The sequence below is a fragment of the Streptomyces sp. NPDC031225 genome, assembly GCF_055570355.1.
Genome location: NZ_JBVIHJ010000005.1, coordinates 1 through 111,804, shown reverse-complemented (window position 1 = coordinate 111,804; position 111,804 = coordinate 1). Strand labels below are relative to the sequence as shown.

The window sequence follows — 111,804 nt, the reverse complement described above, 5'->3', positions numbered from 1 at the left end:
ATCGCGCCGATGCGGGGCGGGGGAGCGGCCGTGGTCGGGGCGAGGACGACGTCGTACGACGTGAAGAACCCGCCGATACGGCGGTGCAGGACCGCCTCCGCACGCCGAGCCGCCCGCAGCGGGACCCCGCCGAGCAGTCCGCCGAGCCGGGCCGCTTCGCGGGTGCGTCGGTCGAGGAGCGCGGGGAAGGGGGCGTCCCGGACCCGTTCGGCGAGGCCGGCGGTGGCGCGCGGGACGAAGGTGAGCCCGATCTGTCCGTAGGGCGGATCGGCCTCCTCGACCGTGTGCCCCAAGTCAGCCAGTTTCTCAGCGAGTTCGACGATCCGCGCGCGCACCTCCGGCTGGAGCCGGGCGGGCAGCGCGGTGAACGGCGGTTTCAGGGCGAGCGCGATGCGCAGCCGGCCGGGGTCGCGGCCGACCGCGGCGCAGGCGTCGACGGCGGGCGGGCGGTGCGGGTCCAGGACGTGGTTGCCGCTCGCCGCGTCGAGGAGCAGGGCCGCGTCGGCGACCGTGCGGGCCAGGGTGCCGTTGACGGTGATGCCCTGGAAGGACTCGCCGCGCGGCCAGGTGGAGATGCGGCCGCGCTGCGGCTTGATGCCGACGAGATGGGTCCAGGAAGCGGGGATGCGTACCGATCCCGCCCCGTCCGAGCCGAGCGCGGCGGGCACGAGACCGGCGGCGACGGCCGCGGCCGACCCGCCGGACGAACCGCCCGGTGTGTGCTCGGGGCTCCACGGATTGCGGGTGGCGCCGAAGGCGGGCCCCTCGGTGAACGGCCACTGCCCCAACTCGCAGGTGTTGGTCTTGCCGACGATCACGGCCCCGGCCGCGCGCAGCCGTCGCACCGCCTCGCCGTCCCTGGCGACCGCCGGGAACTCGCCCCGGCAGCCGAACGCGGTGGGTTCACCGGCCACGTCCATGTCGTCCTTGACGGCGACCGGCACCCCGAGCAGCGGTTTGCGTGTCCCGGCGGCCAGCTCCCGGTCCGCGGCCTCGGCCTCGGCGAGGGCGGCTTCGGTCCGTACGATCCGAAAGGCGTTGAGGCTGTCCTGGGAGGTCTCGATCCGTGCCAGGGTCCGCTCGACGAGCGCCCGCGAGGTGATCGTGCCGTCGGCCAGCGCGCGGGCGGTCTCCGCCAGGCCTGCGGAACGGTCGTGCGTCATGGGGGCACCTCCGGGACGACGTTGCCTACCGAACAGTAACGTCGGTAAGCGCTTCGCCGGAACGGCCTTGGCGGGAGAGGCCGTTCGATGCGGGGCGGCATGGGACCGCGTGCGCCACAGGTCTCCCACAGGGCTCACCCGTTCCTGCGCAAAGCATTGACTCGTGTATGCCTCAGCCCTACCTTCTGATCGACTTTCCGAACCTCGTTCGTGATTTCGGACGCCTCGGACGTCGAAGCCGCGTCTTGTTCTTGTTCGAGGGAGAGCCGCCCGTGACCACACGACCCCCCATGCCGTCCCGGCGTACCCTGCTGCGCGCGATGACGGCCCTGCCCGCCTCGGCCGTCCTGCTGGGGGAACTGCCCGGTCTGGCAGGCACGGCCCAGGCCGCCGCCCCGCCCAGCGGCTCGGCCACCCGCTACACGATCGTGCCGTTCCTCAACAGCAACGACGGCACCGTGAACGTCTACCAGTCCGACGACGCCACGGACTTCCGCCTGCTCAAGTCCTCCGCCTACACCCCGCCCGCGAACAGGATCCGCGACGCGAGCGTCTTCAAGCACACCGACGGCTACTACTACGTCACCTACACCACCCACACCTGGCAGGACGTCAGCACCACCATCGGCTTCGCACGCAGCTCCGACCGGTCCAACTGGACCTTCCTGTACGACTACACCGTCCCGATCGCCAACCTGTCCCGCGCGTGGGCGCCGGAGTGGTTCGTCGACAGCGACGGCAGCGTCAACGTCATCGTGTCCTGCTCACTCACCAGCGACGAGTGGATCTTCACCCCGTACCGGCTGAAGGCGGCCAACTCCGCGCTGACGGCATGGAGTTCACCGGTCGCCCTGTCCGGCATCGGCGCGAACCACATCGACACGTACATCGTGAAGGTCGGCTCGACCTACCACGCCTTCACCAAGAACGAGACGGCGAAGTACATCGAGTACGCGACCGCCTCCGCGCTCACCGGCCCCTACACGATCTCCAGGACCGGCGACTGGGCGGGCTGGGGAAGCTACCGCGAGGGCCCGTCCGTGATCCAGCTCGACAACGGCGGCTGGCGGATCTTCTTCGACGGCTACGGCGACAACACCTACTACTACAGTGACAGTTACGACACCTTCGCGACCTGGTCGGCCCCGGCCGCACTGCCGGTCGTCTCCGGTACGGCACGCCACTTCACGGTCATCAAGGAGACCGTCTCGGGTGGACCGGCACTGGCGAAGAACGTCACGCGCTCCTTCCAGTCGGCCAACTTCCCCACGCGCTACTGGCAGACACAGTCCGCGCTGCTCAACCTCCCGGTGGTCACCGGCTCCAGCACATCGGCCGAGAAGACCGCGTCCACCTTCACGGTCGTCGCGGGCCTCGCCGACTCCAGCGGCTATTCCTTCCGCGACTCCTCCGGCAACTACCTGCGCCACTGGGACTTCCGCGGCCGCTTCGACGCCAATGACGGCACATCGACCTTCGCCAAGGACGCCACGTTCATCGCCCGCACCGGCTCGTCGTCGGGCTCGATCCGCTGGGAGTCGTACAACTATCCCGGGTACTACCTGCGCCACTACAACTACCAGCTCCGGCTGGACCGGACGGTGGGCACGGATCTGTTCCGCCAGGACAGTTCTTTCGTGCCGGTGACGGCCTGGGGCTGACCTGCACGCCTTCCGGGCCCGGGGCGTTCCGCGGGAGGCCAGTGCGGACTTCCCGCGGGTTCCCTCGATCATCGTGACCGTCGGCTCACGGCCACCGAACGTGCGGAGGGCGCCATGCTGCCCTGCGTCTCGCGCGCACCGGAAGGAGAGCGGCGGTGCCACGCGCCGACCGCCCCGCAGCCGATGTCGCCGTCGAGGTACACCGGGTCAGCCCCGACAGCCGCGTCCCGCTCTTCACCGGCTTCCCCGAACACGCCGCCGTCGCACCGGCGTTGGCCGCAGCAGCCTGCGGGCTGCCGGTCAAGGACGCCGGCGGCACGGCGGTGCGCAGCGTCGTCCGCACCGGCACATTCCGTGCCGAGCGGTCCGCCCCCTCCGCGGCTCCGGTCACCGCCCGCGAAAGCTGCGTCAGCTCGTCGTTGACGGGGCTCATCGAACCCGACGGCATGCACACGACGCCGACCGTCGACTACGGCATCGTGCTGCGGTGCGAGATCGTCCTCGAACTCGACGACGGCCAGTGCACCCCGCTCGCCGCCGGGGACGTCGTGATCCAGAACGGCACCCGGCATGCCTGGCACGAGGTGTGCCGACGCTGGGGGCGAGGGCCGCTCCGGTCTTTGGAGAAGAGCCAGGTCGCGGAGGGGCGGGTGGACCCCGTGCCACGCGAGTACGAGCAGCCGGTCACCGTGACCCGCAGGGGTACTCCACGGTGCCGAACGTCCCGCAGTACCGTCGAGCCCCCGGCCGGGGCGCAACGACAGGGAGCCAAGTGGACTTCATCGAACGCGAGTTGACCGACCCCTGGGAAGGGATGCTCGCCACCCCGGTCCGTGGCAGTGCCCTCGGTGTTCTGGTCCTGGCGGGTTCCAGCGGGCGCGTGGAACGGGACAGAGCGCGCCTCCTCGCCCGGCAGGGCATGACGGCCCTGTCGATCCGCTGGTTCGGCGGCCCGGGGCAGCCTCCGGGGATCTGCGAGGTCCCCCTGGAGACCTTCACCGCAGCCGTCGACGTCCTCAAGGCGAACGGAGCGGAGCGCGTCGGCATCCTCGGTGTCTCCAAGGGAGCCGAGGCGGCTCTGCTGACGGCGGTGCACGATCCTCGCGTGGACGCCGTCGTCGCGCTGTCGCCCACGTCCCGGGTCTGGTGCAACGTCGGGCCGGGCCGCGACGGAGCACAGCGACCCTACCGATCGTCCTGGACCTGGCGGGAGCAGGCGCTGCCCTTCGTCCCGCTGGACGATTCCTGGACTCCCGCGGAGCCGGACGGCAACCCCGTCGCCGTCCGCGGATGGTACGAACGCAGCGAGCGGACCTTCGCCCACCTGCTTGCTCCGGCGGAGATCCCCGTGGAGCGGGCCCGGGCCGACCTCCTGCTGGTCGCGGGCGGCGACGACGCGATGTGGCCGTCCCTTCCCTTCGCCGGACAACTGGCCGCGCGCCGGCGTTCGGCCGGGGCAAGTGTGCGGCTGGTCGCCCGCCCCGACGCCGGCCACCGCCCACGCCTGCCCGGCGAGAGCTCCGCACCGGCGTCACCGCGCTTCCGCTACGGAGGCACACCCGAGGCCGATGCCGAATTGGGCGCCGCTGCCTGGCCGCACCTCCTCGACACGCTGCGCGGGAGGGGTTGACGGGGGCGCGTGAGGCGGTCACGTTGAATAACGCCAGGGGTGTGGGAGCGCTCCCGCGACGTGTGAGGAGTGCTCTGTGGCCGCGCACCGGAGAGTCCACCCGCACCGGCTTCCGCACCCGCCGGGACCGTCCCCCACCACCGAAGGATGGCCGTATGGAGACGCCTCAGCCCCGCTCCTTATCCCGCAGAGCCCTCGTGACCGCCGCCGCTGCCGGCCTGGTCGCCGGCGTCGCCGCCCCGTCCTGGGCATCCGCCGCCCCGCCCCGGTTCCACACCGTGGGCCGGGTCGAGGATGCCGCCGACGGGTTCGTGCGGTACAGCTGGCCCGGCGTCTGCTTCGAGGGCCGGTTCCGCGGTACCGGCGTGGGCATGCTCCTCGACGACTCCGACAACGACTACGACGTCCAGATCGACGGAACGACCGAGGCCACCCTCGTCACCCCCGGCAGGACCACCGCCTGGATCAAGGGCCTCGCCGACACCGAACACCGCGTGCGGCTCGTCAAACGCACGGAAAGCCCTTGGGGCGAAGGCAGGTTCGGAGGGTTCGTCGCCGTCCCCGGCGGGGTGATCCTCGCCCGGCCCCCCGCTCGACGCAGGCAGATCGAGTTCATCGGGGACTCCTACACCGTCGGCTACGGCAATCTCTCCGACACCCGCGACTGCTCGAACAACGGGGGAGTCAACCGGAACACCGACGCCGACCTGTCCTTCGGTGCCCTCACCGCCCGCAACCTCGGTGCCGACTACCAGATCAACGCGTATTCCGGCCGTGGCATGGTCCGCAACTACAACGGCGGCAGCCCTGGCACCGACTTCCGCACCTACTACGACCGTGCCCTGCTGAACGTCGAGGACGACGTCTGGCGGAAGCCGGCCAGTTGGCGGCCGCAGGCCGTCATCATCGGGCTCGGCCTCAACGACTTCTCAACACCCCTGAATCCGGGCGAGCTCTGGGCGACCGAGGCCGAGCTGGTCGCCGCCTACGAGTCCGCGTACCACGGCTTCCTCGACAAGCTGCGTGCCCGGTACGGCCCGAGGACCTTCCTCGTAGTCAGCGCCACCAGCCTTGGCACCACCAGGTTCGCCGACACCGTCGAGCGGATCGCCCGGGCCCGGAACGCGCGGGGCGACGACCGGGTCGGCCACTGGTACTACGACGATCCCGCCCTGGACCACCTCGGCTGCGACTGGCACCCCTCCGCGCGGGACCACCGGATCATCGCCGGCCTGCTCGAAGACCACCTCGCCACGCTACCGCTGTGCTGGTAGCCGAAACGGGCCACCGACAGTCCAGGGCCGGGCCTGGGGTCAGCTGATGCAGAGCAGGTTGAGCACGCACAACTGCGACGGTTCGGTCGCCGCCGTCGACGAGGGAGTCGTGGACGTCTGGGACGTCTGCGAGTTGTCGGTGCCCGTACTCGTGCTCGTGCCCGAGTTCGCGCTGGTCGTCGTCGTGGTGTCCGTGGCCGTGGACGAAGGGGTCTGCGTCGTCGTCGTGTCGGCGGCGGTGTCGACGCCGGCGGCGACCGACGCGGAGAGCGTGGACTGCGACCGCGACTGCGAGGCGGTCGTCGCCGTGGGCTTCGGGACGGCGGCGGAGTCGACGTGGACCGACGACCGGGTGGTGGTGGACGCCGTGTCGGCCGCCCCCCGGTGCGAGGCGGTCTTCGCGGCAGGCGTGGCCGTGGAGGCCTGGTACGCGTCGGCCGGCGTGGACCCCGTGCGGGTGTCGTCCGAGGTCGGCAGCTCGGCGCCGCCCATCGACCGGTTGTCCGGCGAAGTGGCCGCCTGGGTTCGGACGTTGGACTGCTGGCTCATCGCGGAGACGGTCAGACCGCCCCCGACCAGGGCGACGGCGGTCGCGACGACGGCCTTGCGCTGGTTCTTCCGCCAGCGGGCCCGCTGGCGGCGCCGTGCGGCCCGGCCCTCCGTCGTCGCCGGAGCGTCCGCCACGTCGTCGGACGGGAACCCGGCGGAGTCGGCCGCCGTCGGCGGCTCCTCGTGGAGACCCGCGTCGTGCCATGTGGGCGCCGTGTCCCACGCCGCTGTCGCCGCCACGTCCTTCATCGTGTGGTGCTGGACGGAGGGAGCGATGTCGGGGGCGTAGGCGCCGCATCCGGGACACGCCAGGGCGCCGTTGAGATGCCGACGGCACGAGGAGCAGTAGTCCATCTGGTCTTCCTGAGTCGACTGCACCATCGGCCCGCTGGCCGTGGCCGGTCTCGTTCGCACGGAGGATCGAGCCGGAGGTAAAAGTAGCGATGCTTTCGAAAGGCAGTGTGCAGCCTGTGTGATGCTCCTGCGCAGATGTCCGAGGGGTGCGGTGGGCGCGAGGGCCGTACGTCGCATTCGCGCCCCCTTGTCCGCCATGCGGCGCGCGGGCGCAGGCCGACGCGGGCCCCCGTCGCGGCGAGTTGGCCGGACGGGGTGCACGTCACCGGGCCCTTCGCCCGGCGGCCCGCGTGATGGGGTCAGCCGAGGTCAGCCGGGCCGCACGGTCCAGAGCGTGGCGTGGTAGACGCCGTCGGGTGTGGAGGGATCGGCCGATGCCGTCGCGCTGTTGCCGACGGCGGAACCGTGCCGGTCGACGTCGGTCGCCGTGGAGTGGACGCCGCCGATGGCGGGCAGGAGCGTGAACGCGCCGGTGTCGACGCGGTAGACGTAGCCGAACGGGCCGGGGTTGGTCTCACCGGCGGCGAACCTCCCGGCCGCGCCGTTGACGTAGGTCCGGCCGGGCCCGGGGCCGAAGACCGACAGCGTCTTGGTGGGCAGGTCGAAGGCGTACGCGCCCGGGCGGGCGGTGGCGAGGACGGTGCGCCCGGTGACGACCGGACCGTAGGACATCTCGGGGCCGAGGTCGGTCCACACCCCGCTGCGGATGTCGTACGCGAAGCCGCGTGCCGCGGGAGTGCCGGAGGAGTCGGGCTTCGGCTGGAAGGTGCCGACGACCGTGTGGCCGCTGATCGAGGTGACCTTGCTGGAGACGCCGTTGTCGTAGCCGCTCAGATCGGTCCAGGACCGGGTGCGCAGGTCGTAGACGAAGGCGTGGCCCCCCTCGAACGGCGTGTCGGGATGGTCCCAGGTCCCCGCGACGTACCGGCCCCGGGAGGTCCCGGCCGCGGTGCTGGTCCCGTCCGGGCCGACGGGGGAGTCGAGTTCGGTCATGACGCGGGTGCGCGGGTCGTACGCGTACGCGTGGGTGTTCTGGTTGCCGGGTGTCCTGGCGCTGCCCACCACCACACCGTCGCTGATGTCGGTGACATGGCTGTCGGTGCCGCCTGCGGTGCCGATGGTCTGCATCCGGCCGGTGCGCAGGTCGTGGACGAAGCCCCGCCTTTCGCCGTTGGCGAGATTGGAATCTCCGGCCACATAGCGGCCCTCGACGTCGAGTGCGGTGCTCGACGTCCCGCCGAGCGTGCCGAGGTCGGTCATGACGCGTGCGGAGCGGTCGTACGCGAAGGCGTGCCACGTGAAGTCGTCGGCGAGCGCCGAGCTGCCGACCACCGTGTCCTGGTCGAGTGCGAACCCCGAGCTGTAGGCGCCGCCGAGAGTGCCCAGGTCGACGGCCGTGTACCGCGGTGGTGACGACGGCTGCGAGGCGTGGGCGAGCGCCGGGGCCGAGCCGAGTCCGAGGAGTGTGAGCGTGACCACCGCGGCCGCTAATCGTCCGTGTCTCATGGAGCCCCCTGTGAGCTGACTGTGTGATCTTGTCGTTGCTACCGTCCAGCCCCTCCGGTCAACCGCAGACCCATGGAACGTACGGAAAAACTCATGCGGGCGACGAACTGTTGTTCGTGTCATCGGCGCAGTCATGTCAGCGGTCAACAGTGGGACCCCGTGGACGCTCAGCGCGCGGGCGCCCGGGCTGTCAGTGCCTCCAGCAGGAGGTCCACCGCCTCCTCGAACGAGCTGTCCGCCAGCCCGGGCAGCTCGCGGCGGACCACGCTGAGCGCCGGGTACGCCTCCGGGTCCAGGTCCTGGTAGACGTCACGCCAGGCCCGGCGGTCGGCCTCACGCTGCTGGCTCGGAAGCGCCTGGAAGGCCGCCTCCGTCGCCGCGTGGCTGAGCACGGTGTCGATGAAGGCCAGATAGAACCGTGCCGCGTCGGCCGGTTCGAAGCCCGCGGACAGCAGCAGGCCGATGCCGGTGTCCACGGCCCGGATCTCGCTCGTGCGCCGGGTCACCCGGTGCGCTGCCATGGCGGCCGCCCGCGGATGGGCGACGTACCCGGCGCGCACCCGCAACGCCATCTCGCGCAGTGAGGCCACCCAGTCGCCACCCGGCACGAACCCCGCCATCGCGTCGCCGATGATCCGGTCGGCGATGGCGAGCACCAGATCGTCGGTGTCGTGAAAGTAGCGGTAGAGGGCGGTCGGATCACAGCCCAGTGCCGCGCCCAGCCGGCGCACGCTCAACGCCTCGGGGCCGTGCTCGCCGATCAGCCGCAGCGCGGTCTCCACGATCAGGTTTTCGGACAGCAGGACACCGGAGCGGGTGGGCCGCCGACGTCGGCGCTCCTGCGGGACACGGGTCGACATGGCCGGGTTCCTCTCGGCGGGGGCCCTCAGTGAACGGCCCCCGGCAGCCTTACGTCAACAGGGTTGACCCAATGTGGACATCGGCTGTTCCATCACCTCACCGCGCGGCTCTTCCCCGTCTCCCCTCCCTGAGGAGCCCTCCATGTCGTCAGCACCGCCCGCGTCCTCCCCGCCCGGATCGTCGCTGCGCCGCTCCCTCGGCGTCGTCGACGGCGTCGCCATCGCCGCCTCCAGCACCGCGGCCACCACCAGCATCGCCATCGGCATGGGCACGATCGCGACCATCGTGGGCCTCCAGGCCCCCGCCCTGCTGCTCCTGGCGTTCCTGCCGGTGCTCGGCATCGCCACCGCCTACGCCCGCCTGAACCGCTCGGAACCGAACTGCGGCAACGGCTACGTCTGGGTCGGCAAGTCCCTCGGCCCCTGGCCCGGCTTCCTGACCGGCTGGGTCACGCTGGTCGGCTCGGTCATCTTCTGCGCCTACACCAGCGCGATCATGGGTTCCGTCGTCCTGATCTTCGCCAACAAGGCAGGCCTGCACAGCTTCGCCGGGATCGCCCTCGACCCGACGTCCACCGGTGTCACCACGGCCCTGGGACTGGTGATCCTCGTCGCCCTCACCGTTCTGGCCGTCACCGGGATACGGTCCGCCACCCGCTTCCAGTTCGCCCTCCTGGTCTTCGAGTACACGGTCCTGCTGGCCTTCTGCGGCTGGGCCATGGTCACCGGCGACCAGACCCTGTCCTTCTCCTGGTTCAACCCCTTCGAGATCTCCAGCGGCACCGCCTTCGCCCAGGGCATGGTCCTCGCGGTGTTCTTCTTCTGGGGCTGGGACGCGGCCTTCAGCGTCAACGAGGAGACCAAGAGCCCGGGGGACGCGGCCCGCGGCGGCCTCATCGCCCTCTTCGCCATGCTCGGCCTGTTCCTCTTCGCCTCCGTCGCCTTCCAGCGGGAGATGAGCCTGACCGAACTCGTCCGCAACGGCCCCCAGGCCCTCCCGTACCTCGGCGAGAAACTGGCCGCCGAACCCTGGGCCACCCTGCCCCTGGTCGCGCTGATGTTCTCCGCCGTGGCCTCCGTGCAGGCCACCCTGATCCCCACGGCCCGCGGCCTGTTCGCCATGAGCCGCGACAGAACCATGGGGCCGCTGTGGACCCGCCTCCACCCGCGCTACGGCACCCCCGCCGCCGGCACGGTCGTCGTCATGGCCATCGCCGCAGTGATCGCCCTGCTCGCCGTCGCGATCCCCAAGCTGAGCGACATGCTGCTGGCCGCCGTCAACGCCATCGGCCTGATCGTCGCCCTCTACTACGGCCTCACCGCGATCGCCTGCGCCGTGCGCTTCCGCGCCGCGCGCCACGACGGACCCCGGGAGGCACTGCTCGCCGTCGGCGTGCCGGCCGTGTCCGGACTCATCCTGCTGGGCCTCGGCGGCTACCTCGGATACTCGTACCTGACCATGAGCGACCACTTCGAACTCAGCCCGGACAACGGCTGGTTCATGTTCTCCCTGCCCGCCGCGATCGTGCTCGCCGGCCTCGGCATGGCAGCCGTCGCCAAGTACGGCAGGCACTCCCCGTACTTCACGACGGGCCGCGGCACCGACGCCGAGTCCCTGACCCTTCCGATGGACCGTACGGCGGCCTGACCCCACTCTGGAGCCCACCCCATGTCACACACCGCGGACCTCGTCCTCACCGGCGGCCCCGTGCACACCGTCGACCCCGCCCGCAGCCGTGCCACGTCGGTGGCCGTGCGCGACGGGCGGATCGCCGCCGTCGGACACGACGAGGTGCGCGAGCTCATCGGCCCGCGCACCGAAGTCGTCGACCTGGCCGGGAAGCTGCTGCTCCCCGGCTTCCAGGACGCCCACGTCCACCCGCAGGGCGCGGGCCTCGAACTGGGCCTGTGCCACCTCGCCGACACCGTCGACCCCGCCGAGTACCTGCGCAGGATCAGGACGTACGCCGACCGGAACCCGGACGTCGAGTGGATCACCGGCGGCGGCTGGTCCCTGGAGGCGTTCCCCGGCGGTGCTCCCACCGCCGCGGCCCTCGACGCCGTCGTCCCGGACCGCCCCGTCTTCCTCCCCAACCGCGACCACCACGGCGCCTGGGTCAACAGCCGCGCCCTGGAACGCGCGGGCATCGACTCCCGCACCCCCGACCCCGCCGACGGCCGCATCGAACGCGACACCGACGGCAACCCCACCGGAATGCTCCAGGAGGGCGCCGTTCATCTGGTGGGACGGCTGGTCCCGGATCCCACGTCGCAGGAGCAGCTCACCGCCCTGCTCCGGGCCCAGGCGGTGCTGCACTCGTACGGCGTCACCGCCTGGCAGGACGCCATCGTCGGCACGTACGCCAACATGACCGACCCGGCGCCCACCTACCGGGCGGCCCTCGACCAGGGTCTGCTCACCGCCCGCGCGGTCGGCGCCCTGTGGTGGGACCGTGCGCGCGGCGCCGAACAGATCCCCGAACTCGTCGCCAAACGAGAGGAGTTGAGCGGAGGACTGTTCCGGGCCGGCACGGTGAAGGTCATGCAGGACGGCATCGCCGAGAACCACACCGCCGCGATGCTCGACCCCTATCTGACCGGCTGCGGCTGCGCCTCGGACAACAGCGGCATCAGCTTCGTCGAGCCGGAAGACCTGAAGAAGTACGTCACCGAACTCGACGCGTCCGGCTTCCAGGTCCACTTCCACGCGCTCGGCGACCGCGCGGTGCGCGAGGCTCTCGACGCCGTGGAGTCCGCACGCACCGCCAACGGGTGGCGCGACACACGCCACCATCTCGCGCATCTCCAGGTCGTGCACCCGCACGACATACCCCGGTTCCGTGCCCTGGGAGCGAGCGCCAACCTGCAGATGCTGTGGGCCGCGCACGAACCGCAGATGGACGAACTGACCCTGCCCTTCCTCGGCGCCGAACGCGGCGCACGGCAGTACCCCTTCGGCGATCTGCTGCGGGCCGGTGCGACGCTGGCTGCCGGAAGCGACTGGCCGGTCAGCAGCCCCGATCCGCTCCAGGCCATCCATGTCGCCGTCAACCGGATCGCCCCGGAAGCCCCCGAGGGCACCCCGGAGTTCCTCCCGGAGCAGCGACTCGACCTGGGCGCCGCCGTCGCCGCGTACACGGCGGGCAGTGCCCATGTGAACCACCTCGACGACATCACCGGCAGCATCACCGTCGGCAGGTCGGCCGATCTCGTCGTCCTCGACCGGGACCCGTTCGCGGGACCGCCCGAGGAGATCGCGGCAGGCCGCGTGCTGCAGACCTTCGTAGCAGGCCGAAGGGTCCACGCGGCCCAGGACGCCTGAGCCGTGCGGCCCCTACGGCGACAGGTGACGTGTCTCCCCGCGGACCGGTGGTCGGACACCGCCCGCGGCGGCCCCGGTCACGCGGGCTGCCACAGCTCCACGCGGTTGCCCTCGGGGTCGGTGACCCAGCCGAAGCGGCCGACGCCCTCCATGTCCTGCGTCTCCTCGGCCACGTCCGCTCCCTGGGCACGCAGTTGCGCGAGCATCGCGTCCAGGTCGCGGACCCGGAAGTTGAGCATGGTCTGCTGGGTGCGGGAACCGAAGTAGTCGGTGTCGGACTCGAACGCCGCGAAGACAGTGGGCCCGGGTTCCTGACGCCACAGGCCGTTCTCGTCGGCGACCAGGCCCAGGCAGTCGCGGTACCACGCGCTCAGGGCCACCGGGTCGGCCGCCCTCATGAAGTGTCCGCCGATTCCAAGCACACGTTCCATGGCGCCATCCTGCCAGCACGGCGACCGGGCGGGCCGTCACCGACCCGGCCCGGCTCACGCCCCTCACCGCGATGGACGGTTCAGGCCGGGCCTCCAGAACCCAGGGGTGCTGCGTCGGCGAGCGTGCGGATCGCGTCACACGCGGCGGGTGGTATTTCACGTGCCCCTGAAATCAAGGGAGTTGGGTCTCGGGATCTACGATCGGCGGATGACGATCATGTACGAATGGCGGGGCGACTTCGACAACGCGGCCGTCAACATCCTTCACGCGGAGGCCTTCGGTCACCCGGTTCCGGACGTCGACTGGCTGACGCGGGTCCGCCGCCACAGCGTCGGCTGGGTCTGCGCACGGCGCTCCGACGAGCTGGTCGGCTTCGTCAACGTGGCCTGGGACGGGGGAGTGCACGCCTTCCTCCTCGACACCATGGTCGGCGTCGGTTTCCGGCATGCGGGGATCGGCACCGGACTCGTCGCCGAAGCGGTCCGTGGTTCCCGCGCGGCAGGGTGCGCGTGGCTGCACGTCGACTTCGAGGACAGGTTGGCGGGCTTCTACTTCGACGCCTGCGGTTTTCGGGCGACGAGCGCGGGACTCATCGCGCTCTGACCGTGTGCGGACCGGGGCTGTGCCGGTGTCCCCCGCCGGGCACTGCTCGTTCCTGTACGCGGATCAGGCCTGATCCCCGGTGCGGGCGGTACGGCGGAGCCTCCCGGCCAGGATCGGTCGGGAGCCCACTGCCTGTCTCGCCCTGTCCGACGTCGGGTTGAGCGTCGGCGAGGTGTGCGCGTGGGCACTGGTGGACGAGGTCACGAAGCCGTCGCTGTCCGAGGTCGCCCTCTGGTACAGCCCCGTCCACCCGGATCGGCGCACCCGCCGCAGAGCTGGATGCTCCGGCACGGGTGCTGTTGCGCAGGGTGCCTACCGCTCGTCCCAGGACTCGTACGCACGGCTGGGGCCGTCGGGGAAGCCGGCCTCCGCGAAGGCGGCCAGCGCCAGGGTGTCGGCGTCGGATTCCGCCGCCCCCGGTGACCGGTAGGTGATCGTGTCCGGCAGCATGGCCAGGGCGGTGATGCCCTGGCCGCCGTCGGACGGGCGCAGCTGGACGCGGATGCCGTGCCGGTCGGCCAGCCGGCCGACCACGTACAGGCCCATGCGCTGGGAGATCGCGACGTCCACGGTCGGCGGGTCGGCCAGGTGGTGGTTGATGTCGGCCATCTCCTCGGGAGGCAGCCCGATGCCGCTGTCATGCATCTCGATCATGATCCGGCCGTCGGGCAGCCGCGCCGCGGTGACCCGGACCATGGAGTGCGGCGACGAGAACGTCGTCGCGTTCTCCAGGAGTTCGGCGAGCAGGTGCACCAGGTCGGTCACGGCACGACCGTGGATCTCGGCCTCCGGGACCCCCGACAGCTCGACGCGCTCGTACTGCTCGACCTCCGAGGCCGCGGCCCGGATCACGTCGACCAGGGGGAGCGGCTGATCCCACTGCTGGGCGGGGGTCTCGCCGCCGAGCACGAGCAGGTTCTCGCCGTTGCGGCGCACACGGGTGGCCAGGTGGTCCAGCCTGAAGAGGTTGGACAGCTGGTCGGGGTCGGCCTCCTTGCCCTCGAGGCTGGTGATCAGGGCGAGTTGCCGCTCGATCAGCGACTGGTTGCGGCGCGCCAGGTTGCTGAAGATCGTGTTGATGTTGGCGCGCAGCAGTGCCTGTTCGGCGGCCAGCCGGACGGCCTCGCGATGGACGTGGTCGAAGGCGCGGGCGACCTCGCCGATCTCGTCCGTCGTGGTGATCGGGATCGGTGCCACCTGGGCGTCGACCCGGCCGGGAATGGCCCGGGTGAGCTGGGTCAGCAGCGCGGGCAGCCGTTGCTCGGCGATCTCGTGGGCGGAGGTGCTGAGCCTGCGCATGCTGGTGCTCATCGTCCGGGCCACCCAGGCGGCGAGCAGGAAGGCGGCGAGCACCGCGGCGAGCACGAGCACGGCGTTGATGATCGCGTCGTTGCGGGCGTCGTCGGCGATCGACTGTGCCTGCGCCAACGCGGTGTCGGTGAGGTAGACCTCGACGCTGCGGTACGCGTCGAAGCTGAGGGTGGAGGCGGCGAAGAAGGTCTCGGACGTGATGCCCTGCGCGGCGAGCTGCGCGGCCGACTTGCCCGAGGCGATCTCGCTGGTCATCTTCGCCAGGCTCGGCGGGGCCACGAAGGTCTTCCCGGCCGCCTCGGCCTGTGTCTGGGCCTCGGTGGCCTGTTCCATGCCGAGCTTCTGCGCGTCGGAGAGCGCCTTGCGCAGCCGGGTCATGTCCGCGTCGGTCCCGGCACCGGCGTACTCCTGGAGCCCGACCTGTTCGAGATAGACGTAGGAGCTGAACGAGCCGAGCTGGACCTGGAGTTCGCCGTCGGCGAGCTTGCTGCGGTCCTCGACCAGGAGGTGGGTGCCGATGGCCCGGATCAGGGACTCGGCGGCCTGGGTGAGGGAGGCGGCGTACAGGGTGCGGCCGAAGCTCGCCCCGTTGCTGCTGCCGAAGCCGAGTTCGTTGGAGATCTCCATCAGCGGGTGCTGGACGGCGTGGTAGCTCTCCTCGGTCTGCACACCGGTCAGCCGGGAGGTGAAGGCGCTCGCGCGTACGGTGGCGAGTTGCTTCTCACCCGTGCGGACGAGGTCGACGCGGCGCAGCAGGCCGGGGGTCTGCGGCATCCGTTTCACCGCCTCGTCGAACGCCTTCGCGTCCGCGTCGGTGATGGCCCGCGCCTTGGTGACCACGCTCGACGTCCGGTCGCCCTTGACCAGCGGGGTGACCGACACGTCGCGCTCGTTGATGGCGTCGCTCGCGTACTTGTTCGCGGCCTGGACCAGCTCCGCCACCCGAACCGCGTCGTCGGCGTCCTGCCAGGTGTCCACCGAATGTTTGACGCGGAAGCCGCCGAGGACGAGGGCGACGATCACCGGGATGAGGAGGATGGCCTGGAGCTTTCTGGCCACGCGCCAGTTGCGGGTCCACAGCCCTCTGGGGGCGGCGGATGAGGTGTTCGACAAGATGGCCTCACGGTTCTGGGTCGCCTCGTGTCCTGCACACTCAAGAACGTGGGGCGCATGGGGAATTGTTCAGACCGGCGCGCCGCGGAATCCGCGCGAACGTGCGCAACGAGAGTGGCTTCGGCCAATTCTTAGCACCACGCGTTCACCTCCGGCCCGTGTTTTGTCAAAGTTGCAATTAGTTTCCGTGCGTCGCTGTCACAGAACCCGCTGCTGTCCTGTCCTGCTGTACAGAGCCTCGAACGGGAAAGGGAGACAGAGCTGAAGATCGTCGTCATCGGAGGCACGGGGCGCATCGGATCGCAGGCGGTGAACCTGCTCCGGAGCAGCGGTCACGAGGCCGTGGCGGCCGCGCCCAGCACAGGCGTCGACACCGTCACCGGAGCAGGCCTCGGGCGGAGCCGGTCGTGGACGTGGCCAACTCGCCGCCTTCGAGAGGGAGGCCGCCGTCGACTTCTCCACACGCGCGACGCGGAACCTCACCGCGACGGAGAAGGAGGCCGGTGTCCGCCGGGCCGCGCTCTCCAGCGCCTCGCCCCGCTCGGCGCCGACCTGCGAATCCACGCTGGTGTCCACGGGCTCCGGCAGCCACGGTCCCGGGTACGCCTCGCGGCGCACCGCGCCGACTGGGCCACGTCGATGGCGAGCCGGGTGGTGATCTTCGTCAGGAACGCCCCCGGGTCGAGCACCTCGCCCCGGTCGGTGTCCTGCCACCGCAGCCACGCGTCCTGCGCCACGTCCTCGGCCTCGGCCTCGGACACACTGCCCAGGATCCGGTGGGCGATTCCGAGCAGCCGTGGCCGCAGTCGCTGCAAAGCGTCCGCCTCCTCGTCGGAAGAACCGTCGGTCAGCGGCGCAGGCGTGTCCATGGAGCCGATGCCACGGCGGGGGGACGACGGGACGCGGGAGCGGACTCAGAGCCGCCGGGAGCGGCGGACGGTCAGGACGGCGACGTCGTCGTGCGGGCCGCCGCGGCCGGCGAAGGAGCGGGCGTCGTCGTGGAGGAACTGCGGCAGCTCGGTGGGGGAGAGGGCGACGTGCTTCGTCAGACGGTCGTCGACCGGGTAGAACGTGCCGTCCGCCGAGCGGGTCTCCGTGAGGCCGTCGGTGCTCAGCAGCAGCGTGGCGCCCTCGGGGAACTCGAACCAGCCGACCGTCGTGGGTTCGTCGGCCAGCTCGGCCAGGCCCAGCGGCACGCCGGGCTCCAGTTCGGGCGTGCTGACCGCGCCGTCGTACAGGACGTGGGGCAGGACGTGTCCGCAGTTGACGGCCTGCACCTCGGTGTCCGCGCCGACGCAGACGATGAGGGCGGTGACGAACCGTTCGTCGTCGCCGGTGTGCGCGGCATACGAGTTGTGCCGCACCACCGCCGCGTCCAGGGCGTCCACGAGCGCGGTGAGGGTGGGCTCGCGGTGCGCCGCCTCCCGGAACGCGCCGATGACGGCGAACGCGGCGCCCACCGCGGTGAGGCCCTTGCCCTGCACGTCCCCGATCAGCACCCGGGTCCCGAAGGGTGAGTCGACGACGTCGTAGATGTCGCCGCCGACGAGCCGGTCCTCCTGGAGCGGCTCGTACACGCCGTTGACCAGCACGTCGTCGGTGAGCAGGGGAAGGGGATGCAGGATGTGCCGCTGCATGGCCGCGGCGGTGGAGCGCAGCCGCAGCATGGCGTGCTCGCGTCTGATCCGCCGGTGGCATCCGTAGACGGAGGTGGCGGCCAGCGCCACGGTGAAGAGAATCAGCAGGAGCCGGTCGGACCAGTGACCCGCTTCACGGTCCCGCAGCAGCACGCTGGTGGTGACGACCAGCGTGGTCCACACCGCGACGAACGTGGTCTGGCGGACCGTGCCCAGCGCCGAGGCGGCTCCCGGCAGGAAGACCAGCAGGCCGAGCAGCCACACCTCGGACCCGGACACCGCGCCGAGGACCTCCACCAGGCCCGTGACGGTCACGACCCCGGCGACGAGTTCGACGTCGCCCGGAGGCTCGATGGTGTCGAAGGCGTCGCCAGATCTCTTACGACGGCTACGGGTCATGCACGCTCCCAGGTGGTGATCTCCTCCTACGTTATGCAGGCCTGCTCCGCCCCGGACACGCGCCCCGCCGATCCGGCTGTCCGGGCAGGGGCGCTGTCTGAGGAGCTTTGGCGATCCGGCCCCGCACGGACGCCGAGGAGCCGGGGTCCCGCTCGTCCGACGCGAAGCCGCAGGCCGTGAGCACGCCGTCGAAGATCAGTGCGCGCGCGGGTGCCGAATGGACGTCCCGTTCGGTCTCGCCCCGGCCGGTGTCCGGCGACGGCTTCCGCCACGGCGGGGTCCTCAGCCCTCGTACTCCCGCAGCTTGCGGTACAGGGTCGCCCGGCCGATGCCCAGCGCCGCCGCCGCGCGGGACTTGTTGCCGCCGTGCCGGTGCAGTGACTCCAGGATCGTGGCGCGTTCGGCGTGTTCCATCGGGCTGAGCGGGCGGACGGCGGGACCTTCCCGCACGTTGTCCGGCAGTTCGGCCCGGCGGACCGGCCCCGAGGCCCGTCGGTGTTCCGCCAACGCCTGTACGACGTGGGCGAGTTCGGTGACGTTCCCGGGCCACGGGTGTTGTTCGAGGGCGCGCAGGGCGTCCAGGGTCCAGGTCAGCGGAGGACTTCCCGGTGCCGGGCGCGGAGCGAGGGCGGACAGCAACTCCCTTATGTCCTCGGTCCGTTCACGCAACGGCGGCAGGGTGACCGTGCGGGCGGCCAGCTTGTCGAGGAGCCGCTGGAGACACGGGCCGGGCGGCGTGCCGGGTGTGTGGGTGACCAGCAGCCGGGTGTCCGGGTGGGCGTCGAGCAGGGAGTTGAGGGTGGCCACGGCCGGCTGCGTGAGCCGCTCCGCGTGCCGCAGCAGCAGCGGACTTCCCGTGGTCCACTCCGCCAGGTCCCCGTCGAGGGCGCCGTCCTCGGCCGCGTCGACGACCTGCGCGGAGACCGCGCCCAGCAACTCCCGGGCCAGCGCGGTCTTCCCCGTTCCGCGTTCGCCGGTCAGCAGCACGGGCTCGGGGGAGCGGGCCAGCTCGGCGGCGCGTTCGACGGCGTACCGCCACGGCAGGGAAGAGCCGGTCAGGAAGGGCGGCCGGCGCAGTCGGGGGCGCGGTGCGTTCTCGCCCCGCGGCTCCAGGACGGCCACGATCCCCAGGACCGCCCCGCCCTGCCGCACCACGTCGATCCGCGCGGTGCACCCGGCCCCCTCGGGCAGCTCGACGGCGGGCGGCGCGTCCGTGTGCCGCGCCGCCACCGCCGTACGCTCAAGAGCCCGAAGCGTCTGCGGAGTCGCCAGCCGCTCCGCCGCCGCGCTGAGCAGTCGGTTGCGGCCGTCCAGTGCGGCCACCGCGCGGTCCTCCCCGCGAGCGGCCCGCAGGTAGGCCTCCAGGAGGACCTGTTCGGGCCGGCCCGCCCGGGCGAGCAGTTCGGCCTCCACCGCGGCGGCGGCGGCCTCGGCGAGCGCGGCCTGCGGATGCGGCGGACATCCGCCGCACAGGTGCGAGGCGACGGTGAGCGTGCCGAGTACCTGTCCGCTCTTCGGCGCGTGCACCGGGACGCTGACCGCCGACAGGTCCTGCCACACGTCGAGGAAGTGCTCGGGCCCGTGCACCTCGGCCCGGCGCCGGCTGCGCAGGGCGAGCGCCGCGCTGTTGTGGCCGACCTCCTGCTCCGAAAGGCCGGGGCACGGGGCGAGTCCGGGCGCGCTCCCGGACGTCCACAGCACGCGCAGCCGTGCGTCGGTGAGGATCAGGACCGAGCGGTCGGTGCCGAGTGCGGGGGCGATGCGTTCGAGCACGGGCCGGGCCGCGCCGAGCAGCGGTGATTCGACCGGCCGCGGCGGATCGGTGACGGGCCCCCTGAGGTCGTGCGGTACGCCGAAGAAACGCGCCCGCCGCCACGCCGCAAGGACTTCTTCCGGCACGCCGTCGGGCAACGGGCGCCCGGACAGGAAGCGCTCACGCGCCACTCGCAGCGGTGGGAGGGCGTGGACTGCGGGGGACTGCTCTGTGGTGGTCACGACGTCTCCACCGTAGCGGGTTCGGTTGAACACGCAACGAGTACCCGTCCTGACGGGCAAGGTGACGGGGCAACGCGTGCCCCGTACGACCGGACAGGCGACGAGCGCCCCCTGTGTCACCCGGTGTCTCGTATTGAGACACCCGCGCGCCGCCGCACGGCACCATGATCACTACTGTCCGTCGTCCGTGCGTCCCCGCCAGGAGCGTCCCCGTGCCCACTGCCGTCGAGACCGACGTCCTGATCGTGGGCAGCGGCCCGGCCGGAGCCTCGGCCGCGCTCGCCCTGAGCACCTACGGCGTCCCCCACATCGTCGTCACCCGCTACGCGAGCCTCGCCGACACCCCCCGCGCGCACATCACCAACCAGCGCACCATGGAGGTGCTGCGCGACCTCGGCGTCGAACAGGACGTCGTCGCGCGGGCGACCCCGCAGCACCTGATGGGCGACACGACCTTCTGCACCGGCCTCGCCGGCGAGGAACTGGGCCGGGTGCGCTCCTGGGGCAACGACCCGCTCGTCCAGGCCGCCCACGAACTCGCCAGCCCCACCCGCATGTGCGACATGCCGCAGCACCTCATGGAGCCGGTCCTCGTCGACGCGGCCGTCGCCCGCGGCACCAGCCTGCGCTTCCAGACCGAGTACCTCTCCCACACCCAGGACGCCGACGGCGTGACGGTCACCGTCCGGGACCGGCTGCGCGGGGACACGTACGAGATCCGCGCCAAGTACCTGATCGGCGCGGACGGCGGCCGCTCGAAGGTCGCCGCGGACGCCGGGCTGCCGATGGGCGGCCAGATGGGCGTGGCCGGCAGCATCAACATCGTCTTCGAGGCGGACCTGACCAAGTACACCGCCCACCGCCCCTCCACCCTCTACTGGGTCCTCGCCCCCGGCGCCACCGTCGGCGGCATCGGCGCGGGCCTGGTGCGCTGCGTGCGGCCGTGGAACGAGTGGATGATCGTGTGGGGGTACGACGTCACGGCGGGCGCCCCCGACCTGACCACCGAGTACGCGGAGTCGATCGTGCGCCGGCTGGTCGGCGACGACGAGATCCCCGTGACGATCAAGTCCTCCTCGGCCTGGACCGTCAACGAGATGTACGCCGAGACCTACTCCGCCGGCCGGGTCTTCTGCGCCGGGGACGCCACCCACCGCCACCCGCCGTCCAACGGCCTCGGCTCCAACACCTCCATCCAGGACTCCTACAACCTGGCCTGGAAACTGAAGCTCGTCCTCGACGGCACCGCAGCCCCGAAGCTCCTGGACACCTACACCGCCGAACGCGCCCCGATCGGCAGGCAGATCGTCACCCGCGCCAACCAGTCCATCGGCGAGACCGCCCCGATCTTCGAAGCCCTCGACGGACTCTCCCCGCAGACCCCCGAGCAGCTGTGGGCCAACATCGCCGTCCGCAAGGACGCCACCGAGGCCGCCGAGAAGCAGCGGGCCAGGCTCCGCGAGGCCATCGCCTTCAAGGTGTACGAGTTCAACGCGCACGGCGTCGACCTCAACCAGCGCTACACCTCGGACGCCATCGTCCCCGACGGCTCCGGCGAGGAGACCTTCGCACGCGACCCCGAACTGCACCACCAGCCCACCACCCGCCCCGGTGCCCGCATCCCGCACGCCTGGATCACCTCCGGCACCCGCAGGCTGTCCACCCTGGACACCGTCGGCAAGGGCCGGTTCACCCTCCTCACGGGCATCGGCGGCGAGAGCTGGGTGCGGGCCGCCGAGGCGCAGGACATCGAGATCGCCACCGTGGTCATCGGACCGGGCCGGCAGTACGAGGACCCGTACGGCGACTGGGCCCGTCTGAGCGAGATCGCCGACGCGGGCGCCCTGCTGGTCCGGCCCGACGGGTTCGTCGCGTTCCGGCACGCGAGCGCCGCCACCGACGCCGAGGCTCTTCTCTCGGACGCGCTGCGGCGGATCCTCGGACGCGCCTGAGGCCACGCCCGAACCCACCGGGCGCGCAATCATGGAAGAAACGCCACGTCGACGAGGAGGACCCGGGATGACCACCGATGCGATCGGGACCGGTGTCACCGAGGAGGCCGTCGCCGGCCTCCACGCGACCGCCGACCCACGCCTGCGCGAACTCCTCGCCGGCCTCATCGGCCATCTGCACGACTTCGTGCGCGAGAGCCGGCTCACCCAGCAGGAGTGGGAGAAGGCGATCGCCTTCCTGACCGCGACCGGGCAGAAGTGCACCGACACCCGGCAGGAGTTCATCCTCCTCTCGGACGTCCTCGGCGTGTCCATGCTGGTGGAGACCCTCAACGGCGACCGCGTGCAGGGCGCCACCGAGTCCACCGTGCTCGGCCCCTTCCACATGACGGAGTCGCCCGTCCGGGAACTGGGCGACGACATCGACCTGGTGGGCGGCAGCGAGCCGTGCGTGGTCAGCGGCCGGGTCCTGTCGGCAGACGGCACCCCGCTGCCCGGCGCCGTCCTCGACGTCTGGCAGGCCGACGACCAGGGCTTCTACGACGTCCAGCAGCCCGACGTGCAGCCCGAGGGCAACGGCCGGGGACTGTTCACCGCCGACACCGAGGGCCGTTTCTGGTTCCGCACCTGCGTCCCGGCGCCCTACCCGATCCCCACCGACGGCCCGGTCGGCGACCTGCTGCGCGCTACCGGCCGGCATCCCTACCGGCCCGCGCACATCCACTTCATCGCCGCCGCCGACGGACACGCCCCCGTCACCACGCACATCTTCGTCGCGGGCAGCGACTACCTGGACTCCGACGCGGTCTTCGCCGTGAAACAGAGTCTGGTGAAGGACTTCGCGACGACCGACGACCCGTCCCTGGCAGCGGAGTTCGGCATCCCGAACCCGTTCCGGCACGCCCGTTTCGACCTCGTCCTGGAGCCGAACGCATGACGTTCACGGGCGACTTCACCTACGAGAGCCGTCCCGGACGGGTCGTCCTGCGGCCCGGCGCCGCCCTGACCGCGACCCCCGGTGAGGCCGAACACCTGGGCCTGTCAAGGCTGTTGGTCGTGTGCGGCAGCCGCGGTGAAGCCGTCGCGCGGGCGGTCGCGGACGCACTCGGCGACTCCTGTGCGGGGCTGCACGCCGAGGCCCGTATGCACGTACCCGTCGAGGACGCCGACCGTGCCGTGGCGGCGGCCCGCGCGGCCGGGGCCGACGGGGTCGTCGCGGTCGGCGGCGGCTCCTCGATCGGCCTCGGCAAGGCGATCGCACTGCGCACCGGACTGCCGCTGATCGCGGTGCCGTCGACGTACTCGGGCTCCGAGATGACCCCCGTGTGGGGCCTGACCGAGAACGGGGCCAAGCGCACCGGGCGCGACCCGAAGGTCCAGCCCCGCAGTGTCGTCTACGACCCCGAGCTGACCCTCTCCCTGCCGGTACCCCTCACCGTGACCAGCGGCGTCAACGCCCTCGCACACGCCGTCGAGGCGCTCTACGCCCCGGACACCTCGCCGCTGATCGCACTCATGGCGGAGGAGGGCGTCCGGGCGATGACCGGAGCCCTGCCCCTGCTGGCCGCCGATCCGGGGGACGTGGAGGCACGCGGGCGGGCGCTCTACGCGGCGTGGCTGTGCGGCTCCTGCCTCGGGGCCACCACGATGGGGCTGCACCACAAACTGTGCCATGTGCTCGGCGGCACCTTCGGGCTCCCGCACGCCGAGACCCACACCGTCGTCCTGCCGTACGCCCTCGCCCACAACGCCCCGGCGATCCCGGATGCGTTGACCGTGCTGAGACGGGCACTTGGCACCGACGACCCGTCACAGGCCCTGTGGGAGCTGGCCGGACGCCTGGGCGCCCCGCGCTCTCTCGCCGAACTCGGCTTCGATGAAGGCGACGTGGCGAAGGCGGCCGTACAGGTGACGGGACAGCCGTACGCCAACCCGCGTCCAGTGACGGCGGACGGTGTGCGGTCGGTCCTCGAGGCCGCGTACGAGGGACGGCCACCGCGCGTCCCTCATCAGTGATCCCCGAAGAAAGGTGAACATCATGGCCCTCGCACTCCTCCGGCGCAGGCGGTCCAAGGCTGCCCTTGCCGAGGCGGCGGGCCTCTCCGTCCCCCTGCCGTCCGGCGCGGGCGCCGTGGCGCGTGAGATCGTCGACCCGATGGGCTCGCCCATGGCGGGCGCCGACGTCACCGTCACTGCCCTGGACACGCACCGGGTCGCGGCCCGCGGGACGGCCGACCCCTACGGATACTTCGTCGCGGTACTGCCGCCCGGCCGCTACAGCCTGCTGGCCGCCGCCGAAGGCCTGCAGCCGCACCGCGAGACGGTCGATGTCGGACCGGGTGCGACGGCGCCCGCCGAGCGGGTCCGGCTGCAACCGGCCCAGGCGCTCCAACTGCCCACGCCCGGCGTCTGGTTGTTCGATCCGCCGCACACCGCGATCCGCTTCATCGCCAAGCACGTCGGCATGGCCCATGTGCACGGCCGCTTCGAGCGCTTCGAGGGCGGTATCCAGGTCGCGCAGGACATGTCCCAGTCCCGCGTCCAGGTCCGCATCGACGCCTCCAGCATCACCACCGGCAACACCACCCGCGACAACCACCTGCGGTCCGCCGACTTCCTCCACGTCGAACGCTTCCCCCACATCGACTTCGTCAGCAGCCGCTTCGCCTACCGGGGCGGCAGCAAGTGGACCCTTCAGGGAAGCCTGACCATGCACGGCGTGAGCCGTTCGGTCGCCCTCGACACGACGTACCTGGGCACGGTCAACGGCGGCTACGGCGAGGAACTGCGCTGCGCGGCCCTCGCGACGGCGGAGCTGCACCGGGAGGACTACACCCTGAACTGGCGCTCGATGCTGGCCCGGGGCATCGCGGTCGTCGGCCCCACGGTCCAGCTGGAACTGGACGTCCAGGCGATGTACCGCACCCACGACACGCCGACCCCGCCGAAGTAGTACCGGACCTGTTCGGGCGGTCGTTGTCAGACCCGGTCGGTACGGTCGGCCCATGAGAGCCGATGGAACCTTCAGCGTAAAAGCGTTCGTCCCGACCGGGCTGAAGCCCGAGCCGGCCGTGGTCACCGGGCTTCCCGTCGGGGTCGCGACCATGGAGAAGCACTTCGAGGGCGAGGTCGCGGGCCGCTCGTCGACCCTGTTCACCGCCGCGTACGACCAGGAGTCGGGCGTCGGCACCTACGTGGCCATGGAGTCCTTCGAGGGCTCGCTGCACGGCCGGTCCGGCGCCTTCAACTTCGTGCACTCCGCGACGACCTCCGGCAGCGACCGCACCGCGGAGTTCTTCACCATCGTTCCCGCCAGCGGCACCGGGGACCTGGCGGGGATCTCCGGCACCGGCGGCCTCGCGGTCGACTCCGACGGCACCCACCGCATCCGGTTCGACTACGAGCTCGGCTGACATCGCCGTCGCGGCGCCGCCGCCTCGCGGACGCACCGGCACAACTGACCGTCAACGGCGGGCACCTCACCCACCGCGGTGTCAGACAGCTTCACAGAAATCACACACGGCACGACTGACACTTTAGGTTTCAAGGGTTACGCTCACCGGCATCCGAGTGCTCGGGGGAGCGGCTCGTCCGCCATGGCACTCCCTCCCCCCACGGTTCAGGAGTCTCGGAGTGCGTGACGGCGACGTAGTGGTGATCGGCGGCGGCTATGCGGGCGTCCGGCTGGCGAAACGGCTGGACGCGACGGCGCGGGTCACGCTGGTGGACCGCAAAGAGGTCTTCTTCCACCGCATCTCCTCCCTGCGCGCGGGCGTGCGCAAGGAGTGGACCGTCACCCCCTTCATCCCCTACGACCGGCTGCTGCGCCACGGCCGGGTCGTCGTGGGCAAGGTGGTCACCATCGACACCGCCCAGCGGCAGGTGGCGCTGGCCGACGGGACGAGGCTGCCGTACGACGTGGTGGTCATCGCGACCGGCGCCGACTACCCGGCACCGGCCCGCTTCGGCGGAACCACCACCGAGGAGGCGATGAAGTCCTTCGCCGAACACCAGCAGAAGATCGCCCTCGCCGAGCACGTCCTCGTCGTCGGCGGCGGCCCCTCCGGAGTGGAACTCAGCGCGGAGATCCGGCTGGCCCGGCCGGACGCCCGGGTCACGCTCGCCCACTCCGGTCCCGCGCTGCTCCACAACACGGGAAGCGAACGCGCCGGACGCAAGGCGCGCGCCTGGCTGGAGTCCCACGACGTCGAGGTACGGCTCGACACCTTCATGTCCCAGGGCAACGACTTCGGCACCTACCGAGACGCCCGGGGCGACGTCATCACCGCCGACCTCTCCTTCTGGGCGACCGGCACCACCCCCAACACCCTCTGGCTGCGCCTGGGCGGACACGGCGAGTGGCTGACCCCGTCCGGGCACGTGAAGGTCGACCGCGCGCTGCGGGCCGAGGGGCACGTGGACGTCTTCGCCGTCGGCGACGTCAACGACGCCAGCGAGCTCAAGATCACCCCGGCCGCGCTCGCCCAGGCCGACCTCGCCGCGTGGAACATCCGTGCCCAGCTGAACAGTTCGGGCCGGCACCGCAGGGAGCCCCGCTTCTACCGGCCCATCCACCGCACCCCGCTGATCGTGCCCTTCGGCCCTGCAGACGGCGTGACCATGCTGCCCGTGCCGGGCGGCGAGACCGCGGTCCTCGGCGGCCGGACCACCACGCTGGCCAAGTCGAAGACCCTCATGACGCCCTACATGAGGCGCCAACTCGGCTATACAGCCGCCTGATCGGCGAAGGCGACGGTGACGGCGACGGTGACGGCGGCCTCGGCGGTCGCGCGCCGGCTTTCTCGGTGCGGGGCGACGTGGAGGTACGCCCGGCAGCGGATCGCGCACGACGAGCTCTGGACAGCCCTAAGCGTCACGGCAGCACGGGGTGTCGCAGTGGATGCGATGGGTGTGGGCCGTCAGGGCGCTGTACCGGAAGCGCAGAACCGGGTCCGGCCGCTCCTCGGCCAGGCTGGACCGTGCGGCCCTGTTCGGGGGTGACGGCGCATAGCTGCTGACGGGCTCGGCGACCCGTGGTGGCCGCCGGCGCGGGGGATCGGCGCGAGGAAGCGGATCGTCGCGCGGGTGTCCGTCGGGGCCGAGTGTGCGCGGGGCGGGCCAGTGCAGGAAGTTGGAACCACCGCCACAGGGGCAGGGCGTTTCCCGGCCGCCCGGGAGGGGGCCCGGCTCGGCGACGGAGGGGTGAGTGGGGGCACCGGCTCGCCTTCCTCCCGGTTCTCGGCCGGCGCATCAGAAGCAGGCGACGACCGGGCACCGCAGGGCGTGCCTGGGCCTATGCGTGCAGGACGTGCTGTGTTGGTCTGACCAGGCCCGATTCGTAGGCGAAGACCACTGCCTGGACCCGGCCGCGGGCGCCGATCTTGGTGAGGATGTTGCTGACGTGGGACTTCACGGTGGTCGGGGCGATGCAGAGCCGGTCGGCGATCTCGACGTTGGAGTCACCGCAGGCGACCGCGGTGAGCACGTCGCGCTCGCGTCCCGTGAGGGTGTCCAGCCGGTCGCCCGACACGCTGCTGTCGACGGCACGCTGATCGCGGACGGCGTCGATGAGCGCACGGGTCAGTCCGGGGGAGACCACGACGTCACCGGCGGCCACGACCCGGACGGCCGCGACCAGTTCGTCGGCGGTGGCGTCCTCGGGGAGATGTCCGGCGGCCCCGGCGCGCAACGCGCCGTAGGGGTAGGTGTCGTCGCCCGAGGTGAGGAGCAGGACGTGCGGGACGGGCCCGTCCGGTGCGTGGGCGATGCGGCGGACGGTCTCGACGGTGTCCGTGCCGGCAGTACGGCCGTCCAACAGGACGACGTCCGGCCGGAGCAGGGCGCTCAGCCGGACCGCCCCCGGCCCGTGTGTCGCCTCGCCGACGACGGTCAGGTCGGGCTGGGACTCCAGGAGCATACGGAGGCCGACACGCTGAAGTGACTGGCCGGTGGCGATGAGGACGCTGGTCATGGCGGCGTACTCCATCCTCGCCCAGCAGGCGATCTGCTGAACGAAACGGTTTCGTTCTCGTGGGAGTCAGGCTAGCCCGAGGGGTATCGAAACGGGAGCGTATCGATTGTGGGGTGGGTCACAGTCTGCTCGGGTTTCGATGCTCAGCGAGGTCGTCCGGATGTCCCCGGCCCTCGCCACGGACGCGGCCCGGGACATGTGCGGCAGGGGGGCAACCCGTTCGCGGGCGGCGGCAACCCAGTGGTGAAATCCCGGCCCCCACGAAGGGAGTTCACTCCATGCGCACCCGTATCGTGCGTCTCGTCACCGTCCTCGTCGCCCTGCTCGCGGTGTTCGCCACCCCCGCCATGACGGCGACCCCGGCGCAGGCGGCGGACAACTGGAACCCGCCCGCAGGCCTCGTCCAGCCCCTGGGCGAGGTGTGGAACCACGTCGAGTCCACCTACCCCGACCTCTACGGCTTCCGCAACTACGGCTGGGACCAGGTCGTGGCCAACAAGGGAAGCGTCAACTACTGCGTCCGCTGGGAGTCCGACGCCCCGGTCAGCGCCGCCCTGCGGGACCAGGTCCACGCCGCTCTGAAGAAGCAGTTCGGCAAGTGGACGGCGGCCATGCTCGACAACGGCACCGGTACCAACGCCTGGCCGTACACCACGGTGCCCGTCAACATCGTCGGCTGGGCGGTCAAGAACCGCTCCACTCTGCAGTGGACCGACAACTCGGTCGACATCTACGCCGGAAACCTGGACTCCGAAGGTGCCCCGCAGTGCGCCCCCGACTGCGGCCGCTTCTTCCACCAGGACGGCAACTACTCGAAGTGCCCCGGCGGCGTGGCCCACCACTACGACCAGTCGCTCTGGCTGACCAAGGGCTTCCAGGGCGGAGCGGGAGGCGACTGGGGCCAGCGCATCGGCCAGGAGTACTTCACCGGGGCCCTCGCCCAGGAGAACATCCATATCTATCTCCACGAAGTCGGCCACACCTTCGGCCTCGACGACTTCTACGACTGGACTCCGACGGGCCAGTGCTGCTTCCTGATGAAGGCCGGCAGCGCGACCCAGATCACGGACTTCGACAAGTGGATGCTGCGCGACTTCTGGCGCCACCTGAAAAGCCGGTACGGCTACTGAGCGCGCGGGCGGCCGGTGTGTCCGGTCGCCCGTTCCGTGCACGGGCTTCCTCAACTGGCACGGCCACGCCTGGGAGTGCGCTCAGCGTCAACAGCTGTTCCATCCTTGCCCAGTTGGACGAGATGGAGGACAAGCTCCGCCAGGGGCGGTGTCGTTCGCTTCACCCACCGCGTCAGCTCCGTGATCCGGACGACGTGTCCTGCCCCTCGCCGACCAGGTTCTGGGTCCCCAGTACCGAGATCAGCCGCAGCTTCTCGGCGGCCTCGGTGCCCGGCTCGGCCGAGTAGACGAGGATGTGCAGGTCGTTCTCCTCCACCCGGAGCAGGTCGCAGTCGAGCGTGAGCGGGCCGGCCTGCGGGTGCTCGACCGTCTTGCGTGAGGCGGCGAGACGGCCCACCACGCCCACGTCCCACAGCTCGGCGAACCGCCCGCTGCGGACACGCAACTCCGCGATCAGGCGCGGCAGTTCGCGGTCGGCCGGATAGCGGGCGGCGGCCGCGCGCAGTTCGGCGACCAAGCCGGCCTCGAAGACGCGCCGTTCCTCAGGGGTGTGCCGCACCCGGCTCGGCGTACCCGTGAAGTTGCGCCACACCGCGTTGCGTTCGAAGCCGTGCAGTGCGGACGGATCGCCCATCAGTGCCGCGTACATCGGGTTGGCCAGCAGCAGCGTCATGGCCGCGTCGGAGACCACGACGGGGGTGTCGACAAGCCGGTCCAGCAGCCGCTGCACACTGGGCGTGATGTGGCCGGGCACGACGTCCGGGCCCGGCGGCACCAGTCCCGCGAGGCCGAAGAGATACGTCCGCTCGTCCCCCGACAGCCGCAGCGCCCGGGCCAGCGCCTCGACGACCTGCACGGACGGGTTGGCCGCGCGCCCCTGTTCGAGGCGCGTGACGTAGTCGACCGAAATGCCGGCCAGCAGGGCCAGCTCCTCGCGCCGCAGTCCCGCCGCACGCCGGTGACCGCCCAAGGGCAGGCCGGCCGCGTCCGGGGGAACCCGGTCGCGCCAGCGCCGCAACGCCCGTCCCAGTTCTGTGGCCGCCATGCTCCTCAGTGAACACCGTCGGCCGCGGATGTGCCTGGTACCGCCAGTCCCAGGAAGAAGGGCCTCCTGGCTGACCCCGCCGCCGCGCGGGAACCTGGGTGGCATGACGACAACACTCATCACCGGAGCGAACAAGGGTCTCGGCTTTGAGGCCGCCCGCCGACTCGTCGCCGCAGGTCACACCGTCTACGTCGGTGCCCGCGACGCCGAGCGAGGCCGGCGCGCCGCCGACGAACTCGGGGCCCGCTTCGTCCAGCTCGACGTCACCGACGACGCCTCCGTCGAGGCCGCCGCCAGGATCGTCGAGGCCGACGGCGGACTCGACGTCCTGATCAACAACGCCGGCATCGAGACCCGGACCGACGACAACAGCGTGCCGGTCGCAAGGACGGTGACCGCCGACCAGATGCGCACCACGTTCGAGACCAACGTCTTCGGTGTCGTCCGCGTCCTCGGCGCCTTCCTGCCGCTGCTGGAACGCTCGGCCGCACCGGTCGTGGTCAACGTCAGCAGCGGCCTGGCCTCGCTGACCCATCTCTCCGACCCGGACCATCCCGCGCACTTCTACCCGGGCATCGCCTACCCGGCGTCCAAGACCGCGGTCAACATGCTCACCGTCCAGTACGCGAAGGCCTTCCCGGCCCTGCGGATCAACTCCGTGGAACCCGGCTTCACCAAGACCGACCTGAACGGCAACACGGGCACGCAGACCGTCGAGGAGGGCGCCGAGATCATCGTCCGGATGGCACAGGTCGCCCCCGACGGCCCCACCGGAGGCTACTTCGACGTCAAGGGTCCGCTGCCCTGGTGACGCACAGGTGAACGAGCCGGGGCTGCCCAGGTCCTGCTGAACCGGGCAGCACCCTGCAACACGCTCAGCCCTTGCGGGTGTTGATCTCTTCGGTGAGGGCGGGGACGACGTCGAAGAGGTCGCCGACGACGCCGTAGTCGACGAGGTCGAAGATGGGGGCTTCGGCGTCCTTGTTGACGGCGACGATGGTCTTGGAGGTCTGCATGCCGGCGCGGTGCTGGATGGCGCCGGAGATGCCGTTGGCGATGTACAGCTGCGGGGACACGCTCTTGCCGGTCTGGCCGACCTGGTTGGTGTGCGGGTACCAGCCCGCGTCGACCGCGGCGCGGGAGGCGCCCACGGCCGCGCCGAGGGAGTCGGCCAGGGCCTCGATGAGGGCGAAGTTCTCGGAGCCGTTGACGCCGCGGCCGCCGGAGACCACGATCGCGGCCTCGGTCAGCTCGGGGCGCCCGGTCGACTCACGCGGGGTACGGCCGGTGACCTTGGTGCCGGTGGCCAGCGGCCCGAAGGACACGCTCAGTTCCGAGACGGTGCCGGCGGCCGGGGCGGTCTCGACCGCGGCCGAGTTGGGCTTGACGGTGATGACGGGGGTGCCCTTGGAGATGCGGGACTTGGTGGTGAAGGAGGCGGCGAACACCGACTGGGTGGCGATGGGGCCCTGATCGCCGGCTTCCAGGTCGGTGGCGTCGGTGATGATGCCGGAACCGATGCGCAGGGCGAGGCGGGCGGCGATCTCCTTGCCCTCGGCGGAGGAGGGCACCAGCACGGCGGCCGGGGACACCTCGGCGACCGCGGCCTGCAGGGCGTCGACCTTGGGCACGACGAGGTAGTCGGCGTACTCGGCGCCATCGTGGGTCAGCACACGGGTCGCCCCGTGCTCGGCCAGGGTGGCGGCGGTGTCGGCGGCGCCGTTGCCCAGCGCGACGGCGACCGGCTCACCGATCCGGCGGGCCAGGGTCAGCAGCTCCAGGGTGGGCTTGCGGACGGCACCGTCCACGTGGTCGACATAGACGAGAACTTCAGCCATGGGAATGCTCTCCTGCGGATTGCGAAGTCTGAGGGGCGGTAAGGGGGTTGAGCCTCAGCAGGCCGACGGCCCTTAGATGAACTTCTGGCTCGCGAGGTACTCGGCGAGCTGCTTGCCGCCCTCGCCCTCGTCCTTGACGATCGTGCCCGCGGTACGGGCCGGGCGCTGGGTGGCTGAGTCGACCGTGGTGTACGCACCGTCCAGACCCACCTGCCCGGCCTCCAGGTCCAGGTCGGACAGGTCCCAGGCCTGCACCGGCTTCTTCTTCGCGGCCATGATGCCCTTGAACGACGGGTAGCGGGCCTCGCCCGACTGGTCGGTCACCGACACCACCGCCGGCAGCGCGGCCTCCAGCTGCTCCGAGGCGGCATCACCGTCCCGGCGGCCCTTCACGGTGCCGTCCTGGACGGACACCTCGGACAGCAGCGTCACCTGCGGCACGCCCAGCCGCTCCGCCAGCAGCGCCGGGACCACACCCATGGTGCCGTCGGTGGAGGCCAGACCCGAGATCACCAGGTCGTAGCCGGCCTTCTCGATCGCCTTCGCCAGCACCAGCGAGGTACCGATCACATCGGTGCCGTGCAGATCGTCGTCCTCGACGTGGATCGCCTTGTCCGCGCCCATCGACAACGCCTTGCGCAGCGCGTCCTTCGCATCCTCCGGGCCGACCGTCAGGACGGTGACCTCGACGTCGTCATCGGAGTTCTCCGAGATCTGCAGCGCCTGCTCGACCGCGTACTCGTCCAGCTCGGAGAGCAGACCGTCCACGTCGTCCCGGTCGACGGTCAGGTCATCGGCGAAGTGCCGGTCGCCGGTGGCGTCGGGCACGTACTTCACAGTGACAACGATCCTCAAGCTCAAGGCTCTCTCCTGATTCTTGCGTTCGGAAAAACACTCGCGTCAGCGTCCGCTGCGCCGCAGCCGCACGCGATACGAGTAGTGCTCGGGCAGGAAGTGACTGACGGCCAGTTCCACGAGCCGGCCGGCGGCCGACTGGTAGACCCGGTCGATGCGCAGCAGCGACCGGCCCGGTTCACAGCCGAGGTGCCCGGCGATCTCCGCGTCGGCCGCCGCGACCGTGATGCTCTGTTCGGCCTCGGCGATCGGTTCGGGCAGCCGCTCGTCGAGCAGCCCGATGACGGTGGTGGCACCGGCGGTGCCGGGTTTCGCCAGTTCCGGGGCCGACTCCAGCAGCCGGCCGACCTCCGGCGGCAGGGAGACGCAGGTGTGGCAGAAGGCGGTGCCCTCGTGCAGCCGCAGAAAGGCGACCTGGTGCACCCGGTCGGTGTGCAGGCCCAGCCGGCCCGCCGCGGCGACGTCGACCCGCGGGTGCAGCGGGGTGACGACGTCCATACGGGTGTCGATGGACAGGCCCATCAGGTCGTCCACCGAGCCGAACTGGCGCAGGTACTGCTCCTCCCGGGGGGTGGCGAAGGTGCCCCGGCCCGGCACCCGGTGCACGAGCCCCTCGGCGACGAGGTCCTGGAAGGCCCGCCGCACGGTCTGCCGGCTGATCCCGAACCGGTCGGCCAGCTCGGCCTCGGTGGGCAGCCGTACCCCTTCCGGGAAGTCCTGGCGCAGGATCGCCGCCCGCAGCTCCCGGGCGAGCCGCAGATAGATGCTGTCGCGCTGTGCCTGCTCAGCCATCCAGCCCACCCCGTGCCACCAACTGCGCCGCGATCACATTGCGTTGGATCTCGTTCGTGCCCTCGCCGACGATCATCAGCGGTGCGTCCCGGACGTACCGCTCGACGTCGAACTCGGTGGAACAGCCGTAACCGCCGTGGATTCGTACGGCGTCGAGCGCGAGCTCCATGGCCGTCTCGGACGCGAACAGCTTGGCCGGGTAGGTGTCGGAGTGCTCCAGCTCCCTGACGACGGGCCGGACGTCCCGGTCGACGAACTCGCGCACGGTCCGTACGACGAGACGCTCGTCGGCGGAGATGATGTCCAGGACGCTCATCGCTCGTGTCTCCTCCGCCCTGGACTCAGACGACCGCGTCGGCGCGCAGGGCCGCGATGTCGTCGTCGGTACGGCCGAGTTCCGTGAGGATCGCCGTCGTGTGCTCGCCCACCGCCGGGACCGGGTCCATGCGTGCGGGCAGTCCCGCGAGGTCGGCCGGCGGAAGCAGCGCTTCCATGGTGGCCCCGCCGGGGAGCGCCACCTCGTGCCAGCGGCCGCGGGCGGCCAGGACCGGGTGGTCGAGGAACGCGGCCACGTCGTTGACCCCGGCACAGGCGATGCCCATGTCCTCCAGGTCCTTCAACACCTCATCGGCGTCGGAGCGCGCGATCCGATCCGCGACGAGGGCGTTGAGCTGCTCGCGGTGGGTGACCCGGTCGGAACCGTTGGCGAAGCGCGGGTCCCCGGCCAGTTCGGGCTGTCGGAGGAAAGTGGTGCAGAGGATCATCCACTCGCGTTCGTTCTGGATGGAGAACAGGACATCCCGGCCGTCGGCGGCCGTGAAGGCGCCGTACGGGGCGATGGTCGCGTGCTGGGTGCCCAGGCGCGGTGGCTGGCTGCCCCCGTAGCGCGTGTAATTGGCCGGCTGGCCCATCCACTCGGCCAGTGCCTCGAAGAGCGACACCTCCACCGGGTGAGCGGTGCCGGTGGTGGCACGGGTGTACAGGGCGGTCAGGATGCCGCTGTAGGCGTACATCCCGGCGGCGATGTCGGCGACGGAGATCCCGACCCGGGCGGTCTCCTCGGCGGTCCCGGTCAGTGACACCAGGCCCGTCTGGCACTGCACCAGCAGGTCGTACGACTTGCGGTCGGCCCACGGCCCGTCGGTGCCGTATCCGGAGATCGTGCAGGGGATCAGCCGTGGCCGGTGCTCGGTGAGCGCGTCCACGCCCAGCCCCAGCCGGCCGGCCGCACCCGGAGCCAGGTTCTGTACGAACACGTCGGCGCCGTCGAGGAGTTCGCCCAGGATCTCCAGACCTCGCGGGTCCTTCAGATTCAGGGTGAGCGACTCCTTGGACCGGTTGAGCCACACGAAGTAGCTGGAGAGGCCGTGCACGGTCGTGTCGTAGCGGCGGGCGAAGTCACCCTCGCCCGGCCGCTCCACCTTGATCACCCGGGCGCCGAGGTCGGCGAGCTGACGGGTGGCGTAGGGCGCGGCCACGGCCTGCTCGAGACTGACCACCGTGACCCCCGCCAGGGGAAGCTGCGGCAGGCTCATGCGGCCATTTGTACGGCCAAATCCAAGAGGGTGTCAACGGCCGCCGCACCCTCGCGACCTGTGCTCTTCGCCACCTCGTGGGCGTCGCACAGATCACTTCAGCGGACGCCCGGCGGCTTTGTACGGCCCTTGGGCCGTCCTTCAGTTCCGGCGGCCCGGGTGGCACAGGACCAGGACCGCGCGGGCAACGAGTTCTCCGGCCCCGCCCAGTTCCTCGCGGTAGCGGCCGGTGATCTCCCGTACGGTCTCCGCGAAACCGGGATCGACGGCGCGGGCCCGGGCCGGGGCGGGGAGCTCCTGCGCCATCTCGCGGCGGCGCGCGAGCAGCGCGATGATCTCCTCGTCGAGACGCTCTATCCGAGTGAGTGACATGTCTTCCCCCGGGGCGGTGGCCTGGTTCGTCGGCACGCTGAATCTCCGTTCTTGTGCGCGAAACGCGGCGCGTTCCTTCACGGCTGGTCCTTCAACACCCTGCCCGTGGCGGTCAGCCGCGACTCCTCCCGGAACTCGACGGTCCGCGCCACCTCGAAGCCGGCCGTCCGCATACGGCTCCGGGCGATGAGTTCCTCCGCGGACACGGGAGCGCACCGCGCCGCCTACGCCCTGCCGGTCAGCCCGAGCCGGATGGCCGGCACCTTGACCACCGCGGCCTGCGCCACGGACGGCTGCTCAAGCGGGAAGCCCTCGATCTGGGCCGGGTGGGCGTCGAAGCCGCCGACCACGAACCGGTCCTTCTCACAGCCGACGATCCGCGGGCACCCCTGAGCGGGCACTCGCGCTCGCCCCTGAGCGGGCACTCGCGCCGATGAACACGGTGACCTGGCCCCGCCGCTCCTGACTCAGACGGACACGCCGTGGGCTTCCAGGGCCCGTACAAGGGGGGTGAGTTCGGGGTTCTCGGCGGCCTGGTCGAGGGCTTCGCGCAGGGCCCGCTCATTGGTGGGGCGGGCTTGTTCGAGGAGGGTGCGGCCGGCGTCGGTGACATCGGTGTAGATGCCGCGGCGGTCGGTGGGGCACAGGTACCGGGCGAGCAGGCCGCGGTCCTCGAGACGGGTGACCAGGCGGGTGGTGGCGCTCTGGCTGAGCACGACCGCGTCGGCGACCTGCTTCATCTGCAGATGCCCGCCCTCCCCGTCGTGCTGACGGCCGAGGACGTCGAGCAGCGAGTACTCCCGCACGCTGAGGTCGTGCCCGGCCTGGAGGGCCTTCTCGATGTGCGCCTCGATCCGGCCGTGCAGCAGCGAGAGCGCGCACCAGCCCTGGGCGAGGGCGGTCAGCGCGGGGTCTGTGGCGGTCATGGGGGCCTGCTTCCTCCGTCTCGGCACGGATACGCCCAGGATATTGCATCGCTGAAAATTTCAGCGTCTGCTTCTATAGGGCGCCCGCAACTATCGACCCCGCGTAGAGAGCGACGCCCATGACCACCCGGCCCTCCACCACAACCCTCTGGCGCCCGACCGGCCCCAAGGAGCTGGACCTGGTCCGGGAGCTCGACTGGCGCGCCTGGCCGCCGAGGCTGCCCGACCAGCCGATCTTCTACCCGGTCCTCAACGAGGACTACGCGATCAAAATCGCCCGGGACTGGAACGTCAAGCACGACGGCGCCGGATTCGTGACCCGTTTCGAGGTCGAGTCGGACTTCCTGAGCCGCTATCCCGTCCAGCAGGCCGGAGGGCGCACGATCCTCGAACTGTGGGTACCGGCCGAGGAGTTGGACGAGTTCAACGCGCACATCGTCGGCGTGATCGAGATCGTGCACGAGTTCCGCTGACCGCCGAACTCCCGCTACGGCCGCGCCAAGTGCCGCATGGCCAAGGCAAGCTGCAGCCGCAGCCGCCCCTGAGGGGTGCGCAGGTGCCAGCCGAGCAGATGCTCCGCGTGGGACAACCGGTCCTGAAGGGTGGAGTGGTGGACGCTGATCTCGGCGGCGGCCGCCCGCAGGCTCGCCGTCGACACCACGGCGTGCAGTGTGGCGAGCAGCCAGGGCGTGGCCGCCCCCGCCGCCTCCAGGGCCCGGACGTCGGGCGGCGGCTCGGCACCCGGCGCGACGAGGTCGGCCAGCAGCGCGACACCGCCCAGCTCGTCGGCGTACACCGCCTTCGGTCCGGGGTCCTGGGCCGTGCCCTCCGCGGTGAACCGCAGTGCGGTGCGGGCGTCCGCCCAGGACCGCGGCAGTTCGAGCACGGGCACGGCGGGGCCCACGCCGACCCGCCCGGTGGGGAGTTCGGCACCGGGCCTGTCGGGCATGATCCGGGGCCGTCCGTCGAGCGGGGCCAGCGCCCGCACAAAGACCGCCGGATCCAGTCCGAGCCCGCGTGCCGCGTGCAACCGGGCCGCCTCCGGGGCCGTGCCGTCCAGCACCGTCTCCACCAGGGCCGGATCGTCGACAGGCGCGCGTCCCCGCGTACGGTCCAGAACGAGCCGTACGATGCCCGCGGCCCGCTCCAGAATCACCGCGTCGACCACGCTGGGCGCCGCTTCGTCCCGCTCCAGCCACAGGGCGGCGGCCCCGCCGGGTGCGAGCGCGGCGGACGGCCAGCCGGGGTCCGCAGGCGCAGTGGAGTCCCGGCGGCTGCCGTCGGCCTCCACCCGTACGGCGACCCGCCGCTCGACGTCGACCAGCCGCGCGGGCACCCCGGCCAGCACGGCGGCCCCCCGCACCAGGGCTTCCAACCCCGCGCGGGACTCCGACAGCCGGTCGAAGTAGGCGATCACCCGGACGGCTGCACCGGCATCCGGATCCAGCGCGGTGAGGCGCCCGGCCAGCTCTTTCATACGCCCATGGTGCGGCATGTGGGCCGAGAAGCGCCCCTGTGGGGAAGCCGGGGACTGTGACCCGTGCGGCTCCGCTGCAGGGGCCCGGGCACGTCACGACGGTGCAGCAGGCGGGCATCGGTCCGGCCACGGTCGCCGGATGGGCCCGGGAGCGTCGCGACGGTGCAGCAGGCAGGCACCGGCCCGACCCGGCCCCGCCCCGCCCCGACACCGACAGGGAACCCCGGGGACAGTGACCGGGCCGGAGCCGTCCCCGGGCCCCGCCTAGTTCTCCAACAGCCGCCGCAGCCACGCCAGATGCGCCGCCCGAGCCGCCTGCGACAGCGCGGCCTGCGGAGCGAACCCGTCGAACCCGTGGAAGCCCCCAGGCCACACATGCAGCTCGGCCACCCCACCGGCCTGCCAGATCCGTGACGCGTAGGCCACCACCTCGTCCCGGAAGGTCTCCGCGGACCCCACGTCGAGGAAGGCCGGCGGCAGGTCCGTCAGGTCCTCGGCGCGGGCGGGTGCCGCGTACGCCGGAACGTCGGGACCGCCCCGCAGCTCGCCCAGCAGCGCAGTCCAGCCCGTCTCGTTGGCCGTGCGGTCCCAGACACCCAGGCCCGCCATCTGGTGGGTCGACGGGCTCTCGTTGCGGTCGTCCAGCATCGGGCACATCAGCAGCTGCCCGATGGCCCGCGGCCCCTTGCGGTCCCGGGCCAGCAGTGCCAGCCCCGCTGACAGCCCGCCGCCCGCGCTGGCGCCCGCGATGACGATCCGCTCCGGGTCGCCACCGATCTCCCCGGCGTGCTCCGCGGTCCACACGAGTCCCGCGTACACGTCCTCGACGGGTGCCGGATGCGGATTCTCGGGCGCCAGCCGGTACTCCACCGAGACCACGACCGCGTCGAGCTCCTTCGCCCAGGCCAGCGGAGCGTCCACGCCGACCCGGTTGTTCCCGAGGACCATGCCGCCGCCGTGGACGTGGTAGATCACCGGACGCGCGGTCCCCGCGGGCGCCGGAGCCGTGGGCCGGCAGATCAGCAGCGAGATCTCGGGGGCGCCCTCGGGGCCGGGCACCGACCGGTCCTCCACCTCGAAGAACCCGCCCATGGTCAGGTCCATGTCCGCCAGCATCTGGATGCCGGGCCCCTGGCGGACGAGGTCGATGTCGTCCGGCGTCATGCCGGGCGAGATCATCTCCTTGATCAGGTCGAGGGCGGCGGCGAGCTCGGGATCGAACGGGGGCGGGACGTAGGTCATGGGTTCTCCTCACGCGGGGCGCGGCGGCTCGTGCCGTCATGATCGGGGTACCGGCGTCCGTCCGGGGCGCCGCCGTACGGCGGAACCTGCCCGCCGTACGGCGGGTGGTGACCCCGAGAACCCGCGACATTCCGGCGTGACCTGCGGTTCCCTGCCATCGCGTGACTTGTTGTTCACCTTCCGTTGGTGGAAGGAATGCCCGGTGGTGACAACGCTGTCGATACCCCCATGCACCAGGAGAACCAGTGAACGTCTCACTCACCGTCTGGCTGCTGACCATCCTCGCCCTGTGCGTCCTGGTCGGTGCCGACTTCTTCATCGGCCGCAAACCCCATGACGTGTCGGTCAAGGAGGCGGGTGTCTGGACCGTCGTCTGGGTCGTGCTGGCCTGTCTGTTCGGGCTCGGACTGCTGATCTTCGGCGGAACGGGACCCACGGGCGAGTTCTTCGCCGGATACGTCACCGAGAAGTCCCTGAGCGTCGACAACCTCTTCGTGTTCGTCCTGATCATGGGGAAGTTCGCGGTGCCCTCGCAGTACCAGCAGCGGGTGCTGATGGTCGGCGTCGTCATGGCGCTCGTGCTGCGTGCCGGGTTCATCGCTGCCGGTGCGGCGATCATCTCCGCGTTCTCCTGGGTGTTCTACATCTTCGGCGCCTTCCTGATCTGGACCGCCTGGAAGCTCGTCCAGGACGCCCGCAAGGACGGACACGACGAGGAGTACGAGGAGAGCAAGCTGCTCAAGATGGTGGAGAAGCGTTTCGGCGTGGCCGACCGCTACCACGGCACCAAGCTGTGGATCGAGGAGAACGGCAAGCGGGTCATGACCCCGATGCTGGTCGTGATGCTCGCTATCGGCTCCACCGACGTGCTGTTCGCCCTGGACTCCATCCCCGCCATCTACGGCCTGACCCAGGACCCGTACATCGTCTTCACGGCCAACGCGTTCGCCCTGATGGGCCTGCGCCAGCTGTACTTCCTCATCGGCGGCCTGCTGAAGAAGCTGGTCCACCTCAGCTACGGCCTCTCGATCATCCTCGGGTTCATCGGCGTCAAGCTCGTCCTGCACGCGCTCCACGAGTCCGGCGTCCACGTCCCGGAGATCGGCATCCCCTTCTCCCTCGGCTTCATCGTCCTCGTCCTGACGGTCACCACGCTGACAAGCCTGCGGGCCGCGAGGAAGCAGGACGAGCAGGAGGCGCGGGAGAAGCAGGAAGCGCGGCTGGAAGGGGAGGAGCCGGGGTCGAGTCCGTTGGTGTGACGGGCGCCGGCAGGCATGCGGCGGCACTTGACTTCGAGAGCACTCCAAGTCCTACCGTCGTCGGCGTCGGCGAAGGTCCCGTGAACGGAGACGCACATGCGCGTGGGCGTGCACATCAACCGGTTCAACCACCCCGCGGGCGGTCCCGCGCTCGGCGCCGAGCTCGCCGCCGCGGGCGCAGCGGCCGAGGCGGGCGGAGTGAGCTGGCTGTCGGTGATGGACCACTACTTCCAGATGGAGTTCAACGGCGGCGCCGAGGACCCCATGCTGGAGGCCTACACGACCCTGGGCTTCCTCGCGGCCCACACCGAGACGGTCCGGCTCGGCGCGCTGGTGACCGGGGTGACGTACCGCCATCCCGGGCTGCTCGCCAAGATCGCGACCACGCTCGACGTGCTCTCCGGCGGCCGGGCCACCCTCGGCATCGGCGCCGCCTGGTACGACCGGGAGCACGAAGGGCTCGGTGTGCCCTTCCCGCCGCTCGCGGAGCGCTTCGAGCGGCTGGACGAGGCCCTGCGGATCTGTCTCCAGATGTGGGACCCGGCGGCCAACGGCCCCTTCGAGGGCGCCCACTACCGGCTCGCCGAGACCCTGTGCGTACCGGCGCCGGTCAGCAGCCCGCACCCCGAGATCATGATCGGCGGCAGCGGCGAGAAGAAGACCCTGCGCCTGGTCGCACGTCACGCCGACGCCTGCAACCTCTTCGCCACCTCGCCCGAGGAGGTCGCGCACAAGCTCGACGTGCTGCGCGGCCACTGCGACACCGAGGGCCGCGACTACGACGAGATCCGCAGGACGATGACCTACTCCGTCGACCCGGGCGCCGAGGGCACCCACGGCGACCTGGACGCCTTCACCCGGGACATCACCGGGTACGGCAAGCTCGGCATCGACACGGTCATCCTCGCCCCGCGCACCGGAACTCCCGCCGAGTGGATCGAGGGGTTCGCCGCGCCCGCCGTACAGCGGCTGGCTGAGCTGGACTGAGCGGAACCGGTCCGTCCGGCCGGAGGGGCGGCCGGGTGGCCGGGTGGCCGGGTGGTCGGCGGAGACGATCCTGGTGTCGCCACTGTCGCCCCCGGACCGCGGGGAGCCGCGTCCGCACCGGGTTCGCCGTGCGGTTGTCCTGCCGTGCCGCGCCGTTTTGTGCCGGGGCGCCACCTCGGGAGGGGTGCGGCGGCGGGGGACCGGTCGCGGTGCGGGCGGACGCATCGCCCGCACGGGCCACGGCGCCCACGAACGCTCCGCGATCCGCGCGGGCACGGGAGCCGCGCGAGCCGGCGGCCGCGGCCCGTTCCCCGCACGCGCCTGAAGGCCGGGCGCCCGCCTCGGCCCTGCCCGAACCGGCGCCCACCGACCCGCGGACAGACGCGAGGGGCCGAAGTCCCGAAGAGACTCCGACCCCTGGAAGAACCCTGTTGCGCTGTTGCGCGCCGCGGGTTCAGGCCGCGGCGACCTCACCCGCGTTGCTGTGCAGCTGCGCGACGACCTCGGCCAGCTGCGCGGCGACCTCCGCGTCGTCCGCCGGGTGGGTCTCGGCGAAGCGGACCACGGAGCCCGGGATGGACAGCTTGACGTCCTCGAGCACCTTGCCGCCGGCGATGCCCACGGACTTGCGGGTCTCGTCCTGGGCCCATACGCCGCCGAACTGGCCGAACGCGGTACCGACCACGGCGACCGGCTTGCCGGCGAAGGCGCCCGCGCCGTACGGACGCGACAGCCAGTCGATGGCGTTCTTCAGCACGGCCGGGATGGTGCCGTTGTACTCGGGGGAGAAGAACAGGAACGCGTCGGAGGCCTGGGCGGCCTCGCGCAGCTTGGCCGCGGCGGCCGGGACGGCGCCTTCGACGTCGATGTCCTCGTTGTAGAACGGGATGTCGGCGAGCCCCTCGTAGAGCACGACATCCGCGCCCTCGGGAGCGTGCTTGACGGCCGCCTCGGCGAGCTGGCGGTTGTGCGAGCCGGCGCGGAGGCTTCCGACGAGAGCGAGAATGCGAACGGACATGCGAACTCCAAGGGAGATGAAACACTGCCGTAATGATGCGGACCGGGGTCCGCTTAATGTTCTACATCCTTAACCGGACCCCGGTCCAGTTTTCTTCCCGCTGCTTTACGCTGATTTCATGTCCGCCGTCCTGCCACCCCTGCCGCCGCTGCCGACCCCCACCGACTCCGACGGGCAGCCCGAGCTGCTCCAGCTCGGCCTCCCCGACGACGAGCCCTGCCTGCGCGCCGACGCCGCGCGCAACCGGGCGCGGCTTCTTGAGGCGGCCTCCCGCCTGGTCGCGGAGCACGGCGCGGCCGGGGTGACGATGGAGGCGGTGGCCGCGGCGGCCTCGGTGGGCAAGGGCACCGTCTTCCGGCGCTTCGGCGACCGGACGGGTCTGCTGACGGCACTGCTGGACCACTCCGAGCGGAAGTTCCAGGCCGCGTTCCTCGGCGGCCCCGCCCCGCTCGGCCCCGGCGCGCCGCCCGCCGAGCGGCTGCGTGCGTTCGGCCGGGCCCTCCTGCGCCGGTCCGTCGACGAGATGGACCTGCTGCTGGCGGCCGAGCCGAGTCCGGAGCGCCGTTTCACCCCCGCCCCGCGCCAGGTGCACCACGGCCACGTGACCCTGCTGCTGCGCCTGGCCGTCCCCGACGCGGACTGCGAACTGCTCGCCCAGACCCTGATGGGCTTCCTCGACCCCGCCACCGTCCACCACCTCACCCGCAGGCGCGGAATGCCGCTCGAACGCCTGGAGAAGGGCTGGGACGACCTGGTCACCCGGCTCACCTGCACCGATCCTTCACGGTGAGGTGGGGCCGCGCCCCGGTCCGCTACACCGTCACAGCTTCTGCAAAGATGACGACCGTCATGGTGCAGATACCGAAAACGCCCGCGCCCGTTTCCCCGGCGACGCGCTCGGTTCCGACGAGTGCCGATGTGGCCCGCCTGGCCGGCGTCTCGCGAGCGACCGTCTCCTACGTCCTCAACAACACCAGCGCCGTCCGGATCAGCGAACCCACCCGCCGCCGCGTCCACGAGGCCGCCAAGGAACTCGGGTACGTCCCGCACGCGGCCGCCCGCAGTCTGCGAGCCGGCCACAGCCGCATGGTCCTGATGCCCGCCCCGTCCATCCCGGTCGGCCCGCTCTACAGCCAGTTCATCAGTGAACTCCAGTGGGCGCTCGGCCGGTTGGACTACACCGTCGTGCAGTACGGCAGCGTCGGCCTCCGGGGCGAGGAGGCCGCCCGCGCCTGGGCCGAACTGCGCCCGGTCGCCGTCCTCGTGCCCGGCGCGGGTCTCGGCCCGCAGGGTGTCTCCCTGCTCCGGCGCTCCGGCGCACGAGCAGTGGTCACCATGGGCCCCGAGCAGGTCGAGGGCGCCCACACCCTGCTCATGGACCACGAGAACGTCGGCCACTGCGCGGGTGCCCACCTCTACGCCCGCGGCCGTCGCCGCGTCGGTGTCGTGGTCCCCGAGGAGGCGGGCCTTCGAGCCTTCTCGCTGCCCCGCCTGGCAGGCGTGCGCCGGGCTCTGCGCGACAAGGAGGACGCCACCCTCGTCGAGCTGCCCCTCGCCTATGAGGAGCAGGCCGCGGCCAAGCTCGCCGCGCGCTGGCGGGATCTCGGCCTCGACGCCGTGTTCGCGTACAACGACGAGTACGCCATGCTGTTAATGCGCGCACTTCAGGACGAGGGCGTGCGCATCCCGGCGGACATCGCGGTGATCGGCGCCGACGACCTGCTGCTGGGGCGGTTGCTGAGGCCCCGGCTGAGCACGGTCCACATCGAACTGCCGTCCGGCCGCGACCTCGCCGAACTGGTCGACCGCGCGGTGCGCGAGCCGGGTACCGCGCCCGAGACGCACACGGTGCTGGGCGCCACGGTGGTGCACCGCGACTCCAGCTGACGCAGGGAGGCCTGCCATGCGCACCACGGTCGGGATCATCGGCGGCGGCCCCGCAGGACTGCTCCTCGCCCGTCTGCTGCACCGCGCCGGCATCGACTGCGTGGTCCTGGAGAGCAGGACGCGGGACTACGTCGAGCAGCGCCAGCGGGCGGGCATGCTGGAGCAGGGCACGGTCGACGCCCTGCGCGCGTGTGGCGCGGCCGGGCGCCTGGAGAGCGAGGGCCTGGTCCACCAGGGCATCGAGCTGCGGTTCGCGGGGGAGCGGCACCACATCGACTTCCCCGTCCTCACCGGTGGCCGCACGGTCACGATCTACGCCCAGACCGAGATCGTGAAGGACCTCGTCGCGCTCCAACTCGCCGACGGGCCACCCCTGTTGTTCGAGGCAGAGGCCCTCGCAATCGAGAAGCCGGAGAGCGACGCACCCGTCGTGCGGTTCCTGCACGAGGGCCGCGAGCAGTCGCTGACCTGCGACTGGGTGGCCGGCTGCGACGGTTTCCACGGCATCGCCCGCGCGGCCTTCCCGGCGGCGACGAGCCGCACGTACGAGCACGGCTACCCGTACTCCTGGCTCGGGATCCTCGCCGATGTCCGGCCGTCCTGCGAGGAGTTGATCTACGCGCGCGGCGAGCGCGGCTTCGCCCTGCACAGCATGCGCTCGCCCGCCGTCTCCCGGCTCTATCTCCAGGTGCCGAACGGCACCGACCCGGACGACTGGTCCGACGACCGGATCTGGGACGAGCTCGCCGCCCGCTTCGCGATCGACGCCGACTGGACGCTGGAGCGCGGCCCGGTCACCGCCAAGTCCGTGACCCCCATGCGCAGTTACGTCCACGAGCCGATGCGTCACGGCCGTCTCCTGCTCGCGGGCGACGCGGCGCACATCGTGCCGCCGACCGGGGCCAAGGGGCTCAACCTCGCCGTGTCGGACGTATCCGTCCTCGCCCGGGCCCTGACGGATCTGCACCGCACCGGATCGACACAACTGATCGACAGATATTCGGAGTTGTGTCTTTCTCGTGTGTGGCAGGCCACACGGTTCTCGTATGACATGACTAGGATGTTGCACGCTCAACAAGATGGGGATGCGTTCGAGAGCAGGGTGCAGCTCGCGCGGCTGCGCCGCATCACCGCATCCCGCCATGCGGCCGCCGAACTGGCCGCGAACTACACGGGACTACCGCTCCCGGTGTGAGTCCCATCGGTGATCGAACGGAGAGCCGTCATGTCGTTGCTCGACCCCAAGAGCTGGCAGCCCCACCCCCTTTCGGGACCTGAGTACGCCGTCACCGAGCCCGCCACCGGTGACACCCTCGCCACCGTCGACCTCGCCACCGCCGAGGACGTGGAACGCTCCGCCGAGGCCGCCCGCGCGGCCCAGACCGAGTGGGCCCGGCTCCCGCACTTCGTCCGGGCCGGGGTGCTGCGCAAGGCCGGTGACCTGTTCTCCGCGCACGCCGAGGAACTGCGCGGATGGATCGTCCGCGAGTCCGGGTCCATCCCCGGCAAGGCCGACTTCGAACTGCACGTGGCCGCCCAGGAGTGCTACGAGGCGGCCGCCCTCGCCTCCCGCCCCGCGGGCCAGGTCCTGCCCAGCGAGGCGCCCCGGCTGTCCTACACCCGGCGCGTCCCGGTCGGCGTCGTCGGCGTCATCGCGCCCTTCAACGCCCCGCTGATCCTCTCGATCCGTTCCGTCGCCCCGGCCCTCGCGCTCGGCAACGCGGTCATCCTCAAGCCGGACCCGCGCACCGCGGTCTGCGGCGGCCTCGCGCTCGCCGCCGTCTTCGCCGAGGCCGGGCTGCCCGAAGGCCTGCTGCACGTCCTGCCCGGCGGCCCGGACGTCGGCCAGGCACTGGTCGCCGACCCGCGCGTGCCGGTCATCTCCTTCACGGGATCGACCGCCGCGGGCCGCGCGGTGGGAGAGGCAGCCGGCCGCCACCTCAAGCGCGCCCACCTCGAACTCGGGGGCAACTCCGCCCTGATCGTCCTGGAGGACGCAGACCTGGAAGCCGTGATCTCCACGGCCGCCTGGGGGTCCTTCTTCCACCAGGGCCAGATCTGCATGACGACGGGCCGCCACCTCGTCCACGCCTCGCTGTACGAGGAGTACGTCGAGCGGCTGGCCGCCAAGGCCGACTCGCTCGCCGTCGGCGACCCGAACCTGGAGCAGGTCCACCTCGGCCCGATCATCGACGACAACCAGCTCGCCAAGATTCGCGGCCTGGTCGACGCCAGCACCGCCCAGGGCGCCAAGCTGGCCGCCGGCGGCACCCACGAGAAGCTCTTCTACCGTCCGACGGTCCTGGCGGGCATCGACGACAGCACGCCCGCCTACGCGGAGGAGGTCTTCGGCCCCGTCGCGCCCGTCCGGTCCTTCAGCACGGTCGACGAGGCCGCCGCCCTGGCCGCAGCGGGTCCGTACGGTCTCTCACTCGGTATCGTCACCGGCGACGCGGCCCGCGGTCTCGATCTCGCCGAGCGCATTCCGACCGGCATCGTGCACATCAACGACCAGACGGTGAACGACGAGGCCGTCGCGCCCTTCGGCGGCATCGCCGCCTCCGGCACCGGCGCCCGTTTCGGCGGCGAGGCCAACGTGGAGGCCTTCACCGACGTGCGCTGGACGACCGTACGCGCGGACGTGGCGTCGTACCCCTTCTAGAAAGCACGGCTTCCGGGAAGTGCGGCTTCCGGAAAGTGCGGCTTCCGGAAAGCACGGCTTCTGGAAAGTGCGGCGAGCCCGTCGGGGTTCGGCGGGCTACTCGCCCTTCTGCTCGGCCTGGGCCTGCTGCTCGGCCACCGCCTTGCGGACCTCGGCCATGTCCAGCTTGCGCGCCTGCCCGATGACGTCCGTCAGGGCGGACTCGGGCAGCGCGCCCGGCTGGGCGAACACGGCGACCTGGTCGCGGACGATCATCAGCGTCGGGATCGACTGGATGCCGAAGGCGGCGGCCAGTTCCGGCTGCGCCTCGGTGTCCACCTTGCCGAACACCAGGTCGGGGTTCTCCCCGGCGGCCTTCTCGTAGACCGGCGCGAACTGGCGGCACGGCCCGCACCAGGACGCCCAGAAGTCGATCAGGACGAATTCGTTCTCCGTGACCGTCTGGTCGAAGTTCTCCTTGGTGAGCTCCACGGTGCTGCTCATGACGTGATCCCTCTTCCTGGTCTCGGAGCGAAGCCGTCGGCACAACACGGCCGCCCGGCCGGGTATTCCACGGCTGTCACCACTCGGTGTGCGGCGCGCGTACCCCTGGTGGCCCGGGCGCACACCACCCACCAGACTGGCCCCATGACGGAAACGGAAAACATCGCGAACAGCACCTACGACGTAGTGGTGCTCGGTGCCGGGCCCGTGGGGGAGAACGTGGCCGACCGCACCCGCGCGGCCGGCCTCTCCACCGCGGTCGTGGAGAGCGAACTGGTCGGCGGAGAGTGTTCCTACTGGGCCTGTATGCCCAGCAAGGCCCTGCTGCGGCCGGTGATCGCGCAGGCGGACGCGCGCCGCCTGCCGGGTCTGAGCGCCTCGGTGCAGGCCCCTCTCGACGCGGCCGCGGTCCTCGCGCGCCGGGACTACTTCACCTCGAACTGGAAGGACGACGGCCAGGTCGACTGGCTGGACAGTATCGGTGCCGACCTCCACCGCGGCCACGGCCGCCTCACGGGAGAGCGCACGGTGACGGTCACCGGCCCCGACGGCGGGCAGAAGGTGCTGACCGCCCGGCACGCCGTGGCAGTCTGCACCGGAACCCGGGCCGTCCTGCCCGACCTGCCGGGCCTCGACGAGGTCAAACCGTGGACCAGCCGCGAGGCGACCAGCGCCCAGTCGGCGCCCGGACGCCTCGTCGTGGTCGGCGGGGGAGTGGTCGCCACCGAGATGGCCACGGCCTGGCAGGCCCTCGGCTCCCGAGTGACCCTTCTCGTACGCGGGAAGGGCCTGCTCAACCGCATGGAGCCGTTCGCCGGTGAGCTCGTCGCCGAGTCCCTCACCGAGGCGGGCGTCGACGTCCGCACCGGCACCTCGGTCGAGTCGGTCACCCGCGAGAACGGCACGGTCGTGGTCGTCACCGGCACCGGCGACCGCATCGAGGCCGACGAGATCCTCTTCGCCACCGGCCGCGCACCGCGCACCGACGACATCGGCCTGGACACGGTCGGCCGGGACCCCGGCGCCTGGCTGGAGGTCGACGACAGCCTCCGCGTCACCGGCAGCGACTGGCTCTACGCGGTCGGCGACGTCAACCACCGCGCGCTCCTCACCCACCAGGGCAAGTACCAGGCCCGTATCGCGGGCGCCGCGATCTCCGCCCGCGCCTCGGGCGCCCCGGTCCACGAGGATCCCTGGGGCGCCCACGCCGCGACCGCCGACCACGACGCCGTGCCCCAGGTCGTCTTCACCGACCCGGAGGCGGCCTCCGCGGGCCTCTCCCTGGCCGAGGCCGAACAGGCGGGCCACCGCGTCCGCGCCGTCGACTACGACCTGGCGAACGTCTCCGGCGCGAGCCTCTACGGCGAGGGCTACCGGGGCAGGGCCCGCATGGTCGTCGACCTGGAACGCGAGATCCTGCTCGGTGTCACCTTCGTCGGCCCCGGCGTCGGTGAACTGATCCACTCCGCGACGATCGCGGTCGCGGGCCAGGTCCCGATCAGCAGGCTGTGGCACGCGGTCCCGTCGTACCCGACGATCAGCGAGGTGTGGCTGCGGCTGCTGGAGGCCTACCGGGACAACTGAGGGGGCAGCTCGAAGCCCAGGGACGCGGCCGCCTGCTCCGGCGTCGGCTGCGTCCAGCGCTCGGCCATCGCCTGGTTCGAGGACAGCGAGCGCAGCTCCGCGCGGTCGAGGTACAGCATGCCGTCCAGGTGGTCCGTCTCGTGCTGGACGATACGGGCGGGCCAGCCGGTGAACACCTCGTCCACCGGCCGTCCGTTCTCGTCCTCGCCCGTCAGCCGGACCTCGGCGGGCCGCGCCACCACCGCCTGCCAGCCCGGCACGCTCAGACAGCCCTCGAAGAACGCGACCCGCTCGGTGCCGACCGGTTCGTACGACGGGTTGACCAGTACCCGGAAGGGCTGCGGCACCCGCCCGCGGGCCAGCCGTACCTCGTCCGGTACGGGCGCCGGGTCCTCGACGACCGCGATCCGCAGCGGGACACCCACCTGCGGGGCGGCGAGGCCCACGCCCGGGGCCGCGTGCATGGTGACGCGCAGGGCCTCCACGAGACGGGACAGGAGCGCCGCGTCCAGCTGGCCGTCGTAGCGCTCGGTGCCGCGCCGCAGGACCGGTTCACCGGCCGCCACGATCGGCAGCGGGCCGTCCGTGGCCAGGAGTTCCTCGACGAGTTCGGCAAGGGGCGGGCGGTGAAGTGGAGTTGCCATCGCGCCAGGATGCCATGGTGCTCCGGATACCGCGGGACATCTGTGTGATGCAGGTCACTTCATCTCCCGGGAACTCGGCGGCTCCTCCCTCCGACTACTGGACCGCTACCGTCCCCAGCCCCCGGAGAAGCCGCCGATGTCCATTGCACCCCCGACCCCCACGGACGAGGCCCCGCAACCGGCCGCGCCGGCTCCGGCCCGCAGCAGTTGGGCCCCGCTGCGCCCGCTCGTGCTGCGTCTGCACTTCTACGCCGGCGTGTTCGTCGCACCCTTCCTGTTCGTCGTCGCCGTCACCGGCTTCCTGTACGCCGGCTCCTTCCAGGCCGAGAAGATCGCCTACCGCGACGAGATGACCGTCTCCGCCGTCGGCGACAGCAAGTTGCCGATATCCGAGCAGGTGGCCGCCGCACGCAAGGCCCACCCCGAGGGCACCGTCTCGGCCGTACGGCCCTCGCCCGAGGCCGACGCGACGACCCGGGTGATGCTGTCGGGCGTCAAGGGAGTCGACCCGACGCACACCCTCGCGGTGTTCGTCGACCCGTACACCGGGAAGGTCGAGGGCGCGCTGGAGCAGTACGGCTCCAGCGGTGCGCTCCCGCTGCGGACCTGGATCAGCGAGCTCCACCGCAACCTGCACCTCGGCGAAACGGGCCGTCTCTACAGCGAGTTCGCCGCGAGCTGGCTGTGGGTGATCGCGGGCGGCGGCATCGTGCTGTGGTTCACCCGCCGCCGCGCCCTGCGCAAGCTCCGCGGCACCAGCGGGCGGCGCCGCACCCTCGGCCTGCACGGCAACATCGGTGTGTGGGCCGCGGCCGGCTTCTTCTTCCTGTCGGCGACCGGACTGACCTGGTCGACGTACGCCGGCGCGAACATCGACGAACTGCGCACCTCGCTGGGCCAGTCCACCCCGTCGGTCTCCTCGGCGGCGGGCGGCGACCACTCGGGTCACGGCGCGTCCGCCTCGGCAGGGGACGCCGAGCACGGCGTCGGGCTCGACAAGGTGCTGGCCGCCGCCCGCGCCGAGGGACTCGGCGACCCGGTCGAGATCGTCCCGCCCGCCGACGAGTCGTCCACCTATGTCGTACGGCAGGTGCAGCGCAGCTGGCCCGAGAAGCAGGACGCGGTCGCGGTCGACCCGACCAGCGGCGAGGTGACCGACGTGCTGCGGTTCGACGACCACCCGTTCCTCGCCAAGCTCACCCGCTGGGGCATCGACCTGCACACCGGGCTCCTCTTCGGCCTGGTCAACCAGATCGCCCTGATGCTTCTCGCGCTGTCGCTGGTCCTGCTGATCGTGTGGGGCTACCGCATGTGGTGGCAGCGCGGCCGGGGCTCCTCCTTCGGGCGGCCGATCCCGCGCGGCGCCTGGCAGCAGGTACCGCCGCAGATCCTGGTGCCCGGCGTGGTGGCCGTCGCCGTCGTCGGCTACTTCGTACCGCTGCTCGGCATACCGCTGGCCGGCTTCATCGTCGCCGACGTGATCCTCGGCGAGATCGCGCACCGGCGGGGGAAGGACACCGCGGCGGTGTGAGACGCGGACGGGCCCGGTCTCCGCGCGGAAACCGGGCCCAGTGTGCGTGGGGTCTACTCGAAGTCGCCCGCCATCGCCGATGCCAGGCGCAGATGCGGCTCGGCCTCGTCGTGCCGCCCTTGCCGCTCCAGTGTGCGCCCGAGCATCAGCCGGGCGTACTGCTCGACCGGGTCGCGCTCGACGATCACCCGCAACTCGCGCTCGGCGCGGCGCAGTTGGGCCGAGTGGTAGTAGGAACGGGCCAGCAGCAGCCGCGGTCCGGTCTGCTCCGGCACCTCCTCGACCAGTCCGCCCAGGACCCGGGCCGCCGTGGTGTATTCCTTGGCGTCGAAGAACATCTGCGCGCGCTCCCAGCGCTCCGCCGGTGTTCCGTGGTCGTAGTACGTCGTCTCCACTCGGGGCCTCCTTCGACTTCGACGCCGACAACAGGCCCGGGTGGTTGAATATTCCACTATTTGGCCAGGGCTGCGAGTTCCCCGTCGGCCCGCTCGGTGATGAGGCTCAGTACACGACCGGCGACAGCGAGGTCCTCCGTGGGGATGCCGGCGTAGACCCGGGCGGAGATGGGGGCGGTCTCGGCGGACGTCCGGTCGTACAGCTCGCGCCCGGCGTCCGTGATCCGCACCAGGGACGGCCCCTCGGGGGCCAGCAGTCCCGCGGCGATCAGTCCGTCGATGACGGAGTGCGCCTCCGCCGCGTCGATCTTGAGGGCGCCGACGACGGCCCCGGCGATGCCCTCCTGCTCGACCGGCCCCTCGGCGACGGCGGCCACGCGGAGTGTGACGGACTGCTGGAAGGTCGCGCCGTGACGGGCCAGCACGTTCTCGAGAAGGGCGCGGCCCGCGTAGTGGGCCAGGGCTATGACGCGGGGGTCGAGCAGGGGAGTGGTGGTGGTCATGACTGCTCCTTCAGGTTCTCGTTCGTCGGGTCGAGAGATACGTCGAGCAGGGTCGTCAGCTCGCGCTTGAACTCCTGTGTGCGTGCGCTGTCCAGGCCTCCGAGCGGCGCCAGCAGCTGCCCCAGGAGGCCCTGGACGACCTCGATGGCCTGCCGGGTCCGCTCACGGCCTTCCTCGGTGAGCGCCAGCTGCACCGCGCGCGGGTCGCGCGGGTCGCGGGTGCGCTCCACGAGGCCGGCGCTCTCCAGCGCGCGCGCCAGCTTGGAGACGTAGAGCGGTTCGAGGCCCGTCCGGTCGGCGAGGCGCCGCTGGCTTGGGCCTTCGCCGTCGCGCCGCATGCCGTACAGCGAGGCCACCAGCGAGTACTGGGCGTGGGTCAGGCCCAGCGGCGCCACCGCGCGGTCGACCGCGACCCGCCACTTCATGGACAGTCGCCAGACCAGGAAACCGGGCGTCGCGCCCTCGGATGCCGTACTCATGACAGATACAGTACATGGCTACTATGTCCATGGCTACTATTTTTGAACTGTCTGCGGACGCCCTGCCGGACTCTTTGCCGGACGCCCTGCCGGACCGTCAGCGGAGTGCCTGCGAATGCCGGCGGGGGTGCTCGCATGGGTGCCTGCTGACATCCTGTTGGGCGCCCGTGACGCACCCGTCGCCGCGGGCCGGGGACGGCCTGACGGGAATCCCCGCACGGGTCTAGGTTGGGCGTCATGAGCAATCTTGATCGTCAGGCGGTTCCCGCTCTGTGCGGCGGCCGCGGCTTCGTGGTGGCGGAACCGGTGCGTGAACTCCTCAGCCCCCGCCGCGTCAAGCTCGGCGAATCCAGCGAGGTGCGCCGACTGCTGCCCAACCTGGGCCGCCGCATGGTCGGCGCCTGGTGTTTCGTCGATCACTACGGTCCCGACGACATCGCCGACGAGCCGGGCATGCAGGTCCCCCCGCACCCGCACATGGGTCTGCAGACGGTGAGCTGGCTGCACCAGGGCGAGGTGCTGCACCGCGATTCCACCGGCAGCCTCCAGACGATCCGCCCCCGCGAGCTGGGCCTGATGACCTCCGGCCGCGCGATCAGCCACTCCGAGGAGAGCCCGAAGTCCCACGCCCGCTACCTGCACGGCGCCCAGCTCTGGGTCGCCCTCCCGGACGGTGACCGCCACACCGAACCGCACTTCGAGCACCACGCCGAGCTGCCGCAGATCACGGCTCCCGGACTGGCGGCCACGCTCATCCTCGGTGATCTCGACGGCGCGCGGTCACCCGGCACGGCGTACACCCCCATCGTCGGCGCCGACCTGACCCTCACCCGCGGCACGGACGTACGCCTCCCGCTGGAACCGGACTTCGAGTACGCCGTCCTGTCCATGTCCGGCGAGGCCCACGTGGACGGGGTGCCGGTCCTGCCCGGATCGATGCTCTACCTCGGCTGCGGCCGCACCGAACTCCCGCTGCGCGCCGAGTCGGACGCGAGCCTGATGCTCCTGGGCGGCGAGCCCTTCGAGGAGGAACTCGTCATGTTCTGGAACTGGATCGGGCGCTCCCAGGCGGAGATCGAACAGGCCCGCGCGGACTGGATGACGGGTTCCCGCTTCGGCGAGGTGAAGGGGTACGACGGCGCCCCGCTGCCCGCGCCGGAGCTGCCGCCCCTGCCGTTGAAGCCGCGGGGAAGAGTGCGCTGACCTGCAGGCATTCCTGTTTTTTGGGTGATGCTGTCGACTGAGGGCGAGCCGCACAATGCCTCTCGCGGTCGACCGCGTTGCCTCGGGTCGGGTTGGGCGGCGGTTCCATGGGGGCCGTCTGTGGGCGGCTGTGGCAGAGCTCTTGCGGACACTCTTGACGCCCAGTCAGGTTGTATTGCGAAGTTCCTTTCGAGGCTCAGTTGCTCGTGCAGGGCCTCGCGGAATTGCCGGAGACCAAGTGAACGCTGACCTGAGACGTCGTTGAGGCAGGCGCAGGTACGGATCAACGGGCCTCGCGCGTCGCCTTGCGGAGAGTCGGCAAGGCCAGGTGTCGTCGCTGAACGCCTCGCACCGCGCTTTCCGTCTGATACGGGGTGTGCCGTGCTGCGACCATCAGGAGGTTCTACGTCTGCTGGTGGTGCGGCAGATGCACGCACATGACCTGGGGGGTTTGTGCCTGGTGCGGTTATCGGGCGGTGGCTGGTCCAGGCCTGGTCCGGATCTGGGTCCGATGGGAGCCCGTTGGGCTGTGCAGCCAGGCCCTGCTGCTGGAGCAGCGCCTGGGACGCGACCGCCGCCCAGCGGTCAGCCGTGGGCACCTCAACTCACCTGCGACCAGTGCAGCTCACGTGGTAGGAGTCTGATGCTGTCCTTCTTCTTCGGTTGTCTCAGTTGCTGAAGCAAGCGAAGGCAGCTGCCCTCTCTGACCCGCCGACGCGAGGAGCCCCTGACCGTGCCACCCACTCTCTACCGCGACACGGGTTACACCCTTCGGCACCTGATAGAGGACATTGAGGGCGGAAGGATTGGGCTCCCCGACATCCAGCGGCCGTTCGTCTGGTCTGCGACGAAGACCCGCGATCTCTTCGACTCGATGTACCGCGGCTACCCGATCGGCACCCTGATGTTCTGGGAGACCGGAGCGGAGGTAGGGACCCGGCAGATCGGGACGGGAACGAGCGACCGGGCGCCGCAACGGCTGGTCGTGGACGGGCAGCAGCGGCTTACCGCACTGTTTGCCGTGCTCACCGGGCGCAAGGTCGTAACCAAGTCCTTCGACGAGGTCACGATGCGGATCGCGTTCCGCCCGGAGGATCAAACGTTCGAGGTTACGGACGCGGCGATCGAGCGGGACCCCGCCTACATCCCGGACATCACCATGCTCTGGGCTCCGGGCGGACACCGGGGCGCCGTCCGGGAGTTCTTCCAGCGGCTCGAACAGGCTGCGGGCGAACCATTGCCGACCGTGAGGAAGGACGAGCTGGAGGAGCGAATCGATAGGGTCCGGGGCCTGCACGACTTCCGGTTCCAGGTGGTGGAGCTGGACGCCTCGGCCGACGAGGAGCAGGTGGCGGAGATCTTTGTCCGTATCAACTTCCAGGGGGTGAAGCTCAACCAGTCCGACTTCATCCTCACGCTGATGTCGGTCCACTGGGAGAAGGGCCGACGTCAACTGGAGGATTTCTGCCGCGCCGCGGTGGTCGCGGGGCTTCCCGGACCAACCCCGCGCAACCCGTTCCTGGACCCCAGCCCGGACCAGCTTCTGCGCGTCGCCGTCGCCGTGGCCTTCCGGCGCGCCCGGCTCCAGCACGTCTACAACGTGTTGCGCGGAAAAGACTTCGAGACCGGGAAGGTCTCCGCCGAGCGACGCCAGGTACAGTTCGACCGGCTCGCGCAGGCGCACACGCAGGTCCTCGACCTGACCAGCTGGCACGAGTTCTTCCAGTGCGTCAACGCAGCAGGCTTCCGCAGCCGTAAGATGATCACCTCTGACACCGCCCTGTTGTACAGCTACGCGCTGTGGCTGATCGGACGGCACGATTTCGGGCTGTCGACCGAGGAACTGCGTCCAGTGATCGCGCGCTGGTTCTTCATGGTGCATACCACCGGCCGTTACTCCAACTCCCCTGAATCGCAGATGGAGTTCGACCTGGGGCGGATCGGTGGTCTGCCGCAGGGTGACAGCCGGGCTTTCGCCGCGGAACTCGACCGGATCATCTCCGCGCACTTCACCGGTGACTACTGGGACATCTCCCTGCCGAACAGACTCGACAGCTTGTCGTCGTACTCTCCGGTGGTGTTCGCCTACCAGGCCGCGCTGAACATCCTGGACGCCGAGCTGCTCTTCGGCGACCAGCGCATCCGCGATCTGATGGATCCCGCGGCCCAGCCCGCCAAGAAGGTCCTACGGGACCGTCTGTTCTACCCCGAGCCCCTCGCCGATCTTGGCATCACCGACAAACGCCAGGTCAACGCCATCGCCAACATGGCATATGTGACGTGGCCGGTCAGCGAGAAGGGCAGCACCGACGCACCTCACATCTATTGGCCGAGGCTCACCGAGGCGATGGCCCCGGAGGTGGTCAGGCGGCAGACCCGGTGGCACGCGCTACCCGTCGGCTGGGAGCAGCTCGACTACCCGGTCTTCCTCGAACGGCGCCGTCAGCTGATTGCCCAGGTGGTACGGGAGGCATTCGGGACGCTCGCCGCTGACCGCCCGCCGTACGTGCCCACCGCGCCCGCCGACCTGATCGCCGCCGGCGAGTCCCAGAGCACCGAGTTCAAGGCGAGCGCCCGCTGGAACGTGCACGAACGAAAGTACGAGAAGTCCCTCCAGAACAATCTCGTCAAGACGGTCTGCGGCTTCCTCAACGGGGAGGGCGGCAATCTGTTCGTCGGCGTCGGGGACGACGGCACCGTACTCGGGATCGATGACGATCTGTCCACTCTGCCTAAGCAGTCCGATACCGACGGCTACGAACTCTTCGTACGACAGGTTCTCGATGACAACCTGTCGGCTCCGACCGCGGCCACTGTGCGGATCAGCTTCCCGGAGGTGGCCGGCCGCCTCGTCTGCCGGGTCAGCGTAGCCGCGTCAGGCAAGGCCGTGTTCGCCAAGCCCGCCAAGGGCGGTAACGCTGCCACCGACTTCTGGGTCAGGGTCGGTAACGCCACAAAGCAGCTGCACGGCGATGACCTCCTGCGGTACCGGGAGGAGCACTGGGGGTGAACCCCGGGGCCAGGGCTGGTCGCCGGCGTCACCACCCCCTCGCTGCTGCTTGCCCAGGCCGGGCCCGGAAGGGGAATCCCCTCCCGGGCCGTCACTCGTTCGCCGGCGGCACCTCGCAGGTGAGGTCAGGCTGCCGTCAGAGCCGTTTTGCCGTTGATGAGGATCCTCTACTGGGTATGCGGGTCTTCGCATCGTCGGGCTGCGCGAGGGCGAGGAACGCGTGCTGGGCGGCGGCCTGGGAGGCTCGGTACGGATGTCTTCTTACCCCATGAGCCTGCGGGGTTGATGTCTGGCTGTCCTGCCTGCAGCGGACCACCGGGCGGGGAGCGCGCGCCTCTCGCAGAAGAAGAGATCTTCTTGCAGTCATCTGCCTAGCTTGATCTTTAGGCGTCGTCTCATTTGGAATGCTGGGTAGTCTGCACCGTGTGGTGATGGTCGAACGCATGGTGCCGGACGAACTGTGGGACCTGTTTCAGCGAGTGGTCCCACCCGCTCCATCACGGCCGCAGGGCGGCGGTCGGCGCCGGTATGGGGATCGTGAGGTGCTGGCCGCGATCATTTTCGTGGCCACGACGGGCTGCACCTGGCGGCAGTTGCCGCCGGTCTTCGGCCCGTCGGGTCCGACCGCGCACCGTCGCTTCACCGAGTGGACCGCCGCCCGGGTCTGGGCGAAGCTGCACCGCGTCACACTCGACGAACTGGGTTCGCGCGGAGACCTGGACTGGTCGCGTTGCGCGATCGACTCGGTGAACATGCGGGCCCTGAAAGGGGGGACCTGACAGGTCCGAATCCTGTAGACCGGGGCAAGAAAGGCTCGAAGATCCACTTGATCACCGAGCGAACCGGTTTACCCCTCTCGATCGGGATCTCCGGCGCGAACCTGCACGACAGCCAGGCACTCAAGCCGCTCGTGCGCGGCATCCCGCCGATCCGCTCCCGCCGCGGCCCGCGCAGACGACGGCCCGCCAAGCTGCACGCAGACAAAGGCTACGACTACGACCACCTGCGCCGATGGCTGCGCAAGCGAGGTATCCGGCACCGCATCGCCCGCAAGGGCATCGAGTCCTCCACCTGGCTGGGCCGGCATCGCTGGACGATCGAGCGCACGATGTCCTGGCTGGGCGGCTGCTGCCGTTTGGACCGCCGCTACGAACGCAAGGCCGAACACTTCCTGGCCTTCACCGCCATCGCCTGCAGCCTCATCTGCTACCGCAGACTCGCCAAATGAGACGACGTCTAAGTTGCTGCCGAGCGTGCCTGGCGTGCTGGGTGGTCTGGAGAACAACAGTGCCTCCAGACCACCCACTTGAGGATCTAGGAGGAGGCGGCAGTTGGCGCGGATCTCTGGCATGGGGGAGATGCGGTGGTTGCCCATCAGAACGAGGGCAGCACCGCGGAGGATCGGCTTGCCTGCTGTGGGTTTGGCTCTCCGTGGCGGAACCATGACGAACGGCGCCCGGTGCGTGCGAAAATCTCACTGATTGATCATCACTGTGGGGAGGGTGTGCTGCCCGCCGCACCCCGGGGGAGGGGAGCCTCATATGGGCCTGCTGTCGTCGAGCCCGAAGTGGCCCACCCTTCCCGACTACTCCCACGATTGGGCGCTGGTGGACGTGGAGACCTCCGGGCTGCGACCCGGACGGGACCGCGTCCTGTCGCTCGCGGTCCTCACGCTGGACGCGTACGGCAACCAGACGGGGGAGTTCTCCACGCTCCTCAACCCGGGCTGCGATCCCGGCCCGGTGCACATCCACGGCCTCACCCCCGCCCGGCTCGCAGGTGCCCCCACCTTCGAGGAGATCGCGCCGCAGGTGAGGGAGCTGCTCAGCAGCCGTGTCTTGGTCGCCCACAACGCGCAGTTCGACTACGACTTCCTGGCTCACGAGTTCGCTCACGTCCGGTCCTGGGTGCCGGTCGGCAGGCGGCTGTGCACGCTGGCCCTCAACCGCCTGGTCGGGCCCGCGACGCCCGACCTCAAGCTGGGCACGCTCGCCCAGTACTACGGCGTGCGCCAGGAGAAAGCCCACGACGCGCAGGACGACGTACGGGTGCTCTCCGGCATTCTGCGCGGTTCGTTGAGTGCCGCCGAACAGCTGGGCCTGTCCCTGCCGCTTCTGGACTGCCCGCCGCGTCAGGACTACAAGCCGTACGTCCCCAAGACGCCCTGCGGGTACCGCAATCCGGGACGGCTGGAGCCGGGTGGGGCCCTCGTGCAGGGCATGAAGGTCGCGATCACCGGGGACACCCGGGTCGCCCGTGAGGAACTGGTCGCCCGCTCGGTGGCGGCCGGGCTGAACGTGATGACGTCGGTCAGCGGCCGGACCAGCGTCGTCGTCACCAACGACCCCGGCACCGGATCCGCCAAACTGAATCGCGCCGCGGACGAGGGCGTTCCGGTCGTGGATGAGCCGACTTATCTGCGGCTGCTGGAGAGCGTGCGGCCCGGCCAGGCCAAAGGCACCGCCCGGCAGCGACGTACGGTGGAGACGCCCGCGAGCGTACCCGCCGCACCGGCTGCGCCCACGCCGAGTCTTCCGGCGCAGCGGACTGAGGCACCGACTCCAACTCCTGCCACTGCGGACCAGTCACTCACCGGGCGCAGGGTCCTGGTCCTGGGCGGCAACCACGACGAGGCCGCGGAGGCACGTGCGCGTGCCGTCGCCCAGGGAGCCTCCGCGGCGGTCAACCTCTCCGCAAGCGTGTCCGACGTCGTCGTGCTGCCCGGCGGCGAAGCGGACCGGCGCATGAGTCGCATCGCCGCGCTCGGCCTCCCCGTCCACGACGCGGCCTGGCTCGTCACACCCACCATGCTCATGCCCGCGCCGTCGCAGCACGCGGCCGGAATTCCGCCGGACGCGGCAGCGGTACTGGTCCGAGGGGCTGTCATCGACCTGTCCGACACCGGCTCAGCCTGGACGGTGGCCGCCACATGGCGTCAGCAGACCGTCTGCGACGTGGACGTCGTCGCCTTCGCGGTCGACGTGCACGAACAGGTGCCAGGGGATGAGGACTTCGTCTTCTACGGCGCACCCGAGCACCCCGATGGCACTGTGAGCCTCGGCACGGACGGACCGACGGAGCAGGCCGTCACCGCCGACCTGGAGCGCCTGCCCCTGGAGATCCACCGGGTGGTCATTGCCGCCTCGATCGATGGTGCCGCGACCTTCTCCGCTGTCGGCGCCATCGAGATCACCGCCACTTGCGGGGTCGGTGCTGCTCCGACCGCCCGGGCCACCCTCGACGCCGCCACCACCGAGCACACCATGATCCTCGCCGAGATCTATCGCCGAGGAGAAGGCTGGAGGCTGCGCGCCGTCGGGCAGGGCTACGACTATGACTTGGCCGAACTGGCCCGTGGCTATGGCGTCGACATCGCCGAATAACTGGACGGGATCCGTCGGAGGGGTTGGGACATCAACGAGCCATCACCCGTACGCCTTGGCGCAGGAGAGGCGGCGGAGCGGTGTGGGCCGCTCTCATACATCGCTGGACCCCTTGGACGAACGACAGCGCGTACCAGTTGGCCGACTCGCCGAAGGAGACGGCCGACGAAGTGGCTGCGGGGGCGAAACCCTCAGTACATGACGTACGTCGTGCGCAGTCTGCCCGGCGGCGGGAAGGGCCGCCGGGCCTGATCGTCCTGGCCCGGCAGCCTTGTCCGAAGTTCAGCCGAGCAGCGGTGCCAGCGCGGTCTCGCCCACGAGGATCCGCCAGGCGGGCACTCGCACCGTCCGGCTCACGGGGCAGGGTTTGGCCCCGTGGCCCCCGGAGGGCAGTCCGGTGAGCAGGTCGCCTCGCGCGTGGGTCAGCCGAAGGTGCCGTGCAGGATCTGCTCCGGGCGCAGGGCCGGGATCGATCAGCACCGCCGTGTTCTCGCCGGCGTCGGTGAACAGCAGATCCACCGGATGGCCACCCACCAGGACGGCCCGCTCCAGATCGGTGATGCCCCGTCCGGCCAGGTACTGCTGCAGACGGTCGACGAGGTCCGCGCGGGCCTCGGTCACCGGGCCGGACGCGTCGGCCGCGGCCGTCGTACCGTCGTCGCCCGGTCCCAGCGGTGCCGAACGCCCGGCGAGGAGGGCGGGCAGGCCGCTCTGGTCCTGCCAGAAGGCGCGGCTTCCCACCGTGATCAGCTGCGATTTGGCTCGGGTGACCGCCACGTTCCACAGGTTGACCTGGCTCGCGACCCAGTGGGTCGTCCGCTCCGGGGTGTTGTGCGTGGCCACTGGGCTGAGCACCATCACGTCCCGCTGTCCGCCCTGGAAGGTGTGGACGGTTCCGACCCTGACACGGTCGTCGTCCCGCCACATCCGCGCCAGTGTCTCCTTCTGTGCCCGGAACGGCGTGACCACTCCCACCGTCGCGTCCGGCGGAAGTCCCGCGAGCAGTCCGTCGACCACGCTGCGGACGGCTACCGCCTCCTCCGGGTTCCGCCAGGACTGTCCGTCGCCGCCGCGCGCCGATTCCCCTGAGGGTACGTCGACCCACCCGAGCACCGGTGCCGGGTCGGCCGCTCCCACCGGGTCGTGCGCCGGCACCTGCCGCCGCACGTCGGTCAGCACCCGCAACCGACCGCCGTAGCAGTGGCCGTTGACGACGTCCGCGATCCGCGGGTGGCAGCGGTAGTGCTCGTCGAGGAGCAGCGCGCTGTCGCCGTGCTGTTCGGCCGCGTGGTACGAGGAGTACACGTGGTAGGTGAGGCGGTGGTGCTCCAGTTGCGCGGCGCTCAGCCCGGCCCGTACCCGTGCCTGACGCTCCTGCTGCGGTGACACGCCGGGGATGTGCCCGAGCTGCATGGGGTCCCCGATGATCAGTGCCCGACGGGCCCGGAACAGGAGCGGCAGCACCGACGGGATGGAGCACTGACTGGCCTCGTCGATGACCACGAGGTCGAACAGCTTCGGGGCGAGCTCCAGTTGTCGCACCGAGTGGGTGCTGACGGCCCATCCCTTGATGTGCGTCATCAGGTTCTTCTGACTGCGCTGGTAGCCGGAACGGCGGCGGAGCGCCTGGAGCCGCTGGTTCATGAGCCCGGTGGCCCGGTTCAGTGCCTCGGTGGACAGCGCACGTGACAGTTCCGCCGACAGCCCGGACAGCACCTCCGCCGTCGCGAGCCGGGATCGCTTGAGGCCTTCCTCGTCCCATTCCTTGTGGTGGTGGACGAGTTCCCGCACCTCCCGCTCCACGGACACGATCCCGGCCAGGGACTCAAGCAGTTCGGGCGGCACGGGTCGTCCCGTCGACCACTCCGGCCACGCAGGTCCGGCACCGTCCGGGCACTCCGCCGCCGCGACCAGCGCGGCGAGCGCCCGCCCGCGCCGCCATGATCCAAGCTGCCACCAGCGGGCGCCGACCGTCATCCGCGCCCGCTCCGCCCACCGGCCCAGGGGTGCGACACCGTCGACGTCGGTCGCCCAGGCCCCTTCGAGCAGGGGCAGGGGCAGCTCCAGAGCCGCGGCCAGCGTATCCCGGTCGCGGAGCAGTTCCAGCAACTGTCCTTCCTCGCCGACGTGGTGGGCCGCCTGTACCCGCAGCCGGTCGGCCGTTCCCCGGGTGTTGCGCAGCTCTCCGCCCACGGTGGCCGACCCGCGCCGCGGCGCCCCGTCCGGTTCGGCGAGGAGCTGTTCCAGTTTGGCCGCCTCCCGTTCCAGTGCCTCCGCGTTGCCCGTCCGCATGAGCAGGCCTGGCGCGATGTCGTCGCAGCGCTGGGCGACGACGTTCACGGCCTCGTTGTTCGTGGAGGCGACCAGCACCGACTGCCCCGCTGCGACGCAGGTGGTGACGACCGCCGTGACGACCTCGCTCTTGCCCGTGCCGGGCGGTCCGGTCGCCACGGTCAGCGGCTGGGTCATCGCCGATGAGATCACCAGCTCCTGGCTCTCGTTGCACGGTCCCGGAGCGACGGGCGTCACCGGGCTCGCCGCGACGGCGGTCGGGGCCGACACCTGCCGGGCCCCGCCGTTCAGCAGCGCGTCCAGGGCGGTGCCCGCGATCTGCTCCGTCCGCGTCGAGATCTGGAGCAGGTTCTCCACCAGCGCCTGGGTGGCCATGGTCTCCGCGCCCGAAGGCACCAGCAGCACAGCCGCGTTGTGCGCGCCGGGCCGCAGCGCCTGCATCACCGTGCGGTCGCTCAGCGCGGACGGGTCCAGCGGTTCGAGCTCCGGCAGCCCCAGCTCGTCCAGCAAGTCCCTTATGGCGCGCAGCATCTGGGCGTCATTGCCCTCCTGCCAGGCCGGCTGCCAGCGCGCGACCAGGTCGGCCGCGTCGCCGGCGTCCAGGAGTTCCGAGATGACGCCGCTGTGCAGGGACGGCACACCGCTGGGCCGGAGCACGTCGCGGCCCTCCTCGTCGGGCGCCAGTTCCATCTGCTGGATGAGCAGCGGAGCCAGCTCCACCGTCGCGCGCCGCCCCCGGCCGGCGTCCCGCGCCGGCAGCGTGATCGCCGGATAGCCGTACCAGTACTCCTGCCGCTTCCCCGCCTCGGTGTCCGACCCGCTGCGCCCCTCTGGCAGGGGCAGCGCTCCGGGCGCGACGATGTGCGGGCCGCGCCCCGACTGGATGGTCTCCTCGCCCTGGGTCAGCAGGAAGTACTTCTTGTTCCGGCCGCTGTCCCGGTCCGGACGCATTCCGGCCGCCGCCTGCGCGGTGAGGCAGTGCGCGTAGTACCGCAGCAGCCCTTGCCGGTCGACGCCGTCCCGCTCGTCCACCTCCGCGAGTTCCCGGGCCTTCAGCAGCGCGGGCGAGCGCTGGGTGGTGCCGGCGCCGTTGTGGGGGAGCGCGGGGAGCCGCACCGGCCGTGCCACCGACCGGGCGAAAGGAAGGCTCCGGGTGGCCCTGATCGTGGACTTGGTGGGCCGCTGCTCCTCCGGAACGCCGTCGCGGGTCATCTGGGTGGTCAGGTAGTCGAAGAGGTCGTCCGGGGTGATCCAGCCGCCCTCCTTGATCCGGCCGTTGCGCAGCCCCTCGACGATCTCCCCGGTGAACCGGGAGGTGCCGAGGCCCGACCCGGGCGGCGCCATCGCGGAGGCCGCCTGGAGGGCGTCGGACGCGGTGATGAAATACACCCCGGTCGGTCGCAGCAGGGTGCTTGGCGCGGACCGGTCCGGTTCCCCCGACGGGCCCTTGGCGGTCCAGCCCTGGACGACGGACCCGCTGGAACAGCAGTCCAGCAGGACCAGTTTGGAGGCGGCCCGGCAGGACTGGAGCATCCGCTCCAGGAACTCCGCAGGTACGGCCGTGCCCGGCAGATCGGCCGGGTCGGTGTCCCGGGTCAGGAAGTACAACTGCCCGTCCTGCTCGCAGTACTCGCCGTGCCCGCTGAAGTAGAGCAGCGCGGTCTCGCTGGGCTGCCGTGCTTCCAGGAACGTTTCGACGGCGTGCAGCATCTCCGCCCGAGTCGGCTCGGCGGCCACCGCGCACTCGTTGTACATGCCGATCTCAAGGCTCTCCAGGACGGCCCGCATGTAGTGCACATCGGCGCGTACGGCCGGAAGGTCGGCGTATGTCTCGCTGTCGTATGTGGAGACGCCGACGAGTAACGCGTGCCGGTCGTTGTCGGTCATCGCCGCTCAGCCTGCCGTCGTGCCGTCGTCCGTGAGGAACCGCTCGACCAACGTGTCGTCCTCACGGGCCTCCTTGCCCGTGATCTGCAGGACCGCACCGTCGGGCCGCTTGACCACGATGGTGCGTTGAGGGACCCGCGCCAGCCATGTCTGTAGGAGCCCGACGACGAACGAACCGGCGCTCAGCACGAGCCCGACAGTCTCGGCGGACGGTCCGCCCTTGTCGCCGACCCCTGCCGGACTGCCGGACCCGGGAAGGTCAAGCTTGACCGTGGGGTCCTCCTCGGCAAGCACGGCGAGGAGGTCGCGCGCATCCTTGCGGGCGCGCAGTGGATCCTCGTCGACGACTGAGATCAGGTATCCGGTGTGGTTGTCGGGCATGACGGTCTCGTGCTCCCCCTGGATTCACCGGCTCCTTGCCGGGCGAACGAGACTAGTGCCCGGGACTGACGCCCCATGGCCACGATGGTCAGTCGTTCTGCGCGTTGGCGTGAAACAGGCTGACGATGGCCGGGTCGTGCTGGCCTGGCCGGGATCCTGCTCCGAGAACTCTGTATGGAAGTTGTGTCATGAGAGCCGTCAGCGGGCGTCGGTGTAGCCGAGCGGGGCGGAGGCCAGGGGACGGGAGGAGTCGGCGGGGGCGCCGCTGAGATGGAGACGGAAGTGTTCTCCGTCCTGTGCGCGAATGACGACTTCGGTACCGGCCCTCCCGCCTCGACCGGTTCTCCGCCGCTGAGGCCGCCGAGGCCGCTGGGATCGAAGGTGTAGCGGATCGGTCCGTCGGCGGGCGCTGAAGAGAGACGTAAATCGCCGCGGTCGTGAGCGCGACCCACTCCGCATCTATCAGCTAACATAGAATAATTAGATAGATGAATAGCCTAGTGGTGGCGAGGAGTGGCCGTGGACTTCGGGCTGACCGACGAGCAGGACCTGTTGCGCGCGACGGCACGGCAGTTCGTGGCCGACGTGTGTCCGGCCGAGAAGGCCAAGCAGTGGGACGAGGACGGTGTCGTACCGCCCGAACTGTTCCGGGGCATGGCCCAGCTGGGCTGGTTCTCCCTCCCGTTCGGGGAGGACGAGGGCGGCGACGGCGGCGGGCCGCTCGAACTCATCCTCATCGCCGAGGAACTGGGGCGGGCCAGTTTCGACGTCGCCATGTGCTACATCGGCGTGCTCATCCCCGGGATCACGGTGTTCCGCTGGGGCTCCGAGGCGCAGCGTGACTTCATCCGCCGGGAGGTGATGACGGGGCGCCACCGGCTCGCCGTCGGCCTCAGCGAGCCGGACAGCGGGTCCGACGCCGCCGCGTTGCGCACCACCGCCGAGGATCACGGTGATCACTTCCTCGTGCGCGGTCAGAAGGCGTGGTGCACGGGCGGCGGCCTGCCGGACACGACCATCGCCACATATGTGCGCACCGGGCCCCGCGAGCCCAAGCACGGAGGCATCAGTCTGCTGCTCGTGGACCCCACGACGCAGGGCGTCGAGGTGCGCCGGACGCCGACGCTGGCCCGGCACATCCTGGGCACCAACGAGGTCTTCTTCAACGACGTCCTGGTCCCGAAGGAGAACCTGGTCGGCCCGCGCGACGAGGGCTGGAAGGTCATGCTCTCCAACATCGAACTGGAGAAGGTGATCATCAGTGGCGGTTACCTCGGGGCCGCCCAGGCAACCCTGGACGAGATGCTGGAGTACGCCCGCACCCGGCACGCCTTCGGCCGTCCGATCGGCAACTTCCAGGCGCTCGCCCACGCCATGGCCGACCTCCAGACCGAGATCGACTCCGCCCGTCTGCTCGCCTACCGCGCGGCCTGGCTGCTCTCCCAGGGCAAGCCGTGCACGCGGGAGGGGTCGATGGCCAAGCTGAAGGGGTCGGAGACCTATGTGGCGGCCGCCCGGCTCGGCATGCAGGTCCTCGCGGGACACGGCTTCTCCACCGAGAGCGTGATGAGCTTCCGGTACCGGGAGTCGATCGTGGCGACCATCTCCGGAGGCACGAGCCAGATCCAGCGCAACGGCATCGCCCGCAGCATGGGGCTGCGCTCCTACTGACCTTCCGCGTCGGCGCGTTGACCGGCGAGCCACTCCTCGTGCCGAGCGAAGTGGCCCCGGTCGCGGGTCACCCAGATCCCCGACGCCCGGGCCAGCACGGCGCGTGTCGGCAGCAGCACCATCTCGCCCGCGATGTACCAGCGGGACCCCTCGCGCCGCTCTACCCGGGCCCGGACCTCCAGCGGATGTTCCACCGGCACCGGCTTGACGAAGCTGACGGTCAGTTCCGCCGTCACGCTCAACACCCGGTGCAGCAGCGGAAGATGGCCGAGGCAGTCGTCCAGCACGGCCGCCGTCCAGCCGCCGTGCGCCACCTCGGGCCCGCCCTCCTGGTCCCGCGGGCAGGCCAGTTCGAAGCACGCCGTGCCGTCGTCGTCGAGCCGCTCGTGCCGCACGCCGAGCCGGCAGGAACCGGCGGCCCGGCACGCCCCGCACAGCGCCACCCCGCCGGGTGTGCGGGGCGGCTCCTGGAAATCCGCCCCGGCCCATGGCCCGGACCCGGGCACCGTGCTCGACATGCTGGAACTCCTCGTGTCAGACATCGGCAAGCAGCGGACGCAGCTTCCCGGCGATGAGCTGGACCTGGCGGGCGACGATCTCCTCGGGCATCCCGGCCAGCGACGCCCACAGGAACACGCCCTCCACCGGCAACCCTGCCACGTACGCCGTGATGGCCTCGGCGACGTCCTGCGGTGTCCCGTACAGGAACTGGCCGACGCCGGTCGCGTTCAGCCCTGTCTCCCGCCACTTCTCGGGATCGATGGGGCGGGGCAGCGGCTGGTCGGTGCCCTCCACCATGTAACGGCGGTAGCTGTCCCACTGGTACGCCAGGTGCTTGCGCACCACCGGCCAGTCGCCCTCGGGGTCCTCCGTCACGAACGTCGTGAACGAGCCCTGCATACGGGCCGTCGACATGTCGTACCCGCTCTCGGCGAGCCCGTCACGGTACGGCGTCAGCAGTGCCGGGTTGAGCGAGAGCAGTCCCGTGCCGAGCCGGCCGGCCCGCCGGGCGCCCTGCGGGCCCTGGTAACCGAGCCAGATCGGCAGCGGGTCCTGGACCGGGCCGGGTGTGACCAGGGACTCGGCCCACAGGCCGCGGATCTCCCGTACCCGCTGATCGGTCGTGGTGTAGCGCTTGGCGAGGTCGGCGCCGAAGAGCCGGTACTCGGGGACGCGATAACCGGTGCCGAGGCCGAGGTCGAGGCGGCCGTCGCTGATGATGTCGACGATCGCGGCCTGCTCGGCGAGCTCGGGGGCCGCGTGCAGCGGGGCCGGGACGACCGCCGTGCCCAGGCGCACCCGGCGGGTCCGGGCGGCCGCCGCGGCCGCCAGGGTGAGCGGCTGGGGAAGGTACCCGTCCTCGAAGCCGTGGTGTTCGGAGAACCAGACCGAGTCCAGGCCCAGCCGGTCCGCCTCCTCGCACATCTCCAGGGTGAAGCCGTACAGGCGCGACCAACTCTGCCGCCACGGCGGCGGGTTGCGCATGTCGAAGTAGATGCCGACCTTCATGTGACCGTTCCTCCTGTTCCGGCCGCCGTGAGCCGGATCGTCGCGTGCGCGACGGCCACGCCGGCTCCGGCGGCTGACATGTCGTCCCCGGCCGGCCGCAGCCGTACCGGGCGCAGTTCCAGCGCCTCGATCTCGGGAAGGTCCTCGACCATCGCCGAGAGCCTCAGGACGGTCTCCTCCAGGGCCGCGAACTCCACGCCCCGGCTCTCCAGCAGAGGCGTCGCCCGCAGCGAGCGGACCATCTCGCGCGCGTCGCGGTCGGTGAGCGGGGTGACCCGGTACGCGACGTCCGCCATGAGGTCGGCGTAGTCCCCGGCCAGGCCGAAGGCGACCACAGGACCGAAGACCGGGTCGGCGCTGACGGAGAGGAAGGCGTCCGGGCCGGGGCCCGGCCCCGTGTCCCGTACGGCGATTCCGTACGCGGCGAGCAACTCGGCGGCGAACCGCTCGGAAACCGAGCCGGGAGAGCGTCCGGCCAGCAGCGCGCGGGCGCGCTCGGCGTCGATTCCCGGCAGGTCGGGCACCACACCGGCCGGGGTACTGCGCCAGGCCTGGTACGCCGCGGCCTGCCCGAGCGAGGCGGCCGCCGCCTCCGGGAACGTGTACGTCGGCACCACAAGGTCGCCGCGGTGCAGGAGGTCGGCGACGCCCGCACCGCCCAGGAAGCTGGCCACCACCGGTTTCTCGGGCCGGGCCGCGGCCGCGTCGAGGATCGCCGACGCCACCTCGTCGGCCTTGTCCGCCAGCGGCGGCATGAACAGCACGACGGCCGCGTCGATGCCGTCGTCGGCCAGGACCGCGTCCAGTGCCTGCCGGTAGTGGGCTGCGGTGGCCGTCGGGGTCAGGTCGATCGGGTTGGAGACCTCGGCCCTCGGCGCGAGGGCCGAGCGGAGTGCCCGGCGGGTGTGCTCGCCGAGTGCGGGCACGCGCAGTCCGCTCGCCGCGCAGGCCCCGACCGTCAGGGCGGCGGGACCGCCCGCGTTGGTGATCACGGCGACCCGGTCGCCGGGCGGGGGAGGCTGGTGGGCGAGCAGCAGGGCCACGTCGAACAGTTCCTGCAGGCTGCGGGTGCGGATCACCCCCGACTGGGCGAACAGCGAACTCACCGCCGAGTCGGCGGGGCCCGGGTGGACCGCGACGATCGGCTTGCGGGGCGCGATCCTGCGGGCCACGCGGGCGAACCGGCGCGGATTGCCGAAGGTCTCGACGTGCAGCAGGATCACCGAGGTTCCCGGGTCCTCCTCCCACCACTGCAGGAGGTCGTTGGTGGACACGTCCACGGCGTGTCCCACGGACACGAACCCGGAGAAGCCGAGCCTGAGGCGCCGGGCGTAGTCGAGCACGGCGAGACCGAGCGGCCCGGACTGACTGGACATCGCGACCCGGCCGGGCGTCGGCAGGGCGGGCGAGAAGGTCGCGGCCAGCCGCGCCTGGGGGGTGGTGTTGACGACGCCCATGCAGTTCGGGCCGACCAGCCGCATGCCGGAGGCACGCGCGAAACGGGCCAGTTCCAGCTCGGTCGCCCGTCCGTCGGCCCCGGTCTCCCCGAAGCCTGTCGAGACCACGACCACCGCCTTGACTCCCGCCTCGGCACACTCGCGTACGGCCTCGGGCACGGACTCGGCCCGCACCGCCACGAGCGCCAGGTCCGGCGGCTCGGGAAGCTCCCGGACGCTTCCGTACGCCGGGAGTCCCGCGATCCGTTCGGCCTGCGGGTTGACCGGGAACACGCTGCCGCCGAAGCCGCCCCGCAGCAGGTTGGCCACGATCTCGTGCCCGATAGTCAGCGGGCTGCGGTTGGCGCCGATCACGGCGACCGCCCGGGGTTCGAGCAGGGGCCGCAGGGAGCGCCGTACGGCGGTGTGCTCGCGGCGCTCGGCCCGGGCGACGGCCAGGGTCTGCGGGTCGATGGCGATCTCGAAGTGGATGATCTGGCCCGGTGGACCGCTCTCGACGCGGTAGCCGGAACCGAGGAACACGTTGATCATCCGGGTGTTGTCGGCGAGGACGTCGGCCTCCAGCACCCGGATGCCCCGGGCGCGTGCGGCGGCGGCGATGTGTTCGAGCAGCAGCCGGCCGAAGCCCTCGCTCTGGTGGTCGTCCCGGATGGTGAACGTGACCTCGGCGTGCTCCGGTTCGTCGGGGTCGCGGACATAGCGGACCACGCCCGCGATCTCCTCGCCGGCCAGGGCGACGAGCGCCAGCTCGTTGAGGTAGTCCACGTGCGCGCCGCGCCGGATGACGTCGTCGCGCAGCCGGGTCACCGGGCCGAGGGAGCGGTAGGCCAGGGTGGCTCGCGACAGGCTGCCCACGAAGGCGACCAGACGGTCGGCGTCCTCGGGCCGGATGGGCCTGAGGAAGGTCGACCGCCCGGTCCTGACGAGCCCGGGCCGCTCCAGGTCCTCGGGGTAGGGGGGAGTGGTCACGGTGTTCCGCCGCCGCTCAGACGGCCGCCTCCTGGGGAGTCTGTTCGGGCAGCTTGAACAGCTCGTTGAAGGTGCCGCGCGTGACGCGCTCGCGGATGTCGTCAGGCACGCCGTCGAACAGGTCGTGCAGCGTGGACTGGGTGTGGCCGTAGGTGCCTTCCAGGTGGGGGTAGTCGTCGCCCCACATCACGTTGCGGTAGCCGGTCGACTCGACGATCTCCACGGAGCTCTTGTCGTGCTGGAAGGACGCGTACACCTGCCGGCGGATGATCTCGCTGGGCAGCCGGCTCAGCTTGGGCCGGACGAACATGCCGTGCTGGCGGTACGCCTCGTCCATCCGGTCGCCGATGGCCGGCACCCAGCCCGCGCCGCCCTCCGCGATCAGGATCCTCAGGTCCGGGTGCCGGTCGAGGGCACCGCCCGCGACCAGGTGGGAGACCACACGCATGCCCGGGTAGGTGGTCTCCATGTAGTTGACGACCGCGCCGCCGGGCCCGCGGAAGACGACGTTCTCACCGCCGGTGCCGATGTGGAAGGCGAGCACGATGCCCGCTCGCTCGGCGGCGGTCCACAGGGGCTCCCAGCGGTCGAGGGCGTACTCCTCGCCCGGCCGTGTCGAGCACGGCAGGAAGACCGCCTGGAAGCCCATCTCGGCGGCCCGCTCCAGCTCGGCGACCGCGTCGTCGATGTCGGCGGTCGAGAGGCAGGCGGTGGTGATGACCCGCTTGTTCTTGCTCAGGATCTCGTCGTACGCCCAGTCGTTCCACGCCCGGACGGTCTCCCGGGCGAGCTCCCGGTCGGTGATCGACACGAGCCAGAACCCCATGGAGGGGAAGGCCAGCTGGCTCCACACACCCTCCTGGTCGAGGTCCTTGAGCCGGACCTTCAGATCCCAGGCACCCGGCGGGCGCATGGCGTCCATGAAGTCGCCGAGCTGGCGGTCGATGCGCTCGCCGTCGATGTAGAGCATCTCGTACTTCTCGCCGCGCTCGCTGCGCGGAGCCCGGGCGCCGAGCCGGGCCGGCAGCCTCTCGGTCCACACATCGGCGGGTTCCATCACATGGGAGTCCCCCGAGTTGACCCAGATCTTCGACATGACGCTCCTTCGGGCCAATGGATGTAATCAGTTAGCGATTTTAGTTGTTTCGGTGGCCAAAGGGAAGGCGGTCCGGGTGGAGGATCGACCCGGACGCGGGGGGTGCGGGGCCGGGCTTGGGTTTGAATCCGGCGAATTGGTTGACTGATTGAGCTGATAGCTGGAAGATCTGGGCACTGAGCCGCGAGGAGGCGCCATGGTCGGTGACAGGGACACCGCTGACAGGTACTTCGAGCCCGACGTGGAGACCATGCCCCGCGAGCAACTGCGGGCGGGGCAGGAGAAGCAGATCCTGGAGCTCGTCGAGTACGCCTACGCCAACTCGGCCTTCTACCGTGAACTCTGGGACGAGCACGGGGTCCATCCGCGCGACATCCGCTCGCTGGAGGACTTCCGGGAGCGCGTGCCGTTCATGACCAAGGACCTGGTGCGCGCCTACCGGGCCCGCACCGGGGACCCCTTCGGTGGTCTGCTGTGTGTCCCGGTCGAGGAGCTGACCTCGGTCTCCTCCAGTTCGGGCACCACGGGCGACCCGGAGTTCTTCGCCGAGATCTGGCAGGACGCCCCGCCGCTGGTGACCGCGCAGGTGCGTGACCTGTGGGAGCTGGGTCTCAGGCCCGGCGACCGGGTGCTGAGCCCGCCCGGCACCTTCCGCAACCTGATGGACCCTGGCTACCAGGCGCTGGGCGCCGTGGTGATCGAGGTCGACACCTGGATGGGGAAGATGCACGAGGTCGTCGAGGCGCTGCGCACCTACCGGCCCGCCTATCTGCAGATGATGTATCCGCAGATGGTGGAGCTGGAGCACCTGGCGGAGAAGACGGACCTGAAGGAGGCCTTCTCCTCCCTCAAGGGTGCCTCCTGCGCCGGGCAGCCCCTCAGCCGCAAGATGCGCGAGCGGATCCGCGACGACTGGGGCATCGACGTCTACGAGTACACCAGCGCCGCCGACACCGGCACCGCCTGGGAGTGCCGGGAGCACGACGGCTTCCACCTGTGGGAGGACACCGTCTTCGCGGAGTGCGTGGAGGTGAGCGAGGACGGCTGGCGCGACGTCCCCGAGGGCGACCTCGGCGAACTGGTCGCCACCGACCTGGACAACCGGGCCGCACCGCTGATCCGTTACCGCAGCGAGGACCTGGTCCGCCTGTCCGGCGAGACATGCGGCTGCGGCCGTACCCACGCCCGGATGTGGGTGGCGGGACGGCGCGGCGACGAGACGCTGGTCCAGGGGCGTTCCGTGGTCCTGCGCGACATCTGGCAGGCCGTGGAGGAGCAGCCCGAGACGGTGGCCGGGGTGTTCCAGATCGTCCGGGACCGCCGCGAGGTCGACGAACTGCGGCTGCGCGTCGGCTACGACCCCGCACTCACCGGCGACGTCGGCGCCCTGGCCGGACGGCTGGGCGAGGCCGTGCGCACCCGGACCGGAGTCGATCCGGTGCTCGACCTGCGCACCGAGGAGGACCTGTTGAAGACCATGACCAGCGTCGCCAAGTTCCCCCGGGTGGTGAAGAGCTGATGGCCCGCGCCGACACCCTGGCCCGGGCCAGGACACTCGACCGCCCCGAACTCGCCTACCTCGTGCGCTTCCCCACCGCCTCCGGCACCCGGGACACCGAACTGACCTGGGCCGAACTCGCCCGGGACACCGACTGGTTCACCGCACGCCTGCGCGAGCACGGCCTGACCGCCGGGCAGCGGGCGCTGCTGACCATGTCCGGTTTCGAGGGCTTCTGGGGACACGCGGCGATCGGCGCCCTGCGCGAGCTGAAGGTGACGTACGGCATCGCCGAGGCGATGGGCTGGGACCACCGCCGTACCTCGGTCTTCCACCGCGAACTGCGCCCGCACGCCGTGATCGGCCTGTCCGTCGAGACCCTGGAGGGGCTCGCAGGAGCCACCGACGTCGGCGAGATGCTCCGGCCGATGTCCGTCGTCCTGGCCCGGCCCGCCGCCGTACCGGTACTGCGTGCCGTGGGCGTGTCCGCCTGTGTGCTCTCGCCCCTGGGACCGGCTCTCGCCGTGGAGTGCCCCGAGCGGAGCGGCGCGCACGTCAACGCCGCCGAATGGCGGGTCGGGGAGCGGGACGGGCAGCTGTCCGTCGCGGCGGGGGAGGGGCGTGCCTCGCCGCTGTCCGAGACACCTCTCGGTGTCGCCGGGCGTGTCGTCACCGGGCGGTGCGCCTGCGGCAGCGACGACCCGAGGGTCCTGTTCGACGAGGCCGGCCAGCGTTCATGAGCGAGGAGTTGAGGATGTCCGAAGGAGTGGTCGACGGCCGTGTCGTGGTCGTCACCGGTGCAGGCAACGGCATCGGCAGGGCACACGCCCTGGCGTTCGCCGCGCACGGCGCCAAGGTCGTGGTCAACGACCTGGGCGGCGCCCGTGACGGCGGGGGCGGCTCGACCGGGCCCGCCCAGGCCGTGGTGGACGAGATCGTCGCGGCCGGCGGCGAGGCCGTGGCCAACACGGACGACATCTCGACCTGGGACGGGGCGGCCCGACTCGTCCAGCAGGCCGTGGACACCTACGGCGGCCTCGACGTGCTGGTCAACAACGCGGGCATCCTGCGCGACCGGATGATCGTGTCGATGACCGAGCAGGACTGGGACAGCGTGCTCGGCGTCCACCTCAAGGGCAGCTTCGCCACCCTGCACCACGCGGCCGCGTACTGGCGCGAGTGCGCCAAGGCGGGCCACGCCCGTGACGCCCGGGTGATCAACACGACCTCCCCGTCCGGCATCTTCGGCAACCCGGGACAGTCCAACTACGGTTCGGCCAAGGCCGGCATCGCGAGCCTCACCGTCATCGCGGCGGCCGAACTCGCCCGGTACGGCGTGACGGTGAACGCGATCGCACCCACCGCGCTCACCCGGCTGACCGAGGACATCGAGATGATGCGGCGGGCCGCGGAGAGCCAGGACCTCACCCCGGAGGCCGTCTCACCCCTCGTGGTGTGGCTGGGCTCGGCGGCCTCGCGCGAGGTCACCGGGCGGGTCTTCGCCGTCGTCGGCAACCGGATCACCGTGCTGGAGGGCTGGGTCAACGGCCCCGGCGTGGGCGCCGAGACCCGGTGGACACCGGAGGAACTGACCTCCGTCGTCCCCAACCTGGTGGCCAAGGCGGCCCCGAACGCCGACGCCCTCGGCAACCGGAACGGGGCCTGAGATGACGACGACAGACGTGGCACAGCCCCGACAGCCGGTCGCCGAAGGCCTGTTCACCTGGCCGCCCGCCGCGGACCGTCCCACCCGGCTCATCGGCTCCGAGTGCGCGGACTGCGGCCTGGTGAGCTTCCCGGCCGCCCCCGACTGCGTACGGTGCGCGAGCACGGAGTCCAGGCAACGGCTCCTCGCGGACCGCGGGACGCTGTGGACGTACACGACCCAGGACTTCCGCCCGCCGTCCCCGCCCTACGACGGCCCCGAGGCCTTCGAGCCCTACGCCGTCGGGTACGTCGAACTCCCCGGCGAACTGCTGGTGGAGGGCCGCCTCACCGAACCCGACCCGCGCAGGCTGCGCATCGGCCAGGCCATGCGGCTGACGCTCGTGCCCTACACCGTGCGGGACGACGGCACCGAAGTCGTCACGTTCGCGTTCACCCCGGACGAGGAATCCGCCGAGTCGCAGGAGACGACAGCATGACCGAGGCCGCCATCATCGGCGTGGGACTCCACCCCTTCGGGCGGTTCCCCGGGAAGCCGGCACTGGACATGGGTGCGGACGCGGTGCGGCTCGCACTCGCCGACGCGGGCGTGAAGTGGCCGCAGATCCAAGGCGGTTACATCGGCAGCTACGAGGTCGCCAACCCCGATGCGATCGTGGGCCGGCTCGGCCTGACCGGAGTCCCGCTGCGCGGGGTCTTCAACGGCTGCGCGACGGCCGGTACGGCCATCGCGCTCGCCGCCCGCGCCATCGAGACCGGTGAGCACGACCTCACCATCGCGATCGGCCTGGACAAACACCCGCGCGGGGCCTTCGCCGCCGACCCGTCCGTGGCGGGCATCCCCTCCTGGTACGGGCAGACCGGGCTGTTCCTCACCACCCACTTCTTCGGCATGAAGATCAACCGCTATATGCACGAGCACGGCATCTCCCACGAGACGCTCGCCCGGGTGGCCTCGAAGAACTTCGGCAACGCGGCCATGAACGAGAAGGCGTGGCGCCGAACTCCCCTCACCCCGGAGGAAGTTCTCGCTTCCCCGGTCCTCAACTACCCCCTGCGGCAGTTCATGTACTGCGGTCCGAACGAGGGCGCCGCCGCCATCGTGCTGTGCCGCGCCGACCAGGCCCACAAGTACACCCCCACACCCGTCCGCGTCCGCTCCACCGCACTGCGCAGCCGCAGGCTCGGCGCGTTCGAGGTGCAGAGCCCGTCGTTCCCCGTCGGGGAGGTCGTCGAGAGCCCGACCGTGGACGCCTCCCGGGCCGCCTACGAGCTGGCCGGCATCGGACCCGAGGACGTCGACGTCGCCCAGCTCCAGGACACCGACGCCGGATCCGAGATCATCCACATGGCCGAGAACGGCCTCTGCAAGGACGGTGAACAGGAACGCCTCATCGCCGAGGGCGCCACCGGGATCGGCGGCCGGCTCCCGGTCAACACCGACGGCGGACTGCTCGGCAACGGCGAACCCATCGGCGCCTCCGGGCTGCGGCAGATCCACGAGATCGTCCTCCAGCTGCGTGGAACGGCCGGGGCCCGGCAGATCCCCGGCACGCCCCGCGTCGGCTACACCCACCTGTACGGCGCGCCGGGCGCGTCGGCGGTGACGATCCTCTCCACCTGACAGCGGAGCGAACGCGATGCAACCCCACAACTCTCAGGACATGCAGGACTTCGCCGCCGAAGCACGCCGCTTCCTCGACGCCCACGCGACGAAGGCCCCCGACCGTGCCGCCGTCACCTGGGGCGTGGGCGACGACTCGATGGCCTACTTCAGCAGCCTCCCGCCCGAGGAGGAGGCGGAGGAGGTACGCCGTGCGCGCGCATGGCAGCGGACCCGTCACGAGAACGGCTTCGGCTGGATCACCGGCCCGCCCGAGTACGGCGGCCGGGGCCTGACCCCGGTCCACGACCTGCTCTACGACGCCGTCGAGTCCGAGTACGCCGTCCCCGACACCGGAGTGCTCGGCGTGGTGGGCCTCGGCATGATCGGGCCGACGATCCTCACCCACGCCAGGCCCCACATCAAGGAACGCTGGCTGCCCGCGATGTACCGCGGGGACGCCATCGCCTGCCAGCTGTTCAGCGAGCCCGGTGCCGGATCCGACCTGGCGAGCGTGGCGACCCGGGCCGTCCGCGAGGGCGAGGACTGGGTGCTCAACGGGCAGAAGGTGTGGACGTCGGTCGCCCAGCACAGCGAGATCGGCATCGCGCTGACCCGCACGAACCCCGACGCGCCGAAGCACCGCGGGATCACCGCCTTTCTGGTCCCCATGGACGCCCCCGGCGTCGAGGTCCGGCCACTGCGGCAGATGACCGGCGGCGCCGACTTCAACGAGGTCTTCCTCACCGACGTCCGCATCCCCGACGACCACCGCCTCGGCGAGGTCGACGGCGGCTGGACGGTCGCCCTGACCACCCTGATGAACGAGCGCAACACCGTCGGAAGCGAGGGAGCGGGACCGGTGGCCGCCGCGCTGTCCCCGGAACACCTCTCGGCGCTCATGCGCGCCACCTGGACCTGGGACGACCGGGCCCTGCGCGGCCGGCTCGCGGAACTCCTCGTGGACGCCATGGCCACCGGGTACCTCAACGACCGCGCCCGGCGCACCCTGCGGGCGGGGATCGCGCCGGGCCCCGAGAGGTCCGTGTCCAAGCTGATGTACGGCCAGAACCTCACCCGTGCCGCGCACTTCGTGTCCGACTGCCTCGGCCCGCGGATCATCGCCGACACCGGGCAGTGGGGCACCTACGCCTGGTCCGAACTCCTGCTGGCCACACCGGCGTTGCGCATCCTCGGCGGCACCGAGGAGATCATGAAGAACATCCTCGCGGAACGCGTCCTCGGCCTGCCCAGGGAACCGGTGACCGCAGCGGCCAAGGAGGTGCGGTCGTGACCGCCGAAGAGAGCGAGCTGCGGGAACTCCGCGCGTCCGTACGGGAGTTCCTGGAGGCCAAGTCTCCCGAGGAAGCCGTGCGCAAGCTCATGGAGAGCGAGCCGCGCTTCGACCTCGACGTGTGGGCGCAGGCCGCCGACCAACTGAGGCTGCCGGGTCTGGTGATCCCGGAGGAGTACGGCGGCGACGGCTTCGGTCCGGTCGAACTCGGCGTCGTCATGGAGGAGATGGGCCGCGCCCTGCTGTGCTCGCCCTTCTTCGCCACGGTCGTGCTCGCGGCCCAGGCCCTGCTGGCCTCCGGGGACAGCGAGGCCTGCGCACACCATCTGCCCGCCATCGCGTCCGGGCGCACCACGGCCACGCTCGCCGTCGCCGAGGACAGCGGCTCCTGGGACCCCGCCCTGATCTCCGCGCGCGCCGTGCCCGACGGCGACGGCGGCTGGAGGCTGAGCGGCCGCAAGTGCTTCGTCATCGACGGAACGACGGCCGACCTGATCCTCGTCGTCGCGCGAACCGTCGCCGGTCCTTCGCTCTTCGCGGTGGACCGGACGGCCCCCGGCGTGGCGGCCGTGGCGATGGAGACCCTGGACGCCACCCGGGCGATGGCCCGGCTGACGTTCGACTCGGTGGCCGCGACACCCGTGGGCGGGGAAGGAGCGGGCGGCCGCATCATGGCCAGGGTCCTCGACATGGCCTCGGTCGGGCTGGCCGCCGAACAGGCGGGCGGGGCCCGCAGGTGCCTGGACATGAGCGCCGACTACGCCCGCACCCGGTACCAGTTCGGGCGGCCCATCGGCTCCTTCCAGGCCGTCAAGCACAAGTGCGCCGACATGCTCGTCCAGGTGGAACTCGCGGAGGCGTCCGCCCGGGAGGCGGCCCGGCTGGCCGAGGAGGGGGCAACGGACTTCCCGGTCGCCGCAGCCGTGGCCCACGCGTGCTGCTCACGGGCGTACATGGTCGCGGCGATGGAGAACATCCAGGTCCACGGCGGCATCGGCTTCACCTGGGAACACCCGGCCCATCTGTACTTCCGGCGCGCCAAGTCCTCGCAACTGCTGTTCGGGGGACCGGCCGTCTACCACGAGCGACTGCTGGACCGGCTCGGGATCTGACGAACACGACGACGAGAAGGCCCCGGGTTCACCCCGGGGCCTTCCTCTGTGACGCGTGCGTGTCCGTGTCCGTCAGCCGCGCGCCGCCTCGCCGAGCAGCGCCTTCGCGATGATGACCTGCTGGACCTGGCTGGTGCCCTCGTAGATCCGGAACAGCCGGGCGTCACGGTAGAAGCGCTCGACGGCGACTCCGCGCATGTAGCCCGCCCCGCCGTGGACCTGCACCGCGCGGTCCGCGACCCGCCAGACCATCTCGCTGGCGAAGTACTTCGTGCAGGACGGCCCGATCTTGGTGTCCGTCCCGGCGTCGAAGGCGCGCGCGGCCTCCAGGACCGTGGCGCGGCCGGCGTAGTAGTCGGTCTGCGAGTCGGCGATGAGGCCCTGCACGAGCTGGAAGGAGCCGATGAGCTTCCCGGACTGCTTGCGGGTGCTCGCGTAGGCGACCGACTCGTCGACCAGGCGCTCGGCCATGCCGACCATCAGCGCGGAGATGTGGACGCGTCCGTGCGCGATGCAGCCCATCGCCGTGGGGAACCCGCGGTTGAGCCCGGCCTCGCCGCCGACCAGCGCGGAGGCCGGTACGCGTACGTCGTCGAAGTACACGTCCGCCGTCCAGGCGCCGAACTGGCCCATCTTGTGGTCCTTGGGCGCCACGGTCAGGCCCGGGGTGTCCGCCGGGACCAGGAAGGTGGAGATGCCCCGGGTGCGGGGGGCGTCGGGGTCGGTGCGGGCGAAGACCATGAAGACGTCGGCGAGCGGGGCGTTGGTGATGTACCGCTTGGCGCCGTTGATCACCCACGTGTCGCCGTCGAGCCGGGCACGCGTGGTGAGGGTCGACGGGTCGGACCCGGCGTCGGGCTCGGTGAGCGCGAACGACGCCAGGACGTCACCCGAGGCGATCCTCGGCAGCCACTGAGCCTTCTGCTCCTCGGTGCCGCCGACCATCAGGACGTGCCCGGCGATGCCGTTGTTCGTCCCGAACATGGAACGCAACGACGGGGTGGTGTACCCCAGCTCGAACATCAGCTGGGCCTCTTCGTACATCGACAGACCCAGACCGCCGTACTCCTCGGGCAGTGCGAAGCCGAACAGGCCCATCTTCTTCGCCGCCTCGCGGATGTCCGCGGGCATCTCGTCCTTCTCGTCGATCTCCGCTTCGAGCGGCACGACGCGGTCCCGGACGAAACGCCGGACCTCGGACAGCACCGCGCTGAAGTCAGCCGCGTCCATGTCGACTCCCTCTTGCCTTCACTGATCTGTCTGTGTCTGTGTGGGGGTCTCGTCCGGCTGCCGCGCCGGTCTGTAGCACGCGGCCAGCAGTGCCGCCGCGCTCACCGCGCCAAGACCGGCGGCCAGCAACGCAGGCCCCGGGCCTGCCTGTTGGCGTCGCAGCAGTCCGTCGAGCGAGTAGCGGCCGTGGCCGAGTGCCGCCAGGGCGACGGCGGCTCCGCCCACGACACCGGCGTACTCCCAGCCGCCCTTGAAGACGAAGAACCCCTTGCCCCGGTGGTCGGTCCGGGCGGCCACGGCCATGAGACCGACGGCCGCCGCTGCCGGGAGGGGGCCCGCCGCGCCCAGGGCGATGCCGGCACCGGCTGCCATTTCGGTCCCGGCGGCCATACGGGCGTGGACCTCGGCCGGTCTGAGGCCGAGCGCCTCGAACCAGCCCGTGGTGCCCTTGATTCCGCCCGGCCCGGCGACCTTGTTCCAGCCGTGGGCGAAGAGCATCGGGCCGAGCGTCGCGCGCAGGACCAGGGCGGCGACGTCATGTCCCCGACCCTCATGTCCACGCCCCGTCACTGGCCCGCTCCGGTGGCCCGGCCCGCGGGAGCGACACCGTACAACTGCGGTACGGCGTCGACGAGTTCGTCGTAGGTGAGGGCCTTACCGGACTCGCTGGGGTGGACCGCGGCGACCGTCCAGCCCTGGAGCCGGTTCAGCCGGTTGCCCTCGATGCGCAGGACCTGGCCGGTCAGCCAGGCCGCACTGTCGGAGGCCAGGTAGACGACGACACCGGAGGCGTTGGCGGGATCGCGAGGGTCGAAGTCGCCGGTGGCCTGGAGGGATTCACCGACGGACAGCCCGTCCGTCATCCGGGTGGCCGCGATCGGCGAGACGGCGTTCGCGGTGACGCCGTACTTGCGCATCTCCAGCGCGGTCAGGACGGTGAGCCCGGCGATCCCCGCTTTTGCGGCACCGTAGTTGGACTGGCCCTGGTTGCCGAACAGCCCGGTCCCGGACGTCGTGTTGATGACGCGGCCGGTGACCCGCTCACCCCGCTTCGACGCCTCCCGCCAGTACGCGCACGCGTGCCGGGTCAGCGCGAAGGTGCCTTTCAGATGCACCTCGATCACGGCGTCGAACTCGGCCTCGGTCATCGAGAACAGCATGCGGTCGCGCACGATGCCGGCGTTGTTGACGATGATGTCGAGCCGGCCGAACTCCGCGACCGTGTCGGCGACCATGGCCTCGGTCGCCGTCCAGTCCGTCACCGACGCGTGGTTGGCGACCGCCCGGCCGCCGAGCTTGGTGATCTCCGCGACCACGTCGTCGGCGGGGGAGTCCCCGGTCCGCTCGCCGTGCACGCCCGCACCGAGATCGTTCACGACCACGGTCGCGCCGGCCTCGGCCAGGGCCAGGCAGTGTGCCCGGCCGAGCCCCCTGCCGCCGCCGGTCACGATGGCGACCTTGTCGTCGAGGATGCCCACGCCGTACCTCCAAGCAGATATGTCGGGTCAGTTGAGTTCGCGCAGTACGTCGTCGGTGTGTTCGCCGAGCGTCGGCGCACCGGTGCGCGGCTTGTCGTCCACACCCCAGAAACTCACCGGCGTGGCCACCGTCCGCAGCGGCGGCCCCTCGCCCATACCGGGCTGCTCGACGAACGCGCCCACGGCCTCCGCCTGTGGATCGGCGGCCACTTCCGCCAGGGTCTGCACGGGCGCCCACCACACGCCCTCGGCGTCGAACCGCGCCGCCCACCGATCCAGCGGCAGCCGTCCGAACTCCTCGTCGAACACGGCGATCAGTTCGCGTACGTGGCCGCGCCGGGCCTTGCCGGTCGCGAACCGTTCGTCCGTCTCCAGGTCCGGGCGGCCCAGCGCCTTGATCACACCCGGCCAGTGCCGGTGGCCCTCCAGGCCCACCAGCCAGAACCAGCGGTCGTCGGCGGCCCGGTAGGAGTTGTAGAGGGGGGACTCGTGCTCGCTGCGGTGCCGGGTACGGCCGCGCTTGCCGAAGAAGTTCTGCAGCGCGAGGTCGTTGCCGTTGGCGTAGGTCCCGGACCGCAGCAGCGACACGTCCACCACGCCGCCCTCGCCGGTGCGTTCGCGGCGCAGCAGGGCGGCCAGCACTCCCGCCACCAGGTTGGAGGCGGCGGTGCGGTCGCCGAGTCCCGGGCGGATACCGGGTGGTGGCTCCCCGGCCGGGTTGAGCATGCCCGCGATGCCGGGGCGGGCCCAGAAGGCCGACACGTCGTACCCGGCGCGGTCGCGCTCCTCGCCCGTCCAGCCGTATCCCGTCAACGTGCCGACGACGAGACGGGGATGGCGGGCGCGCAGGTCGTCGGGGGCCAGCCCCAGCCGCTCCAGCGCGCCGGGGCGGAGGTTGGTGACGAAGACGTCGGCGCGTGCCAGCAGCCGTTCCAGTACGTCCTTGCCGTCCGGCGAGCGCAGGTCGAGGACGATTCCGCGCTTGCCGCGGTTGTCCGTCTCGAACGGCGGCTCGCTGTCGATGTCCTGGCCGACGTGCTTGAGCGTGTACCGGTTCGGGTCGCCGGTGGGCGCCTCCACCTTGATCACGTCCGCACCCCAGTCGGCCAGCATGGTGGCCGCGGCCGGAGCAGCCACCCACATGCCCAGTTCCACGACGGAAACGCCTTCCAAAGGCCGCACGGCCCACCTCCACATCTGTCGGGGACGGTTCGCTACACGCCGCGGAACTCGCCCGCGCGGCGTTCCCGGAAGGCCTTGAGCCCCTCGGCCCGGTCCTCGGTGGAGAACAGCACCGTGACGGTCTCCCGCTCGTAGGCGATCGCCGTCGTGAGGTCCATGCCGAGTCCGTGGTCGATCAGCCGCTTGCCCGCCGCGAGCGCGAGCGGTGCCCCCGCGGCCAGGCCCGCGGCCAGCTTCTCGGCGGCGGCGAGGGCTCCTCCGGTTTCGGCCAGTTCGTTGACGAGCCCGAGCTGCCAGGCACGTTCCGCGTCGATCGGCTCGCCGGTGAGGATCATCTGCTTGGCGACCGCCGGTGGCAGCAGGCGCGGGAGCCGCTGGGTACCGCCCGCGCCCGGCAGGACGCCCAGCTTCATCTCGGGCAGGCCGAGCCGGGTGCCGCGCTCCGCGACCCGCAGGTCGCAGGCGAGCGCCAGCTCCAGACCGCCGCCGAAGGCGAACCCGTGGAGGGCTGCGACCGAGGGCTTCGGGAAGTCCTCCAGGAGCGCGTACGCCTCCGTCAGGCGCCCCACGAATGCCCGGAACTGCCCGGGTGCCGTGCACGACTCGATCTCCCCGATGTCGGCGCCCGCCGAGAAGGCCCGGCCCGCTCCGGCCAGCACCACGGCGCGTACGTCGTCGTTGTCGCGGAGGTCGTTCAGGGCCTGCGTGAGCCGGTCCACGGTCCCGGTGCCGACGGCGTTGAGCCGTTCCGGCCGGTCGAGGGTCAACACGGCGATCTGGTCGCGGAGTTCGACACGCAACACGGAACTCACCTCACACCATCGTCAGGCCGCCGCTGACCGAGAGCGTCTGCCCGGTCACGTAGGCGGCGTCGTCGGACGCGAGGAAGGCCACCACGCCGGCGATCTCGGCGGGCTGGGCGACGCGGCGCAGCGGGATGGCCCGCACGGTCGCGTCGTACATCTTCTGGCTGTACTCGGCGACCTGCCCGAGCAGCGCGGTGTCGGTCGGCCCGGGGCAGACGCTGTTGACGGTGATGCCGTACCGGGCGACCTCGCGGGCGAGGGCCTTGCCGAAGGCGATGACGCCGCCCTTCGTCGCGGAGTACACGACCTCGCCGGACGAGCCGACCCGGCCCGCGTCGGAGGCGATGTGGACGATCCGGCCGCCGCCGCGCTCGATCATAGGGTCGAGCACCGCCCGCGTCACCGTGATCGTCCCCCGCAGGTTGACGGCGATGATCCGGTCCCAGGTCTCCTCGTCGCTGTCGACGAACCGGCCGATGACGTCGACGGCCGCGTTGTTGACCAGCACGTCCACCGGGCCGAGTTCGGCGCCCACCCGCTCGACGGCCGCGCGTACGGCCGCCCCGTCGCAGATGTCCGCGCCGACTCCGAGCGCCCGCACCCCGTGCCGCTCGGCAAGCCCGGCCGCGACCTTCCCCGCTGCCTCCGCGTCCACGTCACAGACGGCGACCGAGGCTCCGGCGGCGGCCAGCGCGTCGGCGATCGCCTCGCCGATGCCCCGTCCCGCTCCGGTGACCAGTGCCACCTTGTCCCGTACGCTCACGCGTCCTCCCTCGCCCAGGTCCAGAAACAGCGCTATCGTATAACTACTTCAGCTGAATAAGCGAGATGCAGACCATGTGGGATGCAGGAGTGGAGCCGAGGATGCGCCGTACGATCTTCACCGAGGAGCACGACCTGTTCCGTGAGACCGCCCGCACCTACTACCTGCGGGAATGTGTCCCGCACAGCGAGGAGTGGGAGCGCGAGGGGCAGGTCAGCCGCGCCGCGTGGGCGGCCGCGGGCAAGGCCGGACTCATCGGCTGGGAGTTCCCCGAGGAGTACGGCGGCCAGGGCATCCGGGACTTCCGCTACAACGCGATCATGGCCGAGGAGATGGCGGCCACGGGCGCGGTCGGCATCGGCCTCGGTCTGCAGAACGACGTCATCCCGCCGTATCTGATGAAGCTCACCACCCCGCAGCAGAAGGCCCGTTGGCTGCCGGGTGTGATCAGCGGCGAGACGATCTGCGCACTCGCGCTGTCCGAGCCGGCCGCCGGATCCGACCTCAAGGGCATCCGCACGACCGCCCGCAGGGACGGCGGCGAGTGGGTGATCGACGGCTCCAAGACCTTCATCACCAACGGCATCCTCGCCGACCTGGTCATCGTCGCCTGCAAGACCGACCCGGACGCCGGGCACAAGGGCATCAGTCTGATCGTCGTCGAACGCGGCACCGAGGGCTTCGAGCGCGGCCGCAAGCTCGACAAGGTCGGCATGAAGGCCCAGGACACCGCGGAACTCTTCTTCCGTGAGGTCCGCGTCCCCGCCGAGAACCTGCTCGGGCAGGAGGGGCGCGGTTTCTACCACATGATGGGCAACCTCCCCACCGAGCGGCTCGCCATCGCGGTCGCCGCCCTCGCCTCCGCCGAGCGGGCCTTCGGCTGCGCGCTGGAGTACGCCAAGGACCGCACCGCCTTCGGCCGGGCCATCGGCGGGTTCCAGGCCAACCGGTTCGCCCTCGCCGACATCAAGGCCAAGCTGGGCGTCGCCCGGGTCTATCTGGACGGCTGCATCATGGCCCTGGTCGAGGGCCAGCTGACGCCCGAGGAGGCCGCCGCCGCCAAGTACTGGACCACGGAGACCGGCTGGGCGGTCATCGACCGCTGCATGCAGCTCTTCGGCGGCTACGGCTATGTCAACGAGTACGAGATCGCCCGCATCTGGCGGGACAGCCGGGTGCAGCGGGTGTTCGGCGGCACCTCGGAGATCATGCAGGAGATCGTCGGACGGTCACTGGGGCTCTGAAGGACGGCGGACGTTCGCCATTGATTGGTTCGGCTAAATAGGTTATCTATTTAAGCTGTACGGATGTGAGGGCACCGGGCTCCAGGAGGCACCGTGGTCACGGTCGACGTGAAGCTGCACCAGGATCGGGCCGAGCGGGACCTGCCGCGCCCCCGGCTCGTCATCGGGGGCAAGGACCTCCACGACCCGAGCGGCGGGCTCTACGAGCACGTCAACCCCGCCACCGGCCTCGTCCAGGCCCTGATCCCGCTCGCCGGGCCCACCGAGGTGGACCAGGCCGTGGCCGCCGCCCGCCAGGCCTTCGAGGTGTGGGGCACCATGCGGCCCGCCGAGCGCCGCCGCCTGCTCACCCGCTTCGCAGGGCGGCTGCGCGACCACATCCCCGACTTCGCGGCGATCTGCCCCCTGGAGAACGGCGTCTGCATCGGCGGCTGGGCCGAGAACGTCGGACCCCACGTCGCCGAGTGGACCGAGTACTACGCCGGCTGGGCGGACAAGATCGAGGGCCTGGTCGGCGCGGCCTACAGCCCGCACGAGAACGTCGAGTACACCCTTGCCGAGCCGTACGGCGTCATCGGGCACATCATCACCTGGAACTCGCCCGCCCTGTCTTTGGCGATGAAGGTCCCGCCCTCGCTCGCCGCCGGCAACACCGTGGTCATCAAACCGGCCGAGTCCACGCCGTTCTCCGCCCTGCTCTTCGCCGACCTGGCCCGCGAGGCGGGCATCCCCGACGGTGTGATCAACGTCGTCACCGGACTCGGCGACGCGGGCGAGGCCCTGGTGACGCACCCCGGCGTCGACAAGATCTCCTTCACGGGCGGCCCCGCCACCGCGCGCCGCATCATGGCGAGTGCCGCCCAGAGCCTCAAGCCCGTCCTGTTCGAGCTGGGCGGCAAGTCCGCCAACCTGCTCTTCGCCGACACCGACCTCGACACGGTCGTGCCGTACTGCGCGGCCTTCGCCATGAGCAACACCGGCCAGGGCTGCGCACTGCCCACCCGGCTGCTCGTCGAGCGCCCGATCTACGACGAGGTCGTCGCACGCGTCGCCGGAGTCGTCGCCCACCTGCCCGTGGGCGACCCGCTCGACCCGACGACCTACATCGGACCGCTGATCGACCGGGCAGCCCGCGACCGGGTCCGGAACACCATCGACCAGGCAATCAAGGGCGGTGTCGGCCGACTCGTGCACGGCGGTGAACCCATCGACTCGGACGGCTGGTTCGTCACCCCGACCGTCTTCGCCGACGTCGACAACCGCAGCGACCTCGCCCAGCGGGAGATCTTCGGCCCGGTCCTCGCCCTCACCCCCTTCGACACGGAGGACGAGGCCGTCGCCCTCGCCAACGACACCGAGTACGGACTGTCCGCCTACATCCAGTCCCGCGACATCGGCCGCGTCAACCGCCTGGTTCCGCGACTGAAGGCCGGCACCGTGTACGTCAACCCCGGCCCCAACCCGATCACTTCGCCCGCCACGCCCTTCGGCGGCGTCGGCATCAGCGGCTTCGGACGGGAAGGCGGCCGGGCCGGACTGGAGGAGTTCATCCACGTCAAGGGCGTCGGCGTCGGCCGCGTCTGACGGTGCCGCACCCTCTTCACGCATTCTTCGAGAAGCCTCTGGAGCCCACAGCATGCACTCCGCCCGCCGCCTGACGTTCGGCGACCTCATCCGCGAGCACCGCAGGTCCTACCCCGACGGCGTCGCCCTCGTCGACGGCGACACCCGGCTGACCTGGCCGCAGCTCGACGAGCGCACCAACCGGCTCGCCCACGCCCTCACCGAGGCGGGCGTCGGCACCGGCGACCGCATCCTGTGGCTGGGCCAGAACTCCTTCCGCATCTGGGAGCTGCTCGGCGCCGCCGGGAAGATCGGCGCCATGGTCTGCCCCGGCTACTGGCGCTGGGCCGCCCCCGAAATGGCGTTCGCCGTCGAGGACTTCGACCCCCGGGTCGTGGTCTGGCAGGACGAGGAGATCGGCGACACCGTACGCAAGGCACGGGCCGAACTGGGCACCGACCACCGGGCGTTGTGGCTGCAACACGACACGCAGAGCACCGCGGAACCCGACTCGTACGAGTCCTTCCTGGCCTCCGGCTCCCCCGAGGGCCCGGCGGCCGGCATCGAGGTGGATCCCGACTCCGCGCTGCTGGTCATCTACACCGCGGCGATCTCCGGACGGCAGTCCGGCTCGATGCTCTCGCACCGCAACCTCCTCGCCATGGGCGCGAGCGCCGCCTGGATGGGGGACATCGGCACCGAGACCGCCTTCCTCGGCGCCGGACCGATGTTCCACATCGGCAACTACCAGTTCTGGGGCGTCCCGGCCTTCGTCCACGGCGGCAAGAACGTCATCGTCCGCCGCGTCGTCGCCGAGGAACTGCTCCCGCTGCTCGCGGCGGAACAGTGCACCCACGCCTATCTGATGCCGCCGACCATCGCCCAGCTCGTCGCACTGAACCGCGAGGCCGGACACGACCTGTCCCACCTGAAGGCGAGCGTCGCCGCCCCCCTGTGGCAGGGCACCGTACCCACCGACACCAGCCGCTTCACCCGCAACGGCGGCGGCGAGGGCCGCGGCTACGGGCAGACCGAGGTGACCGGCTTCGCCGTGACCGGCGCCTACGGCGGCGCGGGCACCGGCAACGCGGGACGCCCCGGCCCCTTCACCGCCGTACGCGTCCTGGACGGCACCGGCGAGGAGTGCGCGGTGGGCGTGGCCGGCGAGATCTGCGTCCGCGGCGACCTCGTGCACCTCGGCTACTGGAACCGGCCCGAGACCAACGAGGAGCGCTTCCGCTTCGGCTGGTGGCACACCACCGACCTCGGCCGGCGTGAGAGCGACGGCACGATCAGCTTCCTCGGGACCACGACCCGCATGCTCAAGTCGGCGGCCGAGAACATCTTCCCCGCCGAGGTCGAGAACTGCATCGAAGCGCACCCCGCGGTCAGGGAGGCCGCCGTGATCGGCGTGCCCAACGAGCGCTGGGCGCAGGACGTCAAGGCGGTCGTCGTACTGCGCCCCGACGCCGATCCGGTCACCGCGGCCGACGTCATCGAGCACTGCCGGGCGCGGATCGCCTCGTACAAGAAGCCGAAGACGGTGGAGTTCGTCGAGGCGCTGCCGCGCACCAAGGACTACGCGAAGGACTACGAGGCGCTCGACGAGCGCTTCGGCGGGGGCGGCTACCCCGGCGGCGACACGCTCGGCGCCGGTCGATGAACCCCGCGGACCGCCGTCTGCCGGTCGTCGTCGGCGTGCACGCCACCGAACAGGCCCTGTCCCTCCCGGACCGGGACGCCATGGACCTCGCGCTGGAAGCGGTGAGCGGCGCCATCGCGGACGCCGGGCTGACACCCGACGACGTGGACGGCGCCCAGGTCGACTGGCCCGGCCCGGGCGGCGTGCCCGGCGAGGGCAGCTCCTGGGCGCGCATGCTGGGCCGGGACCTGCGCTGGACCAGCGACTCGATGCTCGACAACGCGGGCTCGCGCGGCCTGCTGAAGGCGGCGGCTGCCGTCCGGGCCGGGTTCGCGGACACCGTCGTGGTCGGCGGCTGCAAGCTGGTCTCGCGGGGGGCGGGTCCCGTGGGGGCCGGTGTGGCGCTGGAGTTCGCGGACGTGTGGGGCAGTTATGTCGTCGCCCAGTTCGCGCTGGTGGCGGCACGGCACATGCACGAGTACGGGACGACTCCCCGTCAGCTCGCGGAGGTCGCCGCCACCATCCGCAACAACGGCACCACCAACCCGGAGGCGATGATGTACGGCCGTGGCCCGTACACCGCCGCCGACGTCCTCGCCTCCCGCATGGTCGCGACCCCCTTCCATCTGCTGGACTGCTGCATCGTCGGCGAGGGCGGCGCCGCGCTCGTCGTGACCACCGCCGAACGCGCCCGCGACCTGCCGCACCCGCCCGTGGCCGTCCTCGGCGGGGGCATGGAGTACCACCAGGCCGCGTACGCCAACCCGGCGCTGCACCGGGAGGTCGGCGGGCTCGGCCGGGACGCCGCCACCCGCGCCTATGCGATGGCCCAAGTGAGCCCGCACGACGTGGACGTCTTCTCGCTGTACGACCCCAACTCCTTCGAGATCATCAGGCAGTTGGAGATCCTCGGACTGTGTGGGGAGGGGGAGGGTGGGCCGCTCGCCGCGAGCGGGGCCATCGCCGTCGGCGGCAAGCATCCCGTCAACCCGGACGGCGGCTGTCTGTCGTACGCCTGGAACGGGACACAGCAGATGACCCTCAAAGTCGTGGAAGCCGTACGGCAGTTGCGCGGCACGGCGGTGCACCAGGTCGAGCGCGCGGAGCTGGCGGTGGTCGGGAACGCCGGCTCGGGAGCCCAGCACTACGAGATGAGCGTCCTCGGGAGGATGCGATGAGCAGGCCCGTCCCCGTCCCCACCGAGCTGTCCCGGCCGTTCTGGGAGGCCGCCCGGCGCGGCGAACTGGTCGTCCCGCAGTGCCCCTCCTGCGGGCTGCGCTTCTTCGTTCCCGAACCGGCCTGCCCCGGCTGTATGACGCGGGACTGGGCGTACGCGCCCAGCGCGGGCCGGGGGAGCGTCTACTCGGTGACCGTTGTGCACCGCGCGCCGGGACCCGGCTTCGACACCCCCTTCGCGCTGGCCGTGATCGACCTCGACGACGGGGGCACCCTCCTGTCGCACGTGGACGCCGAAGACCCCGACGGCGTGACCATCGGGATGCGCGTGCGCGTGGACTTCCGCACCCTCACCGACGAGATCGCACTGCCGTACTTCGTGCCGGAGGGGTGAACGGCCCCTCGGGCCGCTCCACAACCTCACCATAATTTAAACACCGATTACTCTAAGTGTATTGAGTTAGCGGTTTCCAGCGATAGCATCTCCCGCATCGCGCGGGCCCCGCTGGGGTGGCCCGCCTCTGTGAGCATCGCTGAGGTCCTGAAGTGGCAGTGCATGCGCGAGCGTCGAACAGACAGGGCCGACGGGAACCCCGAGCCGGACGGCAGCCCGCGCTGCGCACGGTCCTGCTCGTCCTGGCCCTGGTGCCCATCGTGACCCTGGTGGCGCTGTGGGCGGTCGACTCCGCACAGCTCTACTCCGACTGGTGGCGCCAGCAGGACCGCAACGACGTCTCCACGCAGGCCGCCCGGCCGGTACTGGGCGCCTTCTTCAGTCTGCAGGAGGAACGCCGGCTCAGCGCGGCGGCCCTGGCCGACCCCGCCGGGTACGAGAAGCAGCTGACCGCCCAGCGGACCCGTACCGACGCGGCCGTCAAGGCCGTCGAGGCGCTGCCCGGCAGCGGGTGGAACGCGCCGGCCGACATCCGCGGCGACGTCGTCGACCTGGGCAGGGCCCTGCGGAACCTGCCGGACTACCGCGCGGGCGTCGACGGGCGGACCGCCTCGCCACAACGGACGTTCGACGACTACACGGGTCTGATCTCCCGGCACCTGAAGGTGTTCAACACGCTCAGCACCGTCGGCCTGCCCGGCATCGACCACCTGGTGCGCCCGGTCATCGACGAGAACTGGGGCGCCGAGATGATCTCGCGTGAGGACGCGCTGTTCACCCGCGCCTCGGCGAGCGGCAAGCTCACCGGTGACGAGCGGGCACAGCTCGCCGCCTGGATCGGCGCCCAGCAGTTCATCTACGACGACAAGGTCGTGCCGCTGCTGTCGGACGACGAGGCGCGGCACTTCCGCACGCTCATGGCGGACAGCGCGTGGAAGAAGAAGACCGCCGTCGAACAGGCCGTGCTGGCGGGCTCCGCCACCGGCGGCGACACCGACCGGTTCTCCAAGAAGCTCGGGCGGGACTGGCGCGACAGCGTCCAGCAGGTCACCGCGCAACTCCAGGTGCGCAACGCCGCCTACGCGAAGACACTGACGGCCGCCACCGACAAGCAGTTGCGGGCGATGGAGACCCGGCTGATCGCCACCAGCGCCGGCAACGCCGTCGCCGTACTCGTGGTCGCCCTCATCACCGCCCTGTTCACCCGCATGCTGCGCCGCAGGATCTCCGCACTGCGCACCGCCGCGACCGACCTGCAGACCCGGCTGCCGGACGTGGTGGCCCGTCTGCGCCGGGGCGAGGTCGTCGACCCCGACGCCGAACTCCCGGCGATCCAGCACGGCGGCGACGAACTCGGGCAGCTGGGCCGGGCCCTCAACCTCGCCCGTCACACCGCCCTGGACACCACGGTGGCCCAGGTGGGCCAGCTCCACGGCTTCGAGAAGCTCCTGCAGCGCATCGCCCGCCGCACCCAGCTGCTCATCGGCCTGCAGATGAAGAAGCTCAGCGAACTGGAGCGCAAGCACGAGGACCCCGAGATCCTGGAGGACCTCTTCGACCTCGACCACCTCACCGCGAGGCTGCGCCGCTACGAGGAGAACCTGGTCATCCTCGGTGGCGGTCAGCCCCAACGGCGTTGGCGCAAGCCGGTGTTGGTGCTGGACGTGCTGCGCTCCGCACAGAGCGAGGTGCAGGACTACCGGCGGATCCAGATCGAGGTGCAGGGCCGCGTCTGGCTCTCCGAGCGTGCCGTCGGCCTCGTCATCCACGTCCTGGCCGAGCTGATGGAGAACGCGGTGGGCTTCTCCCGGCCGCCGACTCCCGTGGAGGTGTACGCCGCCCAGGTCGGGCGCGGTCTCGCCGTGGAGATCGAGGACCGCGGAGTGGGCATGGACGCCGGTCAGTACGAGGCGGTCAACCATCTGATGGCCGACCCGCCCCGCATGGACGTGATGTCGCGGGCCGACGACGTCAGGCTCGGACTGTACGTCGTCGCCCGGCTCGCGCAGGGCCTCGGCATCCAGGTGGAGTTGCGGCCCTCGGCGTTCGGCGGAACACGGGTGGTCGTCCTCATCCCGGACGAACTCGTCGTCATCGAGGACTCCGGGCCCGTCGAGGAGATCGTCACTTCCTGGCCGCCCGCGCCCGACCTGGTGGCGTCGGACGTCGAGGCGGCGCCGGTCGCCGCTCACGGTCCGGACCCGCGCATCCGGCAGCCGGCCACCAGTGGTGCGCCGCCCGGCGCGGCCGCCTTGCGGGAGCGGCTGCAGAACGGCCCGCAGCGTCCCCGTCCCGTACCGCACCAGCCGGGCACGGGACAGGACCCGGTCCGCGCACCGCGCCGGTCTCTCCCGTCCCAGCCCTTCGGCCCGCCACCGGTCCACCCGGCACCGGCCGCCCTCGGCGCACCGTCCCGGCCCGCCGCCCAGGAGGTGGTGCATCCGCTGCCCAAACGCGTGCGCCAGGCCAGCCTGGCCGACGAACTGCGCGACCCCGACGCGGCCGCACGGCCCGCCCCGGACGAGCGGGAGGCCCGCCCCCGGCCCACACCGGCCCGCTCCGGCGCCACCGTCGGTGCCTTCCAACGCCAGTCCCGGATGGCCCGGCGTACGACCACCACGGCAGACCACGGCCCCGCCGACGTCCTGCCGGACCGCAGAAGTTTCCCGACGGAAGACTGACCATGACGCTGCGAACGACCGCCACTCATCAGGATCTCGACTGGCTGCTGGACGGCCTCGTCGAACAGGTCCCCGGCACCCGGCACGCCATCGTGCTGTCCGACGACGGCCTGGTGGTGAGCCAGTCCAGCACCATCGCCCGGGGCGACGCCGAGCGCCTCGCCGCCGTGGCCACCGGCCAGCAGAGTCTGGCCCGCGGGGTGGGGACGCTCTTCGACGGGGGGCCGGTCCACCAGGTGATCGTCGAGCTGGCCGACCTGTGGCTGTTCATCTCGGCCGCCGGCCGTGGCACCCATCTGGCGGTCGTGGCCTCCCAGGAGGTGGACGCCGAACTGATGGCCGTGGCCATGCACACGCTCATGCAGCAGGTCGGCAGGCGCCTCGGCGCGGAGGCACGCGTCGTCATGCCCACCGTCGAGGGCGGTGTACGTGAGTGAGTCACTGGACGGACGGCATGGATGCGGACGACGCGGACGCGCAGTCCGTGCGGCCCTACACGATCACCCAGGGCCGCACCGCACCGGTCCGTGACGACCTCACCCTGATCACCCTCGTGACGACCGTCGAGCCGGAGGTTCCGGGCCGGTCCTCGCGCGGTCTGCAACCCGAGCACCGCGCCATCCTGCGGCAGTGCCGTACGCCGGCGGCGGTGGCCGAGATCGCCGCCGGACTGGATCTGCCGATCTCGGTGGCGAAGATACTCATCGACGACCTGGTAGCCCTGGGCAGGGCGACCACCCGTCCGCCGCTCGCAGTCGCGGCAGGAAGCACCGTGGACATGAACCTACTTCGGGCGGTGAGGGATGGTCTCCGCAGACTCTGACCTCACCCCACGCACCGTCGGCGCGGCTCCCGCCGCCGTCAAGATCCTCGTGGCCGGCGGCTTCGGCGTCGGCAAGACGACCCTCGTCGGCGCGGTGAGCGAGGTGGCGCCCCTGCGCACCGAGGAGTACCTCACCGTCGCCAGTGTCGGCGTCGACGACGTGGAGGGCGTCGAGCGCAAGTCCACCACCACCGTCGCCATGGACTTCGGCCGCATCATGGTCAGCCCCCGGCTTGTGGTCTACCTCTTCGGCACGCCCGGGCAGGAGCGCTTCTGGTTCATGTGGAACGACCTCGTGCACGGCGCCCTGGGCGCGGTCGTCCTCGCCGACACCCGCAGACTGGAGAGCAGCTTCGCGTCCATCGACTTCTTCGAGAGCCGGCGCATTCCCTTCGTGGTGGGCGTCAACTGCTTCCACGGGCGCCGGGACCGGGACGAGGGCGAGGTGCGCGAGGCGCTCGATCTCGACCCCGACGTCCCGCTGATGATGGGTGACATGCGCGAACGGTCGGTCGGCCGCGACCTGCTGCTGTCCCTGGCCGACCACCTCATCCGAACCAACTCGATAACCTAGTTCAAATAGTTATCTAGTTGTACAGTGGGTCATCCGGTTCGGGCCGCGCTGCGCGCCTGCCGGTCGGACGGAGGTGGTCCCGCGATGAGTGAGACCGGAAGACGGGTCGGAGGCGGGATCAACGGCGGCCAGGTGCGGGTCCCTAAAATGGCCGAGCTGGTGGCGGCACGGCTGCGCCGGATGATCGTGCGCGGCGAACTCGTCGAGGGGGACGCGCTGCCGTCCGAGACGGCCCTCATGGAGGAGTTCGCCGTCTCCCGGCCCACCCTGCGCGAGGCGTTCCGGGTCCTTGAGTCGGAGTCGCTGATCAACGTGCGCCGGGGCGCCCGCGGCGGCGCGCGGGTCCAGGTCCCGGAGGGCACGGTGGCCGCCCGTTACGCGGGCGTGGTGCTGGAGTACCGGGGGACGACCCTCAAGGACGTGTACGACGCCCGTACGGTCATCGAGGCGCCGTGCGCCGGGCTGCTTGCCGAACGGCGCACGGACGAGGACCTTCAGCGGCTGCGGGCCGCCGTCGCCGAGGCCGAGGAACTCATGGACGACCCGTCGGCGTTCATCCGCGCCCACATGGAGTTCCACGCCCTCGTCGTCGAGTTGGCGGGCAACGAGACGCTCGCCGTGCTCAACGGCATGGTCCGCCACATCATCGACCAGGCGAACTGGTCCCACGTCGACCTCGACGCCGGCAGCCCCGAGAACATCCGGGCCAACCGCCGGGGCTTCAGGGCCCACGGCGCCCTCGTGGACCTGGTCGCCGCGCGCCGGACCGAGGACGCCGAGGAACTGTGGCGGGTCCACCTGCAGGAGGCCGAGGACTACCTGCTGCAGAGCAGGTCCATGACGACGGTCCTGGACCTGCTCGGCTGACCGTTCAGCTCTCGCGCAGGTCCCGCACGATCGGCTCCCACACCTCGGCGTCGATCTCGTACGCGGTGTAGAAGGACACCCGGTCGACGAGTGCCCCGTACCGGCGCCGGATCTCGTCCGCCACCCGGTCCGGTTCCGCCACCACCGCGAAGGTGTGCAGCACCTCGTCGTCGACGAGCCGGCCCATCGCCTCCCACTTGTCCTCGCGGGCCGACTTCGAGAGCGCGTTGAGCTCGTCGCCTAGTTCGCCCCAGCCGTGCAGTTCGAGGACCCCGCGATAGGCGGGCGTGCTGCCGTAGAAGGCGATCTGCCGGCGGGTGCCGTCCACCGCGCGGGCCATCTCCTCCTCGGTGCGGCCGGTCGCCGTCAGCAGCAGATGGGACACCGAGAAGTCGCCGCGTGTACGTCCGGTGGCCGCGAGACCGGCCTCCACGGTCGGCAGCGTGACCTCCCGCAGATAGCGCTCGGTGGTGAACCCGTGCGCGAGGAGCCCGTCCGCGACCTCGCCCGCCACCCGGGTCATCGCCTCCCCGACGGCGGCCACGAAGACCTTGGGCGCGCCGCCGGTCGCGGGCGGCGGGGAGAAGAAGGGGGCCATGAGGGTGTGCGTGTAGAAGTCGCCGCGGAAGTCGAGCTTCACGCCCTCGTTCCAGGCCGCCCAGATGGCGTGCAGCGCGCTCACGTACTCCCGCATCCGGGCCGCGGGCCGGCTCCACGGCATCGAGAACCGCCGCTCGACGTGCGGCTTGATCTGGCTGCCGAGACCGAGGGAGAAACGCCCACCGGAGTAGGTCTGCAAGTCATGCGCCGTGTACGCGAGTTGCATGGGGGAGCGGGCGAAGGCGACCGCGATGGCGGTACCGACCTCCAGGCGGTCGGTGTGTTCGGCCGCGAGCAGCAGCGGCAGGAACGGGTCGTGCTTCGACTCGGACGCCCACAGGCCGTCGTAGCCGGCCTTCTCGTGGTGCCGGGCCTCCTCGACCACCTCGCCGGTGCTCCACACGTTGAGTTTGCCGTCGACCTTCATGCCGCTCCTTCGACCGCGTCCAGTCCGATGCGCCGTGCGAGCAGTTCCCGGTGGTACGCCGGGTCGCCGAACAGCAGTTGTGAGGTCTTGGCCCGCTTGAGATACAGATGGGCCGGGTGCTCCCAGGTGAAGCCGATACCGCCGTGGACCTGGATGTTCTCCGTCGTCGCCCGCAGACAGGCGTCGGAGCAGAAGGCCTTGGCCAGGCTCGCCACGGCGGACAGGTCCGGGGTCTCGTTCTCGGCGGCGAGCAGCGCGTAGTGCGCGGCGGCACGCGCCGACTCCACCTCCAGGAGCACGTCGGCCAGCAGGTGCTTGACGGCCTGGAAGGAGCCGATCGCCCGCCCGAACTGGTGCCGCACCTTGGCGTACTCCACCGCCGTGTCGAGCGTGCGGGAGGCCACGCCGACCTGCTCGGCGGCCAGCGCCACCGCGGCCCGGTCCAGGACCTCCGCGACCAGCTCCCAGCCGTCGCCGTGGGTCCGCAGCCGGGTCGCCGGTACGCCCGCGTAGTCGAGGTGTGCCTGCCGACGTGTCGGATCCATGGTGGGCAGCGGAGTGCGGGTCAGACCGGGCGCGTCGCCGTCCACGAGGAAGACGCCGATGCCGTCCTCGGTACGGCCGACGGTGAGCACGACATCGGCGGCCGCGCCGTCGAGGACGAACGTCTTGTGCCCGGTGAGCAGCCAACTCCCCGCGGATTCACGGGCGGTGAGCCGCACTCCCGTCTCGTCCCAGCGGGCCGAGTCCTCGGTCAGGGCGAGCGTCGCCACGAGCTCGCCGGAGGCCAGCCCCGGCAGCAGACGCTTGCGGGCCTCCTCGTCGGCGCACCGCAGCAGCGCGGTCGTCGCGAGCACGGCCGAGGACAGGAAGGGCGCACACAGCAGCGCACGGCCCATCTCCTCCATGACCACGCCCACTTCGACCGGCCCGCACCCGGCCCCGCCGTACTCCTCGGGTACGGCCAGCCCCTGGAGTCCCAGCTCCGAACCCATCCGGCGCCACAGCGCCCGGTCGAAGCCCTCCGGGGTCTCCATCAGGCGCCGCACCTCGGTCTCGGGCGAGGTGTCCGCGAGGAACGCCCGTACCGTGCGCCCGAGTTCCTCCTGCTCCTCGCTGAACGCGAAGTCCATCCGGGTACTCCTCTCAGGCTCAGCTCTGCGGCGCAGCGCTCGGGTTCAGCGTCGGCCGCGCGACGCGATGATCCGCTCGACCGCGGCGATGTGGTCCGGTGCGTGCATGGTGTCCCGCTCGGCGAGCAGGGCCGGTTCCATCACGGTGTCGAGGGCCTGCTCCAGGTGCCGGTTGACCGCGCGCTTGGTCTCGCGCAGGGCCTGCGCGGGCAGGGCGGCCAGGCGTCCGGCCAGGTCCATGGCCTCGTCCAGGAGCTTGTCCCCGGGCACGGCCCGGTTGGCGATGCCCAGCCGGACCGCGTCCTCGGCGCTCACCCGGTCGCCCAGGAACAGCAGTTCCTTCGCCCGGGTCAGCCCGACGAGGAGCGGCAGGACGTACGCACCGCCGTCACCGGCGACCAGTCCGACCTGGACGTGCGGGTCGGCGACGTAGGTGTCGTCGGCGATCAGTACCAGGTCGCTCAGCAGGGCCAGGCTGCAACCGAGGCCGACGGCCGGGCCGTTGACCGCCGCGATCACGGGGAGGGGGCAGCGGACCAGGCCGGTGACGATCCGCCGGGCCTCGTCGACGTTCTGCTCCCGGAAGGCGCTCTCGCGCTGGACCCGGGTCATGATGTCGAAGTTGCCGCCGGCGCTGAACGCCCGGCCGCGCCCGGTGAGCACGATCACCCGTGCCTCCGGGTCGGCGGCGATCTCCTCCCACACCGACGCGAGTGCGGTGTGCAGTTCCTCGCTCATCGCGTTCAGCTGCTCCGGCCGGTTCAACTCGACCAGCCGGACCGGCCCGACGGCCGTCACCACCAGATCCGTCATCTCCACCGCCCTCGTCCAGGATTAGTTATGAGAGTTGAATGCTATAACTAATTAAGCTTTCTGGGAACCGGCCCGCGGAGTGACGGAGGACGCGCATGACGGAGCAGGAGTACGAGACCGTGCGGGTCGAGGTGGCGGACCGGATCCTCACCGTCACCCTCAACCGGCCCGAGCGGCTCAACGCCTTCAACCCGCAGATGATGCAGGACCTGCTCGACGTCCTGGACGCGGCCGACGCGGACGACGGGGTACGGGTGACCGTCGTGACCGGCGCCGGACGCGGCTTCTGCGCGGGCGCCGACGTCAGTTCGGGCGGCTCCTCCTTCGATCACCGCAAGGCGGGCGCCTGGCACCGGGACACCGGCGGCCGGGTCGCGCTGCGGATCTTCTCCAGCACCAAACCGGTCATCGCGGCGATCAACGGCCCGGCGGCCGGTGTCGGCGCCAGCATGACCCTGCCCATGGACATCCGCCTCGCGTCGACCTCGGCGAAGTTCGGCTTCGTCTTCGCGCGCCGGGGCATCGTGCCGGAGTCGGCGGCGAGCTGGTTCCTGCCACGGGCGGTCGGCATGCAGCGGGCCATGGAGTGGGTGGCGACGGGCCGCGTCTTCGGCCCCGAGGAGGCGCTGGCCGCCGGGCTGGTCCGCTCCGTCCACGCCCCGGAGGAGTTGCTGCCGGCGGCGTACGCACTCGCCCGGGAGATCGCCGAGAACACCTCCGCGATCTCGGTGGCCCTGGCCCGCCAGATGATGTGGCGGATGCTCGGCGAGCCCCACCCCATGGCGGCGCACCGGCTCGACTCACGGATCATGAGCCAGATCGGCGGCGGCCCGGACCCCGTCGAGGGGGTCGAGTCCTTCCTCGCCAAACGGCCACCCGAGTTTCCCGGCCTGGTCAGCAAGGACATGCCGGCCGTCTACCCCTGGTGGCAGGAGGAGGACTTCCGTCCCCTGGGGGAGTAGACGGCCGGACCGTCCGCACCGGGGCTCAGACCGGTATCCGGCAGGCCGGGCCCCGCGGACCGAAGAGATCTGGCTGAAACATTGTCGTAGTTTGCTCGAAGTGTTAGCGTCCCGACGGCGGGCATTCAGTTGAATGCGCTCAACCATTTCACCGCCTGGACGGTAAACCATGAGCGATGGTTTCCTGCACGAATCCCTTCGCGGTGTCGACTGGGGGGTCGCCACCGCGGACACCATCGCGGCCCCACCGCCGCCCCCGCCCGAACGCGGGGGACACTTCCGGCAGTGGACCGACGACATCCGGCAGCTGCTCGGCGTCTCCGCGGACACCCACCGCATGGTCGCCGGATGGCCGCGGCTCCAGCCCGACGGCCCCGGCAGCTGGGACCGGGCGGCACTGGACCGCTGCGACCGCGCACTGGACGCCCTGCTCGCGCAGGGGACGCGGCCCGCGCTCACCCTGTTCGACCGCACGCTGCCGCCCTGGCTGGACTCCGCCGGCGGCTGGCTCGCCCGCGACACCGCCGAGCACTTCGCCGCGTACGCGGCCGAACTGGGCCGTCGCTTCGGCGACCGGGTGGAGCGCTGGATCACCTCCACCGACCTGGCCGGCCCCACCCTCGCCGACCACGTGGCCGGAATGTACTCACCGGGCCGGGGTGCGGGCCGGGCGGGACTGCCCGCCGTCCACCACATCCTGCTCGCCAACGGGCTCGCCACCCGGGCCCTGAAATCGGCGGGCGTCAGCGGTCGGATCGGTACGACGATCACCCTCGTCGGCGGCTATGCGGCCACCGACGACCCCTACGACCGGCTCGCGCTGGAGCGCCTGGAGAGCTGGACCAACCGGCTGTTCCTCGACCCCCTGCTGCTCGGCGAGCACATGGTGACGGAGGACGACGTGGCGCCCGTACCGGCCACCGGCTGCGTCCGCCCCGGCGACCTGGAGATCATCGCCACCGCCCAGGACCTGCTGGGCCTGTCCTGGCACACCCCGTTCCGGGTCACCGCGCCGGAGAACCTGCCCCGCGTGCTGCCCGCCACGAAGTGCCGCAGCGCCCTCAACGAGGTCAACCGCCTGCTGGTCAGTCTCGGCTTCGCCATCGTCCCCTTCGACGACGTCGAGACGACCGCCTACGGCTGGCCCATCATCCCCGAGGGCCTCGCCGACGCCGTCGCCGGCCTGTACGAGCTGTACGGCGACGACCTGCCCCCGCTGTCCGTCGTCGACAACGGCATGGGTGACCTGGACCTGGTCGACGACACCGGACACAGCGACGACACCCGGCGCCGCGCCCTGCTCCGCGCCCGCCTGTCCTGGCTCGCGGGCATCGTCGCCGCAGGCGTGGAGGTGTGCGGCTACGAGTACTGGTCGGTCCTCGACAACCTGGAAGCGAAGTTCCGCTACACCCGCCTGTACGCGATGGCGGTCCCGGACCACGAGGTCGCGCCCGGGCCCACGATGCCGTCGGACTGGGTGCACGGGGGAGCGTTCGCCGCAGAGCCCGGCACCGGTCCGAAGTGCGGACTGAGCCTCGTACCCGGGAGTCAGGGCGTCGGCGCCTCGTAGTCGCGGCCGCGGATCAGCCGTACCGGGCAGTAGACCAGGACGTCCTCGTCCTGCTGGTTGCGTACGGTGATCCGGCTGGTCACCACGCCCCGCCCGGGCTTGCTGGAGGGGCGGCAGCCCGTCGTCTCCACGATCGCGTGCAGCGTGTCCCCGACGTACACCGGCCCCCGCACGGTCAGTTCCATGTGCAGGAACGCGAGCCCCGTGCCGTGCAGGACGTTCGTCTGCAGGACGAGCCCCTCGGCGAGGCAGTACGTCAGGCCGCCCGGGACCAGGCGGCCGCTGTATCCGCCCTCCGCCGCGTGCGTGGCGTCCCAGAAGAGGGGCTCGGTGAAGCCGCCCCAGGTGACGAAGTTGACCAGGTCGGTCTCGGTGACGGTCCGGCGGGCGGTCCGGAAGACCTGCCCGACCGGCATCTCCTCGTACGTCAACCCCTTGACCAGGGGCGGGACTTCGGTGGTGGTCCGGTGCGGCGTCATGATCGGTCGGTTCCTCTCGTGGGTGGTCAGAGATCGAGCGGGTGCTTGCTGCCCACGCCCTCGAAGTCCGGGGTGCGCTTGTCGCGGTGGGCGGCCAGCCCCTCGACGACCTCGTGTCCGCCGAACCCGAAGAACTCCAGCCCGAGGGAGGCCTCGAAGATCGGCTGCGCGGTGCGGTACCAGTGGTTGAGGGACCGCTTGGTCCAGCTGATCGCACTGGTGGGACCGTCGGCCAGGACGGTCGCCACGCGCAGTGCCTCGGTGTGCACGTCCGCGTCGTCCACGCACTTGGACACCAGGCCGATCCGCTCGGCCTCCTCACCGGTGAGCGCCTCGCAGGTCAGCAGGTAGTACTTGGCCTTCGCCATGCCGCACAGCAGCGGCCAGCAGATGGCCGCGTGGTCACCGGCCGCGACCCCGAGACGCGTGTGCCCGTCGACGATCTTCGCAGTGCGGGCGGCGACGGAGATGTCCGCGAGCATCCCGATGACCAGTCCCGCGCCGACCGCCGGACCGTGGATCGCCGAGACGACCGGCTTGGAGCAGTTGATGACCCCGTAGACCATGTCCCGTGCCTCGCGCATCACCCGGGTACGGACCGCGTAGTCCCCGGTCATGGCATCGATGGAGTCGAAGGTGCCGCCCGCCGAGAACGCCCGGCCCGCCCCCTGGAACAGCACGGCCCGGGTCTGCTCGTCCCGGTCGATCACCGGCCAGATGTCGGCCAGCTCCCCGTGCATCCGGGGATCGACCGCGTTGAGGTGCGGGGCGTCGAGCACGACGCGCAGCACGCCGGGCGCGGGCCGCTCGAAGGTCAGGCTCGTGAACGGGGCGTAGATATCGGTCACGTCGCGCTCCTGGTGGAATCAGTGCGGATACTATAATTATCTAACTGTATCGAGTGGAGTGCGGCAAGCGGTCGGCAGCCGCGTCGCACCGAGGACGGGAAGGTCGGCATGGACCTCACCTTCACCCAGGAACAGGACGAACTACGCAAAGTCGTACGGTCGTTCCTGGCCAAGTACTCCGACGAGGCGGCCGTACGCCGTCTCGCCGCCGATCCGGAGGGCCACGACGACCTCGTCTGGCGCCGGATGGCCGGCGAACTGGGCCTCCAGGGCCTCGCCGTACCGGAGGAGTACGGCGGCTCCGGCTTCGGCTACGCCGACCTCGGCATCGTCTTCGAGGAGGCCGGCCGCGCGCTGCTGTGCGGGCCGTACTTCGCCACCGTGGCCCTGGCCGCCGAAGCCCTGCTGCGCTGCGACGACGAGCAGGCCCGGCGCGACCTCCTGCCGGGCATCGCGTCCGGCGAGACGGTCGCCACGCTGGCGCTCACCGAGGACAGCGGCCGCTGGGACGAACCCGGCATCCGCCTCACCGCACACGACACGGCGTCCGGCTGGCAGCTGACCGGCACGAAGACCTACGTCCCCGACGGCCACCTCGCCGACCTGCTCCTCGTCGCCGCCCGCACCCCCTCCGGCGTCAGCCTCTTCGCGGTCGACGCCGCCGACGCACCGGGTCTCGTCCGCACCCCTCTCCCCACCCTCGACCAGACCCGCAAACAGGCCCGGCTCGAGTTCGCGGACACCCCCGCCCGGCTGCTCGGCACGGAGGGCACGGCGTGGCCCGCGCTGCGACGGACCCTCGCCACCGCCTCCGTCCTGCTCGCCGCCGAACAGGTCGGCGGAGCGGCCGCGGCCCTGGACGCCGCCGTGGACTACGCCCGGATCCGGGTGCAGTACGGGCGGCCCATCGGCTCCTTCCAGGGGATCAAGCACAAGTGCGCCGACATGCTCACGGACATCGAGTCGGCCCGCTCGGCCGCGTACGGCGGACTGTGGGCGCTGGACGCCGGGGACGAGACGGAGATCGCCGTAGCGGCCGCACTGGCGCACGTCTTCTGCTCGGAGGCGTTCACCAGGGTCGCCGGCGACAACATCCAGGTCCACGGCGGCATCGGCTTCACCTGGGAGCACCCCGCGCACCTGTACTTCAAGCGGGCCAAGAGCTCCGAGGCGCTGCTCGGCCCGCCGTCGCACCACCGGGAACTGCTGGCCGCCCGGCTCGGCATCTGAACCACAGGAGGACGTTGGCATGGAGCTGGACTTCGGACCCGCCGTACGCGACTTCCGCGACGAACTGCGGGACTGGCTCGCGGACCACCTCGTGGGCGAGTTCGCCGCACACCGGGGCGTGGGCGGCCCCACCGACGGCGCCGCCTGGGAGGTCCGCCTAGCCTGGGACCGCGAGCTGTCCGCGGGGAACTGGCTGGGCGTCGGCTGGCCGAGGGAGTACGGCGGACGGGGTCTCGGTCTGCTGGAGGAGATCGTCTTCGAGTACGAGTACGCCCGCGTGAACGCCCCCTACCGGGCCACCGGCAACTCCCTCGACCTGCTCGGCCCCATGCTCCTCAAGGTGGGCGCCGAGGAACAGAAGAAGCGCTTCCTGCCGCCCATCCTCGCCGTCCGGGAACTGTGGGGCCAGGGCTTCAGCGAGCCCGGCGCGGGCTCCGACCTGGCATCGGTCCGCACCCGGGCCGAGCGCGACGGCGACAGCTGGGTGGTGAGCGGACAGAAGGTGTGGACGTCCTTCGGCATCCACGCCGACTGGCTCTACGTCCTCGCCCGCACCGATCCGGACTCCGTCCGGCACAAGGGCCTGACCATGCTGCTCCTGCCCACGGACCAGCCCGGCGTCGAGATCCGCCCCATCCGCAACCTCGCCGGCCAGGACGAGTTCGCCGAGGTGTTCCTCTCCGACGCCCGGACCGGCGCGGACATGGCCGTCGGCGAGGTCGGCCAGGGCTGGCGCACCGCGATGGCCACCCTCGGCATCGAACGCGGCACGACCCTCCTGCCCCAGCAGCTCACCTTCGAGCGGGAGGCGGAAGCCCTGATCGACCGGGCCCGGGAACGCGGCGCGCTCGACGATCCGATGCTGCGCCGTCAGATCATCGACGCCTGGATCTCCGTACGCATCATGCGCACCACCAACCTCCGCACCATCGCCGAACTCACCGCAGGCCGCACCCCGGGCGCCCAGGCCACCACGGCCAAGCTTTACGCCTCGACCCGGCACCAGCGACTCGGCCATCTCGCCCAGGAGTTGGCCGGTCCCGCCGGGCAGATCGTCGGCGAGGACTACGAGCTCGACACCCGGCAGCGCTCCTTCCTGCTCTCCCTCGCGGAGACGATCTACGGCGGATCGAGCGAGATCCAGCGCAACATCATCGGCGAGCAGGTGCTCGGACTGCCGAAGGAGCCCAGGCCGTGACGTCGATCGAGGAGCGCGTCGACCGCATCGAGTCGCACCTCGCCGTCCAGCAGCTGCCCGTCCGCTACGCGCTGGCCGTGGACGCCCGTGACCTCGACGCCTGGGTGCACTGCTTCCCGCCCGACGTGGACATGGGGCGCCACGGCCGCGGCCGGGACGCGCTTCGGGCGTACATCGAGCCGCTCGTCCGGGGCTTCCACCGCTCGGTCCACCAGATCTGCGGCCACCGCATCGAGTTCACCGGCCGTGACACCGCCACCGGTTCCGTCTACTGCCGTGCCGAACACGAGGTGGGGGAGCGGTGGATCGTGATGGCGATCCGCTACCTCGACGACTACGCGCGCGTGGACGGCGAGTGGTACTTCACCCGGCGCCGCGAGCAGCACTGGTACGCGGCGGACGTGACCGAGCGCCCCCAACAGATGGGATTCGAGGGCTGGGAGGGCGCCGGACCACCGGCACTGCCCGCCGCCTTCCCCTCCTGGGGCGCCTTCTGGAAGGAGACGTGATGCTGCGCTTGTCGGGGAAAACAGCCCTGGTCACCGGCGGCGGCCAGGGCGTGGGCCGCGGGATCGCCCTCGCGTTGGCGGCCGAGGGGGCGGCGGTGGTGATCACGGGCCGCACGGAAGGCACGCTCAAGGACACCGCCGAGGAGATCACCGGGCGCGGCGGCCGGGCCTGTGCCGTGGTCGGGGACGTCGGCGAGCGGGCCGACGTCGACCGCATGGTGGCCGAGACGGTACGCGAGTTCGGCGGTCTCGACGTGCTCGTCAACAACGCGCAGACCTCCGTCCAGCGCAGGCTGGAGCAGACGTCCTACGACGATGTCGAACTCGCCTACCGCAGCGGCCCGTTGGCGACCTTCCACGCCATGCAGTCGGCCCTTCCCCATCTGCGGGCCAGTCGCGGCAGCGTCGTCAACCTCGGGTCGTCGGCCGCGGTGCAGGGCGAGGTGGGCTTCGCCGCGTACGCGATGGCCAAGGAGGCGATACGGGGACTGACCCGGGTCGCCGCACGGGAGTGGGGCGGGTACGGGATCCGCGTGAACGTCGTCTGCCCGGCCGCGCTGAGCCCGGCGGCGCAGGCGTACTTCACCGGCCATCCGGAGAAGGCCGAGCAGGTGCTGGCCGGCATCCCGCTCGGACGGATGGGCGACCCGGAGACGGACATCGGCCGGGCGGTGGCCGCGCTGGTCAGCGACGACATGGCGTATCTGACGGGGGCGACGCTGATGCTGGAGGGCGGCCGAACACTGCTCGGCTGAAACAGGAGTTCTTCTCGCCCCCGCCGCCCCTACCCGTCCCGTCCTTCGGGGGCTCCGCCCCCGCGCCCCCGCTCCTCAAACGCCGGAGGGGCTATTTTCAGCCCGTCCGGCGTTTGAGGACGAGGCCCCTTCAGGGCCGACGGGGGTCTGGGGGCAGAGCCCCCAGGGACGGGAAGGGGCGGTGGGAACCCCTCACACCACCCCCCGCCCCCGCAGCTCCGCCAGCCGTTCCTCCGTCACCCCCACCACCCCGCCCAGGACGTCGGCCGTGTGCTGACCCAGTCGCGGCGGCGGCACATACCCCTCGACCGGCGTCGCCGAGAACCGGATCGGATTGGCGAGCAGCGGCAGCCGTCCCGACACCGGGTCCTCGACCTCGACCAGCATCTCCCGGTGCCGGATCTGCGGATCGGCGAAGACCTCCGGCAGCTCGTTGAACGGCCCCGCAGGGACGTCGTGTTCGTCGAGCACGGCCAGCCACGCGTCCCGGGGACGGGTCCTCATGATCGCCGCCAGCACCGGCAGGATCTCCTCACGGTGACTGATCCGGGCGGAGGTCGTGGCGAACCGCGGGTCCTGGAGCAGGTCGGTGCGGTCGGCCGCAGCGCAGAACGCCGCGAACTGCTTGTCGTTGCCCGCCACGAGGAACAGTGGCTTGTCCGCGCACTGGAACGCCTGGGAGGGGATCCCGCCGTAGCCTCCGTTGCCGCGCCGCCGCGGAACCTCCCCGGAGACCAGGTAGTTCATCGCGAAGTGCGACAGCGAGGCCAGTCCGCAGTCCAGCAGCGACAGGTCGATGAACTGGCCCTCGCCGGTGAGGTCACGGTGCCGCAGCGCCGCCAGCACGGCTGTCGAGGCGTACAGGCCGGTGAGGATGTCGACCATGCTGATGCCGACCTTCATCGGCTCCTCGGGGTGCCCGGAGACGCTCATCATCCCGGACATGGCCTGGAAGATGCCGTCGTAGCCGGGACGTTCGGCGTAGGGCCCGGTCTGTCCGAAGCCCGTCACCGAGAGGTAGACCAGCCGTGGGTTGAGCTCGCGCAGGCTCTCGTGGTCGAGGCCGTACTTCGCCAGCGTTCCCGTGCGGAAGTTCTCGACCAGCACGTCCGAGCGGGCGGCGAGGGCGCGGATCAACTCCTGTCCCTCGGCGGTGGCGTGGTTCACCGTGACCGACCGCTTGTTGCGGTTGCAGGAGAGGTAGAAGGCGGCGGTGTCCGTGCCGGAGGCGAACGGCGGGCCGTAGGACCGTGAGTCGTCACCCGTGCCGGGCCGTTCGACCTTGATCACCTCGGCCCCCAGATCGGCCAGCATCTGGGTGGCGAGCGGCGCCGCGAGGATGCGGGACAGGTCGAGGACGCGGATCCCGGCCAGGGCGGTCGACGGCATCAGGTCTCCCTCTGTTCACGGACGGCGAATGAGTTATATAAATAATACATCTGGCGCCAGGATCATGCCTCGCCTGATTGCTCAACTATCATATTCATGTAACTATATGGATCGGCCGACAGGCCGAGACCGGAGGCCGTGCTGATGACCGTCGCGGCGAGGACCCTCACCGACCAGGAACAGCGCGAACGCCGCGAATGGTTCCGGGCCCGCTGGGAGCGCGGGGTCGCCTTCAACCGTTACTGCCGCCTCCGCGTGACGCGCTGGGACCCGGACGGCGTCGAGATCGTGCTCCCCTATACCGAGACGCTCTCCGCGCACGAAGGGCTCTTCCACGGCGGAGTCGTCTCGGCACTCATCGACACCGCGGGCGCCGGTGCCGTGATCGCCGGACACGACTTCGCCAAGGGCAGCCGGCTCAGCACCGTGTCGATGTCGGTGCAGTACCTCGCCCCCGCCCGGGGCCGGGAGGCCGTCGCCTACGCGCGCTGCGTCCGGCGCGGCCGCAGAGTGCACTTCGCCGACGTCGACGTGATGGCGGACGGGCGCATCTGCGCACGCGGGCAGGTGGTGGTGACCATCTCCGGGGAGCGGCAGGGCGTCGGCGATCCGATAGCCCCCGCCGACCCCATCGAATCGCTGACGGAGGACGACCACGATGACTGACGAGCCCGCCCAGGACGACGACCTGGTGCTGTACGAGGTCGACGAGGACGGCGTCGCCACCGTCACCCTCAACCGCCCCGAACGCAAGAACGCCTGGAGCCTTCCCATGGAGGGCCGCTTCTTCGCGCTCCTGGACGAGGCCGCGAACGACCCCGCCGTCCGCGTCGTGATCATCACGGGTGCGGGCCGGGCCTTCTGCCCCGGCATGGACGTCCAGCGCCTGGAACAGAACTCCCAGCCGGGCCAGTCCCTCAACCTCCAGGCCCGTGTCCCCATGTACAGCAGGCGCCTGCTGCCGAAGCCGATGATCGCCGCGGTCAACGGCGCCTGCGCGGGCATCGGCCTGATCCAGGCGCTCATCTGCGACGTCCGCTTCGCCGCCCGCGGCGCCCGCTTCACCACCGCCTTCACCCGGCGCGGCCTGGCCGGCGAGTACAACCTGCCGTACGTGCTGCCACGTGTCATCGGCCTGGAGAACGCCCTGGACCTGCTGCTGTCCGGGCGGGTCTTCGACGCCGACGAGGCCAAGGACCTCGGCGTCGTCAGCCGCGTCGTCGAACCGGAGGGCCTGCTCGACGCCGCCCGTGCCTACGCCCGGGACATCGCCCGCAACTGCTCCCCGCGCGCCATGGCCGTCGTACGCCACCAGGTCTACGGCGACCTCGACCGCACCTTCACCGACGCCCTCGCCCGCTCCTACTCGGCCATGGAGTTCTTCGCGGGCTCGCCCGACTTCCGGGAGGGCGTGACGAGCTTCACCGAGAAGCGGGAGCCGAAGTTCGAGGGACTGCCGCCGGACTTCGACCCGGACGAGGCCACCCGCGACGCGTTCCTGCCGTACTGACCGCGCACCGACCGAGGAGCTCACGACGATGACAGCGCAACCGTTCCCCGTCGAGGCCGGGCACATCATGATGTTCGCCCGCGCCATCGGCGACGAGAACCCGGACCACCGGGGCGAGAGCGCGCTCGCCCCGCCCACCTTCACCATGGCGAGCGCCCACTACGACCCCGACTACCACCTGCGGCCGGGGCCGGACGAGGAGTGGTTCGGGTCCGGCCGCGGCCCCGGGGTGATGGGCGAGGGCGGCGGCGGACTGCACGCCGAGCAGCACTTCGAGTACCACCGCCCGGTACGTGCGGGCGAGACGCTCCACGCGCACACCGTCCCCGGCCGCAGCTGGGAGAAGCAGGGCCGCACCGGCCGCCTCCTGTTCAGCGAGCGCATCACCGAGTACCGGGACGCCGACGGCAGCCCGGTCGTCAGTGCCGTCACCGTGGCCGTCGTGCCCGAGGGCCCCGCAACCCCGAAGGACGCCCGATGAGCCTGAGCGCGGACGACATCAAGGTCGGCGAGACCCGGGAGAGCGTCCTGGTCGACGACCTGAAGCGGACCCGGATCGTGCAGTACGCCGGTGCCTCCGGAGACTTCAACCCGCTGCACACGGACGAGAGGTTCGCCGTCGAGGCCGCGGGATACCCCGGAGTGTTCGCCCACGGGATGCTCACGATGGGCATGACGGGACGGGTCCTGACGGACTGGGTCGGCACCGAGTCGCTGCTGCGTTACGGCGTGCGCTTCAAGGCGCAGGTGTGGCCCGGCGACACGCTCACCGCGACGGCCACCGTCGACTCGGTCGAGGACACGCCGGGCGGCCCGGTCGCCCACTTCTCCGTGCGCACGGTCAACCAGGACGGCGTCGAGGTGGTCACCGGTACCGCGGCGGCCCGCCTGGAGCAGTGAAGCCGGTGGGCGGCGTACCGGAGTCCGGAGAGCCGGTCACCTGGACCGCCATGGTGAGCCGCGCCCACGACCATGCCCGGCCCGCCGCCCGGTTCGGCGACCTGACCTGGACCGGCCGTGAACTGCTCGACCGGGCCGGCGGTGCCGCCCACTGGCTGGACTCGCTCGGTCTCGAACCCGGCGCGCCGGTCCCGGCGTTGGTCGCCACCTCCGCCGACGCCCTCGCGCTGGTGATCGGCGGCGCGGGGTCGGGCCATCCGCTCGCGCCGCTCGGTGTCCGGATGACCGCGCACGAGATCGCGACCGTGGTGAAGGCGACGGACAGTCAGATTCTGCTGGCGCAGAGCGAGTTCGCCGAACTCGGCAGGCAGGTCGCCGCCCTCACGGGCCGGCGACTGTGCGTCGTGCCGGAACTGCGCCCGATTCCACGGGAGTTGACGGCCGCACCGGACGACCTCGCCGCCGTCCTGCACACCTCCGGGACGACCGGACTGCCCAAGCCCGTCCCCATGACCCAGCGGCGTCTGGCCGCCCGCGCCCGGGTCAACGGAAGTCTGTGCGCGCTCGACCCCGACAGTTTCTACGGCGGCAGCGCGCCCTTCCACCACATCGCGGGCCTCGGCAACATCGCCGTCGCCCTCGCCGCGGGCGCCCTGGTCACCGGGCTGCCCCGCTTCACCGTCGAGGGCTGGACCCTGCTGCGCGAGCTCGGTACCACCCACACCAGCATGGTCCCGGCGATGCTGGAGACCCTGCTGGCCGCGGGCGAGGCCCGCCACGAGACCCTGCGGACCCTCCAGTACGGGGGAGCGCCCGTCCGACCCGGCACGCTGCGGCGGACGTACGAGGCGATGCCCGGCGTCCGCATGCTCAACATGTTCGGGCAGACCGAGGGCTCGCCGATCAGCGTGCTCACCCCCGAGGACCACCGGGAAGCAGTCGCGGGACGCACCGAACTGCTGCGCTCGGTGGGGCGCCCCGCCCCCGGTGTCGAGGTCAGGGTGGCCGGTGCCGGGCCGGACGGCGTCGGTGAGATCCACGCCCGCGGCGACCATTTCTTCCGGATCGACGCCGAGGGCTGGCTGCACAGCGGCGACCTCGGCCGGATCGCTCAGGACGGCTACCTCTACCTCCTCGGCCGGCGCACCGACATGATCATCCGCGGCGGCGAGAACGTCCATCCGCTGGAGGTCGAGACCGTCCTGACCGCGCATCCCGGCGTGGCCGACGCCGGGGTGACGGGCGTGCCCGACGAACGGCTCGGGCAGACCGTCGTCGCCTTCGTCGTCCCGGCCGATCCCGGCACCCCGCCGGACCCGGCGGCGCTCAGCAGCCATACCCGCGCCCGGCTGTCCGGGTTCAAGGTCCCCGTCCGCTGGTGGTTCGTGGACGACCTGCCGCGCAACGCCAACGGCAAGGTCGTCCGGCGCCTGCTGCGGGAGCCGCACGAAGGAGGAACCAGTGCCTGACCACGTCGACCCGCTCCGCCTCGACACCCTCCTGAGCCGGATCCGTCGGGAGGTCGACCACGGCCCCCTGCCGTCCGCGCAGGTCGCCGTCGCCCACGAGGGGCGGCTGGTGGCCTTCGAGACCTACGGCGACGCCCGCCCCGACACCCGGTACGTCCTGCAGTCCGTCGGGCGGTCGATCGTCGCGGGCGTGGTGTGGAAGCTGATCGGCGACGGACTCCTGGACGTGGGCGAGCAAGTCGCCGCGATCATCCCGGAGTTCGCCCCGAACGGGAAGGAGACGGTGACGGTCGAGCAGGTGCTCACACACACCGCGGGCTTCCCCTTCGCACCTCTCGGGTACCCGAAGATGCTCGACCGCGAGCAGCGGCTCGCCGCCTTCGGGCGCTGGCGTCTCGACCACCCGCCGGGCAGCCGCTTCCAGTTCCACCTCACCTCGGCGGCCTGGCTGATCGCCGAGATCGTCGAGCGGCGCACGGGCCTCGCCTTCGCCGACCACCTGCGTGAGCACATCGTGGAGCCACTGGGTCTGTCGTCGATCGAGCTGGGGGTCCCGGTGGACCGGCAGCCGGGCAGTGTCGCCCCGATGCTCGCCACCGACCGCACCGGAGACGACCAGGAACCCGACCCCTGGGGGCCCTGGTACCTGTCCGACCCGAAGGTCCTGGCGGCCGGAGAACCCAGCCACGCCCTGGTCGCCACCGCCGCCGACGTCGCCCTCTACTTCCAGGCCCTCGTCCACTCCGGTCTGTGGAAGCCGGAGGCGGTGGCCGACGGCACCCGGATCAGGCTGACCGATCACCCGTACGGGGAGCAGATCTACGGGGGCGGCGGCAGTCGCCGTACCAGCATGGGCCTGTTCGTCACGGTGGCCGGACCCGACGCGGGGAGCAACCTTCCGTCGACCGGCTCACCGGCCCTCTTCGGCAGCGCGGGCGCGGCCTACCAACTGGGCTTCATGGACCCGGAGTCCGGCCTGTCCTTCGCCTGTCTGAGCAACGGCTACCCGCTCGCCGGCTACGACAACTCGCCCCGCGGCACGGCACTGCTCTCCGACATCGCGAACCTGGGGGGGGGGGGGGGGGGGTGGGAGGGGGGTGGGGGGAGGGGGGGGGGGGGGGGGGGGGGGGGGGGGGTATTGGACTGTTGGGATTTTTGGCGTTGGGGGTTTCCTTCGCGGGAC

The 111,804-nt window shown here is 71.2% G+C and carries 103 protein-coding genes and 1 pseudogene (1 of these 104 only partly in view); 58 read left to right on the top strand and 46 right to left on the bottom strand.

Going from position 1 to position 111,804, the window contains the following annotated elements:
- Nucleotides 1-1,163 carry the 5' portion of an amidase gene (locus ACZ48Z_RS10080; protein ID WP_468735345.1) on the bottom strand. Its footprint begins 262 nt before the window's first position, so the window shows 1,163 of its 1,425 coding nt (coding positions 1-1,163); it begins with the start codon at nt 1,161-1,163; its stop codon lies beyond the left edge, outside the window.
- A gap of 272 nt (nt 1,164-1,435) precedes the next feature.
- Between ACZ48Z_RS10080 and ACZ48Z_RS10075 the strand changes: the two genes are divergently transcribed.
- From ACZ48Z_RS10075 to ACZ48Z_RS10060, 4 genes are all read left to right on the top strand, one after another.
- Nucleotides 1,436-2,824 (top strand): glycoside hydrolase family 43 protein, encoded by a 1,389-nt coding sequence (locus tag ACZ48Z_RS10075; RefSeq protein ID WP_468735344.1) that lies wholly within the window; start codon nt 1,436-1,438, stop codon nt 2,822-2,824.
- Nucleotides 2,825-2,979: 155 nt separating this feature from the next.
- A complete protein-coding gene (locus ACZ48Z_RS10070; protein ID WP_468735343.1) occupies nt 2,980-3,621 on the top strand; it encodes a cupin domain-containing protein in 642 nt (213 codons plus the stop codon).
- Nucleotides 3,597-4,454: an acyl-CoA thioester hydrolase/BAAT C-terminal domain-containing protein gene (locus tag ACZ48Z_RS10065; protein ID WP_468735342.1), complete on the top strand. Its 858-nt coding sequence runs from the start codon at nt 3,597-3,599 to the stop codon at nt 4,452-4,454. Before ACZ48Z_RS10070 ends, ACZ48Z_RS10065 begins: the two co-directional genes overlap by 25 nt.
- Nucleotides 4,455-4,609: 155 nt before the next feature.
- Complete coding sequence (locus ACZ48Z_RS10060) at nt 4,610-5,728, top strand: SGNH/GDSL hydrolase family protein (protein WP_468735341.1); 1,119 nt, start codon at nt 4,610-4,612, stop codon at nt 5,726-5,728.
- A gap of 39 nt (nt 5,729-5,767) precedes the next feature.
- Here the strand turns inward: ACZ48Z_RS10060 and ACZ48Z_RS10055 are convergent, their stop codons facing one another.
- From ACZ48Z_RS10055 to ACZ48Z_RS10045, 3 genes are all read right to left on the bottom strand, one after another.
- Nucleotides 5,768-6,631, bottom strand: a complete 864-nt coding sequence (locus tag ACZ48Z_RS10055) for an SCO2400 family protein (protein ID WP_468735340.1) — start codon at nt 6,629-6,631, stop codon at nt 5,768-5,770.
- A gap of 309 nt (nt 6,632-6,940) precedes the next feature.
- On the bottom strand, nt 6,941-8,137 hold the full coding sequence (locus ACZ48Z_RS10050; RefSeq protein ID WP_468735339.1) for a hypothetical protein: 1,197 nt from the start codon (nt 8,135-8,137) through the stop codon (nt 6,941-6,943).
- Nucleotides 8,138-8,304: 167 nt separating this feature from the next.
- A complete protein-coding gene (locus tag ACZ48Z_RS10045) occupies nt 8,305-8,997 on the bottom strand; it encodes a TetR/AcrR family transcriptional regulator (protein ID WP_468735338.1) in 693 nt (230 codons plus the stop codon).
- A 142-nt stretch (nt 8,998-9,139) separates the two neighbouring features.
- Here ACZ48Z_RS10045 and ACZ48Z_RS10040 point away from each other — a divergent pair, with 142 nt between their 5' ends.
- Nucleotides 9,140-10,645: an APC family permease gene (locus tag ACZ48Z_RS10040; RefSeq protein ID WP_468735337.1), complete on the top strand. Its 1,506-nt coding sequence runs from the start codon at nt 9,140-9,142 to the stop codon at nt 10,643-10,645.
- Between the two features lie 21 nt (nt 10,646-10,666).
- Entirely contained in the window at nt 10,667-12,319 is a 1,653-nt protein-coding gene (locus tag ACZ48Z_RS10035; protein ID WP_468735336.1) for an amidohydrolase, read from the top strand.
- Nucleotides 12,320-12,396: 77 nt separating this feature from the next.
- Here ACZ48Z_RS10035 and ACZ48Z_RS10030 read toward each other — a convergent pair whose 3' ends face one another.
- Nucleotides 12,397-12,750: a VOC family protein gene (locus tag ACZ48Z_RS10030; protein WP_468735335.1), complete on the bottom strand. Its 354-nt coding sequence runs from the start codon at nt 12,748-12,750 to the stop codon at nt 12,397-12,399.
- A gap of 208 nt (nt 12,751-12,958) precedes the next feature.
- Between ACZ48Z_RS10030 and ACZ48Z_RS10025 the strand changes: the two genes are divergently transcribed.
- Nucleotides 12,959-13,354: a GNAT family N-acetyltransferase gene (locus tag ACZ48Z_RS10025; protein WP_468735334.1), complete on the top strand. Its 396-nt coding sequence runs from the start codon at nt 12,959-12,961 to the stop codon at nt 13,352-13,354.
- A 312-nt stretch (nt 13,355-13,666) separates the two neighbouring features.
- On the opposite strand, the gene ACZ48Z_RS10020 is transcribed toward ACZ48Z_RS10025, so the two are convergent.
- The 4 genes and pseudogenes from ACZ48Z_RS10020 to ACZ48Z_RS10005 all read right to left on the bottom strand — a co-directional run bounded on the left by ACZ48Z_RS10020 (nt 13,667) and on the right by ACZ48Z_RS10005 (nt 19,809).
- A complete protein-coding gene (locus tag ACZ48Z_RS10020) occupies nt 13,667-15,778 on the bottom strand; it encodes a nitrate- and nitrite sensing domain-containing protein (RefSeq protein ID WP_468735333.1) in 2,112 nt (703 codons plus the stop codon).
- Between the two features lie 516 nt (nt 15,779-16,294).
- Nucleotides 16,295-16,647: pseudogene (locus tag ACZ48Z_RS10015) on the bottom strand (sigma factor); the annotation flags it as partial.
- A gap of 45 nt (nt 16,648-16,692) precedes the next feature.
- Nucleotides 16,693-17,814, bottom strand: a complete 1,122-nt coding sequence (locus ACZ48Z_RS10010) for a PP2C family protein-serine/threonine phosphatase (protein WP_468735332.1) — start codon at nt 17,812-17,814, stop codon at nt 16,693-16,695.
- A 282-nt stretch (nt 17,815-18,096) separates the two neighbouring features.
- Nucleotides 18,097-19,809 carry a sigma-54-dependent Fis family transcriptional regulator gene (locus tag ACZ48Z_RS10005; protein ID WP_468735331.1) on the bottom strand — a complete coding sequence of 571 codons (1,713 nt, stop codon included), beginning with the start codon at nt 19,807-19,809 and terminating at the stop codon, nt 18,097-18,099.
- 164 nt (nt 19,810-19,973) lie between these two features.
- Between ACZ48Z_RS10005 and ACZ48Z_RS10000 the strand changes: the two genes are divergently transcribed.
- From ACZ48Z_RS10000 to ACZ48Z_RS09975, 6 genes are all read left to right on the top strand, one after another.
- Complete coding sequence (locus ACZ48Z_RS10000) at nt 19,974-21,761, top strand: FAD-dependent oxidoreductase (protein WP_468735330.1); 1,788 nt, start codon at nt 19,974-19,976, stop codon at nt 21,759-21,761.
- Between the two features lie 67 nt (nt 21,762-21,828).
- A complete protein-coding gene (locus ACZ48Z_RS09995; protein ID WP_468735329.1) occupies nt 21,829-22,698 on the top strand; it encodes an intradiol ring-cleavage dioxygenase in 870 nt (289 codons plus the stop codon).
- Nucleotides 22,695-23,777 carry a maleylacetate reductase gene (locus tag ACZ48Z_RS09990; protein ID WP_468735328.1) on the top strand — a complete coding sequence of 361 codons (1,083 nt, stop codon included), beginning with the start codon at nt 22,695-22,697 and terminating at the stop codon, nt 23,775-23,777. The genes ACZ48Z_RS09995 and ACZ48Z_RS09990 overlap by 4 nt, the downstream gene beginning before the upstream one ends.
- A 22-nt stretch (nt 23,778-23,799) precedes the next feature.
- Nucleotides 23,800-24,714, top strand: coding sequence for a YceI family protein (locus ACZ48Z_RS09985; RefSeq protein ID WP_468735327.1), 915 nt, complete (start codon nt 23,800-23,802; stop codon nt 24,712-24,714).
- 52 nt (nt 24,715-24,766) lie between these two features.
- Nucleotides 24,767-25,174: a DUF3224 domain-containing protein gene (locus ACZ48Z_RS09980; protein WP_468735326.1), complete on the top strand. Its 408-nt coding sequence runs from the start codon at nt 24,767-24,769 to the stop codon at nt 25,172-25,174.
- A 220-nt stretch (nt 25,175-25,394) separates the two neighbouring features.
- On the top strand, nt 25,395-26,501 hold the full coding sequence (locus ACZ48Z_RS09975; RefSeq protein WP_468735325.1) for an NAD(P)/FAD-dependent oxidoreductase: 1,107 nt from the start codon (nt 25,395-25,397) through the stop codon (nt 26,499-26,501).
- Between the two features lie 553 nt (nt 26,502-27,054).
- Here the strand turns inward: ACZ48Z_RS09975 and ACZ48Z_RS09970 are convergent.
- The gene (locus tag ACZ48Z_RS09970; RefSeq protein ID WP_468735324.1) at nt 27,055-27,732 is read right to left on the bottom strand and encodes a LuxR C-terminal-related transcriptional regulator; all 678 of its coding nucleotides are present in this window, start codon (nt 27,730-27,732) and stop codon (nt 27,055-27,057) included.
- A 278-nt stretch (nt 27,733-28,010) separates the two neighbouring features.
- Between ACZ48Z_RS09970 and ACZ48Z_RS09965 the strand changes: the two genes are divergently transcribed.
- The gene (locus ACZ48Z_RS09965) at nt 28,011-28,862 is read left to right on the top strand and encodes a hypothetical protein (protein WP_468735323.1); all 852 of its coding nucleotides are present in this window, start codon (nt 28,011-28,013) and stop codon (nt 28,860-28,862) included.
- A gap of 172 nt (nt 28,863-29,034) precedes the next feature.
- Here the strand turns inward: ACZ48Z_RS09965 and ACZ48Z_RS09960 are convergent, their stop codons facing one another.
- Nucleotides 29,035-29,907: a helix-turn-helix transcriptional regulator gene (locus tag ACZ48Z_RS09960; RefSeq protein ID WP_468735322.1), complete on the bottom strand. Its 873-nt coding sequence runs from the start codon at nt 29,905-29,907 to the stop codon at nt 29,035-29,037.
- Nucleotides 29,908-30,010: 103 nt separating this feature from the next.
- Here ACZ48Z_RS09960 and ACZ48Z_RS09955 point away from each other — a divergent pair, with 103 nt between their 5' ends.
- On the top strand, nt 30,011-30,718 hold the full coding sequence (locus tag ACZ48Z_RS09955) for an SDR family oxidoreductase (RefSeq protein ID WP_468735321.1): 708 nt from the start codon (nt 30,011-30,013) through the stop codon (nt 30,716-30,718).
- A 64-nt stretch (nt 30,719-30,782) separates the two neighbouring features.
- On the opposite strand, the gene ACZ48Z_RS09950 is transcribed toward ACZ48Z_RS09955, so the two are convergent.
- The 9 genes from ACZ48Z_RS09950 to ACZ48Z_RS09910 all read right to left on the bottom strand — a co-directional run bounded on the left by ACZ48Z_RS09950 (nt 30,783) and on the right by ACZ48Z_RS09910 (nt 36,225).
- Nucleotides 30,783-31,745 (bottom strand): electron transfer flavoprotein subunit alpha/FixB family protein, encoded by a 963-nt coding sequence (locus ACZ48Z_RS09950; RefSeq protein WP_468735320.1) that lies wholly within the window; start codon nt 31,743-31,745, stop codon nt 30,783-30,785.
- Nucleotides 31,746-31,817: 72 nt separating this feature from the next.
- Nucleotides 31,818-32,606: an electron transfer flavoprotein subunit beta/FixA family protein gene (locus tag ACZ48Z_RS09945; protein ID WP_468734693.1), complete on the bottom strand. Its 789-nt coding sequence runs from the start codon at nt 32,604-32,606 to the stop codon at nt 31,818-31,820.
- A 39-nt stretch (nt 32,607-32,645) separates the two neighbouring features.
- Entirely contained in the window at nt 32,646-33,392 is a 747-nt protein-coding gene (locus ACZ48Z_RS09940) for a GntR family transcriptional regulator (protein WP_468735319.1), read from the bottom strand.
- A complete protein-coding gene (locus ACZ48Z_RS09935; RefSeq protein ID WP_468735318.1) occupies nt 33,385-33,708 on the bottom strand; it encodes an acyl-CoA dehydrogenase family protein in 324 nt (107 codons plus the stop codon). Before ACZ48Z_RS09935 ends, ACZ48Z_RS09940 begins: the two co-directional genes overlap by 8 nt.
- A gap of 25 nt (nt 33,709-33,733) precedes the next feature.
- Entirely contained in the window at nt 33,734-34,927 is a 1,194-nt protein-coding gene (locus tag ACZ48Z_RS09930; protein WP_468735317.1) for a CaiB/BaiF CoA transferase family protein, read from the bottom strand.
- Nucleotides 34,928-35,068: 141 nt separating this feature from the next.
- Nucleotides 35,069-35,299 carry a chorismate mutase family protein gene (locus ACZ48Z_RS09925; protein WP_468735316.1) on the bottom strand — a complete coding sequence of 77 codons (231 nt, stop codon included), beginning with the start codon at nt 35,297-35,299 and terminating at the stop codon, nt 35,069-35,071.
- Between the two features lie 77 nt (nt 35,300-35,376).
- The gene (locus tag ACZ48Z_RS09920) at nt 35,377-35,505 is read right to left on the bottom strand and encodes a hypothetical protein (protein WP_468735315.1); all 129 of its coding nucleotides are present in this window, start codon (nt 35,503-35,505) and stop codon (nt 35,377-35,379) included.
- Nucleotides 35,506-35,523: 18 nt separating this feature from the next.
- On the bottom strand, nt 35,524-35,700 hold the full coding sequence (locus ACZ48Z_RS09915; protein WP_468735314.1) for a hypothetical protein: 177 nt from the start codon (nt 35,698-35,700) through the stop codon (nt 35,524-35,526).
- A gap of 66 nt (nt 35,701-35,766) precedes the next feature.
- Nucleotides 35,767-36,225 carry a MarR family winged helix-turn-helix transcriptional regulator gene (locus ACZ48Z_RS09910; RefSeq protein WP_468735313.1) on the bottom strand — a complete coding sequence of 153 codons (459 nt, stop codon included), beginning with the start codon at nt 36,223-36,225 and terminating at the stop codon, nt 35,767-35,769.
- Nucleotides 36,226-36,344: 119 nt separating this feature from the next.
- Between ACZ48Z_RS09910 and ACZ48Z_RS09905 the strand changes: the two genes are divergently transcribed.
- On the top strand, nt 36,345-36,698 hold the full coding sequence (locus tag ACZ48Z_RS09905; RefSeq protein WP_468735312.1) for a hypothetical protein: 354 nt from the start codon (nt 36,345-36,347) through the stop codon (nt 36,696-36,698).
- 14 nt (nt 36,699-36,712) lie between these two features.
- Here ACZ48Z_RS09905 and ACZ48Z_RS09900 read toward each other — a convergent pair whose 3' ends face one another.
- The gene (locus tag ACZ48Z_RS09900) at nt 36,713-37,702 is read right to left on the bottom strand and encodes a helix-turn-helix domain-containing protein (protein ID WP_468735311.1); all 990 of its coding nucleotides are present in this window, start codon (nt 37,700-37,702) and stop codon (nt 36,713-36,715) included.
- Nucleotides 37,703-37,966: 264 nt separating this feature from the next.
- Nucleotides 37,967-38,944, bottom strand: a complete 978-nt coding sequence (locus tag ACZ48Z_RS09895) for an alpha/beta hydrolase (protein ID WP_468735310.1) — start codon at nt 38,942-38,944, stop codon at nt 37,967-37,969.
- A gap of 245 nt (nt 38,945-39,189) precedes the next feature.
- On the opposite strand from ACZ48Z_RS09895, the gene ACZ48Z_RS09890 reads away from it, so the two are divergent.
- The gene (locus ACZ48Z_RS09890) at nt 39,190-40,203 is read left to right on the top strand and encodes a TerC family protein (RefSeq protein ID WP_468735309.1); all 1,014 of its coding nucleotides are present in this window, start codon (nt 39,190-39,192) and stop codon (nt 40,201-40,203) included.
- Between the two features lie 96 nt (nt 40,204-40,299).
- Entirely contained in the window at nt 40,300-41,190 is an 891-nt protein-coding gene (locus ACZ48Z_RS09885; protein ID WP_468735308.1) for an LLM class F420-dependent oxidoreductase, read from the top strand.
- A gap of 454 nt (nt 41,191-41,644) precedes the next feature.
- On the opposite strand, the gene ACZ48Z_RS09880 is transcribed toward ACZ48Z_RS09885, so the two are convergent.
- Entirely contained in the window at nt 41,645-42,208 is a 564-nt protein-coding gene (locus ACZ48Z_RS09880; protein ID WP_468735307.1) for an NAD(P)H-dependent oxidoreductase, read from the bottom strand.
- A gap of 100 nt (nt 42,209-42,308) precedes the next feature.
- On the opposite strand from ACZ48Z_RS09880, the gene ACZ48Z_RS09875 reads away from it, so the two are divergent.
- Genes ACZ48Z_RS09875 through ACZ48Z_RS09860 form a run of 4 tightly spaced genes read left to right on the top strand, consistent with a single transcriptional unit; the run spans nt 42,309 to nt 46,757 of the window.
- Entirely contained in the window at nt 42,309-42,998 is a 690-nt protein-coding gene (locus ACZ48Z_RS09875) for a TetR/AcrR family transcriptional regulator (protein ID WP_468735636.1), read from the top strand.
- A 59-nt stretch (nt 42,999-43,057) separates the two neighbouring features.
- On the top strand, nt 43,058-44,095 hold the full coding sequence (locus ACZ48Z_RS09870) for a LacI family DNA-binding transcriptional regulator (protein ID WP_468735306.1): 1,038 nt from the start codon (nt 43,058-43,060) through the stop codon (nt 44,093-44,095).
- 16 nt (nt 44,096-44,111) lie between these two features.
- Entirely contained in the window at nt 44,112-45,290 is a 1,179-nt protein-coding gene (locus ACZ48Z_RS09865) for a 4-hydroxybenzoate 3-monooxygenase (protein WP_468735305.1), read from the top strand.
- Nucleotides 45,291-45,320: 30 nt separating this feature from the next.
- The gene (locus tag ACZ48Z_RS09860) at nt 45,321-46,757 is read left to right on the top strand and encodes a benzaldehyde dehydrogenase (RefSeq protein WP_468735304.1); all 1,437 of its coding nucleotides are present in this window, start codon (nt 45,321-45,323) and stop codon (nt 46,755-46,757) included.
- 96 nt (nt 46,758-46,853) lie between these two features.
- Here the strand turns inward: ACZ48Z_RS09860 and trxA are convergent, their stop codons facing one another.
- Nucleotides 46,854-47,240, bottom strand: a complete 387-nt coding sequence (gene trxA, locus ACZ48Z_RS09855) for a thioredoxin (protein WP_468735303.1) — start codon at nt 47,238-47,240, stop codon at nt 46,854-46,856.
- Between the two features lie 144 nt (nt 47,241-47,384).
- On the opposite strand from trxA, the gene ACZ48Z_RS09850 reads away from it, so the two are divergent.
- Nucleotides 47,385-48,824 carry a dihydrolipoyl dehydrogenase family protein gene (locus ACZ48Z_RS09850; RefSeq protein ID WP_468735302.1) on the top strand — a complete coding sequence of 480 codons (1,440 nt, stop codon included), beginning with the start codon at nt 47,385-47,387 and terminating at the stop codon, nt 48,822-48,824.
- Here the strand turns inward: ACZ48Z_RS09850 and ACZ48Z_RS09845 are convergent.
- The gene (locus ACZ48Z_RS09845) at nt 48,809-49,468 is read right to left on the bottom strand and encodes a peptide deformylase (protein WP_468735301.1); all 660 of its coding nucleotides are present in this window, start codon (nt 49,466-49,468) and stop codon (nt 48,809-48,811) included. The genes ACZ48Z_RS09850 and ACZ48Z_RS09845 overlap by 16 nt on opposite strands.
- A gap of 136 nt (nt 49,469-49,604) precedes the next feature.
- Between ACZ48Z_RS09845 and ACZ48Z_RS09840 the strand changes: the two genes are divergently transcribed.
- A complete protein-coding gene (locus ACZ48Z_RS09840; RefSeq protein ID WP_468735300.1) occupies nt 49,605-50,999 on the top strand; it encodes a PepSY-associated TM helix domain-containing protein in 1,395 nt (464 codons plus the stop codon).
- A gap of 53 nt (nt 51,000-51,052) precedes the next feature.
- Here the strand turns inward: ACZ48Z_RS09840 and ACZ48Z_RS09835 are convergent, their stop codons facing one another.
- From ACZ48Z_RS09835 to ACZ48Z_RS09825, 3 genes are read right to left on the bottom strand one after another with little or no spacing between them, the layout of a single operon-like run.
- Nucleotides 51,053-51,394: a tetratricopeptide repeat protein gene (locus tag ACZ48Z_RS09835; protein ID WP_468735299.1), complete on the bottom strand. Its 342-nt coding sequence runs from the start codon at nt 51,392-51,394 to the stop codon at nt 51,053-51,055.
- Between the two features lie 56 nt (nt 51,395-51,450).
- Nucleotides 51,451-51,897 carry a MarR family transcriptional regulator gene (locus tag ACZ48Z_RS09830; RefSeq protein ID WP_468735298.1) on the bottom strand — a complete coding sequence of 149 codons (447 nt, stop codon included), beginning with the start codon at nt 51,895-51,897 and terminating at the stop codon, nt 51,451-51,453.
- On the bottom strand, nt 51,894-52,376 hold the full coding sequence (locus ACZ48Z_RS09825) for a MarR family winged helix-turn-helix transcriptional regulator (protein ID WP_468735297.1): 483 nt from the start codon (nt 52,374-52,376) through the stop codon (nt 51,894-51,896). The genes ACZ48Z_RS09830 and ACZ48Z_RS09825 overlap by 4 nt, the downstream gene beginning before the upstream one ends.
- A gap of 237 nt (nt 52,377-52,613) precedes the next feature.
- On the opposite strand from ACZ48Z_RS09825, the gene ACZ48Z_RS09820 reads away from it, so the two are divergent.
- The 4 genes from ACZ48Z_RS09820 (at nt 52,614) to ACZ48Z_RS09805 (ending at nt 59,972) form a co-directional block, all read left to right on the top strand.
- A complete protein-coding gene (locus ACZ48Z_RS09820) occupies nt 52,614-53,579 on the top strand; it encodes a pirin family protein (protein ID WP_468735296.1) in 966 nt (321 codons plus the stop codon).
- A 733-nt stretch (nt 53,580-54,312) separates the two neighbouring features.
- Nucleotides 54,313-56,589 (top strand): GmrSD restriction endonuclease domain-containing protein, encoded by a 2,277-nt coding sequence (locus tag ACZ48Z_RS09815; RefSeq protein ID WP_468735295.1) that lies wholly within the window; start codon nt 54,313-54,315, stop codon nt 56,587-56,589.
- Between the two features lie 431 nt (nt 56,590-57,020).
- A protein-coding gene (locus ACZ48Z_RS09810) for an IS5 family transposase (RefSeq protein ID WP_468735635.1) occupies nt 57,021-57,817 on the top strand; the annotation gives its coding sequence in 2 pieces (ribosomal slippage) (nt 57,021-57,356 and nt 57,359-57,817; 795 coding nt in all).
- A 313-nt stretch (nt 57,818-58,130) separates the two neighbouring features.
- A complete protein-coding gene (locus tag ACZ48Z_RS09805) occupies nt 58,131-59,972 on the top strand; it encodes a TerD family protein (protein ID WP_468735294.1) in 1,842 nt (613 codons plus the stop codon).
- A 282-nt stretch (nt 59,973-60,254) separates the two neighbouring features.
- On the opposite strand, the gene ACZ48Z_RS09800 is transcribed toward ACZ48Z_RS09805, so the two are convergent.
- Both ACZ48Z_RS09800 and ACZ48Z_RS09795 read right to left on the bottom strand, forming a co-directional pair.
- Nucleotides 60,255-64,151, bottom strand: coding sequence for a caspase, EACC1-associated type (locus ACZ48Z_RS09800; protein ID WP_468735293.1), 3,897 nt, complete (start codon nt 64,149-64,151; stop codon nt 60,255-60,257).
- A gap of 6 nt (nt 64,152-64,157) precedes the next feature.
- The gene (locus ACZ48Z_RS09795; protein ID WP_468735292.1) at nt 64,158-64,532 is read right to left on the bottom strand and encodes an effector-associated constant component EACC1; all 375 of its coding nucleotides are present in this window, start codon (nt 64,530-64,532) and stop codon (nt 64,158-64,160) included.
- Nucleotides 64,533-65,051: 519 nt separating this feature from the next.
- On the opposite strand from ACZ48Z_RS09795, the gene ACZ48Z_RS09790 reads away from it, so the two are divergent.
- On the top strand, nt 65,052-66,203 hold the full coding sequence (locus ACZ48Z_RS09790; protein ID WP_468735291.1) for an acyl-CoA dehydrogenase family protein: 1,152 nt from the start codon (nt 65,052-65,054) through the stop codon (nt 66,201-66,203).
- Here ACZ48Z_RS09790 and ACZ48Z_RS09785 read toward each other — a convergent pair.
- The 4 genes from ACZ48Z_RS09785 to ACZ48Z_RS09770 are packed head-to-tail and all read right to left on the bottom strand — an operon-like array spanning nt 66,197 to nt 71,234.
- Nucleotides 66,197-66,721 carry a PaaI family thioesterase gene (locus ACZ48Z_RS09785; RefSeq protein ID WP_468735290.1) on the bottom strand — a complete coding sequence of 175 codons (525 nt, stop codon included), beginning with the start codon at nt 66,719-66,721 and terminating at the stop codon, nt 66,197-66,199. The genes ACZ48Z_RS09790 and ACZ48Z_RS09785 overlap by 7 nt on opposite strands.
- 16 nt (nt 66,722-66,737) lie before the next feature.
- Nucleotides 66,738-67,712: an LLM class flavin-dependent oxidoreductase gene (locus ACZ48Z_RS09780; RefSeq protein WP_468735289.1), complete on the bottom strand. Its 975-nt coding sequence runs from the start codon at nt 67,710-67,712 to the stop codon at nt 66,738-66,740.
- The gene (locus ACZ48Z_RS09775) at nt 67,709-70,138 is read right to left on the bottom strand and encodes a bifunctional acetate--CoA ligase family protein/GNAT family N-acetyltransferase (protein WP_468735288.1); all 2,430 of its coding nucleotides are present in this window, start codon (nt 70,136-70,138) and stop codon (nt 67,709-67,711) included. The genes ACZ48Z_RS09780 and ACZ48Z_RS09775 overlap by 4 nt, the downstream gene beginning before the upstream one ends.
- Nucleotides 70,139-70,154: 16 nt before the next feature.
- Nucleotides 70,155-71,234, bottom strand: a complete 1,080-nt coding sequence (locus tag ACZ48Z_RS09770) for an amidohydrolase family protein (protein ID WP_468735287.1) — start codon at nt 71,232-71,234, stop codon at nt 70,155-70,157.
- 196 nt (nt 71,235-71,430) lie between these two features.
- On the opposite strand from ACZ48Z_RS09770, the gene ACZ48Z_RS09765 reads away from it, so the two are divergent.
- From ACZ48Z_RS09765 to ACZ48Z_RS09735, 7 genes are read left to right on the top strand one after another with little or no spacing between them, the layout of a single operon-like run.
- Entirely contained in the window at nt 71,431-72,753 is a 1,323-nt protein-coding gene (locus ACZ48Z_RS09765; RefSeq protein WP_468735286.1) for a phenylacetate--CoA ligase family protein, read from the top strand.
- Nucleotides 72,753-73,472 carry a hypothetical protein gene (locus ACZ48Z_RS09760; protein WP_468735285.1) on the top strand — a complete coding sequence of 240 codons (720 nt, stop codon included), beginning with the start codon at nt 72,753-72,755 and terminating at the stop codon, nt 73,470-73,472. The genes ACZ48Z_RS09765 and ACZ48Z_RS09760 overlap by 1 nt, the downstream gene beginning before the upstream one ends.
- Nucleotides 73,473-73,486: 14 nt before the next feature.
- The gene (locus ACZ48Z_RS09755; protein ID WP_468735284.1) at nt 73,487-74,398 is read left to right on the top strand and encodes an SDR family oxidoreductase; all 912 of its coding nucleotides are present in this window, start codon (nt 73,487-73,489) and stop codon (nt 74,396-74,398) included.
- 1 nt (nt 74,399) lies between these two features.
- Nucleotides 74,400-74,876: a Zn-ribbon domain-containing OB-fold protein gene (locus ACZ48Z_RS09750; RefSeq protein ID WP_468735283.1), complete on the top strand. Its 477-nt coding sequence runs from the start codon at nt 74,400-74,402 to the stop codon at nt 74,874-74,876.
- On the top strand, nt 74,873-76,021 hold the full coding sequence (locus ACZ48Z_RS09745; RefSeq protein WP_468735282.1) for a thiolase family protein: 1,149 nt from the start codon (nt 74,873-74,875) through the stop codon (nt 76,019-76,021). Before ACZ48Z_RS09750 ends, ACZ48Z_RS09745 begins: the two co-directional genes overlap by 4 nt.
- A gap of 40 nt (nt 76,022-76,061) precedes the next feature.
- Nucleotides 76,062-77,294 carry an acyl-CoA dehydrogenase family protein gene (locus tag ACZ48Z_RS09740; protein ID WP_468735281.1) on the top strand — a complete coding sequence of 411 codons (1,233 nt, stop codon included), beginning with the start codon at nt 76,062-76,064 and terminating at the stop codon, nt 77,292-77,294.
- A complete protein-coding gene (locus ACZ48Z_RS09735) occupies nt 77,291-78,406 on the top strand; it encodes an acyl-CoA dehydrogenase family protein (protein WP_468735280.1) in 1,116 nt (371 codons plus the stop codon). The genes ACZ48Z_RS09740 and ACZ48Z_RS09735 overlap by 4 nt, the downstream gene beginning before the upstream one ends.
- A gap of 72 nt (nt 78,407-78,478) precedes the next feature.
- On the opposite strand, the gene ACZ48Z_RS09730 is transcribed toward ACZ48Z_RS09735, so the two are convergent.
- From ACZ48Z_RS09730 to ACZ48Z_RS09705, 6 genes are read right to left on the bottom strand one after another with little or no spacing between them, the layout of a single operon-like run.
- Nucleotides 78,479-79,636: an acyl-CoA dehydrogenase family protein gene (locus ACZ48Z_RS09730; RefSeq protein ID WP_468735279.1), complete on the bottom strand. Its 1,158-nt coding sequence runs from the start codon at nt 79,634-79,636 to the stop codon at nt 78,479-78,481.
- Between the two features lie 18 nt (nt 79,637-79,654).
- Nucleotides 79,655-80,206, bottom strand: a complete 552-nt coding sequence (locus tag ACZ48Z_RS09725; RefSeq protein WP_468735278.1) for a DoxX family protein — start codon at nt 80,204-80,206, stop codon at nt 79,655-79,657.
- The gene (locus tag ACZ48Z_RS09720; RefSeq protein WP_468735277.1) at nt 80,203-81,114 is read right to left on the bottom strand and encodes an SDR family NAD(P)-dependent oxidoreductase; all 912 of its coding nucleotides are present in this window, start codon (nt 81,112-81,114) and stop codon (nt 80,203-80,205) included. The genes ACZ48Z_RS09725 and ACZ48Z_RS09720 overlap by 4 nt, the downstream gene beginning before the upstream one ends.
- A 27-nt stretch (nt 81,115-81,141) precedes the next feature.
- A complete protein-coding gene (locus ACZ48Z_RS09715; RefSeq protein ID WP_468735276.1) occupies nt 81,142-82,296 on the bottom strand; it encodes a CaiB/BaiF CoA transferase family protein in 1,155 nt (384 codons plus the stop codon).
- A 32-nt stretch (nt 82,297-82,328) separates the two neighbouring features.
- A complete protein-coding gene (locus ACZ48Z_RS09710) occupies nt 82,329-83,099 on the bottom strand; it encodes an enoyl-CoA hydratase/isomerase family protein (protein WP_468735275.1) in 771 nt (256 codons plus the stop codon).
- 10 nt (nt 83,100-83,109) lie between these two features.
- The gene (locus ACZ48Z_RS09705) at nt 83,110-83,865 is read right to left on the bottom strand and encodes an SDR family NAD(P)-dependent oxidoreductase (RefSeq protein WP_468735274.1); all 756 of its coding nucleotides are present in this window, start codon (nt 83,863-83,865) and stop codon (nt 83,110-83,112) included.
- Between the two features lie 101 nt (nt 83,866-83,966).
- Here ACZ48Z_RS09705 and ACZ48Z_RS09700 point away from each other — a divergent pair, with 101 nt between their 5' ends.
- The 10 genes from ACZ48Z_RS09700 to ACZ48Z_RS09655 all read left to right on the top strand — a co-directional run bounded on the left by ACZ48Z_RS09700 (nt 83,967) and on the right by ACZ48Z_RS09655 (nt 94,829).
- Nucleotides 83,967-85,109, top strand: coding sequence for an acyl-CoA dehydrogenase family protein (locus tag ACZ48Z_RS09700; RefSeq protein WP_468735273.1), 1,143 nt, complete (start codon nt 83,967-83,969; stop codon nt 85,107-85,109).
- Between the two features lie 93 nt (nt 85,110-85,202).
- On the top strand, nt 85,203-86,693 hold the full coding sequence (locus ACZ48Z_RS09695) for an aldehyde dehydrogenase family protein (protein ID WP_468735272.1): 1,491 nt from the start codon (nt 85,203-85,205) through the stop codon (nt 86,691-86,693).
- A 52-nt stretch (nt 86,694-86,745) separates the two neighbouring features.
- Entirely contained in the window at nt 86,746-88,335 is a 1,590-nt protein-coding gene (locus ACZ48Z_RS09690; RefSeq protein ID WP_468735271.1) for an AMP-binding protein, read from the top strand.
- On the top strand, nt 88,332-89,492 hold the full coding sequence (locus ACZ48Z_RS09685; protein ID WP_468735270.1) for a thiolase family protein: 1,161 nt from the start codon (nt 88,332-88,334) through the stop codon (nt 89,490-89,492). The genes ACZ48Z_RS09690 and ACZ48Z_RS09685 overlap by 4 nt, the downstream gene beginning before the upstream one ends.
- Nucleotides 89,489-89,884, top strand: a complete 396-nt coding sequence (locus ACZ48Z_RS09680) for a Zn-ribbon domain-containing OB-fold protein (RefSeq protein WP_468735269.1) — start codon at nt 89,489-89,491, stop codon at nt 89,882-89,884. The genes ACZ48Z_RS09685 and ACZ48Z_RS09680 overlap by 4 nt, the downstream gene beginning before the upstream one ends.
- Before the next feature lie 152 nt (nt 89,885-90,036).
- Nucleotides 90,037-92,565 carry a sensor histidine kinase gene (locus ACZ48Z_RS09675; protein ID WP_468735268.1) on the top strand — a complete coding sequence of 843 codons (2,529 nt, stop codon included), beginning with the start codon at nt 90,037-90,039 and terminating at the stop codon, nt 92,563-92,565.
- A 2-nt stretch (nt 92,566-92,567) separates the two neighbouring features.
- Nucleotides 92,568-93,002, top strand: coding sequence for a roadblock/LC7 domain-containing protein (locus ACZ48Z_RS09670; RefSeq protein WP_468735267.1), 435 nt, complete (start codon nt 92,568-92,570; stop codon nt 93,000-93,002).
- A 17-nt stretch (nt 93,003-93,019) separates the two neighbouring features.
- Nucleotides 93,020-93,388, top strand: a complete 369-nt coding sequence (locus ACZ48Z_RS09665) for a DUF742 domain-containing protein (RefSeq protein WP_468735634.1) — start codon at nt 93,020-93,022, stop codon at nt 93,386-93,388.
- A complete protein-coding gene (locus tag ACZ48Z_RS09660) occupies nt 93,369-93,962 on the top strand; it encodes a GTP-binding protein (protein WP_468735266.1) in 594 nt (197 codons plus the stop codon). Before ACZ48Z_RS09665 ends, ACZ48Z_RS09660 begins: the two co-directional genes overlap by 20 nt.
- Before the next feature lie 84 nt (nt 93,963-94,046).
- Nucleotides 94,047-94,829 carry a FadR/GntR family transcriptional regulator gene (locus ACZ48Z_RS09655; protein ID WP_468735265.1) on the top strand — a complete coding sequence of 261 codons (783 nt, stop codon included), beginning with the start codon at nt 94,047-94,049 and terminating at the stop codon, nt 94,827-94,829.
- A 4-nt stretch (nt 94,830-94,833) separates the two neighbouring features.
- On the opposite strand, the gene ACZ48Z_RS09650 is transcribed toward ACZ48Z_RS09655, so the two are convergent.
- From ACZ48Z_RS09650 to ACZ48Z_RS09640, 3 genes are read right to left on the bottom strand one after another with little or no spacing between them, the layout of a single operon-like run.
- Nucleotides 94,834-95,856, bottom strand: coding sequence for an LLM class F420-dependent oxidoreductase (locus tag ACZ48Z_RS09650; RefSeq protein WP_468735264.1), 1,023 nt, complete (start codon nt 95,854-95,856; stop codon nt 94,834-94,836).
- A complete protein-coding gene (locus ACZ48Z_RS09645; protein WP_468735263.1) occupies nt 95,853-96,989 on the bottom strand; it encodes an acyl-CoA dehydrogenase family protein in 1,137 nt (378 codons plus the stop codon). Before ACZ48Z_RS09645 ends, ACZ48Z_RS09650 begins: the two co-directional genes overlap by 4 nt.
- A 45-nt stretch (nt 96,990-97,034) precedes the next feature.
- Nucleotides 97,035-97,802 (bottom strand): enoyl-CoA hydratase/isomerase family protein, encoded by a 768-nt coding sequence (locus ACZ48Z_RS09640; protein WP_468735262.1) that lies wholly within the window; start codon nt 97,800-97,802, stop codon nt 97,035-97,037.
- Between the two features lie 95 nt (nt 97,803-97,897).
- Here ACZ48Z_RS09640 and ACZ48Z_RS09635 point away from each other — a divergent pair, with 95 nt between their 5' ends.
- Both ACZ48Z_RS09635 and ACZ48Z_RS09630 read left to right on the top strand, forming a co-directional pair.
- Entirely contained in the window at nt 97,898-98,764 is an 867-nt protein-coding gene (locus tag ACZ48Z_RS09635) for a crotonase/enoyl-CoA hydratase family protein (RefSeq protein ID WP_468735261.1), read from the top strand.
- A 169-nt stretch (nt 98,765-98,933) separates the two neighbouring features.
- Complete coding sequence (locus ACZ48Z_RS09630; RefSeq protein WP_468735260.1) at nt 98,934-100,334, top strand: family 1 glycosylhydrolase; 1,401 nt, start codon at nt 98,934-98,936, stop codon at nt 100,332-100,334.
- Here ACZ48Z_RS09630 and ACZ48Z_RS09625 read toward each other — a convergent pair.
- Nucleotides 100,313-100,813, bottom strand: coding sequence for a MaoC family dehydratase (locus tag ACZ48Z_RS09625; protein ID WP_468735259.1), 501 nt, complete (start codon nt 100,811-100,813; stop codon nt 100,313-100,315). The two genes, ACZ48Z_RS09630 and ACZ48Z_RS09625, sit on opposite strands and share 22 nt — an antisense overlap.
- A gap of 26 nt (nt 100,814-100,839) precedes the next feature.
- Complete coding sequence (locus ACZ48Z_RS09620; RefSeq protein WP_468735258.1) at nt 100,840-101,661, bottom strand: enoyl-CoA hydratase/isomerase family protein; 822 nt, start codon at nt 101,659-101,661, stop codon at nt 100,840-100,842.
- A gap of 108 nt (nt 101,662-101,769) precedes the next feature.
- Here ACZ48Z_RS09620 and ACZ48Z_RS09615 point away from each other — a divergent pair, with 108 nt between their 5' ends.
- Genes ACZ48Z_RS09615 through ACZ48Z_RS09600 form a run of 4 tightly spaced genes read left to right on the top strand, consistent with a single transcriptional unit; the run spans nt 101,770 to nt 105,353 of the window.
- The gene (locus ACZ48Z_RS09615) at nt 101,770-102,891 is read left to right on the top strand and encodes an acyl-CoA dehydrogenase family protein (protein WP_468735257.1); all 1,122 of its coding nucleotides are present in this window, start codon (nt 101,770-101,772) and stop codon (nt 102,889-102,891) included.
- Between the two features lie 19 nt (nt 102,892-102,910).
- Nucleotides 102,911-104,089, top strand: coding sequence for an acyl-CoA dehydrogenase family protein (locus ACZ48Z_RS09610; RefSeq protein ID WP_468735256.1), 1,179 nt, complete (start codon nt 102,911-102,913; stop codon nt 104,087-104,089).
- Nucleotides 104,086-104,598, top strand: a complete 513-nt coding sequence (locus ACZ48Z_RS09605; protein ID WP_468735255.1) for a nuclear transport factor 2 family protein — start codon at nt 104,086-104,088, stop codon at nt 104,596-104,598. The genes ACZ48Z_RS09610 and ACZ48Z_RS09605 overlap by 4 nt, the downstream gene beginning before the upstream one ends.
- Nucleotides 104,598-105,353 carry an SDR family NAD(P)-dependent oxidoreductase gene (locus tag ACZ48Z_RS09600; RefSeq protein ID WP_468735254.1) on the top strand — a complete coding sequence of 252 codons (756 nt, stop codon included), beginning with the start codon at nt 104,598-104,600 and terminating at the stop codon, nt 105,351-105,353. The genes ACZ48Z_RS09605 and ACZ48Z_RS09600 overlap by 1 nt, the downstream gene beginning before the upstream one ends.
- A 192-nt stretch (nt 105,354-105,545) precedes the next feature.
- On the opposite strand, the gene ACZ48Z_RS09595 is transcribed toward ACZ48Z_RS09600, so the two are convergent.
- A complete protein-coding gene (locus tag ACZ48Z_RS09595; RefSeq protein WP_468735253.1) occupies nt 105,546-106,742 on the bottom strand; it encodes a CaiB/BaiF CoA transferase family protein in 1,197 nt (398 codons plus the stop codon).
- Nucleotides 106,743-106,886: 144 nt separating this feature from the next.
- Here ACZ48Z_RS09595 and ACZ48Z_RS09590 point away from each other — a divergent pair, with 144 nt between their 5' ends.
- From ACZ48Z_RS09590 to ACZ48Z_RS09565, 6 genes are all read left to right on the top strand, one after another.
- Complete coding sequence (locus ACZ48Z_RS09590) at nt 106,887-107,408, top strand: PaaI family thioesterase (protein ID WP_468735252.1); 522 nt, start codon at nt 106,887-106,889, stop codon at nt 107,406-107,408.
- On the top strand, nt 107,401-108,252 hold the full coding sequence (locus tag ACZ48Z_RS09585) for an enoyl-CoA hydratase-related protein (protein ID WP_468735251.1): 852 nt from the start codon (nt 107,401-107,403) through the stop codon (nt 108,250-108,252). Before ACZ48Z_RS09590 ends, ACZ48Z_RS09585 begins: the two co-directional genes overlap by 8 nt.
- A 28-nt stretch (nt 108,253-108,280) precedes the next feature.
- Nucleotides 108,281-108,733 (top strand): FAS1-like dehydratase domain-containing protein, encoded by a 453-nt coding sequence (locus ACZ48Z_RS09580; protein ID WP_468735250.1) that lies wholly within the window; start codon nt 108,281-108,283, stop codon nt 108,731-108,733.
- Complete coding sequence (locus ACZ48Z_RS09575; protein ID WP_468735249.1) at nt 108,730-109,152, top strand: MaoC family dehydratase; 423 nt, start codon at nt 108,730-108,732, stop codon at nt 109,150-109,152. Before ACZ48Z_RS09580 ends, ACZ48Z_RS09575 begins: the two co-directional genes overlap by 4 nt.
- 5 nt (nt 109,153-109,157) lie before the next feature.
- Nucleotides 109,158-110,621 (top strand): class I adenylate-forming enzyme family protein, encoded by a 1,464-nt coding sequence (locus ACZ48Z_RS09570; RefSeq protein ID WP_468735248.1) that lies wholly within the window; start codon nt 109,158-109,160, stop codon nt 110,619-110,621.
- Nucleotides 110,614-111,804: serine hydrolase domain-containing protein (locus ACZ48Z_RS09565; protein ID WP_468735247.1), on the top strand; the 1,191-nt coding region annotated here is incomplete at its 3' end. The genes ACZ48Z_RS09570 and ACZ48Z_RS09565, both read left to right, overlap by 8 nt.

Excerpts from the sequence above, each read along its gene's own strand:
- ACZ48Z_RS09755 (WP_468735284.1), top strand. The coding sequence starts at position 73,487 with ATGTCCGAAGGAGTGGTCGACGGCCGTGTCGTGGTCGTCACCGGTGCA.
- ACZ48Z_RS09665 (WP_468735634.1), top strand. The coding sequence starts at position 93,020 with ATGGATGCGGACGACGCGGACGCGCAGTCCGTGCGGCCCTACACGATC.
- ACZ48Z_RS09730 (WP_468735279.1), bottom strand. The coding sequence starts at position 79,636 with ATGGACGCGGCTGACTTCAGCGCGGTGCTGTCCGAGGTCCGGCGTTTC.
- ACZ48Z_RS09615 (WP_468735257.1), top strand. The coding sequence starts at position 101,770 with ATGGACCTCACCTTCACCCAGGAACAGGACGAACTACGCAAAGTCGTA.
- ACZ48Z_RS09960 (WP_468735322.1), bottom strand. The coding sequence starts at position 29,907 with ATGGCGGCCACAGAACTGGGACGGGCGTTGCGGCGCTGGCGCGACCGG.
- ACZ48Z_RS09980 (WP_468735326.1), top strand. The coding sequence starts at position 24,767 with ATGAGAGCCGATGGAACCTTCAGCGTAAAAGCGTTCGTCCCGACCGGG.
- ACZ48Z_RS09580 (WP_468735250.1), top strand. The coding sequence starts at position 108,281 with ATGACAGCGCAACCGTTCCCCGTCGAGGCCGGGCACATCATGATGTTC.
- ACZ48Z_RS09930 (WP_468735317.1), bottom strand. The coding sequence starts at position 34,927 with ATGAGCCTGCCGCAGCTTCCCCTGGCGGGGGTCACGGTGGTCAGTCTC.
- ACZ48Z_RS10025 (WP_468735334.1), top strand. The coding sequence starts at position 12,959 with ATGACGATCATGTACGAATGGCGGGGCGACTTCGACAACGCGGCCGTC.
- ACZ48Z_RS09660 (WP_468735266.1), top strand. The coding sequence starts at position 93,369 with ATGGTCTCCGCAGACTCTGACCTCACCCCACGCACCGTCGGCGCGGCT.
- ACZ48Z_RS09950 (WP_468735320.1), bottom strand. The coding sequence starts at position 31,745 with ATGGCTGAAGTTCTCGTCTATGTCGACCACGTGGACGGTGCCGTCCGC.
- ACZ48Z_RS09595 (WP_468735253.1), bottom strand. The coding sequence starts at position 106,742 with ATGCCGTCGACCGCCCTGGCCGGGATCCGCGTCCTCGACCTGTCCCGC.
- ACZ48Z_RS09900 (WP_468735311.1), bottom strand. The coding sequence starts at position 37,702 with ATGAAAGAGCTGGCCGGGCGCCTCACCGCGCTGGATCCGGATGCCGGT.
- ACZ48Z_RS10000 (WP_468735330.1), top strand. The coding sequence starts at position 19,974 with ATGATCACTACTGTCCGTCGTCCGTGCGTCCCCGCCAGGAGCGTCCCC.
- ACZ48Z_RS09860 (WP_468735304.1), top strand. The coding sequence starts at position 45,321 with ATGTCGTTGCTCGACCCCAAGAGCTGGCAGCCCCACCCCCTTTCGGGA.
- ACZ48Z_RS10045 (WP_468735338.1), bottom strand. The coding sequence starts at position 8,997 with ATGTCGACCCGTGTCCCGCAGGAGCGCCGACGTCGGCGGCCCACCCGC.
- ACZ48Z_RS09690 (WP_468735271.1), top strand. The coding sequence starts at position 86,746 with ATGCACTCCGCCCGCCGCCTGACGTTCGGCGACCTCATCCGCGAGCAC.
- ACZ48Z_RS09635 (WP_468735261.1), top strand. The coding sequence starts at position 97,898 with ATGACGGAGCAGGAGTACGAGACCGTGCGGGTCGAGGTGGCGGACCGG.
- ACZ48Z_RS09785 (WP_468735290.1), bottom strand. The coding sequence starts at position 66,721 with ATGTCGAGCACGGTGCCCGGGTCCGGGCCATGGGCCGGGGCGGATTTC.
- ACZ48Z_RS09585 (WP_468735251.1), top strand. The coding sequence starts at position 107,401 with ATGACTGACGAGCCCGCCCAGGACGACGACCTGGTGCTGTACGAGGTC.
- ACZ48Z_RS09590 (WP_468735252.1), top strand. The coding sequence starts at position 106,887 with ATGACCGTCGCGGCGAGGACCCTCACCGACCAGGAACAGCGCGAACGC.
- ACZ48Z_RS09760 (WP_468735285.1), top strand. The coding sequence starts at position 72,753 with ATGGCCCGCGCCGACACCCTGGCCCGGGCCAGGACACTCGACCGCCCC.
- ACZ48Z_RS09745 (WP_468735282.1), top strand. The coding sequence starts at position 74,873 with ATGACCGAGGCCGCCATCATCGGCGTGGGACTCCACCCCTTCGGGCGG.
- ACZ48Z_RS09685 (WP_468735270.1), top strand. The coding sequence starts at position 88,332 with ATGAACCCCGCGGACCGCCGTCTGCCGGTCGTCGTCGGCGTGCACGCC.
- ACZ48Z_RS09700 (WP_468735273.1), top strand. The coding sequence starts at position 83,967 with ATGCGCCGTACGATCTTCACCGAGGAGCACGACCTGTTCCGTGAGACC.
- ACZ48Z_RS09910 (WP_468735313.1), bottom strand. The coding sequence starts at position 36,225 with ATGACCGCCACAGACCCCGCGCTGACCGCCCTCGCCCAGGGCTGGTGC.
- ACZ48Z_RS09750 (WP_468735283.1), top strand. The coding sequence starts at position 74,400 with ATGACGACGACAGACGTGGCACAGCCCCGACAGCCGGTCGCCGAAGGC.
- ACZ48Z_RS10030 (WP_468735335.1), bottom strand. The coding sequence starts at position 12,750 with ATGGAACGTGTGCTTGGAATCGGCGGACACTTCATGAGGGCGGCCGAC.
- ACZ48Z_RS09630 (WP_468735260.1), top strand. The coding sequence starts at position 98,934 with ATGAGCGATGGTTTCCTGCACGAATCCCTTCGCGGTGTCGACTGGGGG.
- ACZ48Z_RS09765 (WP_468735286.1), top strand. The coding sequence starts at position 71,431 with ATGGTCGGTGACAGGGACACCGCTGACAGGTACTTCGAGCCCGACGTG.
- ACZ48Z_RS09600 (WP_468735254.1), top strand. The coding sequence starts at position 104,598 with ATGCTGCGCTTGTCGGGGAAAACAGCCCTGGTCACCGGCGGCGGCCAG.
- ACZ48Z_RS09995 (WP_468735329.1), top strand. The coding sequence starts at position 21,829 with ATGACCACCGATGCGATCGGGACCGGTGTCACCGAGGAGGCCGTCGCC.
- ACZ48Z_RS09895 (WP_468735310.1), bottom strand. The coding sequence starts at position 38,944 with ATGACCTACGTCCCGCCCCCGTTCGATCCCGAGCTCGCCGCCGCCCTC.
- ACZ48Z_RS09610 (WP_468735256.1), top strand. The coding sequence starts at position 102,911 with ATGGAGCTGGACTTCGGACCCGCCGTACGCGACTTCCGCGACGAACTG.
- ACZ48Z_RS09650 (WP_468735264.1), bottom strand. The coding sequence starts at position 95,856 with ATGAAGGTCGACGGCAAACTCAACGTGTGGAGCACCGGCGAGGTGGTC.
- ACZ48Z_RS09805 (WP_468735294.1), top strand. The coding sequence starts at position 58,131 with ATGGGCCTGCTGTCGTCGAGCCCGAAGTGGCCCACCCTTCCCGACTAC.
- ACZ48Z_RS09575 (WP_468735249.1), top strand. The coding sequence starts at position 108,730 with ATGAGCCTGAGCGCGGACGACATCAAGGTCGGCGAGACCCGGGAGAGC.
- ACZ48Z_RS09740 (WP_468735281.1), top strand. The coding sequence starts at position 76,062 with ATGCAGGACTTCGCCGCCGAAGCACGCCGCTTCCTCGACGCCCACGCG.
- ACZ48Z_RS10010 (WP_468735332.1), bottom strand. The coding sequence starts at position 17,814 with ATGACCCGTAGCCGTCGTAAGAGATCTGGCGACGCCTTCGACACCATC.
- ACZ48Z_RS09825 (WP_468735297.1), bottom strand. The coding sequence starts at position 52,376 with ATGAGTACGGCATCCGAGGGCGCGACGCCCGGTTTCCTGGTCTGGCGA.
- ACZ48Z_RS09925 (WP_468735316.1), bottom strand. The coding sequence starts at position 35,299 with ATGTCACTCACTCGGATAGAGCGTCTCGACGAGGAGATCATCGCGCTG.
- ACZ48Z_RS09885 (WP_468735308.1), top strand. The coding sequence starts at position 40,300 with ATGCGCGTGGGCGTGCACATCAACCGGTTCAACCACCCCGCGGGCGGT.
- ACZ48Z_RS10055 (WP_468735340.1), bottom strand. The coding sequence starts at position 6,631 with ATGGACTACTGCTCCTCGTGCCGTCGGCATCTCAACGGCGCCCTGGCG.
- ACZ48Z_RS09820 (WP_468735296.1), top strand. The coding sequence starts at position 52,614 with ATGAGCAATCTTGATCGTCAGGCGGTTCCCGCTCTGTGCGGCGGCCGC.
- ACZ48Z_RS09780 (WP_468735289.1), bottom strand. The coding sequence starts at position 67,712 with ATGAAGGTCGGCATCTACTTCGACATGCGCAACCCGCCGCCGTGGCGG.
- ACZ48Z_RS09965 (WP_468735323.1), top strand. The coding sequence starts at position 28,011 with ATGCGCACCCGTATCGTGCGTCTCGTCACCGTCCTCGTCGCCCTGCTC.
- ACZ48Z_RS09850 (WP_468735302.1), top strand. The coding sequence starts at position 47,385 with ATGACGGAAACGGAAAACATCGCGAACAGCACCTACGACGTAGTGGTG.
- ACZ48Z_RS09770 (WP_468735287.1), bottom strand. The coding sequence starts at position 71,234 with ATGTCGAAGATCTGGGTCAACTCGGGGGACTCCCATGTGATGGAACCC.
- ACZ48Z_RS10035 (WP_468735336.1), top strand. The coding sequence starts at position 10,667 with ATGTCACACACCGCGGACCTCGTCCTCACCGGCGGCCCCGTGCACACC.
- ACZ48Z_RS09955 (WP_468735321.1), top strand. The coding sequence starts at position 30,011 with ATGACGACAACACTCATCACCGGAGCGAACAAGGGTCTCGGCTTTGAG.
- ACZ48Z_RS09985 (WP_468735327.1), top strand. The coding sequence starts at position 23,800 with ATGGCCCTCGCACTCCTCCGGCGCAGGCGGTCCAAGGCTGCCCTTGCC.
- ACZ48Z_RS09880 (WP_468735307.1), bottom strand. The coding sequence starts at position 42,208 with ATGTCCGTTCGCATTCTCGCTCTCGTCGGAAGCCTCCGCGCCGGCTCG.
- ACZ48Z_RS09845 (WP_468735301.1), bottom strand. The coding sequence starts at position 49,468 with ATGGCAACTCCACTTCACCGCCCGCCCCTTGCCGAACTCGTCGAGGAA.
- ACZ48Z_RS09870 (WP_468735306.1), top strand. The coding sequence starts at position 43,058 with ATGGTGCAGATACCGAAAACGCCCGCGCCCGTTTCCCCGGCGACGCGC.
- trxA (WP_468735303.1), bottom strand. The coding sequence starts at position 47,240 with ATGAGCAGCACCGTGGAGCTCACCAAGGAGAACTTCGACCAGACGGTC.
- ACZ48Z_RS09640 (WP_468735262.1), bottom strand. The coding sequence starts at position 97,802 with ATGACGGATCTGGTGGTGACGGCCGTCGGGCCGGTCCGGCTGGTCGAG.
- ACZ48Z_RS09800 (WP_468735293.1), bottom strand. The coding sequence starts at position 64,151 with ATGACCGACAACGACCGGCACGCGTTACTCGTCGGCGTCTCCACATAC.
- ACZ48Z_RS09655 (WP_468735265.1), top strand. The coding sequence starts at position 94,047 with ATGAGTGAGACCGGAAGACGGGTCGGAGGCGGGATCAACGGCGGCCAG.
- ACZ48Z_RS09840 (WP_468735300.1), top strand. The coding sequence starts at position 49,605 with ATGTCCATTGCACCCCCGACCCCCACGGACGAGGCCCCGCAACCGGCC.
- ACZ48Z_RS10060 (WP_468735341.1), top strand. The coding sequence starts at position 4,610 with ATGGAGACGCCTCAGCCCCGCTCCTTATCCCGCAGAGCCCTCGTGACC.
- ACZ48Z_RS09865 (WP_468735305.1), top strand. The coding sequence starts at position 44,112 with ATGCGCACCACGGTCGGGATCATCGGCGGCGGCCCCGCAGGACTGCTC.
- ACZ48Z_RS09830 (WP_468735298.1), bottom strand. The coding sequence starts at position 51,897 with ATGACCACCACCACTCCCCTGCTCGACCCCCGCGTCATAGCCCTGGCC.
- ACZ48Z_RS09940 (WP_468735319.1), bottom strand. The coding sequence starts at position 33,392 with ATGGCTGAGCAGGCACAGCGCGACAGCATCTATCTGCGGCTCGCCCGG.
- ACZ48Z_RS09935 (WP_468735318.1), bottom strand. The coding sequence starts at position 33,708 with ATGAGCGTCCTGGACATCATCTCCGCCGACGAGCGTCTCGTCGTACGG.
- ACZ48Z_RS09670 (WP_468735267.1), top strand. The coding sequence starts at position 92,568 with ATGACGCTGCGAACGACCGCCACTCATCAGGATCTCGACTGGCTGCTG.
- ACZ48Z_RS09680 (WP_468735269.1), top strand. The coding sequence starts at position 89,489 with ATGAGCAGGCCCGTCCCCGTCCCCACCGAGCTGTCCCGGCCGTTCTGG.
- ACZ48Z_RS10050 (WP_468735339.1), bottom strand. The coding sequence starts at position 8,137 with ATGAGACACGGACGATTAGCGGCCGCGGTGGTCACGCTCACACTCCTC.
- ACZ48Z_RS09795 (WP_468735292.1), bottom strand. The coding sequence starts at position 64,532 with ATGCCCGACAACCACACCGGATACCTGATCTCAGTCGTCGACGAGGAT.
- ACZ48Z_RS09905 (WP_468735312.1), top strand. The coding sequence starts at position 36,345 with ATGACCACCCGGCCCTCCACCACAACCCTCTGGCGCCCGACCGGCCCC.
- ACZ48Z_RS09990 (WP_468735328.1), top strand. The coding sequence starts at position 22,695 with ATGACGTTCACGGGCGACTTCACCTACGAGAGCCGTCCCGGACGGGTC.
- ACZ48Z_RS09970 (WP_468735324.1), bottom strand. The coding sequence starts at position 27,732 with ATGACCAGCGTCCTCATCGCCACCGGCCAGTCACTTCAGCGTGTCGGC.
- ACZ48Z_RS09625 (WP_468735259.1), bottom strand. The coding sequence starts at position 100,813 with ATGACGCCGCACCGGACCACCACCGAAGTCCCGCCCCTGGTCAAGGGG.
- ACZ48Z_RS09645 (WP_468735263.1), bottom strand. The coding sequence starts at position 96,989 with ATGGACTTCGCGTTCAGCGAGGAGCAGGAGGAACTCGGGCGCACGGTA.
- ACZ48Z_RS10040 (WP_468735337.1), top strand. The coding sequence starts at position 9,140 with ATGTCGTCAGCACCGCCCGCGTCCTCCCCGCCCGGATCGTCGCTGCGC.